The sequence below is a fragment of the Burkholderia sp. AU31652 genome, assembly GCF_002223155.1.
Taxonomy (GTDB): Bacteria; Pseudomonadota; Gammaproteobacteria; order Burkholderiales; family Burkholderiaceae; genus Burkholderia.
On sequence record NZ_NKFG01000004.1, the window covers coordinates 168,135 to 279,797 of the forward strand.

The 111,663-nt window shown below is 67.9% G+C and carries 107 protein-coding genes, 1 tRNA gene, 1 other RNA gene and 1 riboswitch (2 of these 110 running past the window's edge); of the genes, 54 read left to right on the forward strand and 55 right to left on the reverse strand.

Annotated elements, in window-relative coordinates:
• Together CFB40_RS13140 and CFB40_RS13145 are read right to left on the reverse strand one after the other, a co-directional pair.
• A protein-coding gene (locus tag CFB40_RS13140; RefSeq protein WP_011352844.1) for an ABC transporter ATP-binding protein crosses the window boundary here: on the reverse strand, positions 1–846 show its 5' portion. 492 nt of this gene lie to the left of the window's left edge; 846 of the gene's 1,338 nt are visible here — the first part of the coding sequence; the start codon lies at positions 844–846; its stop codon lies beyond the left edge, outside the window.
• Between the two features lie 22 nt (positions 847–868).
• Positions 869–2,626, reverse strand: coding sequence for an ABC transporter permease (locus tag CFB40_RS13145; protein ID WP_089426070.1), 1,758 nt, complete (start codon positions 2,624–2,626; stop codon positions 869–871).
• A gap of 509 nt (positions 2,627–3,135) precedes the next feature.
• Here CFB40_RS13145 and CFB40_RS13150 point away from each other — a divergent pair.
• On the forward strand, positions 3,136–3,402 hold the full coding sequence (locus tag CFB40_RS13150) for a double-stranded DNA-specific endonuclease (RefSeq protein WP_011545926.1): 267 nt from the start codon (positions 3,136–3,138) through the stop codon (positions 3,400–3,402).
• Between the two features lie 42 nt (positions 3,403–3,444).
• Here the strand turns inward: CFB40_RS13150 and CFB40_RS13155 are convergent, their stop codons facing one another.
• Positions 3,445–4,761, reverse strand: a complete 1,317-nt coding sequence (locus CFB40_RS13155) for an ATP-binding protein (protein WP_089431557.1) — start codon at positions 4,759–4,761, stop codon at positions 3,445–3,447.
• Complete coding sequence (locus CFB40_RS13160; RefSeq protein ID WP_009693256.1) at positions 4,745–5,470, reverse strand: response regulator; 726 nt, start codon at positions 5,468–5,470, stop codon at positions 4,745–4,747. The genes CFB40_RS13155 and CFB40_RS13160 overlap by 17 nt, the downstream gene beginning before the upstream one ends.
• Before the next feature lie 224 nt (positions 5,471–5,694).
• On the opposite strand from CFB40_RS13160, the gene CFB40_RS13165 reads away from it, so the two are divergent.
• Positions 5,695–6,246, forward strand: a complete 552-nt coding sequence (locus CFB40_RS13165; RefSeq protein WP_089426072.1) for a periplasmic heavy metal sensor — start codon at positions 5,695–5,697, stop codon at positions 6,244–6,246.
• Between the two features lie 71 nt (positions 6,247–6,317).
• Here CFB40_RS13165 and CFB40_RS13170 read toward each other — a convergent pair whose 3' ends face one another.
• Complete coding sequence (locus CFB40_RS13170) at positions 6,318–7,013, reverse strand: pirin family protein (RefSeq protein ID WP_089431558.1); 696 nt, start codon at positions 7,011–7,013, stop codon at positions 6,318–6,320.
• A gap of 369 nt (positions 7,014–7,382) precedes the next feature.
• On the opposite strand from CFB40_RS13170, the gene CFB40_RS13175 reads away from it, so the two are divergent.
• The 4 genes from CFB40_RS13175 (at position 7,383) to CFB40_RS13190 (ending at position 10,593) form a co-directional block, all read left to right on the forward strand.
• A complete protein-coding gene (locus tag CFB40_RS13175; RefSeq protein ID WP_143329843.1) occupies positions 7,383–8,165 on the forward strand; it encodes an ABC transporter substrate-binding protein in 783 nt (260 codons plus the stop codon).
• A gap of 231 nt (positions 8,166–8,396) precedes the next feature.
• Positions 8,397–9,086 (forward strand): ABC transporter permease, encoded by a 690-nt coding sequence (locus tag CFB40_RS13180; protein ID WP_021158491.1) that lies wholly within the window; start codon positions 8,397–8,399, stop codon positions 9,084–9,086.
• The gene (locus CFB40_RS13185; protein WP_011352853.1) at positions 9,083–9,796 is read left to right on the forward strand and encodes an ABC transporter permease; all 714 of its coding nucleotides are present in this window, start codon (positions 9,083–9,085) and stop codon (positions 9,794–9,796) included. The genes CFB40_RS13180 and CFB40_RS13185 overlap by 4 nt, the downstream gene beginning before the upstream one ends.
• A 17-nt stretch (positions 9,797–9,813) precedes the next feature.
• Positions 9,814–10,593 (forward strand): ABC transporter ATP-binding protein, encoded by a 780-nt coding sequence (locus CFB40_RS13190; RefSeq protein ID WP_089426631.1) that lies wholly within the window; start codon positions 9,814–9,816, stop codon positions 10,591–10,593.
• Positions 10,594–10,668: 75 nt separating this feature from the next.
• Here the strand turns inward: CFB40_RS13190 and CFB40_RS13195 are convergent, their stop codons facing one another.
• Positions 10,669–11,166: a GNAT family N-acetyltransferase gene (locus CFB40_RS13195; RefSeq protein WP_089426075.1), complete on the reverse strand. Its 498-nt coding sequence runs from the start codon at positions 11,164–11,166 to the stop codon at positions 10,669–10,671.
• A gap of 88 nt (positions 11,167–11,254) precedes the next feature.
• Between CFB40_RS13195 and CFB40_RS13200 the strand changes: the two genes are divergently transcribed.
• On the forward strand, positions 11,255–12,226 hold the full coding sequence (locus tag CFB40_RS13200; protein ID WP_373452677.1) for a LysR family transcriptional regulator: 972 nt from the start codon (positions 11,255–11,257) through the stop codon (positions 12,224–12,226).
• Between the two features lie 562 nt (positions 12,227–12,788).
• The gene (locus tag CFB40_RS13205; protein WP_089426633.1) at positions 12,789–13,868 is read left to right on the forward strand and encodes a porin; all 1,080 of its coding nucleotides are present in this window, start codon (positions 12,789–12,791) and stop codon (positions 13,866–13,868) included.
• A 142-nt stretch (positions 13,869–14,010) separates the two neighbouring features.
• Here CFB40_RS13205 and CFB40_RS13210 read toward each other — a convergent pair whose 3' ends face one another.
• Positions 14,011–14,349 (reverse strand): P-II family nitrogen regulator, encoded by a 339-nt coding sequence (locus tag CFB40_RS13210; protein ID WP_006398637.1) that lies wholly within the window; start codon positions 14,347–14,349, stop codon positions 14,011–14,013.
• 83 nt (positions 14,350–14,432) lie between these two features.
• On the reverse strand, positions 14,433–16,139 hold the full coding sequence (locus tag CFB40_RS13215) for an NAD+ synthase (RefSeq protein WP_089431876.1): 1,707 nt from the start codon (positions 16,137–16,139) through the stop codon (positions 14,433–14,435).
• A 110-nt stretch (positions 16,140–16,249) separates the two neighbouring features.
• Between CFB40_RS13215 and CFB40_RS13220 the strand changes: the two genes are divergently transcribed.
• A complete protein-coding gene (locus tag CFB40_RS13220; RefSeq protein WP_089431559.1) occupies positions 16,250–17,428 on the forward strand; it encodes a GNAT family N-acetyltransferase in 1,179 nt (392 codons plus the stop codon).
• Between the two features lie 5 nt (positions 17,429–17,433).
• On the opposite strand, the gene CFB40_RS38630 is transcribed toward CFB40_RS13220, so the two are convergent.
• A complete protein-coding gene (locus CFB40_RS38630; protein WP_179255066.1) occupies positions 17,434–17,583 on the reverse strand; it encodes a hypothetical protein in 150 nt (49 codons plus the stop codon).
• Between the two features lie 144 nt (positions 17,584–17,727).
• Between CFB40_RS38630 and CFB40_RS13225 the strand changes: the two genes are divergently transcribed.
• Both CFB40_RS13225 and CFB40_RS13230 read left to right on the forward strand, forming a co-directional pair.
• Positions 17,728–18,762, forward strand: coding sequence for a helix-turn-helix transcriptional regulator (locus CFB40_RS13225; RefSeq protein WP_089431560.1), 1,035 nt, complete (start codon positions 17,728–17,730; stop codon positions 18,760–18,762).
• A gap of 49 nt (positions 18,763–18,811) precedes the next feature.
• Positions 18,812–19,630 (forward strand): GIY-YIG nuclease family protein, encoded by an 819-nt coding sequence (locus CFB40_RS13230; RefSeq protein ID WP_089431561.1) that lies wholly within the window; start codon positions 18,812–18,814, stop codon positions 19,628–19,630.
• A gap of 54 nt (positions 19,631–19,684) precedes the next feature.
• On the opposite strand, the gene ppa is transcribed toward CFB40_RS13230, so the two are convergent.
• On the reverse strand, positions 19,685–20,212 hold the full coding sequence (ppa, locus tag CFB40_RS13235; RefSeq protein WP_011352863.1) for an inorganic diphosphatase: 528 nt from the start codon (positions 20,210–20,212) through the stop codon (positions 19,685–19,687).
• A 470-nt stretch (positions 20,213–20,682) separates the two neighbouring features.
• On the opposite strand from ppa, the gene CFB40_RS13240 reads away from it, so the two are divergent.
• The 4 genes from CFB40_RS13240 to CFB40_RS13255 all read left to right on the forward strand — a co-directional run bounded on the left by CFB40_RS13240 (position 20,683) and on the right by CFB40_RS13255 (position 24,838).
• Complete coding sequence (locus tag CFB40_RS13240; RefSeq protein ID WP_089431562.1) at positions 20,683–22,122, forward strand: aldehyde dehydrogenase family protein; 1,440 nt, start codon at positions 20,683–20,685, stop codon at positions 22,120–22,122.
• A gap of 92 nt (positions 22,123–22,214) precedes the next feature.
• Positions 22,215–22,973, forward strand: coding sequence for an SDR family oxidoreductase (locus tag CFB40_RS13245; RefSeq protein ID WP_089431563.1), 759 nt, complete (start codon positions 22,215–22,217; stop codon positions 22,971–22,973).
• 176 nt (positions 22,974–23,149) lie between these two features.
• Positions 23,150–24,454, forward strand: coding sequence for an MFS transporter (locus CFB40_RS13250; RefSeq protein WP_089426081.1), 1,305 nt, complete (start codon positions 23,150–23,152; stop codon positions 24,452–24,454).
• Between the two features lie 18 nt (positions 24,455–24,472).
• Positions 24,473–24,838: a DUF4180 domain-containing protein gene (locus tag CFB40_RS13255; RefSeq protein WP_089431564.1), complete on the forward strand. Its 366-nt coding sequence runs from the start codon at positions 24,473–24,475 to the stop codon at positions 24,836–24,838.
• A gap of 104 nt (positions 24,839–24,942) precedes the next feature.
• On the opposite strand, the gene CFB40_RS13260 is transcribed toward CFB40_RS13255, so the two are convergent.
• Genes CFB40_RS13260 through hemC form a run of 3 tightly spaced genes read right to left on the reverse strand, consistent with a single transcriptional unit; the run spans position 24,943 to position 29,107 of the window.
• Positions 24,943–26,130, reverse strand: a complete 1,188-nt coding sequence (locus tag CFB40_RS13260) for a heme biosynthesis protein HemY (protein WP_089426083.1) — start codon at positions 26,128–26,130, stop codon at positions 24,943–24,945.
• Positions 26,131–26,132: 2 nt separating this feature from the next.
• Positions 26,133–28,103 (reverse strand): fused uroporphyrinogen-III synthase HemD/membrane protein HemX, encoded by a 1,971-nt coding sequence (gene hemDX, locus CFB40_RS13265; protein ID WP_089426084.1) that lies wholly within the window; start codon positions 28,101–28,103, stop codon positions 26,133–26,135.
• Positions 28,103–29,107 (reverse strand): hydroxymethylbilane synthase, encoded by a 1,005-nt coding sequence (gene hemC / locus CFB40_RS13270; RefSeq protein WP_089426085.1) that lies wholly within the window; start codon positions 29,105–29,107, stop codon positions 28,103–28,105. Before hemC ends, hemDX begins: the two co-directional genes overlap by 1 nt.
• A 207-nt stretch (positions 29,108–29,314) precedes the next feature.
• Between hemC and ppc the strand changes: the two genes are divergently transcribed.
• A complete protein-coding gene (ppc, locus tag CFB40_RS13275; RefSeq protein ID WP_089426086.1) occupies positions 29,315–32,341 on the forward strand; it encodes a phosphoenolpyruvate carboxylase in 3,027 nt (1,008 codons plus the stop codon).
• A gap of 118 nt (positions 32,342–32,459) precedes the next feature.
• Here the strand turns inward: ppc and CFB40_RS13280 are convergent, their stop codons facing one another.
• Positions 32,460–33,212, reverse strand: coding sequence for a class I SAM-dependent methyltransferase (locus tag CFB40_RS13280; protein ID WP_089431565.1), 753 nt, complete (start codon positions 33,210–33,212; stop codon positions 32,460–32,462).
• A gap of 215 nt (positions 33,213–33,427) precedes the next feature.
• On the opposite strand from CFB40_RS13280, the gene CFB40_RS13285 reads away from it, so the two are divergent.
• Positions 33,428–34,237 carry a helix-turn-helix transcriptional regulator gene (locus CFB40_RS13285; protein WP_089426088.1) on the forward strand — a complete coding sequence of 270 codons (810 nt, stop codon included), beginning with the start codon at positions 33,428–33,430 and terminating at the stop codon, positions 34,235–34,237.
• Positions 34,238–34,243: 6 nt separating this feature from the next.
• Here the strand turns inward: CFB40_RS13285 and CFB40_RS13290 are convergent, their stop codons facing one another.
• Positions 34,244–35,245, reverse strand: a complete 1,002-nt coding sequence (locus CFB40_RS13290) for a Csu type fimbrial protein (RefSeq protein ID WP_089426089.1) — start codon at positions 35,243–35,245, stop codon at positions 34,244–34,246.
• Positions 35,246–35,547: 302 nt separating this feature from the next.
• Between CFB40_RS13290 and CFB40_RS13295 the strand changes: the two genes are divergently transcribed.
• The 5 genes from CFB40_RS13295 to CFB40_RS13315 all read left to right on the forward strand — a co-directional run bounded on the left by CFB40_RS13295 (position 35,548) and on the right by CFB40_RS13315 (position 41,490).
• Complete coding sequence (locus CFB40_RS13295; protein WP_089426090.1) at positions 35,548–36,084, forward strand: Csu type fimbrial protein; 537 nt, start codon at positions 35,548–35,550, stop codon at positions 36,082–36,084.
• Between the two features lie 6 nt (positions 36,085–36,090).
• Entirely contained in the window at positions 36,091–36,801 is a 711-nt protein-coding gene (locus CFB40_RS13300; RefSeq protein ID WP_089431566.1) for a fimbrial biogenesis chaperone, read from the forward strand.
• Positions 36,802–36,824: 23 nt separating this feature from the next.
• A complete protein-coding gene (locus CFB40_RS13305) occupies positions 36,825–39,188 on the forward strand; it encodes a fimbria/pilus outer membrane usher protein (protein ID WP_179255284.1) in 2,364 nt (787 codons plus the stop codon).
• A gap of 114 nt (positions 39,189–39,302) precedes the next feature.
• On the forward strand, positions 39,303–40,712 hold the full coding sequence (gene argH / locus CFB40_RS13310) for an argininosuccinate lyase (protein WP_089431567.1): 1,410 nt from the start codon (positions 39,303–39,305) through the stop codon (positions 40,710–40,712).
• Positions 40,713–40,806: 94 nt separating this feature from the next.
• The gene (locus CFB40_RS13315; protein ID WP_089431878.1) at positions 40,807–41,490 is read left to right on the forward strand and encodes an HAD family hydrolase; all 684 of its coding nucleotides are present in this window, start codon (positions 40,807–40,809) and stop codon (positions 41,488–41,490) included.
• A 90-nt stretch (positions 41,491–41,580) separates the two neighbouring features.
• Here CFB40_RS13315 and CFB40_RS13320 read toward each other — a convergent pair whose 3' ends face one another.
• The 5 genes from CFB40_RS13320 to apbC form a co-directional block, all read right to left on the reverse strand.
• Complete coding sequence (locus CFB40_RS13320; RefSeq protein WP_089431568.1) at positions 41,581–42,420, reverse strand: lysozyme inhibitor LprI family protein; 840 nt, start codon at positions 42,418–42,420, stop codon at positions 41,581–41,583.
• On the reverse strand, positions 42,420–44,699 hold the full coding sequence (locus CFB40_RS13325; RefSeq protein WP_069248599.1) for an arginine/lysine/ornithine decarboxylase: 2,280 nt from the start codon (positions 44,697–44,699) through the stop codon (positions 42,420–42,422). Before CFB40_RS13325 ends, CFB40_RS13320 begins: the two co-directional genes overlap by 1 nt.
• 81 nt (positions 44,700–44,780) lie before the next feature.
• A complete protein-coding gene (gene dcd, locus CFB40_RS13330) occupies positions 44,781–45,350 on the reverse strand; it encodes a dCTP deaminase (RefSeq protein ID WP_006398615.1) in 570 nt (189 codons plus the stop codon).
• A gap of 195 nt (positions 45,351–45,545) precedes the next feature.
• Positions 45,546–46,082, reverse strand: coding sequence for a superoxide dismutase [Cu-Zn] (sodC, locus tag CFB40_RS13335; RefSeq protein WP_089426094.1), 537 nt, complete (start codon positions 46,080–46,082; stop codon positions 45,546–45,548).
• 133 nt (positions 46,083–46,215) lie between these two features.
• Complete coding sequence (gene apbC, locus CFB40_RS13340; protein WP_089431569.1) at positions 46,216–47,307, reverse strand: iron-sulfur cluster carrier protein ApbC; 1,092 nt, start codon at positions 47,305–47,307, stop codon at positions 46,216–46,218.
• Positions 47,308–47,658: 351 nt separating this feature from the next.
• On the opposite strand from apbC, the gene CFB40_RS13345 reads away from it, so the two are divergent.
• Entirely contained in the window at positions 47,659–48,303 is a 645-nt protein-coding gene (locus CFB40_RS13345) for an OmpA family protein (protein ID WP_043189806.1), read from the forward strand.
• A 376-nt stretch (positions 48,304–48,679) separates the two neighbouring features.
• The gene (gene metG / locus CFB40_RS13355; RefSeq protein WP_089426096.1) at positions 48,680–50,836 is read left to right on the forward strand and encodes a methionine--tRNA ligase; all 2,157 of its coding nucleotides are present in this window, start codon (positions 48,680–48,682) and stop codon (positions 50,834–50,836) included.
• A gap of 81 nt (positions 50,837–50,917) precedes the next feature.
• Here the strand turns inward: metG and CFB40_RS13360 are convergent.
• The 3 genes from CFB40_RS13360 to CFB40_RS13370 form a co-directional block, all read right to left on the reverse strand.
• A protein-coding gene (locus tag CFB40_RS13360; protein WP_089430986.1) for an IS3 family transposase occupies positions 50,918–52,269 on the reverse strand; the annotation gives its coding sequence in 2 pieces (ribosomal slippage) (positions 50,918–51,795 and positions 51,795–52,269; 1,353 coding nt in all).
• Positions 52,270–52,336: 67 nt separating this feature from the next.
• A complete protein-coding gene (locus CFB40_RS13365) occupies positions 52,337–56,419 on the reverse strand; it encodes a translocation/assembly module TamB domain-containing protein (protein ID WP_089431570.1) in 4,083 nt (1,360 codons plus the stop codon).
• A gap of 28 nt (positions 56,420–56,447) precedes the next feature.
• On the reverse strand, positions 56,448–58,262 hold the full coding sequence (locus CFB40_RS13370; RefSeq protein WP_089431571.1) for an autotransporter assembly complex protein TamA: 1,815 nt from the start codon (positions 58,260–58,262) through the stop codon (positions 56,448–56,450).
• 248 nt (positions 58,263–58,510) lie between these two features.
• On the opposite strand from CFB40_RS13370, the gene CFB40_RS13375 reads away from it, so the two are divergent.
• The 4 genes from CFB40_RS13375 (at position 58,511) to panD (ending at position 61,110) form a co-directional block, all read left to right on the forward strand.
• Entirely contained in the window at positions 58,511–58,699 is a 189-nt protein-coding gene (locus CFB40_RS13375) for a DUF3460 family protein (protein ID WP_089426099.1), read from the forward strand.
• 4 nt (positions 58,700–58,703) lie between these two features.
• Positions 58,704–59,576 carry a segregation and condensation protein A gene (locus CFB40_RS13380; protein WP_021164248.1) on the forward strand — a complete coding sequence of 291 codons (873 nt, stop codon included), beginning with the start codon at positions 58,704–58,706 and terminating at the stop codon, positions 59,574–59,576.
• Between the two features lie 265 nt (positions 59,577–59,841).
• Complete coding sequence (panC, locus tag CFB40_RS13385; protein WP_089431572.1) at positions 59,842–60,681, forward strand: pantoate--beta-alanine ligase; 840 nt, start codon at positions 59,842–59,844, stop codon at positions 60,679–60,681.
• 42 nt (positions 60,682–60,723) lie between these two features.
• Complete coding sequence (panD, locus tag CFB40_RS13390; RefSeq protein WP_089431573.1) at positions 60,724–61,110, forward strand: aspartate 1-decarboxylase; 387 nt, start codon at positions 60,724–60,726, stop codon at positions 61,108–61,110.
• Positions 61,111–61,241: 131 nt separating this feature from the next.
• Here panD and CFB40_RS13395 read toward each other — a convergent pair whose 3' ends face one another.
• From CFB40_RS13395 to CFB40_RS13405, 4 genes are all read right to left on the reverse strand, one after another.
• Positions 61,242–61,910, reverse strand: coding sequence for a ParA family protein (locus tag CFB40_RS13395; protein WP_089426101.1), 669 nt, complete (start codon positions 61,908–61,910; stop codon positions 61,242–61,244).
• A gap of 136 nt (positions 61,911–62,046) precedes the next feature.
• Positions 62,047–62,460, reverse strand: a complete 414-nt coding sequence (locus CFB40_RS13400; RefSeq protein WP_089431574.1) for a DoxX family protein — start codon at positions 62,458–62,460, stop codon at positions 62,047–62,049.
• A 149-nt stretch (positions 62,461–62,609) separates the two neighbouring features.
• Entirely contained in the window at positions 62,610–62,750 is a 141-nt protein-coding gene (locus tag CFB40_RS38635; protein WP_174975942.1) for a hypothetical protein, read from the reverse strand.
• 82 nt (positions 62,751–62,832) lie between these two features.
• Positions 62,833–64,335, reverse strand: coding sequence for a cobyric acid synthase (locus CFB40_RS13405; RefSeq protein WP_089426103.1), 1,503 nt, complete (start codon positions 64,333–64,335; stop codon positions 62,833–62,835).
• A 74-nt stretch (positions 64,336–64,409) separates the two neighbouring features.
• Here CFB40_RS13405 and cobU point away from each other — a divergent pair, with 74 nt between their 5' ends.
• The 4 genes from cobU to CFB40_RS13425 are packed head-to-tail and all read left to right on the forward strand — an operon-like array spanning position 64,410 to position 67,828.
• Positions 64,410–64,964 (forward strand): bifunctional adenosylcobinamide kinase/adenosylcobinamide-phosphate guanylyltransferase, encoded by a 555-nt coding sequence (gene cobU / locus CFB40_RS13410; RefSeq protein WP_089431575.1) that lies wholly within the window; start codon positions 64,410–64,412, stop codon positions 64,962–64,964.
• Positions 64,958–65,902, forward strand: coding sequence for an adenosylcobinamide-phosphate synthase CbiB (cbiB, locus tag CFB40_RS13415; protein WP_089431576.1), 945 nt, complete (start codon positions 64,958–64,960; stop codon positions 65,900–65,902). The genes cobU and cbiB overlap by 7 nt, the downstream gene beginning before the upstream one ends.
• Positions 65,895–66,914 carry a threonine-phosphate decarboxylase CobD gene (gene cobD, locus CFB40_RS13420; RefSeq protein WP_089431577.1) on the forward strand — a complete coding sequence of 340 codons (1,020 nt, stop codon included), beginning with the start codon at positions 65,895–65,897 and terminating at the stop codon, positions 66,912–66,914. Before cbiB ends, cobD begins: the two co-directional genes overlap by 8 nt.
• Positions 66,911–67,828, forward strand: a complete 918-nt coding sequence (locus tag CFB40_RS13425; protein WP_089431578.1) for a cobalamin-binding protein — start codon at positions 66,911–66,913, stop codon at positions 67,826–67,828. The genes cobD and CFB40_RS13425 overlap by 4 nt, the downstream gene beginning before the upstream one ends.
• Positions 67,829–67,917: 89 nt before the next feature.
• On the opposite strand, the gene cobC is transcribed toward CFB40_RS13425, so the two are convergent.
• The 5 genes from cobC to CFB40_RS13450 are packed head-to-tail and all read right to left on the reverse strand — an operon-like array spanning position 67,918 to position 72,288.
• Positions 67,918–68,502 (reverse strand): alpha-ribazole phosphatase, encoded by a 585-nt coding sequence (gene cobC, locus CFB40_RS13430; RefSeq protein WP_089426108.1) that lies wholly within the window; start codon positions 68,500–68,502, stop codon positions 67,918–67,920.
• Positions 68,487–69,263 (reverse strand): adenosylcobinamide-GDP ribazoletransferase, encoded by a 777-nt coding sequence (locus tag CFB40_RS13435; protein WP_089431579.1) that lies wholly within the window; start codon positions 69,261–69,263, stop codon positions 68,487–68,489. Before CFB40_RS13435 ends, cobC begins: the two co-directional genes overlap by 16 nt.
• Positions 69,253–70,308, reverse strand: a complete 1,056-nt coding sequence (gene cobT, locus CFB40_RS13440; RefSeq protein WP_089431879.1) for a nicotinate-nucleotide--dimethylbenzimidazole phosphoribosyltransferase — start codon at positions 70,306–70,308, stop codon at positions 69,253–69,255. Before cobT ends, CFB40_RS13435 begins: the two co-directional genes overlap by 11 nt.
• A 52-nt stretch (positions 70,309–70,360) precedes the next feature.
• Positions 70,361–71,176, reverse strand: coding sequence for an ABC transporter ATP-binding protein (locus CFB40_RS13445; RefSeq protein ID WP_089431580.1), 816 nt, complete (start codon positions 71,174–71,176; stop codon positions 70,361–70,363).
• Positions 71,173–72,288, reverse strand: a complete 1,116-nt coding sequence (locus CFB40_RS13450; RefSeq protein WP_089426111.1) for a FecCD family ABC transporter permease — start codon at positions 72,286–72,288, stop codon at positions 71,173–71,175. The genes CFB40_RS13445 and CFB40_RS13450 overlap by 4 nt, the downstream gene beginning before the upstream one ends.
• A gap of 42 nt (positions 72,289–72,330) precedes the next feature.
• A riboswitch (cobalamin riboswitch) is annotated at positions 72,331–72,581 on the reverse strand.
• A 154-nt stretch (positions 72,582–72,735) separates the two neighbouring features.
• On the opposite strand from CFB40_RS13450, the gene CFB40_RS13455 reads away from it, so the two are divergent.
• The 5 genes from CFB40_RS13455 to CFB40_RS13475 all read left to right on the forward strand — a co-directional run bounded on the left by CFB40_RS13455 (position 72,736) and on the right by CFB40_RS13475 (position 75,114).
• Positions 72,736–73,086: an ATPase gene (locus CFB40_RS13455; protein WP_089426112.1), complete on the forward strand. Its 351-nt coding sequence runs from the start codon at positions 72,736–72,738 to the stop codon at positions 73,084–73,086.
• A complete protein-coding gene (locus tag CFB40_RS13460) occupies positions 73,083–73,397 on the forward strand; it encodes a cell division protein ZapA (RefSeq protein ID WP_011352906.1) in 315 nt (104 codons plus the stop codon). The genes CFB40_RS13455 and CFB40_RS13460 overlap by 4 nt, the downstream gene beginning before the upstream one ends.
• Before the next feature lie 81 nt (positions 73,398–73,478).
• Positions 73,479–73,660, forward strand: a non-coding RNA gene (ssrS, locus tag CFB40_RS13465) — 6S RNA.
• A gap of 71 nt (positions 73,661–73,731) precedes the next feature.
• A complete protein-coding gene (locus tag CFB40_RS13470; protein ID WP_089426113.1) occupies positions 73,732–74,193 on the forward strand; it encodes an EVE domain-containing protein in 462 nt (153 codons plus the stop codon).
• Between the two features lie 180 nt (positions 74,194–74,373).
• Entirely contained in the window at positions 74,374–75,114 is a 741-nt protein-coding gene (locus CFB40_RS13475) for an SIMPL domain-containing protein (protein ID WP_089426114.1), read from the forward strand.
• Positions 75,115–75,225: 111 nt separating this feature from the next.
• Here CFB40_RS13475 and lgt read toward each other — a convergent pair whose 3' ends face one another.
• Positions 75,226–76,116 (reverse strand): prolipoprotein diacylglyceryl transferase, encoded by an 891-nt coding sequence (gene lgt / locus CFB40_RS13480; protein WP_089426115.1) that lies wholly within the window; start codon positions 76,114–76,116, stop codon positions 75,226–75,228.
• An 89-nt stretch (positions 76,117–76,205) separates the two neighbouring features.
• Entirely contained in the window at positions 76,206–77,120 is a 915-nt protein-coding gene (locus CFB40_RS13485) for a LysR substrate-binding domain-containing protein (protein WP_089426116.1), read from the reverse strand.
• A 135-nt stretch (positions 77,121–77,255) separates the two neighbouring features.
• Between CFB40_RS13485 and ilvD the strand changes: the two genes are divergently transcribed.
• Together ilvD and CFB40_RS13495 are read left to right on the forward strand one after the other, a co-directional pair.
• Positions 77,256–78,929 (forward strand): dihydroxy-acid dehydratase, encoded by a 1,674-nt coding sequence (gene ilvD / locus CFB40_RS13490; RefSeq protein ID WP_089431581.1) that lies wholly within the window; start codon positions 77,256–77,258, stop codon positions 78,927–78,929.
• 127 nt (positions 78,930–79,056) lie between these two features.
• On the forward strand, positions 79,057–79,383 hold the full coding sequence (locus CFB40_RS13495; protein WP_089426118.1) for a c-type cytochrome: 327 nt from the start codon (positions 79,057–79,059) through the stop codon (positions 79,381–79,383).
• Positions 79,384–79,524: 141 nt separating this feature from the next.
• On the opposite strand, the gene CFB40_RS13500 is transcribed toward CFB40_RS13495, so the two are convergent.
• Genes CFB40_RS13500 through CFB40_RS13510 form a run of 3 tightly spaced genes read right to left on the reverse strand, consistent with a single transcriptional unit; the run spans position 79,525 to position 82,274 of the window.
• Positions 79,525–80,286 (reverse strand): DUF2486 family protein, encoded by a 762-nt coding sequence (locus tag CFB40_RS13500; protein WP_089431582.1) that lies wholly within the window; start codon positions 80,284–80,286, stop codon positions 79,525–79,527.
• Positions 80,287–80,311: 25 nt separating this feature from the next.
• Positions 80,312–80,728, reverse strand: a complete 417-nt coding sequence (locus tag CFB40_RS13505) for a DNA polymerase III subunit chi (RefSeq protein ID WP_039368072.1) — start codon at positions 80,726–80,728, stop codon at positions 80,312–80,314.
• Positions 80,729–80,762: 34 nt separating this feature from the next.
• Positions 80,763–82,274 carry a leucyl aminopeptidase gene (locus tag CFB40_RS13510; RefSeq protein ID WP_089426120.1) on the reverse strand — a complete coding sequence of 504 codons (1,512 nt, stop codon included), beginning with the start codon at positions 82,272–82,274 and terminating at the stop codon, positions 80,763–80,765.
• 122 nt (positions 82,275–82,396) lie between these two features.
• Here CFB40_RS13510 and lptF point away from each other — a divergent pair, with 122 nt between their 5' ends.
• From lptF to CFB40_RS13525, 3 genes are read left to right on the forward strand one after another with little or no spacing between them, the layout of a single operon-like run.
• Complete coding sequence (gene lptF, locus CFB40_RS13515; RefSeq protein WP_089426121.1) at positions 82,397–83,488, forward strand: LPS export ABC transporter permease LptF; 1,092 nt, start codon at positions 82,397–82,399, stop codon at positions 83,486–83,488.
• 3 nt (positions 83,489–83,491) lie between these two features.
• Positions 83,492–84,640: an LPS export ABC transporter permease LptG gene (gene lptG / locus CFB40_RS13520; RefSeq protein ID WP_089426122.1), complete on the forward strand. Its 1,149-nt coding sequence runs from the start codon at positions 83,492–83,494 to the stop codon at positions 84,638–84,640.
• Between the two features lie 27 nt (positions 84,641–84,667).
• Positions 84,668–85,051 carry a sirohydrochlorin chelatase gene (locus CFB40_RS13525; protein ID WP_089431583.1) on the forward strand — a complete coding sequence of 128 codons (384 nt, stop codon included), beginning with the start codon at positions 84,668–84,670 and terminating at the stop codon, positions 85,049–85,051.
• Between the two features lie 81 nt (positions 85,052–85,132).
• Here CFB40_RS13525 and cobA read toward each other — a convergent pair whose 3' ends face one another.
• The 6 genes from cobA to CFB40_RS13555 form a co-directional block, all read right to left on the reverse strand.
• On the reverse strand, positions 85,133–85,882 hold the full coding sequence (gene cobA / locus CFB40_RS13530; RefSeq protein WP_089426124.1) for a uroporphyrinogen-III C-methyltransferase: 750 nt from the start codon (positions 85,880–85,882) through the stop codon (positions 85,133–85,135).
• A 70-nt stretch (positions 85,883–85,952) separates the two neighbouring features.
• Positions 85,953–87,269 carry a sulfate adenylyltransferase subunit 1 gene (locus CFB40_RS13535; RefSeq protein WP_089431585.1) on the reverse strand — a complete coding sequence of 439 codons (1,317 nt, stop codon included), beginning with the start codon at positions 87,267–87,269 and terminating at the stop codon, positions 85,953–85,955.
• A gap of 22 nt (positions 87,270–87,291) precedes the next feature.
• Positions 87,292–88,254 (reverse strand): sulfate adenylyltransferase subunit CysD, encoded by a 963-nt coding sequence (gene cysD / locus CFB40_RS13540; RefSeq protein ID WP_034192618.1) that lies wholly within the window; start codon positions 88,252–88,254, stop codon positions 87,292–87,294.
• Between the two features lie 76 nt (positions 88,255–88,330).
• A complete protein-coding gene (locus tag CFB40_RS13545) occupies positions 88,331–89,083 on the reverse strand; it encodes a phosphoadenylyl-sulfate reductase (protein WP_089426125.1) in 753 nt (250 codons plus the stop codon).
• Positions 89,080–89,622 carry a DUF934 domain-containing protein gene (locus CFB40_RS13550; protein WP_089426126.1) on the reverse strand — a complete coding sequence of 181 codons (543 nt, stop codon included), beginning with the start codon at positions 89,620–89,622 and terminating at the stop codon, positions 89,080–89,082. Before CFB40_RS13550 ends, CFB40_RS13545 begins: the two co-directional genes overlap by 4 nt.
• Before the next feature lie 25 nt (positions 89,623–89,647).
• Positions 89,648–91,327 (reverse strand): nitrite/sulfite reductase, encoded by a 1,680-nt coding sequence (locus CFB40_RS13555; RefSeq protein ID WP_089426127.1) that lies wholly within the window; start codon positions 91,325–91,327, stop codon positions 89,648–89,650.
• Positions 91,328–91,543: 216 nt separating this feature from the next.
• Here CFB40_RS13555 and CFB40_RS13560 point away from each other — a divergent pair, with 216 nt between their 5' ends.
• The 4 genes from CFB40_RS13560 (at position 91,544) to CFB40_RS38640 (ending at position 94,203) form a co-directional block, all read left to right on the forward strand.
• On the forward strand, positions 91,544–92,485 hold the full coding sequence (locus CFB40_RS13560) for a CysB family HTH-type transcriptional regulator (protein WP_046544612.1): 942 nt from the start codon (positions 91,544–91,546) through the stop codon (positions 92,483–92,485).
• Between the two features lie 64 nt (positions 92,486–92,549).
• On the forward strand, positions 92,550–93,707 hold the full coding sequence (locus tag CFB40_RS13565) for an ABC transporter substrate-binding protein (protein ID WP_089426128.1): 1,158 nt from the start codon (positions 92,550–92,552) through the stop codon (positions 93,705–93,707).
• 96 nt (positions 93,708–93,803) lie between these two features.
• Positions 93,804–93,888, forward strand: a tRNA-Leu gene (locus CFB40_RS13570).
• A gap of 147 nt (positions 93,889–94,035) precedes the next feature.
• Positions 94,036–94,203, forward strand: a complete 168-nt coding sequence (locus tag CFB40_RS38640; protein WP_179255068.1) for a hypothetical protein — start codon at positions 94,036–94,038, stop codon at positions 94,201–94,203.
• Between the two features lie 44 nt (positions 94,204–94,247).
• On the opposite strand, the gene CFB40_RS13575 is transcribed toward CFB40_RS38640, so the two are convergent.
• Positions 94,248–95,150 (reverse strand): LysR family transcriptional regulator, encoded by a 903-nt coding sequence (locus CFB40_RS13575; RefSeq protein ID WP_089431586.1) that lies wholly within the window; start codon positions 95,148–95,150, stop codon positions 94,248–94,250.
• Positions 95,151–95,267: 117 nt separating this feature from the next.
• On the opposite strand from CFB40_RS13575, the gene CFB40_RS13580 reads away from it, so the two are divergent.
• Both CFB40_RS13580 and CFB40_RS13585 read left to right on the forward strand, forming a co-directional pair.
• A complete protein-coding gene (locus tag CFB40_RS13580) occupies positions 95,268–96,005 on the forward strand; it encodes an SDR family oxidoreductase (protein WP_089431587.1) in 738 nt (245 codons plus the stop codon).
• A gap of 40 nt (positions 96,006–96,045) precedes the next feature.
• Positions 96,046–96,945: an SDR family oxidoreductase gene (locus CFB40_RS13585; protein WP_089426131.1), complete on the forward strand. Its 900-nt coding sequence runs from the start codon at positions 96,046–96,048 to the stop codon at positions 96,943–96,945.
• Between the two features lie 30 nt (positions 96,946–96,975).
• Here the strand turns inward: CFB40_RS13585 and CFB40_RS13590 are convergent, their stop codons facing one another.
• Positions 96,976–97,866 carry an alpha/beta fold hydrolase gene (locus tag CFB40_RS13590; RefSeq protein WP_089431588.1) on the reverse strand — a complete coding sequence of 297 codons (891 nt, stop codon included), beginning with the start codon at positions 97,864–97,866 and terminating at the stop codon, positions 96,976–96,978.
• Positions 97,867–97,972: 106 nt separating this feature from the next.
• On the opposite strand from CFB40_RS13590, the gene CFB40_RS13595 reads away from it, so the two are divergent.
• Positions 97,973–98,869 carry a LysR family transcriptional regulator gene (locus CFB40_RS13595; protein WP_089431589.1) on the forward strand — a complete coding sequence of 299 codons (897 nt, stop codon included), beginning with the start codon at positions 97,973–97,975 and terminating at the stop codon, positions 98,867–98,869.
• Positions 98,870–98,909: 40 nt separating this feature from the next.
• Here the strand turns inward: CFB40_RS13595 and CFB40_RS13600 are convergent, their stop codons facing one another.
• The 4 genes from CFB40_RS13600 to copC all read right to left on the reverse strand — a co-directional run bounded on the left by CFB40_RS13600 (position 98,910) and on the right by copC (position 101,909).
• Entirely contained in the window at positions 98,910–99,839 is a 930-nt protein-coding gene (locus CFB40_RS13600) for a LysR family transcriptional regulator (RefSeq protein WP_089431590.1), read from the reverse strand.
• 166 nt (positions 99,840–100,005) lie between these two features.
• On the reverse strand, positions 100,006–100,779 hold the full coding sequence (locus CFB40_RS13605) for an SDR family oxidoreductase (protein ID WP_089431591.1): 774 nt from the start codon (positions 100,777–100,779) through the stop codon (positions 100,006–100,008).
• Positions 100,780–100,970: 191 nt separating this feature from the next.
• The gene (locus CFB40_RS13610; RefSeq protein WP_089431592.1) at positions 100,971–101,471 is read right to left on the reverse strand and encodes a DinB family protein; all 501 of its coding nucleotides are present in this window, start codon (positions 101,469–101,471) and stop codon (positions 100,971–100,973) included.
• Between the two features lie 63 nt (positions 101,472–101,534).
• The gene (gene copC / locus CFB40_RS13615; RefSeq protein WP_089431593.1) at positions 101,535–101,909 is read right to left on the reverse strand and encodes a copper homeostasis periplasmic binding protein CopC; all 375 of its coding nucleotides are present in this window, start codon (positions 101,907–101,909) and stop codon (positions 101,535–101,537) included.
• 114 nt (positions 101,910–102,023) lie between these two features.
• Here copC and CFB40_RS13620 point away from each other — a divergent pair, with 114 nt between their 5' ends.
• Positions 102,024–102,740, forward strand: a complete 717-nt coding sequence (locus CFB40_RS13620) for a pseudouridine synthase (RefSeq protein ID WP_089431594.1) — start codon at positions 102,024–102,026, stop codon at positions 102,738–102,740.
• 108 nt (positions 102,741–102,848) lie between these two features.
• Positions 102,849–103,034, forward strand: a complete 186-nt coding sequence (locus tag CFB40_RS13625; RefSeq protein WP_089431595.1) for a hypothetical protein — start codon at positions 102,849–102,851, stop codon at positions 103,032–103,034.
• Here CFB40_RS13625 and CFB40_RS13630 read toward each other — a convergent pair.
• Positions 103,017–104,054 (reverse strand): NAD-dependent epimerase/dehydratase family protein, encoded by a 1,038-nt coding sequence (locus CFB40_RS13630; protein ID WP_089431596.1) that lies wholly within the window; start codon positions 104,052–104,054, stop codon positions 103,017–103,019. The genes CFB40_RS13625 and CFB40_RS13630 overlap by 18 nt on opposite strands.
• Before the next feature lie 107 nt (positions 104,055–104,161).
• Here CFB40_RS13630 and CFB40_RS13635 point away from each other — a divergent pair, with 107 nt between their 5' ends.
• The 3 genes from CFB40_RS13635 to CFB40_RS13650 all read left to right on the forward strand — a co-directional run bounded on the left by CFB40_RS13635 (position 104,162) and on the right by CFB40_RS13650 (position 107,138).
• Positions 104,162–105,193 (forward strand): CDP-6-deoxy-delta-3,4-glucoseen reductase, encoded by a 1,032-nt coding sequence (locus CFB40_RS13635; RefSeq protein ID WP_011352940.1) that lies wholly within the window; start codon positions 104,162–104,164, stop codon positions 105,191–105,193.
• A 291-nt stretch (positions 105,194–105,484) separates the two neighbouring features.
• Complete coding sequence (locus CFB40_RS13645) at positions 105,485–106,669, forward strand: acetylornithine transaminase (RefSeq protein ID WP_069248649.1); 1,185 nt, start codon at positions 105,485–105,487, stop codon at positions 106,667–106,669.
• Between the two features lie 13 nt (positions 106,670–106,682).
• Positions 106,683–107,138 (forward strand): GNAT family acetyltransferase, encoded by a 456-nt coding sequence (locus CFB40_RS13650; protein WP_089431598.1) that lies wholly within the window; start codon positions 106,683–106,685, stop codon positions 107,136–107,138.
• Between the two features lie 24 nt (positions 107,139–107,162).
• On the opposite strand, the gene CFB40_RS13655 is transcribed toward CFB40_RS13650, so the two are convergent.
• The 5 genes from CFB40_RS13655 to CFB40_RS13675 all read right to left on the reverse strand — a co-directional run.
• Positions 107,163–107,834, reverse strand: coding sequence for a DUF2278 family protein (locus CFB40_RS13655; RefSeq protein ID WP_089431599.1), 672 nt, complete (start codon positions 107,832–107,834; stop codon positions 107,163–107,165).
• Positions 107,835–108,108: 274 nt separating this feature from the next.
• Entirely contained in the window at positions 108,109–108,825 is a 717-nt protein-coding gene (locus tag CFB40_RS13660) for an ABC transporter ATP-binding protein (RefSeq protein WP_089426143.1), read from the reverse strand.
• Entirely contained in the window at positions 108,825–109,601 is a 777-nt protein-coding gene (locus CFB40_RS13665) for an ABC transporter ATP-binding protein (RefSeq protein WP_069248652.1), read from the reverse strand. The genes CFB40_RS13660 and CFB40_RS13665 overlap by 1 nt, the downstream gene beginning before the upstream one ends.
• A 23-nt stretch (positions 109,602–109,624) precedes the next feature.
• Positions 109,625–110,794, reverse strand: a complete 1,170-nt coding sequence (locus CFB40_RS13670) for an ABC transporter permease subunit (protein WP_046544596.1) — start codon at positions 110,792–110,794, stop codon at positions 109,625–109,627.
• Positions 110,795–110,812: 18 nt separating this feature from the next.
• A protein-coding gene (locus CFB40_RS13675) for a branched-chain amino acid ABC transporter permease (protein WP_006488946.1) crosses the window boundary here: on the reverse strand, positions 110,813–111,663 show its 3' portion. Its footprint extends 100 nt past the window's final position; the window shows 851 of its 951 coding nt (coding positions 101–951); the start codon falls outside the window, past its right edge; the stop codon is at positions 110,813–110,815.

Consider the following 111,663-nt stretch of genomic DNA (forward strand, 5'->3'; position numbering starts at 1 on the left):
CTCGAGCCCCTTCTTCGTCGCCTCGCCGGTCTGGCGGGCCGTCATCTTCGCGTAGATGTCGTCGACGAGCTTGCGGAACGCCGGGTCGAGCCGGTTGCGCGGATGCTTGAACGGTACCTTGATCTCGGCGATCACGCGGCCCGGGTTCGACGACAGCACGAGGATCCGGTCGCACATGAACACGGCTTCCTCGATGTTGTGCGTGACGATCAGTACCGACTTGATCGGCATCCGGCCCTGCGTCCACAGATCGAGCAGGTCGGTACGCAGCGTCTCGGCCGTCAGCACGTCGAGCGCGGAGAACGGCTCGTCCATCAGCAGGATCGTCGGGTCGACGACGAGCGCGCGCGCAAAGCCCACGCGCTGGCGCATGCCGCCCGACAGCTCGCGCGGGTACGCGTTCTCGAAGCCGTCGAGACCGATCAGGTCGATCGCGGCCAGCGCACGCTCACGCCGCTCGCGTGCGCCGACGCCAAGCGCCTCGAGGCCGGCTTCCACGTTCTGCAGCACGGTGAGCCACGGGAACAGCGCGAAGGTCTGGAACACCATCGCGACGCCTTCGGCCGGGCCGCGCAGCGGCTGGCCGAGATAGGTCACTTCACCGCCGGTCGGCTCGATCAGCCCGGCGATGATGCGCAACAGCGTCGACTTGCCCGAGCCGGAACGGCCGAGCAGCCCGACGATCTCGCCTTCGCGCAGCGACAGGTTCGCATCGTCGAGCACGAGCAATTCGCCCTGCGTCTTGTTGAAGCCGCGACAGACGTGATCGACGCGCAGGATTTCCTCACCGAGGCGCGGCGGCTGGTTCGTCTGGACGGGGGCGTTTACAGCATTCGGATTGTGCATCGCGTTTCGCTCTCAATCGGTCTCAGTCGAGCCGCAGCTTCGCTTCGGCGAAGGCATACAGCGGACGCCACAGCAGGCGGTTGAACAGGGTAACGAACAGGGACATCACGGCGATGCCCAGGATGATCTTCGGAAAATCGCCGGCGGCGGTGGTCTGCGCGATATAGGCACCGAGGCCGTGCGCCTCGATCTTGGTATTGCCCCACTGCACGGCTTCCGACACGATGCTCGCGTTCCACGCGCCGCCCGATGCGGTGATGGCGCCGGTCACGTAATACGGGAAGATGCCGGGCAGGATCGCCTGCCGCCACCACTGCCAGCCACGGATGCGGAAGTTCGTCGCGGCTTCGCGATAGTCGTTCGGGTAGGACGTCGCGCCGGCAATCACGTTGAACAGGATATACCACTGCGTGCCGAGCACGATCAGCGGCGACAGCCAGATATCGGCGTTCAGGTGAAAGCGCGCGATCACGATCACGAACACCGGGAACAGCAGGTTGGCCGGAAACGCGGCGAGGAACTGCGCGAGCGGCTGCAGCTTCTCGGCCAGCTTCGGGCGCAGCCCGACCCACACGCCGATCGGCACCCAGATCACTGACGCGATGGAGATCAGCACGACCACGCGCAGCAGCGTGATGAGCCCCAGCACCAGCACGTGGCCGACCTCGGCCATCGTCACGCCGGTCGACACGAAGCTGATGACACGCCACACGATATACGCCGTGCCGAGCAGCACGAGGGTCGCCCACGCGATGTCGACCGTGCGTGACGCCTTCTTCTCGACTTTCGGCAGCGAGAAGCGCATCGCCCCCGACAGCGGCAGGCGCAGCGGAATCCGCGCGGCCTTCGCGAAGAACCAGCCGGCCGGCACGAGCAACTGATGAATCAGGCGCGTGCGGCGCACGAGGTCGAGCAGCCACGATTGCGGCGCATCGCCCGACGCGGTGTTCTCCATCCGGAACTTGTCGGCCCACGCGATGAGCGGGCGGAACAGCAGTTGGTCGTACGCGACGATCACGACCGTCATCGTGAGGATCACCCAGCCGATCGCACCGAGGTTCTTGTCCGAGATCGCCTGCGCGAGATACGCGCCGACGCCCGGCAACGTAATAGTCTGGTTGCCGACGGTGATGGCCTCCGACGCGACGACGAAGAACCAGCCGCCCGACATCGACATCATCATGTTCCAGATCAGGCCCGGCATCGAGAACGGTACTTCGAGCTTCCAGAAGCGTTGCCACGACGTCAGGTGGAAACCCCGCGACACTTCGTCCAGGTCGCGCGGCACCGTACGCAGCGACTGGTAGAAGCTGAACGTCATGTTCCACGCCTGGCTCGTGAAGATCGCGAAGATCGCCGCGAGCTCGGCGCCGAGCACGCGGCTCGGGAACAGCGCGAGGAAGAACGTGACGGTGAACGAGATGAAGCCGAGCACCGGCACCGACTGCAGGATGTCGAGGATCGGGATCAGCACCATGCCGGCACGCCGGCTTTTCGCGGCGAGCGTACCGTAGATCAGCGTGAACGCAAGCGACGCGACCATCGCGGCAAGCATCCGCAGCGTGGTGCGCAACGCGTATTCGGGCAGGTTCGACGGGTCGAGCGAGATCTTCTGCGTCTGCAGGGTACCGATCGGCGCCATCGTTTCGTGGAAACCGACGACCGCCATCGCGATCAGGCAGATGATCAGCGGAAACGCGATGAAATCCCACCGGTTCGGCAGGACGCGCCACGCGGACGCGTTGGCGGTCCGGTTCGGATTGAAGAATCCGACGTCCATCAGGCGCCCTCCCCGGTAAGGCCGAACGAAGCCGGCAGTCGATGTTGATTCATGGCAAAGCGCACGGGTGCGGTAATTCGATTGACTGACGATCGCGCGCGAGCGCGGTGCGCCGTGCGTGCACGCGCTGCCGCGCCCCGGACGAGTCGGCCGCGACGGCACGACACTACACCAACCTGTATTTCAGGTACAACCGTCCGGGAACGGCGCAGGCGGCGCACGGATCGTGCCTGGCGCGCGGGCGGATGGCGGGTGCGCGGGTCGAGCAGCCCCGGCCGCAGTCTTTCGGCCGGCATGCAGGCCCGAATTATGCCGTGATCCGGCCCGCCCGGGAACCCGCCAGCCGCACGTGCGCGCAAACCATGTCGGGCGTCACCAGCCGGATACGACTATGCGGGTATGATCAGGGCTGGCCCTCGGGGTCTGTTGCGGATGGTCCGACGGCAACGCATGCGCGTGCCCGATGTCAACAGGCGCTGGGGATCGATCGACGAGCGGGAGGAAAGGGAATGGCAGGAAACTTGGTGATCGTCTGCCGCGATCAGGATGCCGACGCGTTCTACGAACTGATGCAGGAGTACGGGTCGTTCCAGACGCGGCTGTCGTCGACGGCGTGGTACCTGAACATGAACGTCGTGCCGGAATCGCTGCAGGAGGAAATCCTGGAGCGCCTCGGCCGGTACACGACCGTCTACATCTTCGAGGCCACCACCGTGACCTACAACACCATCGACAGCAACGCGGCCGAGACGCTCGGCACGCTGTTCGGCGAATGATGGCACGCGGCGCCAGCCCGTCCGGGCCGGCGCCGCAGCCGCTCATGCGGCCTGTGCGTGGGGTTCGTCCTTCGGCACGACCTCGAACGGGAACGTCATCGCGACACGCAGGCCGCCTTCGGGGCGGTTGCCGATGTCGCACGTCCCGCCCAGCCTGAGCACGAGCCGCTCGACGATCGCGAGCCCGAGCCCGCTGTGGCCGTTGCCGCCGCGCGCCGGGTCGAGCCGCACGAACGGCCGCGTGGCCGCCGCGAGGTCGCGCGGCGCGATCCCGCCGCCGCTGTCGCTCACCGACAACACGTAGCCGGCCGGCGTGCGCGCCGTCTCGACGAGCACGGGCGGCGCACCATACGCATGCGCATTGTCCAGCAGGTTCGACAGGATCCGGTCGAGCGTCGCCGTCGGCAGCCGGAAACCCGGATCGGCGTCGAGCCGGGTCTGGACCGTCGGCGCGTTCGGCGCGACCGCGCGATAGCTGCGCGCGATCCGCTCGCATGCCTGATCGACCGGCACCGGCTCGCTGCGATCGGACCCGCCGTGCGCGAACACCAGGAATTGATCGACGATGTGCGACATCGAATCGACGTCGCGCACGACGCCATCACGCAACCGGGCGTCGTCCATCATTTCCGCCCGCAGCCGCATCCGCGCAAGCGGCGTGCGCAGGTCGTGCGCCACGCCCGCGAGCATCACCGCGCGGTCGCTCTCGGCCTGCGACACCTGTTCCACCATCTGGTTGAAGCCATGCGTGAGCTGGCGCAGCTCGCGCGGGCCGCGCTCACGCAGCGGCGGCACCGGCTGGCCGCGGCCGAAGCGCGCGACCGCGCGTGCCAGCGAACGCAGCGGCTGCTGCAGTTGCCAGGCCGCGAACAGCGCGGCGATCACGCCGGCCGAGAAGATCGTGCCGAGCCACAACAGCATCCGGTCGAGCGAGCGCGGCGGCCGCAGCGGCTGAACCGGCACCACGATCCAGTTGCGGTCGGTCGGCTCCTTCACCCACAGCACCGGCGGATGTCCGGGCGTGCCGATCTCGACCTGCGTGCCGGGCGGCATGCGGTCGCTCACGTCGTCGCGGAACCGCTTCAGCGGCGGCGGCAGCCCCGCATCACCGCCCTTCGGCACGTCGGCGCTGTCCGGCGACACGAGCCGCACGCGCGACGGCAGCGGCTGGTCGGGCGTGCGCGCGACGTGCTGGCGCACCGCGTCGACCAGGAACGCGGCCTCCTCGACCGCGTAACGCGTCTGCATCTGGCTGCGCTCGAGCCGCATCGCGAAGAACCACGCGAAGTGCGACAGGAGCAGGACACCGACGACGAGCAGCGCCAGCCGCCCGAACAGTGAATCAATGGGTTTGCGCATGGGCCTCGCCGTCGGGCACGAACACGTAGCCGCGCCCGCGCACCGTCTGGATGAAGCGCGGCGTCGACGGATCCGTTTCGAGGATGCGGCGCAGGCGCCACACCTGGACGTCGATGCCGCGGTCGGTGCCGTCGTACTCGGGCCCGTGCAGCAGCTCGAGCAGCCGCTCGCGCGTGAGCGTGCGCAGCGCATGGTTCACGAAGATCTTCAGCAGCGCGAATTCACTGCTCGACAGCGTGGCCGGCTTGCCGTCGACCGACAGCGTGCGCGCCTGGAAGTCGAGCACGAAGCGGCCGAACGCGAACGGCTCGCGCTGTTCGGGCGCCGCCGCCGACGGCGTCGCGCGGCGGCGGCGCAGCACGGCCTGCACGCGCGCGAGCAGCTCGCGCGGGTTGAACGGCTTGCCGAGGTAGTCGTCCGCGCCGAGCTCGAGCCCGACGATGCGGTCGACGTCGTCCGCACGCGCGGTCAGCATGATCACGGGGATGTCGTCGCCGGCCGCGCGCAGCTGGCGCAGCGCGGTCAGGCCGTCGACGCCCGGCATCATCAGGTCCAGCACGATCAGGTCGGGCCGCTCGCGCTCGAGGCGCTTCTCGAGCGTCGCCGCGTCGTGCAGCACGGACACTTCCATCCCCTGGCGCACGAGGTAGTCGCGCAGCAGGTCTCGGAGTTCTTGGTCGTCGTCGACGATGAGGATCTGGGTAGTCATGGCTCGAAGTTTACCGCGCGAGGGCGGAGTCGAAGAACGAAACAAAGGGACGAAAGGGTTACTGCGGGTTACCGCGCAAGGGAACTGTAATGCGCGGTAACCCGGCCACCGCCCCACGTAACACCGGCCGCAGCCTGCATCGCTAACCTGCGTCTTACCGGATGCGGCGCCCGGTTTTCCCGGACCCGCATCGCCGGACCCTTTGGATACAAGGAGTTTCTGAAATGTATAAGAAGACTTCCCGCGTGGCCATCGCGGCCGCCACCGTGCTCGCTCTCGCATTCGGCACCGCGCATGCCGCGCAGCCCAACGACATGCCGCCTCCGGGCGGCCCCGGCATGCACCAGATGCACGGCGGGCACGAAGGCGGCCCGTTCGGCGCGATCATGAAACTGCACGACCAGCTGAAGCTCAACGCGTCGCAGGAACAGCAATGGCAGGCGGCCGTCAACACGATGAAGCAGAACCGTGACGCGATGCGCAAGAGCCACGAGCAGATGCGCGACCAGTTCAAGGCGCAGCAGAACCAGCCGATCCTCGACCTGAGCGCGATGCACTCGGCACGCCAGCAGGCCGAGGCGCAGAACGCGCAACTGCGCGAGCAGACGTCCGCCGCATGGCTCACGTTCTACAACGGGCTGAACGACCAGCAGAAGACGATGGTCAGCACGGCGCTCAAGCAGCAGTTCGCGAAGATGGAACAGCGCCACGAGAAGATGAAGGAGCGCTGGGAGCAGCATCGCGCGGCCAAGGCCGCGTCGGCGCCGGCGCAGTAAGCCGGCGGGCCGCTCCGCGCAGCGGCATCGAAGGGGACGCGGGCACCGGCCCGCGTCCCCTTTTTTGCGTTTCAGGCGACGTCGAACAGCAGCACCTCGGCCGTCTGGCCGCGCGCGAACGCTACCGCGTCCACGGCACCGATCCGCGCGCCGTCGCCCGCGGACAGCGCGTAGCCGTTCACCTCGACGTCGCCGCGCACCACGTGCACGTACGCGCGGCGCCCGGCCGGCACGTCGAACGCCGCCGCCTCGTCGCCGTCGATCAGCCCCGCGAAGATGCGGGCGTCCGCACCGATCGGCAGCGCACCGTCGCCACCGTCCGGCGCCGCGACGAGCCGCAGCCGGCCGCGTTTCTCGTCATCGGCAAAGCGCGTCTGCACGTAGCCGGGCCGGCCGCCTGCCCCGGCCGGCGCGAGCCAGATCCGCAGCAGGCGCAGCGGCTCGTCACGCGACGCGTTGGTTTCGCTCAGCATGACACCGCTGCCGGCGCTCATGCGCTGCACGCTGCCCGCACGGACGATCGCCCCGTTGCCGAGGCTGTCGCGATGCGCGAGCGCGCCGTCGAGCACGTAGGTGACGATTTCCGCGTCGCGGTACGGCCGCATCCCGTAGCCGCGGGTCGGCGCGATGCACTCCTCGTTCAGTTCGCGCAACGCGCCGAACGCCGGCGGCCCGCTCCGGCCGGACGCCCCAGGAAAGCTGTGAAGGAATTCGTGCCAGCCATGGCTGCGCTGGTCGCGATCGGCGGCGCGGCGGATCTGGAACATGGAACGGACACTCCGTGGGATGCAGGGTTCTGCCATGCCATCACTGTATGAGTGTGCCAATCGCGCCACAATCCGCCGCCTGCGCACCGCATCGTTGCACCTGCGGATGCAATCGATGCAATGTCCATTGCGAATGCGGCGATTATCGCAACAGCCGGATCAATGCGTCGAAGAATCGATCGGTCGGCCCGGATTGCCGGTTTCCGGGTATCGCGTTCGGGTAAAATACCGGCCTTTTGGCGTTCGCCGTTCCGGCGGCCGCCATTGCCAGAGCGCCGATCGGCGATTTTTGGCCGTCTAGAATACGCCGCGGCGCCCGGTCCAACCGGCCGCGAGTGCTCCCGGAAAGTCAGCAACAGAAGGATGGAAATGAAGAAGGCCGCCCTGTGCGCCGCCCTCGCCCTCATGGCGGGCAGCGCCTTCGCGAAGGAGTGGAAGACCGTGCGGATCGGCGTCGACGCCAGCTACCCGCCGTTCGAGTCGACCGCGCCGAGCGGCGAGATCGTCGGTTTCGACGTCGATCTCACCAAGGAAATCTGCAAGCGAATCAACGTGAAATGCGTGTGGGTGGCGCAGGATCTCGACGGGATCATCCCGGCGCTGAAGGCGAAGAAGTACGACGTCATCGTGTCGTCGCTGACCGTCACGGACAAGCGCCGCGAACAGATCGACTTCTCCGACAAGGTCTATGACGCGCCGGCGCGGATGATCGCGAAGACCGGCTCGCCGCTGCTGCCGACGGTTGCATCGCTGAAGGGCAAGCGCGTGGGCGTCGAGCAGGGCTCGACGCAGGAAACCTACGCGAAGGCGTACTGGGAGCCGCAGGGCGTGACGATCATTCCTTACCAGAACCAGGACCAGGTCTATGCCGATCTCGGCTCGGGCCGTCTCGACGCGACGCTGCAGGACGAGCTGCAGGCCGACTACGGCTTCCTGCGCACGCCGCGCGGCAAGGGCTTCGCGTTTGCCGGGCCGGAAGTGAAGGATCCGAAGACGATCGGCGACGGCACCGCGATCGGCCTGCGCAAGGAAGATACGGACCTGAAGCTCAAGATCAACCAGGCGCTGGCCGACATGCACAAGGACGGCACGTACGACCGGCTGTCGCACAAGTATTTCGCGTTCAGCGTCTATTCGGCTTCGGCCCGCTGAGCAACGAAAAGAAGAGACGACGGATGCGGGGGCGGCCCCGCACCCGGGCAGTACAGGCAGTCAACCACGCGCCGCCCGCCCCCTGCCCGCCGCTCGCGCGACGGGCGGGCCCGGCACCGATGCCGGGGCGGACGGTCATGATACGCACGGGGCGTTCCGCGCAGCTTGGGCGGAACGCGTCTTTGGCGGCGCACCGCGTGCGCCCTAAGGGACCACACCAGGGACCACTCAATGTTTCTACAAGGTTACGGCCCGCTGATCCTCGCTGGCACCTGGCAAACCGTCAAACTGGCGGTGCTTTCGCTTGCGCTGTCGTTCCTGCTGGGCCTGCTCGGCGCGGGCGCGAAGCTGTCGCGCAACCGCTTCACGAACGGCGTCGGCACCGTCTACACGACGCTGATCCGCGGCGTGCCCGACCTCGTGCTGATGCTGCTGCTGTTCTACAGCCTGCAGATCTGGCTGAACATGGCGACCGACGCGCTCGGCTGGGACCAGATCGACATCGACCCGTTCCTCGCCGGCGTGCTCGTGCTCGGCTTCATCTACGGCGCGTATTTCACCGAGACGTTCCGCGGCGCGTTCCTGTCGGTGCCGCGCGGCCAGCTCGAGGCCGGCAGCGCGTACGGGATGACGAACTGGCAGGTGTTCACGCGGATCATGTTCCCGCAGATGATGCGCTTCGCGCTGCCCGGCATCGGCAACAACTGGCAGGTGCTCGTGAAGTCGACCGCGCTCGTGTCGATCATCGGCCTCGCCGACGTCGTGAAGGCGTCGCAGGACGCCGGCAAGGGCACGCTGCGGTTCTTCTTCTTCACGCTGATCGCGGGTGCCGTCTACCTCGCGATCACGACGATCTCGAACTTCGTGCTGATGTGGCTCGAAAAGCGCTACTCGACCGGCGTCCGCAAGGCTGACCTATGATCGAACTCATCCAAGAATACTGGCGCAACTATCTCTACACCGACGGCTATCGCATCACCGGTGTCGCGATCACGTTGTGGCTGCTGGTCGTGTCGATCGGCCTCGGCTTCTGCCTGTCGATACCGCTCGCGGTCGCGCGCGTGTCGAAGAAGAAGTGGCTGTCGGGCGCCGTGTGGCTCTACACGTACGTGTTCCGCGGCACGCCGCTCTACGTGCAGCTGCTGCTCTGCTACACGGGCCTTTACAGCCTGCAGGCCGTGCGCGGCACGCCGATGCTCGACGCGTTCTTCCGCGACGGGATGCACTGCACGCTGCTCGCGTTCACGCTGAACACCTGCGCGTACACCACCGAGATCTTCGCGGGCGCGATCAAGGCGACGTCGTACGGCGAGATCGAAGCCGCGCGCGCGTACGGCATGTCGACGTTCACGATGTACCGCCGCGTGATCCTGCCGTCGGCGCTGCGCCGCGCGCTGCCGCTGTACAGCAACGAGGTGATCCTGATGCTGCACGCGACCACCGTTGCATTTACCGCGACCGTGCCGGACATCCTGAAGATCGCCCGCGACGTCAACTCGGCGACCTACATGTCGTTCCATGCGTTCGGCATCGCCGCCCTGCTCTATCTCGTGATCTCGTTCACGCTCGTCTGGCTGTTCCGCCAGGCCGAGCGCCGCTGGCTCGCGTATCTGCGCCCGCAAGGCAAGTAAGTTTTCGCAGGACTATGATGAATTCCCAGACTCAAAAGCTTTTCGTCGACGATCTGCACAAGCGGTACGGCGACAACGAGGTGCTCAAGGGCGTCTCGCTGAAGGCGAACTCGGGCGACGTGATCAGCGTGATCGGCTCGTCCGGTTCCGGCAAGAGCACGATGCTCCGCTGCATCAACTTCCTCGAGCAGCCGAACGCGGGCCGCATCTTCGTCGACGGCGAGGAAGTGCGCACCGCGCTCGACAAGACCGGCGCGCTGCGCGCCGCCGATACGAAGCAGCTGCAGCGCGTACGCACCAAGCTGTCGATGGTGTTCCAGCACTTCAACCTCTGGTCGCACATGAACGTGATCGAGAACGTGATGGAAGCGCCGGTGAACGTGCTCGGCATCCCGAAGAAGGAAGCTGAGGAGCGCGCACGCGAGTATCTCGAGAAAGTCGGCCTCGCGCCGCGCGTCGAGAAGCAGTATCCGTCGCACCTGTCGGGCGGCCAGCAGCAGCGCGTGGCGATTGCGCGCGCGCTGGCGATGCATCCGGACGTGATGCTGTTCGACGAGCCGACTTCCGCGCTCGACCCGGAACTCGTCGGTGAAGTGCTGAAGGTGATGCAGAAGCTGGCCGAGGAAGGCCGCACGATGATCGTCGTCACGCACGAGATGGGCTTTGCGCGCAACGTGTCGAACCACGTGATGTTCCTGCACCAGGGCCGCGTCGAGGAAGAAGGCGTGCCGTCCGAGGTGTTCGCCAACCCGAAGAGCGAACGCCTGCGCGGGTTCCTGTCGGGCAGCCTCAAGTAACATCGCACGCGTCGCGACGCGTGAACGGGCGCCCCGCGGTTCGCCGCGCGGCGCCCGTTTTGCATTGACGCGGCGTTAGGCGGCGTCGACCGGCGCGGCGTCGGCGAACGCACGCAGTTCGTCGCCTGCGAGTCGGTAGCGCACCCATTCGCTCTGCGGCGCCGCGCCGACACTCTCGTAGAAGCGGATCGCCGGCTCGTTCCAGTCGAGCACGCTCCATTCGAAACGCCCGCAGCCCGACTCGACCGCGATCCGCGCGAGCGCCTTCAGGAGCCGCAGCCCGGCGCCCGCGCCGCGAAAGCGCGGCGACACGTACAGATCCTCGAGATACAGCCCCTGCCGGGCCAGCCACGTCGAATACGAGAAGAAATACACGGCGAAGCCGGCCGGCTCGCCGTCGACCTCGCACATCAGCGCGCGCGCCGGCGATCCCTCGCCGAACAGGCTGCGCTCGAGCGACGCGGGCGTCGCGATCACTTCGTGTTCCGCCTTCTCGTAGATGGCCAGCTCGGTGATGAAACGCAGGATCTGCGGCACGTCGGCGACGGTGGCGGAACGGATGTCGATTTGCACGGGTTGAGCCCTCCTCCGGCCCTGGCTTGTAACGGGAAACGATGCCGCGCAGCCGCGCTGGCACCCATCAGAGCGTCATGCTACGTTCATGCTGCTCCTGCAGGAAGTGCAGTTTCTTCATCCGGACCTGAACATGATGCATCCCGATCTGCGCCGCCTCGACCTGAACCTGCTGCTCGTGTTCGATGCGCTGTATCGCCACCGGTCCGTCGCCGCGGCCGCGCACGAGCTCGCGTTGAGCCCGTCCGCGTTGAGCCACGCGCTCGCGCGGCTGCGCGACGCGATCGGCGACGCGCTGTTCGTGCGCCTCGGCAACGAGATGCAGCCGACCGTGCGCGCCGACGACATCGCCGCCTGGGCCGGCGACGCGCTCGACACGATGTCGAAGGGGCTCGCCCGCGCACGCCGCTTCGATCCTGCGCAAAGCGACCGCACGTTCGTGTTCGCGGCGACCGACTACACGGCATTCGCCGTGCTGCCGGCGTTTCTCGCCCGCATCCAGCATGTCGCGCCGCAATTGCGGATCCGCGTCGTGCACTCCGACCGAAAGATCTCCGTCGACGAACTCGCGGCCGGCCGTATCGATTTCGCGCTCGGCTACCACGAGGAATCGGCGGCCGACGCGCCGGGCATCGAGGATTTCGACTGGTTCTCCGACGACTACGTCGTGATTGCAAGCGCCACGCATCCGGAGATTCGCCGGCGCCTGACGCTCGACCAGTACCTGGCCGCACGCCACGTGGTCGTCACGCCGTGGAACGAGTCGCGTGGCGTCGTCGACCATGTGCTCGAACGGCTCGGCCTCGCGCGGCAGGTCGCCGTGCAGTTGCCGACGGTGCTGGCCGCGCCGTTCGTGATCGCGGAATCCGCGCTGCTGATGACGGTGCCGAACCGCGCCGCGCAGGCGTTGCGGCACGCGGCGCCGATCCGCCTCTTTCCGGCGCCGTTCGAGATTCCGCGCTACACCGTGAAGGTCTACTCGCACGCGAAGCATGCGCGCACCGATGCGCATCGCTGGATTCGCGCGCAGTTGCTCGACGCAAGGCCCGCCGCTGCCTGACCGACACAGGTTGGTACCTCGCGCCGGGCGTTGACGGACAAGCGTTTCACGCACCCGCCGGCCCTCTCCGGCAGCCATCCATTCATTACGAAATACTTACCAATTTCTCGCGTCCGACGCTTACGCCCGCGCCCTCGCAGCGTCAATAGTGGCAATCCTTGACCCCTGTTTGCAAAACTCGTGTCTCCCTTGCGGGACAAGGGTTTTCCGTTAATTGCAAACCCTTGGCGCCCCTGTTGCCCACCGTGTTGCATGGCAATTTGGCGACACGTGTTAGTCAAACAACGATTTCCATCGCCACAAAATTGTATTTTTGCTAAATTAGTAACCAAAGTAGCAAAACGAAGTTCGTGAAATGTAGTTTAGCTTCACGACACTACAAGGAGACCCCGCAGGCCGACCCGGCTGCGCGGGACCGCTCAACGGTTTTCCGTCCGCTTGCCCGCGTGCCGCGCTTACCGGCCCTGCACGAGGTCTCCCTGGTTATCCCGCTTTTGCCCGGCGCTCGCGCTCCGGGCATCTCGTGCAGTCTGGGTTGACTTTTTGACAGGGTATGGAGGAGATGATGAAGAAAGCTTTGGTCGCGGCCGCGCTGATGGCTGCTGGGGTGGTGACGGCGCACGCGCAGAGCAGCGTCACGCTGTATGGCCGCCTGGATGCCGGCATCGAGTACATGAACGGCCTGCAAAACGGCCACCAAGTGCGCGCGGAAAGCGGCGACTGGGGCACGAGCCTCTGGGGCTTGAAGGGCACCGAGGACATCGGCGGCGGCAACAAGATCCTGTTCCACCTCGAAGGCGCGTTCAACACGATGACGGGCGGCTTCAGCGGCTCGATCTGGGATCGTTATGCGACGGTCGGCATCTCCAACGACCGCTACGGTACGCTGCTGTTGGGTCGCGAGCTCGCGATCGCCAACGGCGTGTGGGACTTCGACCCGTTCGGCCAGTCGGCCTGGTCGACGGCATCGCTGGTGCGCGGCCGCAACTGGAACAAGACCAGCAACAACGTGTCGTACCAGTCGCCGTCGCTCTACGGCCTCGACTTCTACGGCCAGTTCTCTTTCTCGAACTCGACCAGCTTCAACGGCAACACCGATTCGACCAAGGATGGTCGCGCTGCCGGTGCCCAGATCACCTATACGAACTCGCTGTTCCAGTTGCGCGGCATCTACGACGAAACGCGCGACAGCAACGGCCGCTTCTCGGACGTGTTCAAATACTCGCGCGAATACTTCGCGGGCGTGAACGTATTCCTCGGCCAGTTCAAGGTGCAAGCGGCTTACCAGGCATCGCACGCGGACGGCAGCGGCGGCCCGGCCGTCAACAACGGCGTGACGGGTACCCAGCAAGTCTGGGGCGGCGTGACGTGGCAAGCGACGCCGGCAGCGGCGCTGATCGCGGCCGTGTACCACGTGAACGCGAACCACGGTGGCGGCAACGCGAACATCTACACGGTCGGCGGTTCGTACAACATCTCGAAGCGCACGCTGTTCGACCTGCAGGTCGCAACGGTACGCAACAGCAAGACCGCGAACTTCGGCCTGAACGCCAACGGCGCGGGTACCGACGTCTCTACCGGCAATCCGAAATTCGGCGGCAGCCAGACCGGCGTCTACGCCGGTATCCAGCACCTGTTCTGATCAGGCGCCGTTCTCAAAGAATCGATTCAACGACGTTTTCCACGCTGCTGCGAGAGGCGCGTATCGGTGCGGTACCCAACCGGGTATCGCACCGTTTTTTATTGGCGGGCCGGCTTTGTGCGGCCTTCGACGAAGGCGGCGCTCAGACGGCCGCTTCGTTCTCTTCGCCGGTGCGGATGCGGATCACGCGCTCGACATCCGACACGAAGATCTTGCCGTCGCCGATCTTGCCGGTGCGGGCCGCGCCGATCACCGCGTCGATCACCTGGTCGACCTGCGCTTCCGCGACGACCACCTCGATCTTCATCTTCGGCAGGAAGTCGACGACGTATTCGGCGCCGCGATACAGCTCGGTATGGCCCTTCTGGCGGCCGAAGCCCTTCACTTCCGTCACGGTCAGGCCCGTGAGACCCACTTCGGCGAGCGCTTCGCGGACTTCGTCCAGCTTGAACGGCTTGATGATGGCAGTGATGCGTTTCATGGTGGTTGTCCCCCAATGCTCGTTTGGATGCAAAATCGCGACCCCGATTGTAAGCCTGCGAGCCGCACGCGGCCCAGCACCGCTCAATCGAGCCGTTCGGTAAACCGTGACGTGATCGGGTAGCGCCAGTCGCGCCCGAACGCGCGATGCGTGACGCGGATGCCGATCGGCGCCTGGCGGCGCTTGTATTCGTTGATCTTGATGAGCCGCGTCACGCGCTCGACGTCGGCCTGCGCATAACCGGCCGCGACGATCTCGGCGAGCGGCCGATCCTCTTCCATGTACATCCGCATGATCGCGTCGAGCACGTCGTACGGCGGCAGGCTGTCCTGGTCGGTCTGGTTCTCGCGCAGCTCGGCCGACGGCGCGCGCGTGAGGATCCGCTCCGGGATCACGTCGCGCAGCGGGTAGTCGGCCGTTTCGTTGCGATAGCGGCACAGCCGGTACACGAGCGTCTTCGCGATGTCCTTGATCACCGCGAACCCGCCGGCCATGTCGCCGTACAGCGTGCAGTAGCCGACCGCCATCTCGCTCTTGTTGCCGGTCGTCAGCACGATCGAGCCGAACTTGTTCGACAGCGCCATCAGCAGCGTGCCGCGAATGCGCGCCTGGATGTTCTCCTCCGTCGCGTCTTCCGCGCGGCCCGCGAACTCGCCCGCGAGCGCTGCGCGGAACGCATCGAACATCGGCGCGATCGCGATCTCGTCGTAGCGCACGCCGACGCGCCACGCCATCTCCGCCGCATCGGTAGTCGAGATGTCGGCCGTGAAGCGCGACGGCATCATCACCGCGCGCACGCGCTCCGGCCCGAGCGCATCGCATGCGACGGCCAGCACCAGGGCCGAATCGACGCCGCCCGACAGCCCGATCAGCACGCCCGGAAAGCCGTTCTTGCCGATGTAGTCGCGCACGCCCGTCACGAGCGCGCGGTACACCTGCGCGTGCGTCGACAGCTCGGGCGCAATCGCGCCCGGCAGCGGCCGCGCGCCGTCGAATTCGACGATCGCGTGCCCTTCGTCGAACTGCGGCATCTTCGCGACGAGCGCGCCCTGCGCGTCGAGCACGAACGAGCCGCCGTCGAACACGAGCTCGTCCTGGCCGCCGACGAGGTTCACGTACACCATCGGCAGCCCGGTTTCGCGAATCCGCGCGCGCAGGATGTCGAAGCGCACCGCTTCCTTGTTCATGTGGTACGGCGAGCCGTTCGGGATCAGCAGCACCTGCGCGCCGGCCGCCTTCGCGATCTGCGCGGCCGACGCGTGCCACGCATCCTCGCAGATGATCACGCCGTATTTCACGCCGTTCAGCTCGAACACGAGCGGCTCGGCGTCGGTCGCGAAGTAGCGCTTCTCGTCGAACACCTCGGCGTTCGGCAGATCCTGCTTGCGATAGGTGCCGACGATCTCGCCGCCGACGATCAGGGAAACCGCGTTATAGGTATCGGTGGGCGGCACGCCGCGCTCGATCGGGCGGTTTGCATTACCATCGACGGCTGGCGCGTGCGCGCCTTCGCCCGCGCCGCGCAGCGGATGGCCGACCAGCACCGCGAGCCCGTCGAATGCTTTCAACGCGTCGGCTAGCGCGTCGAGTGCCGCGGCGGCCGCCGCGTAGAACGCGGGCCGCAGCAGCAGGTCTTCCGGCGGATAGCCGGACAGCGCGAGTTCCGGCGCGACCATCAGCTGCGCACCATCGTTGTGCGCGGCGCGGGCGGCCGCGACGATTCGCGCGACGTTGCCGGCGAAGTCGCCGACGGTGACGTTGATCTGGGCGAGAGCGAGTCGGGTCTTCATGGCGGGATCGGCGCAGCCCGGCGGCGCGCCCTGAACGGCTGACGAAATCGTCCCGGTGCAGGCCGCGCAGGCCCGCGCATCCGGCGACACAGAACGGTACGGATTCACGCTTGAAACACGAACGCATCGATTATCGCACGGGCATCCTGTCGTCCCCCGCGGAGGTGCCGGCCGAAGAATGGAACGCGCTGCTCGCCCGCGACGCGCAGCCGACGCCCTTCCTGCGCCACGAATTCCTCGACGCGCTGCACGTCGCGCGCTGCGCGGTCGACGACACCGGCTGGTCGCCGCACTTCGTCACGCTGACCGACGAGCGCACCGGCCGCCTCGCGGCCGCCGCGCCGGTGTACGCGAAACAGCATTCATACGGCGAATACGTGTTCGACTGGGCGTGGGCCGACGCGTACCAGCGCAACGACCTGCCCTACTACCCGAAGCTGCTGTGCGCGGTGCCGTTCACGCCCGTGCAGGGCACGCGCCTGCTCGCGGCCGACGACGACGCGCGCCGCCGGCTCGCGGCCACGCTGCTCGCGTTCGCCGAGCAGAGCGACGTGTCGTCGCTGCACGTGCTGTTCCCGACCGGCGACGAAGCGGCGCTCCTCGAATCGATGGGGATGATGCTGCGCGAAGGCGTGCAGTTCCACTGGATCAACGACGACTACCGCCACTTCGACGATTTCCTCGGCACGCTCGAGCAGAAGAAGCGCAAGAACATCCGTGCCGAGCGGCGCAAGGTGCACGACGCGGGCGTGACGTTCCGGCGGCTCACCGGCGACCAGATCACCGACGCCGACTGGCGTTTCTTCTCGCGCTGCTACCGGCAGACCTATCGCGAACACTATTCCAGCCCGTACCTGAATCTCGACTTCTTCCGCACGATCGGCGCGACGATGCCCGAGAACCTGCTGCTCGTGATCGCGGAAGCCGGCGGGCAGCCGATCGCGAGTGCGCTCGCCGTCTACCGGCGCGGCGAAAACGGCGGCGGCACGCTGTATGGCCGCTATTGGGGCGCGCTCGAACACGTGCCCTGCCTGCATTTCGAAACGGCTTATTACCAGTTGCTCGAATTCTGCATCGAGGCCGGACTCGATACGTTCGAAGGCGGCGCACAGGGCGAACACAAGCTCGCGCGCGGCTTCCTGCCGACCGTCACGCACTCCGCGCACTGGCTCGCGCACCCGGCGTTCTCGGACGCGGTCGCACGCTTTCTCGAACGCGAGACCGAGCATATCCACGCGTACGTCGACGAGCTGCGCGAACACGATCCGTTCCGGCGCGGCGGCCAGTAACGTCATCAAGGGCCCCGGCATGCGACGATGGCCGGCTTCGCCGCATGCCGCACGCCCCCTTCGGCCCGGTGCGCGGCGAGCGTCACCGTCGCCGGCACCGCCTCGATCGCCCACGCGCACGCCATCGTCGAACGCCGGAACAGCGAAGTTTTCATTGATCCGCCTGAATCGATCTGTTGTACTTGTCATCCCACTCCAGCGTCCCAGTTTAAAAAAATCGACCGGTCACCATGCTTGACCGGCAGGAGCAGTACCTGACCTCTCGCAGCGGGGGCAACCCGAAGGTCATGGAGAGAGACATGGAGTTACGACAGAAATCGGTATCCGTCCGGGTCTACCGACAGGCGCTCGACGACATGCGCCGCAACGGCTTCGACGTCGCGCCGCTGTATGCGACGCTCGGCATCGGCGCGGCCGATCTCGCCGACGACGCGCGGCGCATCCCCGGCGATCGGCACGTCGCCGCGATGCGGCTGATGAGCGACTGGCCGTTGTCCTGGCATCGGCCGCCGCCGCAGGTCGTGCCGTGGCTCGCACCATTCCCCGAACTCGCGGGCGTCACCTGCAACGCCGCGACGCTGCGCGACGCGCTGCACGGCTACCTGCGCTACCGCGAACTGATCGGCAACGTCGACTGGCTTTTCGCGCATGAGACAGGCGACGCGATCGCACTCGAGTACGTGAACGAAGGTGACGGAAGGCCCGCCAGCAGCGCGTTCGCAAATTTCGCGATCCTCGTCGCGCTCGCGCGCCTGTACGATCCGCAGGTGCGGATCGACGAAGCCGGGTTCGCGGGCCGCGCGTTCGCGCCGACGGCCGCGTTGCGCGATCTCCTCAGCGCGACGGTGTCGTTCGATGCCGCATGCAACCGCGTCGTGCTGCGCTCCGCGCGCTTCGACACGCCGTTCGAGTGCTACAACGCGCCGCTCGCGGACATCCAGCGTCAGGCGGCCGACGCCGCGCGCGAGCGCGTGCGCGCCCGCTCGACGTTCGGCGCGTCGGTCGAGCAATGCGTGCGCGACTGGCTGCGCACGTCCGACGACGCCGACGTGCCGTCCGACACGCTGATGGAGCACGTCTGCGCGCGCTTCGCGATGTCGCGCTGGACACTGCGCCGGCGGCTGCATCGCGAAGCGGTCGGGTTTCACGCGCTCGTCGCGCAGGCACGGCTCGGTGAAGCGCGCGACCTGCTGCTGAATACGCAACTGCCGATCGGCGAGATCGGCGCGCGGGTCGGCTTCCGTTCGACGAGCGCGTTCACGCGCTTCTTCACGCGCGAACTCGGCGCGGCGCCGAGCCGCTTTCGCGACGGGCACGGCGAGCGGTGGCGTTGACGAGCGCTTTTTCTGAGACACTGGCGGCTTTGCATCCTGCCGCCCTGCCATGTCCTGGTTTCTGTATCTGATCGAATGCGCCGACGACAGCGTCTATACGGGCATCACGACCGACGTTGCCGCGCGCTTCGACGAACACGCCTCCGGCAAGGGCGCGCGCTATACGCGCTCGCGCAAGCCGCGTGCGGTGCTCGCGTCGTTTCCACTGCCCGACCGGTCGAGCGCGTCGCGCGCCGAGTACTGGGTGAAGCAGCTCACGGCGGTGCAGAAGCGGGAACTGGCGGCCGGGTTGCGGACGCTGGAGTCGGTGCTGCCGGCCGTCGTGGCCGTCGATACCAGCGGTGACGAGGCCGGGTTGAAGGCTGGTGCGCGCGGGCGGAAGAAGGCGAAGAACGTCGATCGTGCGGACAAGACGGTCGAGACGGGCAAAAGCCCGAAGAAGGCCGGAAAGGCCGGGAAAGCCGAAAAGGTCGACAAGCCTGCAAAAGCCGCCAAGTCTCCCAAGGCGACAAAAGCCGCCCCGGTCGCACAGCGCAAGAAGCCCGACAACGATGGGGTCGCAAAAAAGACTTCATCGCGCGGCACACCGGTAAAAAAGGACAAGCCGGCCGCACCCGCTTCGTCGAAAGGAAAGGCGCCTGCAGCCAGCGGCAAACTCATCACGACCGGACGCGAAGATGCCGCGCCCGCACCGGCCCGCCGCCGCGCGGCTGCTACCCAAGCCGCCGAAGCGCCAGCCGCTCCCGTTGTCCCTCGCCGCGCGAAGCGCACGAAGGACGCGCCGTCCACCGCCCCGTCGCCCGCGGCCGTACCCGCCGCCGCACGCAAGCGACCCCAACGCACAAAACAAAACCGCGCGGCCTCCTGAGGAGACACGCGCGGTTGGCGTTTCGCACGAACCGGCCGTCGGCCGGTGCGCCGCTTACTTCTTGTAGTTCGCTGCGCCGTCGGTGATTTCCTTGTGCGCGGCTTCGATGCCGGCCCAGCCTTCGACCTTCACCCACTTGCCCTTCTCGAGCGCCTTGTATTGCTCGAAGAAGTGCTTGATCTGGTCCTTCAGGTACTCGGGCACGTCGTCGATCGACTTCAGGTTGGCCGTCATCGGGCAGACCTTGTCGTGCGGCACCGCGACCAGCTTCGCGTCGACGCCCGACTCGTCGGTCATCTGCAGCATGCCGAGCACGCGCGAACGCACGATCGAGCCCGCCAGCAGCGGGAACGGCGTGATCACGAGCACGTCGACCGGATCGCCGTCGCCCGACAGCGTCTGCGGGATGTAGCCGTAGTTCACCGGATAGCGCATGCCCGTGCCGATGAAGCGGTCGACGACGAGAAGGCCCAGTTCCTTGTCCGCCTCGTACTTCACCGGATCGCTTTGCGCGGGAATCTCGATGATCACGTTGAAATCTTGCGGCAGGTCCTTGCCGGCCGGAACATGATTGAAGCTCATGAGCACTCTCTGTAGGTCGATGGGAATTCGGGACAGGGCGCCGCGGCCGATGCATCGCCGCAGGCGTCCCGCAAGGGAATGCGCCATTATAGCCAATCGACCGGTGGCGTCCGGATGACGATCGGCCGATAATCGTTCCGGATGCCCGGCCGTTGAATCATTGGCCGCGTGACGTGGAATCGGTGTCGGCGGTTGAAGCGCTATCGCCGGCCGACCGCAAAACATGGGGCCTGGGTGAGCGCTGAGGCGCTAACTCGGGTCGACCGCGAAGCATGGGACCCGGGTGAGCGCTGAAGTGCCAACTCGGGTCGACCGCGAAGCATGGGACCCGGGTGAGCGCTAAAGCGCTAACTCGGGTCGACCGCGAAGCATGGGATCCGAGTAAGCGCTAAAGCGCTAACTCGGGTCGACCGCGAAGCATGGGATCCGAGTAAGCGCTAAAGCGCTAACTCGGGTCGACAGGAGCTGGCATGGAAGAGGCGAAGCACTTCATCGCGGGCGAATGGACGCTGCCCGCGCAACTGGAAACCATCGCGGTCGTCGATCCCTCCGACGGCCAGCCGTTCGCGTCGATCGCCCGCGGCACGGCGCCCGACATCGAGCGCGCGGTCGCCGCGGCCCGCGACGCATTCGCGGGCCCGTGGGGCGCCGCCAGCGCCGCCGAGCGCGGCCGCGTGCTGATGCGCCTGTCGGCGCGTGTCGCCGCGTCGATCGAGGAACTCGCCGCGATCGAAGCGCGCGACACCGGCAAGCCGCTGAAACAGGCGCGCGCCGACGCAGCCGCGCTCGCGCGCTACTTCGAGTTCTACGCAGGCGCCGCCGACAAGCTGCACGGCGAAACCCTCCCCTATCAAGCCGGCTACACGGTGCTGACGGTGCGCGAGCCGCACGGCGTCACGGGCCACATCGTGCCGTGGAACTACCCGATGCAGATCTTCGGGCGCAGCGTCGGCGCCGCGCTCGCGGCCGGCAACGCCTGCGTCGTCAAGCCGGCCGAGGATGCGTGCCTGTCGTTGCTGCGCGTCGCCGAGCTGGCCATCGAGGCCGGGCTGCCGGCCGGTGCGCTGAACATCGTCACCGGCTACGGCCATGAAGCCGGCGCCGCGCTCGCACGCCATCCCGGCATCGACCACATCTCGTTCACGGGATCGCCGGCCACCGGCAAGCTGGTCACGCAGATGGCGGCCGAGAACCACGTACCCGTCACGCTCGAACTCGGCGGCAAATCGCCGCAGATCGTGTTCGCCGACGCCGATCTCGAAGCGGCGCTGCCCGTGCTCGTGTCCGCGATCGTGCAGAACAGCGGGCAGACCTGTTCGGCCGGCAGCCGCGTGCTGATCGAGCGCGCGGTGTACGAGCCGCTCGTCGAGCGGCTTGCCACCGCGTTCAACGGGCTGCGCGTCGGCCCGAGCCGCGCCGACCTCGACTGCGGCCCGCTGATCAACGCGAAGCAGCAACAGCGCGTGTGGGATTTCCTGTCCGACGCGCAGCACGACGGCATTCCGATGGCCGCGCACGGGCAGGTCGTCGCCGACGCGCCCGAAAGCGGCTTCTACCAGGCGCCCGCGCTGCTGCGCGACGTGCCGCCGTCGCACCGGCTCGCGCAGGAAGAGGTGTTCGGCCCCGTGCTCGCCGCGATGCGTTTCGTCGACGAGGACGAAGCCGTCGCGCTGGCGAACGGCACGCCGTACGGCCTCGTCGCGGGCATCTGGACGCGCGACGGCGCACGCCAGATGCGGCTCGCGCGGCGCCTGCGGGCGGGCCAGGTGTTCATCAACAACTACGGCGCGGGCGGCGGCGTCGAGCTGCCGTTCGGCGGCGTCGGCCACTCGGGACATGGCCGCGAGAAAGGCTTCGAGGCACTGTACGGCTTCACCACGCTGAAGACGATCGCGATCCGGCACGGCTGACCGCGCCGCATGCAGCACCTGGCACGCGGCCGGCAGCACCGGGCTGCGTGCCGAAGCACGACGACACTCATATCCAGCACAGGAGACACACCATGCGGTTGAGCGGCAAGACGGCAATCGTCACGGGCGGCGGCTCGGGATTCGGCGAAGGCATCGCGAAGACCTATGCGCGCGAAGGCGCGAACGTCGTCGTCAACGACCTGAATGGCGCGGCAGCCGAGCGCGTCGCGAGCGAGATCGCGCTCGCGGGCGGCAAGGCCATCGCGGTGGCCGGCGACGTGTCGAGGCAGGACGACTGGCACGCGCTGCTGCAAGCGTCGCTCGACGATTTCCACGCGGTGCAGATCGTCGTGAACAACGCCGGCACCACGCACCGCAACAAGCCGGTGCTCGACGTGACGGAAGCCGAATTCGACCGCGTGTACGCGGTCAACATGAAGAGCCTGTTCTGGTGCGTGCAGACCTTCGTGCCGTACTTCCGCGAACAGGGCGGCGGCGTGTTCGTGAACGTCGCGTCGACGGCCGGCGTGCGGCCGCGGCCAGGCCTCGTCTGGTACAACAGCACGAAGGGCGCGATGATCACCGCAAGCAAGTCGCTCGCGGCCGAGCTCGGCGCCGACCGCATCCGCGTGAACTGCATCAACCCCGTGCTCGGCGAAACGGCGTTGATGACCGAATTCATGGGCTGCGAGGACACCCCCGAGAACCGCAGCCGGTTCCTCGCGACGATCCCGCTCGGCCGCTTCTCGACGCCGCAGGACATCGCGAACGCGGCGCTTTACCTTGCCTCCGACGAAGCTGAATTCATCACGGGCGTTTGTCTCGAAGTCGACGGCGGGCGCTGCATCTAGCCGCACCGGGCTGTTGCGTGCCGCGCCGGGTTTCGCCGGCCGGCACGGCATCCACGCATTGCTTCGCACGAAACCGGATCGGGTGCCGCTGCGCCCTCCCCGGCCAACTACAAGGACAGCGGTGCATGGGATCCAAGTAACCGCTAAAGCGCTAACTTTGATCGACAGGAGACAACATGGCAACATCGACGCAGTCGCTGCCGGGCTCGTCCGGCGCATTCGAGGAAGCGACCTACCGCAAGGTGTCGTGGCGGCTCGTGCCGCTCCTGCTGCTGTGCTACGTGGTCGCGTATCTCGACCGCGTGAACGTCGGGTTCGCGAAGCTGCAGATGGCGAGCGACCTGAACCTCAGCGACACCGTCTACGGGCTCGGCGCCGGGATCTTCTTCTTCGGCTATTTCCTCTTCGAAGTGCCGAGCAACATCATCCTGCACAGGGTCGGCGCGCGCGTGTGGATCGCGCGGATCATGGCGACGTGGGGCGTGATCTCGATCCTGACGATGTTCGTCACGACACCCACGATGTTCTACGTGATGCGCTTCCTGCTCGGCGTCGCCGAGGCGGGCTTCTTCCCCGGCGTGATCCTCTACCTCACCTACTGGTATCCCGCGCACCGGCGCGGCCGGATGACGACGTTCTTCATGACGGCCGTCGCGCTGTCCGGCGTGATCGGCGGGCCGCTCTCGGGCTTCATCCTGAAGGCGTTCGACGGCATCAGCGGGTGGCACGGCTGGCAATGGCTGTTCCTGCTCGAGGGTATCCCGTCGGTGCTGGTCGGCGTGGTCGTGTTCCTCAAGCTGGACGAGCGGATCGAGAAGGCGAACTGGCTGACCGACGACGAAAAGGCGCTGCTCACGCGCAACGTCGCTGCCGAAGAGGCCACCAAGGAAGACCCGCCGCTCGGCGCCGTGATGGCCAGCCCGCGCGTGTGGCTGATGGCGCTGATCTACTTCTCGTTCGTGATGGGGCTTTACGGCGTCGGCTTCTGGCTGCCGACCATCATCAAGGCGACGGGCGTGACCGACACGCTCATGATCGGCCTGCTGTCGGCGATTCCGTATGCGGCCGCCGTGGTCGCGATGATCCTGATCGCACGCAGCGCGGACCGGCACCGCGAGCGCCGCTGGCACGTCGCGATCCCGGCCGCGATCGGCGCGCTCGGGCTCGTGCTGTCGGTGATCTGGGCGCACCAGACCGCGCTCGCGATGCTCGGCCTCACGCTCGCGACGATCGGCATCCTGACGACGCTGCCGCTGTTCTGGAGCCTGCCGACCGCGTTCCTCGGCGGCACGGCGGCCGCGGCCGGCATCGCGATGATCAACTCGATCGGCAACCTCGCCGGCTTCCTCAGCCCGTACATGATGGGCTGGCTCAAGCAGGTAACGGGCGCCAACGATTCGGGCATGTACATGCTCGCCGGGTTCCTCGTGCTCGGCGGACTGCTGGCGCTGTCGGTGCCGAAGCGGCTGGTCGACAAGTAACGCAGGGAGCCAACCCGCATGCTCCACCGAATCGTCCAGGCAGCCGGCCACCGTGTGCTGGTCCGCGATCCCGCCGCTGGCCTGGTTCAGCGCGAAAGCGATGCGCTCGATCTCGTCGCGCTCGCGCACGAGCATGAGGCCGATTGGGTCGCGGTGCCCGCCAACGCGCTGCACGAGGATTTCTACCGGCTCGATAGCGGGCTGGCGGGCGCGGTGCTGCAGAAACTCGTCAACTACGGCGTCCGGCTCGGTGTGGTCGGTGATATTGACCGCTGGCTCGCGCGCAGCGAAGCGCTTCGCGCGCTCGTGCGCGAATCAAATCGCGGGAAATCGGTGTGGTTCGTCGCGAGCGAGGACGACCTGCTGCGCAGGCTCGGCGCGTAACGCACCGCGCGCGCCCGCTGCGTCGCGATCGACGAAAAAAAGCCCCGAAGGCCGCCAGGCGTTCGGGGCTGGTTTGCGCCGCAGCGCGTCAGCGCGTCAGCGCGTCAGACCACGGTAATCGCGAGCGCGCTTTCGCGGTAGTGCTTCGCAGCCTTGTCGGTTTCGCCAAGATGCTCGAACAGCCGCGCGAGCGCGCGATGCGCACGCACCTTCAGCGCCTCGTTGTCGGCCAGCTTCAGTGCCGATTCGAGGAACGACTGCGCCTTGCCCCACAGCTGCTGCTGCTGGCACAGGCGACCGAGCGCGAACAGCAGGTCGGCATCCTCCGGGTGATCCTTCTTCCACCCTTCCGCCTTCTGGATCAGCGGCAGCGCATCGGCGCCGGCCGTATCCGGATAACGGCGCAGCAGGCGCGCATCCCAGTTGTGCGCGAGCGCGTCCTCGACGATGCGGCGCGCTTCGTTGCGGCGCTCGAGCGGGACGAGCAGATCGGCGGCGAGGTCGGCGAGACGCGGCGACTGGCGCTCGGCCGGCGACAGCGACTGCCACACCTCGAGCAGCGCGTCCGGGTCGTGCCGGCGTTCGCGCAGCAGGTTTTCCGCGGCCTGCTGGCGCAGCCGCACGGCCGCCGCCGGATGCAGCGCCTCGCGCTTCTCGAGCGCTTTCGCGAGCTTCAGCACCTCGGCCCAGTTCTTCAACTGCTGCTGCGCGCGCAGCGCGACCTGCTGCGCATGGATGCGCTTGCCGCCCGCCTGCAGGTCGGCCAGCGCGGCAAGCGCGCCGTCGGCATCACGCGCATCCGCGCGCATGTCGGCCGCGGCGAGCAGCCGTGCGTCCTGCCATTCCGGCGCGTCGACCTTCGACAGCCAGTCGTCGCGGCGCGTGTACTCGTGCATCCGGTGCGCGGCGGTGGCCCCGACGAGACTCGCGGCGCCCAGGTTCGCATCGACCGACAGCGCTTCACGCGCGGCCTTCTCCGCGCGCGAGAAGCGGCCCGCATACAGGTTCGCGATCGCGTCGCGCAGCGATGCCTGTGCCTTCTCGTTGCGCGAGCGCGCCCGATACGCGGCGACCCGCTGCGGCATGCGCCAGATGTTGCGCACGATGCGCAGCAGCGCATACACGACGATGAACAGCACGACGATGGCGATCACGAACAGGTTCAGCGACACGTCGATCCGGTACGGCGGATAGACGAGCAGTACCTGCCCCGCGTCGAAACGGCCGACGGTGGCGAGCGCCGCGGCGATCGCGAACAGGACCGCGAGCCAGACGATTCCTCGAAGCGTCATCGTTACCCCCGGCTCTTGAACTGCTGAACGGCGTTCAGGCTCGTGTTCAGGTTCGGCACCGCAACCGTCAGCGATGCGCCGTCAACCTGCTTGAGCAGATCCTCGACGGTCTGCGTGTCCTTCGATGCCTGGTCGAAATACTTCCCGAGCGACGCCTGTGCGGCGTGCAGGTCGGCCTTCATCGCGCTGTCGTTGCGCGCGAGCAGCGACAGGCGGGCAGTCAGCAGGCGCAGCTTCACGTTCTCGCGCACGAAGTAGCCCTGGTCGGGCGACGCGAGCATCGCATCCGCGTTGTCGATGCGGCGCACCTGCACGAGCCCCTTCAACTGCTGGCCGAGGCCGGCCGAGAAGTCGTGCCACCACACCTTCCAGCGCGGCTCGCCGGCCACGGCCGACGACGCGGTGTCGGCCGGCGCGGCCTTCGGCGCCTCGTGCGGGACGATCGCCTCGCCGGACAGCGGCAGCGCGTCGATCTTCGCGATCGCATCGTCGAGCTTGATCGCCAGGCCCGTGAGGTCGGCCGCCGGTGCGGCCTTCAGCTTCTCGATGTCCAGCGCGAGCGCCTTGCGGACCGTGACGGCCTGCGCGCTCTGCGACGTTGCGAGGCGCGCGTCGGCGTTCTGCAGCGCGATCAGCGCGAGCTGCGTGTTGCCGGTCAGCTGAAGCTGCTGGCTCGCGCTCGACAGCATCTGGTCGACTTCCTCGAGCATCCACGCATCGCGGTTGCGCGACAGATCCTGGTATTGCTGCTGCAGCGCCTGCTGGGCGCTCTGCGCGTCGGCGAGCTTGCCGTCGAGCTGCGCAAGCTGCGTGTCAACCTGGTGCGTGCTCGCGAGCGCTTGCTCGGTCTTCATGCGCGTCTCGGCCGTCTGCGCATCCAGCGCCTTCTGGCGCGTGACGAACGTGCCGTCGAGCCGGTCGATCTTCCGGTTCAGTGCGTAGCCGCCGACGCCCGCCGCGCAGCCGAGCACGACGACGACGAACCACAGCACCGCGCTGCCGCCGCGGCGCGCGGGTGGTTCGGCGCCCATGTAGGCAGGGCGGGACGGCGGTGCGGATGCAGCGGCCGGCTGGGAAGCGACGCTTTTGGAATCGTTGGTATCTGTCATGCGTTTAGTCACCGGTGCGGCTGTCGCCGGTTGGACGGCCTCCTCGGCCATCGTTCGAAACGCGCGGACGATGCGCTCATCGCCCGCGCCGGTCAGCGTAATCCTATCAAAACCCAATGAACGCGCGGTCTGCTCGATCCGCGGATGCGGCGTCACGAGCGGCGCGTGCTTCAGCGCGTCGATCTCGGCATCGTTCAGGTGCGCCCGCGCGAGTTCGTGCAGGTTGCGCACGCCTTCCGAGCTCGTGACGAGCCACGCATGCGGTTCGCCGTGAAGCAGCGCATGCACGCGCTCCCACGCGCCGACACGCGGCTCGGGCACGACGCGCCGGTAGGCGGCGGCGAGCGTGACGTCCGCGCCGGCCTCGCGCAATCGTTCGGCGAGCCATTCGCGACCGCCGTCGCCGCGCACGATCAGCACGCGCTTGCCCGCCAGCGCCTGGGCGCCGCCGAACGCGGCCTCGATGCACGCGAACAGGCTTTCCGAATCGTAATGGGGTACGCCGCCGTCGGCCGGCGCCTGCGGCGCGATCACGCGATGCGCGGGCGCCGCGATCCCGTGACGCTCGAGCGCCGCCACGCTGCCGGGCCCGACCACGCCGACCGGCAGCGCGTTCGGCCAGATCGCGCCGTACTGCGCGAGCGCGCGGTCGATCGCGTTCGGCGAGACGAAAATCACCAGCGCGTAGTCGGCGAGCGCCGCGAATGCCGCGTCGAGCGGCGCGGGATCGTCGACCGGCGCGATGTCGATCAACGGGAATTCGAGCACGTCGCAGCCGGCCTCGGCCAGTTGCGACGCGAGCGCGCCGGACTGGCCGTCCGGGCGCGTCAGGACAGCGGTGAACGCGCGCGCGCCGCCCGCCATCAGGCGTCGCCCTTGCCGGCGGCCTGCGAGCCCGCGAGCAGCGCCCGGACGATGTCGAGCGCGCCTTGCGCCTCGAGCTCGTCGGACACGGCGCGGCCGAGCGCGAGCGCATCGGCGACGGTCATGACTGCCCCGCACTCCTCGGCCGTCAGCACGCGCTTGCCGTCGGTCGTCGACACGCGGCCCGTCAGGTACAGTTCGCCCGCGCGCCACACCGCGTGCGCGGCGAGCGGCACCTCGCAGCTGCCGCCGAGCGCGCGCGACACCATCCGCTCGGCCTCGACCGCGAGCGCGGTCTGCGGGTCGTGCAGCGGTGCGAGCCAGGCGGCGACGTCGTCGCGGTGCGATGCGATCTCGATGCCGAGCGCGCCCTGGCCCGCGGCGGGCGGGCTCGCCTCGACGTCGATCAGCGTGCGAATGCGCGCTTCCAGGCCGAGGCGCTTCAGGCCGGCGGCCGCGAGGATGATCGCCGCGTAGTCGCCGCGATCGAGCTTCGCGAGGCGCGTGTCGAGGTTGCCGCGCAGCGGCAGCACGTCCAGGTGCGGGTAGCGCGAGCGCAGCATCGCCTCGCGGCGCAGGCTCGACGTACCGACCACGGCGCCGGCCGGCAGCGCGTCGAGCGACGCGTAGTCGTTCGACACGAATGCATCGCGCGGATCTTCGCGTTCCATGATCGCGGCGAGCGAGAAGCCGTCGGGCAGCGCCATCGGCACGTCCTTCAGCGAATGCACGGCGAGATCGGCGCGGCCGTCGGCCAGCGCGGCCTCCAGTTCCTTCACGAACAGGCCCTTGCCGCCGACTTTCGACAGCGTGCGATCGAGAATCTGGTCGCCGCGCGTCGTCATCCCGAGGATTTTCACGTCACAAGCTGGATATAATTTGCGCAGCGCATCACGCACATGTTCGGCTTGCCACATCGCCAGGCGGCTCTCGCGCGAAGCAATCGTCAACGTCGCGGGCGACTGTGCCTGTTGCGGCCCGGCCGCGGGGGTCTCGGAATTCATTGCTGGAACATCGAAGGACGGGATTGAAGATCGAACAATGGTAGCACGCACGCCCCTGCCCGCCCGGGCCTGGAGCCTGCGCCCGGCCTGCCGCCGAGCGGGTCGCGGCGCCGATGCGCGGATGTGCCGCACGTAGCTGGTTGCTTGACCGCAGTTTCGCAGTTTCCGCAGTTCCTTTTGACTCGAGCTTTCCCAAGGAAACCCATCGTGAAGTCTTCCGGATCGGCGCGTACGGCGCGCCGCAATGCTGCCCTGTCCTCCTCCGACGCCTCGACGGACACCGTCGCCACCGCCGCGAACGGCCGTGCGAAAACGGCAACGAAACCGAAAGACCCGATACGTCAGACAAAACGCGCGACGAAAGCCGCCGGCCCGGCTGCCCGCACCGCGGCCCGCACGGCCGGTGCGCCGAAGTCCGGCACGCGCACGCGCGAGGACAAGGACGGCCCGCTGTTCGAAGACATCCGCTTCCTCGGCCGCCTGCTCGGCGACGTCGTGCGCGAGCAGGAAGGCGATACCGTGTTCGACGTCGTCGAGACGATCCGCCAGACCGCGGTCAAGTTCCGCCGCGAGGACGACAGCGAAGCCGCGCAGACGCTCGAGAAGAAGCTGCGCAAGCTGACGCCGGAGCAGACGGTGAGCGTCGTGCGTGCGTTCAGCTATTTCTCGCATCTCGCGAACATCGCGGAAGACCGCCACCACAACCGACGTCGCCGCATCCATGCGCTGGCCGGCTCCGCGTCGCAGCCCGGCACGGTCGCGTACGCGCTCGAACAACTGAAGACGACCGGCAACGCGTCGAAGCGCCTGCTGCAGCGCTTCTTCGACGATGCGCTGATCGTGCCGGTGCTGACCGCGCACCCGACCGAAGTGCAGCGCAAGAGCATCCTCGACGCCCAGCACGACATCGCGCGCCTGCTCGCCGAACGCGACCAGGAACTGACGAGCCGTGAGCGCCAGCACAACGAATCGATGCTGCGGGCGCGCGTCACCGCGCTGTGGCAGACCCGCATGCTGCGCGACTCGCGCCTGACGGTCGGCGACGAAATCGAGAACGCGCTGTCGTACTACCGCGCGACGTTCCTCGACGAACTGCCCGCGCTGTACGGCGACATCGAGGCCGCGCTCGCCGAGCACGGCCTGTCCGCGCGCGTACCCGCGTTCTTCCAGATGGGCAGCTGGATCGGCGGCGACCGCGACGGCAACCCGAACGTGACCGCGCCGACGCTCGACGAGGCGATCAACCGCCAGGCCGCGGTGATCCTCGAGCACTATCTCGAACAGGTGCACAAGCTCGGCGCCGAGCTGTCGGTGTCGAACCTGCTCGTCGGTGCGAACGACGCCGTGAAGGCGCTCGCGGCAGCCTCCCCCGACCAGTCGCCGCACCGCGTCGACGAACCGTATCGCCGCGCGCTGATCGGCATCTATACGCGCCTCGCCGCAAGCGCACGCGTGCGGCTCGGCGAAGGCACGGTGCCGGTGCGCAGCGCAGGCCGCGGCGCGCCGCCCGTGCGTGCGATCCCGTACGCGGATTCCGAAGCGTTCGTCGCCGACCTGAAGGTGCTGACCGCGTCGCTCGACGAACACCACGGCACGTCGCTCGCCGCGCCGCGCCTCGCGCCGCTCGTGCGCGCGGCCGAAGTGTTCGGCTTCCACCTGGCGAGCATCGACCTGCGCCAGAGCTCCGACATCCACGAAGCCGTGGTCGCCGAACTGTTCGCCCGCGCGGGCGTCGAGGCCGACTACGCGGCGCTCGCCGAGGAAGACAAGCTGCGCGTGCTGCTCGCGGCGCTCGCCGATCCGCGTCCGCTGCGCTCGCCGTATTTCGAATACTCGGCGCTCGCGCAGAGCGAGCTCGGCGTGTTCGAGAAGGCGCGCGAAGTCCGCGCGCAATTCGGCGCACGTGCGGTACGCAACTACATCATTTCGCATACGGAAACCGTCAGCGACCTCGTCGAGGTGCTGCTGCTGCAGAAGGAGACGGGCCTGCTCGAAGGCGCGCTCGGCGTCCCGGGCGGCGATGCGAAGAACAGCCTGATGGTGATCCCGCTGTTCGAGACGATTCCCGACCTGCGCGACGCCGCGCGCATCATGCGCGAGTACTTCGCACTGCCGGGCATCGACGCGCTGATCGCACACCAGGGCGCCGAGCAGGAAGTGATGCTCGGCTATTCGGACAGCAACAAGGACGGCGGCTTCCTGACGTCGAACTGGGAGCTGTATCGTGCTGAGCTCGCGCTCGTCGACCTGTTCCGCGACCGCAAGATCACGCTGCGGCTGTTCCACGGCCGCGGCGGCACGGTCGGCCGCGGCGGCGGCCCGACCTACCAGGCGATCCTGTCGCAGCCGCCCGGCACCGTGAACGGCCAGATCCGCCTGACCGAACAGGGCGAGGTGATCGCGAGCAAGTTCGCGAACCCGGAGATCGGCCGCCGCAACCTCGAGACGGTCGTCGCCGCGACGCTCGAAGCCACGCTCCTGCCGCAGAACAATGCGCCGGCGCAGTTGCCGGCGTTCGAGGCCGCGATGCAGACGCTGTCCGATTCGGCGATGGCCGCGTACCGCGCGCTCGTCTATGAAACCCCGGGCTTCACCGACTACTTCTTCTCGTCGACGCCGATCACCGAGATCGCCGAGCTGAACATCGGCAGCCGCCCGGCTTCGCGCAAGCTGCAGGATCCGAAGCAGCGCAAGATCGAGGACCTGCGCGCGATTCCGTGGGGCTTCTCGTGGGGTCAGTGCCGGCTGCTGCTGACGGGCTGGTACGGCTTCGGCAGCGCGGTGAGCGCGTATCTCGACGGCGCGCAGGACGACGCCGAGCGCACGAAGCGTGTCGCGCTGCTGAAGAAGATGAACAAGACCTGGCCGTTCTTCTCGAACCTGCTGTCGAACATGGACATGGTGCTCGCGAAGACCGACCTCGCGGTCGCGTCGCGCTACGCGCAGCTCGTTTCCGACCGCAAGCTGCGCAAGCACGTGTTCGAGCGGATCGTCGCGGAATGGGAGCGCACGTCGCAGGCGCTGGCCGAAATCACCGGGCACGAAGGCCGCCTCGCGACCAACCCGCTGCTCGCACGCTCGATCAAGAACCGCTTCCCGTATCTCGATCCGCTGAACCACCTGCAGGTCGAGCTGATCAAGCGCCACCGTGCGGGCGACACGAACGCGCGGCTGCGCCGCGGGATTCACCTGACGATCAACGGGATCGCGGCCGGCCTGCGCAACACGGGCTGATCCGCCTGCGGCGCGGTGGGATGCCGCGCCGACTGACGTCCTAAAAGCCGCGATACGCGATGATGCGTATCGCGGCTTTTTTCATGCGCCGGCGAAACAGCAGCGGCACACCTCGCGCTCAGTGTGCGTCGATCAGCAACGCGTCGTGTTCGAACGAACCGTCGGGCTGCACCGCGTAGTAGCCGCGCACCTCGTCCGGCGCATGCGCCCACAGTGCGCGAATGCCGGTGACGCTGTCGGCCGGCGTGCGGATGCGCGCGACCCACGTATCGAAATCGATCGGCAGCCGCCAGCGGCTGTGCACGTGCGCGTCGAAGCCGGCTTCGCGGAACATCGCGAGCCATTCGTCCGCCCGGTAGTCGCGCACGTGCGACGCATCGCGCAGCACCTCCGCGGCCTGCAGGTACGTATCGAGAAGCGGATGATCGTTGCCGGCGATATCGATCATCAACACGCGGCCGCCCGGTTTCAGCACGCGGCGCACCTCGGCGAGCGCCGCGCGCATGTCGTGCCAGTGGTGCGCGCTCATCCGGCTCACGACCCAGTCGAACGTCGCCGTGTCGAACGGCAGTTGCTCGGCCGGCCCCTGCTGCGTACGGAGGTTCGCGAGCCCGCGTTCGCGCGCGGCGGCGTCGACCGTCGCGAGCATCGGCGCGGCGAGATCGTAGGCGACCACGTCGCGCACGTGCGGCGCGACGGCGAAGCTCGCATGGCCCGCGCCGCAGCCGAGATCGAGCACCGCGGCGTCGGGCGTCGCGCGCACCGCGTCCGCGAGCGTCTGCAGATCGGCACCCGTCGCGTGGACCGTGCTCGTCAGATAGGCGGCGGCCGTCGTACCGAATGCGTCGACGACCTGGTCGTGGTGTTTCATCGTTCGCTCCTTTGTACCGTTGCCGGTGCGACAGACGCCTCCGCCTCTGCTCCGGCCCCATGCAACGCGTTTTGTGGGACGCGCGCTGCCCTGCCAGCGCGCGAGCCGCTACAATAGGCCTGCGTTTGTACCGGTACAAGTTAAGCAGTTATTCTGGTATTCGATACACCTGCCTGACCGTTGCCGCGCCCCCGTTTCCATTTCGCCGTTTCCGCATGAACCACCCGTCCTCCGCTCCCGTCCCGCCGCTCGACGCCTCGCCCGCCCGCGCACTCGGCGAATTCATCCGCGCCCACCGCGAGCGGCTGTCGCCGCAGGCCGTCGGCCTGCCGCCCGGCCCGCGCCGCCGCACGCCGGGGCTGCGGCGCGAGGAAGTCGCGCAACTGTGCGGCGTCAGCCCGACCTGGTACACGTGGATCGAACAGGGCCGCCCGGTGTCGGCGTCGGCCGACGCGCTCGCGCGGATCGCCGTCGCGCTGCAACTGTCGAAGGCCGAGCGCGCGTATCTGTTCGAGCTGGCCGCGCAGCGCGACCCGGCCGAGCCCGACGTCGCGGGCGGCGACCTGCCGCCGACGCTCGCCGCGACCGTCGCGGCCATCGCGACGCCCGCGTACGTGCTCGACCGGCAATGGAACGCCCTCGCCTGGAATGCGCCGGCCGCCACGCTCTTTTCCGGCTGGCTCGACGGCGAGCACGACCGCAACCTGCTGCGCTTCACGTTCATGTCGCCGGCTGCGCGCACGCTGATCGTCGACTGGGAAACCCGCGCGCGGCGGCTCGCGGCCGAATTCCGCGCCGATTCGATCCGTCACCTGACCGATGCGCCGACGCGCGCACTGATCGACGCGTTGACCGCCGGCAGCGACGCTTTCGCGCAGTACTGGGCATCGCAGGACGTATTCGAGCGCGAAGGCGGCCTGCGCGAATTCGACCATCCGGCCGACGGCCGCCTCGTGTACCAGCAGATCACGCTGAAGCCCGCGCACCGCGAGGACCTGAAGCTGGTCGTGCTGGTGCGCGACTGACGCCACTCAGAAGCTGATCGTTGCGGTAATCGTGTCGCTGTAGTTGCCCGGCGCGGGGGTTGTCTGCGCGGGCACGCGCCCGTACACGGGGATCGTCTGGCTAAGTCCGCTGCCCGCCCCCGTCGCCATCGCCGTGCCGCCGGTGCCGTCGCCCCACGGCGTCGTGTAGCCACCGTCCTTGTAAAGCTGATAGCCGACCGACCCGCCGCCGCCCGCGCGCGACATTGTGCGCGCGGCGACGTTGCCGCTGCCGCCGCCGTTCAGCGCAATCTGGAACGCGTCGCCGTTCGTGCAGCGCGCGTTGATCGACCCGGCCGCCGCCAACGGAGACGTCAGTACGCCGGTGGCCGGAAACGCGACGCCGGTGGCGGTGATGATGCAGTCGTTGGTGACCGTGGCCGTGGCGGAGAAGCTCACCGTGCCGGCCGCCGACTGCGCCGCGCACGTCAGCGTCGGCAGGATGCTGAGCAGCGAAAAGCTCTGGCTGTACGTCGCCTGGTTGCCGCTGAAGCTCTGCGTGTAGACCGTGCTGCTGTTGTTCACGGTCGGCACGGTCGGCTGGTTGGCCGTGACGCGGCCATAGACGGTGATGTTCGCGCTCGCGCTGGTGCCGAGCAATGGTTTCTGCAACGTAACGGAGATCGGCGTGGTGCCGGCGCTGACGGAACCCCACGCCTGCGAATAGCCGGAATCCTGGTACAGGTCGTACTGCATCTGGTTCGTCCCGTTGCTCAGGTAGCGCGGGCTCGTGCCGCCGAGGTTCACGCAGACGAGCACGCCCGTGTTCAGGCTCAGCGCATCCCACGTGCAGTTGACGGTCATCGTGCTGGTGGTCGTGACGGCCAGCAGCCGGATCGGGCTGACGGAGCCGAAGCTCGGCGCCGGTGGCGTGACCGAACAGGAATCCGCGCGTGCCGACGCCCACGGCGCGCCAAGCGCCACGACCAGCAGCAGGCACGACAGCATGCGCAGCCAGCCGCGCGCCGCGTCGAATCGCTCATCCGCCATGGTTTTCCCCGTAAGCACGCTCGCCCCGCGACAACCGTCGCCTGGCCACGCGCCCCTCGATGGTAGCCGGCCGCGTACCGCGTCGTTCGCGCCGATTCTTGATCCAGGTCAAGCCGCCCACAGCAATCTATCAGGAATCCGGCACAAAACCTGCCGCGTCGGCGTTTTCACCATTGCCGGCGCCCGAAAGCGTGGAGTAGTCTTCCTTCAACGACAGCGCTGTTCCGTCGGCACGGCAGGCACAACGCGGGAGGCCACCCGCGAGCCGGGCGACATCCCTTGAACGGCTGGAGATAACCACAATGAACGCTACCCGACGTCGTGTCCTTTCCACCGCGCTCGCGACCGCCTTCGCATTCGCACCGGCGCTGCAACCCGTTACCGTCGCCGCCACCTACTCGAACGGCAACGCCACCGCCCAGTTCAACGTCACGCTGACGATCCAGGCGAACTGCACGATCGCCGCCAACCCGCTCGCATTCGGCACGACCGGCGTGCTCGCGTCGACGATCAGCCAGCAGACCACCCTGTCCGTCACCTGTACGAACTCGACGCCGTACAACGTCGGGCTCGATGCGGGCGCCGTCACGGGCTCGACGGTCGCCAGCCGGCTGATGGCCGGCACCGCGAGCGGCAACACGAGCACGACGGTCGGCTACCAGATCTACCAGGATTCGAGCCACGCCACGGTCTGGGGCAACACGCAGGGAACGGACACGGTCGGCGGCACCGGGACCGGTTCCGCACAGACGCTGAACGTGTATGGCCAGGTGCCGGCGCAGGCGACACCGAAGCCCGACACCTATCAGGCGAGTGTCACCGCCACCGTCTACTTCTGACGCCCCGTGGCGTTCCTTCCGCGCGCGGTCGCCGCGCTGTGGGCCACGTCGGCGGCGGCCGTATCTGCGGCCACGCTGCAGATCACGCCCGTGACGATCGAGCTGCCGCCGTCGGCCGCCGCGGCCAGCGTCATGCTCGACAATCCCGGCGGACGGCCGATCTACGGCCAGGTCCGCACGTACCGCTGGACGCAGGAAAACGGCGACGACGTGATGACGCCGACCGACGCGCTGGCCGCATCGCCACCGCTGCTGCAGATCGGCGCGAACGCCGGGCAGCTGATCCGGCTCGTGCGCACGGCCCTCGACGCGCCGGCAGCCGAGGAAAGCTATCGCGTCCTGATCGATGAACTGCCCGCGCCCGGCACCCCGGTCGAAAACGGCATCACGATCCGGCTGCGCTATTCGGTGCCCGTGTTCGTCGAGCCGCCCGGGATGCCGGCGCCGCCGCGTCTCGCGTGGCGCGTCGAACGCGACGCGCAGGGCCTGCGGCTCGCGGTCGACAATCGCGGCGGACGGCGGGCGCAGCTTTCCGCGGTCCGGCTGGTCGACGCGCAAGGCGCCACTCACGAGGTCGCACGCGGCCTGCTCGGCTATGCGCTCGCCGGCAGCACGCGCCGCTGGCCGCTCAGGCTCGACGCGCGCGCGGCATCGTTCGTCAGGGTACAGGCCACCGTCAACGCGCAGCCGGTCGAGGCGCAGTTGACGCCACCCTGACGCGCGGGCACGAACCCGCCACGCTGCCCGTGCCGACGACGCGCCATGCCCACCGGGCCCACGCCCCCGCGCGACACACCCGGCTCGCGGCCGCCCTCGCGATCGCGCTGGCGCTGCATGCCGCCGCGGCACGCGCGGAGCCGGCGCCCGCGCGGCCCGCCCCCGCGGCTGCCCCGGAGCCCGGCGTGCTGTTTCTCGACGTGTCGCTCAACGGCGAGCCGACCCACCGGATCGCCCGCGTCCAGCAGATCGACGGCCGACTCTACGCGGCCTCCGCCGACCTGAACGATCTCGGCGTCGCGACGGGCGAGCGCACGCACGAGCCTTCGAATACGCTCGTCGCGCTCGACACGCTCCCGGGGCTGCGCTACGACGTGGACATGAGCCGCCAGACGCTCGACCTGCGCGTGCCCGACGCGCTGCGCATTCCGCACACGTTCGACACGCGCGCGCTCACCGCCGCGCCGCCCGCCACGGCCGGCCGCGGCGTCGTGCTGAACTACGATGCCTACGCGCAGACCCTCGCCCATTCGCCGCTCGCCATCTGGAGCGAGGCACGCTATTTCGACCCGGCCGGCGTCTTCAGCAGCACCGGCATCGCGTACCTGTACGACGACCGCCAGCGCTACCTGCGCTACGACACGTCGTGGACGCGCTCGAGCCCGGCGACGCTCACGACCACGCAGTTCGGCGACACGATCTCGTCGTCGCTGTCGTGGACGCGCTCGCTGCGCATCGGTGGCGTGCAATGGCGCAGCAACTTCGGCCTGCGCCCCGATCTCGTGACGTTCCCGGTGCCGGCGCTGTCCGGCAGCGCGGTCGTGCCGACGTCGGTCGACCTGTACGTGAACAACGTGCGCCAGTTCAGCGGCGAAGTGCCGGGCGGGCCGTTCGTGATCAACAGCGTGCCGGGCATCACCGGCTCGGGCAACGCCACCGTGGTCACGCGCGACGCGCTGGGCCGCTCGGTGTCGACGTCGATTCCGCTGTACATCGATACGCGCCTGCTCGCGCCGGGCCTCGCGAGCTATTCGGTCGAGGCGGGCTTCCTGCGACGCGCGTACGGCATCACCTCGTTCGACTACGCCCGCACGCCGGCGGCGAGCGGGTCGCTGCGCTACGGCATCAGCGAGCGGCTGACCGTCGAGGCACACGCGGAAGCGACGACCGGCGTCTACAACGCCGGCGCGGGCGTCCTCGCGCGCATCGGCAACGGCGGCGTCGCGAACGCGTCGCTGGCCGTCAGCGCGCAGCGCGGCGCCGGCGCGCAGGTGGGCCTCGGCTACCAGTACGTGACGCCGCGTGTCTCGATCGATGCGCAGACGCTACGCGCATTCGGCGGCTACGGCGACCTCGGTGCGCGCGAGGGCATCCCGGTGTCGAGCGCCACGGACCGCGTCACGGTATCGTTTCCGTTCCTGCGCGCGCAGACGCTGTCGTTCAGCTATCTCGGCCTCAAGTACCCGGGCATCGATGCATCGCGCATCGGTTCGATCGCGTACCTCGTCAATCTCGGCATGCTGACCTCGCTGACCGTCAGTGCGTTCCAGGATTTCCGGCAGCGCGACACGCGCGGCTTCTTCGCCAGCGTGAGCATCGGCCTCGGCGGCAACACGTCGGTCTCGGCCAGCGCAGGCCGGCAGAACGGCGAATCGACCTACGCGGTGAACGCGTCGCGCCCGCCCGACTACGGCGGCGGCTTCGGCTGGAACGTGCAGGCGGGCACCAGCGCCGCGCTGCGCTATGGGCAGGGTCAAGTGCGGTATCTCGGCCGCGCCGGCGAGGTCACGCTGCTTGCGCAGTCGTTCGGCGGGCGCGGCAACGCGTCGGTCGACGTCACGGGCGCGCTCGTGCTGATGGACGGCCGGCTGATGACGGCGCGCCGCATCGACGACAGCTTTGCGCTCGTCTCGACCGATACGGGGCGCGTCCCCGTCCTGCACCAGAACCGGCTGATCGGCGAGACCAACCGCGCCGGCTACCTGCTGGTGCCCGATCTGAACGCGTACCAGAACAATCGCGTCGCGATCGACGGCGCGACGCTACCGGCCGATGCGCGCATCGCCGACACGACACTCGACGTCGTGCCGCAGGCGCGCTCGGGCGTGCTCGCGCATTTCGCCGTGTCGCGCTACAGCGCGGCGTCGATCATCCTGCACGCGCCCGACGGGACGCCGCTGCCACCGGGGCTCGAAGTCCGCGATGTCGAGAACGGCCAGCGCACGATCGTCGGCTACGACGGCCTCACGTTCGTCGACGGCCTCGTCGACCACAACCGCCTGGAAATCTCCGGCAACGGCCACGATTGCGCGGTTGCCTTCGCGTACCGGCGGCCGGACGACGGCACGCTGCCGCGGATCGGCCCGCTGACCTGCTCGCCGCGCTAGCGCCCGCGCCGCTCCCGCCCGCGGCGGGCTTGTGCCGGACACCCGGCCGCGAATGCTAAAATCCCCGGATTCCTCGGCGGCGCACGCCGCTCAATCTCCCTTCGAAGAATCGCCATGACGTCCCAACTGCACAAAAAGGGCGAGGCCTGGTCGGCCCGCTTCTCGGAACCGATGTCCGAGCTGGTCAAGCGCTACACGTCGTCGGTATTTTTCGACAAGCGCCTCGCGCTCGTCGACATCGCCGGCTCGCTCGCGCACGCGAACATGCTCGCCGCGCAGAAGATCATCAGCGCCGACGACCTGGCCGCGATCGAACGCGGGATGACGCAGATCAAGGGTGAAATCGAGCGCGGCGAATTCGAATGGCAGCTCGATCTGGAAGACGTCCACCTGAACATCGAGGCGCGCCTGACCGCGCTGATCGGCGACGCCGGCAAGCGCCTGCACACGGGCCGCTCGCGTAACGACCAGGTCGCGACCGACATCCGCCTGTGGCTGCGCGGCGAGATCGACCGCATCGGCGGCCTGCTGAACGACCTGCGCGGCGCGCTGCTCGACCTCGCGGAACAGAACGCCGACACGATCATGCCGGGCTTCACGCACCTGCAGGTTGCCCAGCCCGTCACGTTCGGCCACCACCTGCTCGCGTACGTCGAGATGTTCTCGCGCGACGCGGAGCGCATGCGCGACTGCCGCACCCGCGTGAACCGCCTGCCGCTCGGCGCGGCCGCGCTCGCCGGTACGAGCTACCCGATCGATCGTCACGCGGTGGCGAAGACGCTCGGCTTCGACGGCATCTGCGCGAACTCGCTCGACGCGGTGTCGGATCGCGACTTCGCGATCGAATTCACGGCGGCTTCCGCGCTCGTGATGACGCACGTGTCGCGCTTCTCCGAAGAACTCGTGCTGTGGATGAGCCCGCGCGTCGGCTTCATCGACATCGCCGACCGCTTCTGCACCGGCAGCTCGATCATGCCGCAGAAGAAGAACCCGGACGTGCCCGAGCTCGCGCGCGGCAAGACGGGCCGCGTGAACGGCCACCTGATGGCGCTGCTGACGCTGATGAAGGGCCAGCCGCTCGCGTACAACAAGGACAACCAGGAAGACAAGGAACCGCTGTTCGACACGGTCGACACCGTCGCCGACACGCTGCGGATCTTCGCCGAGATGGTGGCCGGCATCACCGTGAAGCCGGACGCGATGCGCGCGGCCGCGCTGCAGGGCTTCTCGACCGCCACCGACCTCGCCGACTACCTCGTGAAGCGCGGCCTGCCGTTCCGCGATGCGCACGAAGCCGTCGCGCACGCCGTGAAGATCTGCGACGACCGCGGCATCGACCTGGCCGACCTGACGCTCGACGAGATGAAGCAGGAACTGCCGAACGTCGCGCACCTGATCGGCGAAGACGTGTTCGGCTACCTGACGCTCGAGGGCTCGGTCGCGAGCCGCAACCACCCGGGCGGCACCGCGCCCGACCAGGTGCGTGCGGCGGTGAAGGCCGCGCGCGCCGCGCTCGGCCAGTAAGCCTGCTGTTCCGGACGGACGCCCTCGGCGTCCGTTTTTCATTCGGGCGGCCGTCGCGCCGCCCATTGCCTTCCCTGCTTCCCGAATGCCGCCGATGACCTTTTCCGCCGCGCTCTTCGACATGGACGGCCTGCTCGTCGATTCCGAGCGGACCATCATGAACACGTGGATCGACGTGTCGAATGCGCACGGCGTCACGCTGACCACCACCGACTACCTGCAGATCGTCGGCCGCTCGTTCGCCGAAGGCCAGGTCATCCTGGCACGGCTGATCGGCAACCCCGATACGTTCGACGCGGTGCGCATCCGCGTGCGCGAGCAGCTTGCGGCGCCCGAACCGCATCCGAAGTTTCCGCTGAAGCCGGGCGCGCTGGCGCTGCTCGACGCGCTCGCGCAAGCCGGCATTCCGTGTGCGGTCGCGTCGTCGTCCGCGTGCGAGGTCATCCGCGCGCGGCTCGACGCGGTCGGCGTGCTGCCGTTCTTCCGCGCGATCGCGGGCGGCGACGAAGTCGCGCGCGGCAAGCCCGACCCGGCCGTCTACCGGCTCGCGGCCGAACGCCTCGGCGTGCCGGCCCACGCCTGCGTCGCGTTCGAGGACAGCGACTTCGGCGCGCAATCGGCCGCCGGCGCGGGCGCATCGGTCATCACCGTGCCCGACCTGAAGGCGCCGACGCCCGAAATCGTCGCGCTGAGCCTGCACGTGCTCACGTCGCTCGACGATGCGGTCGCGCTCGTGCCGTCGTGGTTCGGCGGGCTCGATACGCAACGGCCCGCCTGAATCACGGCCGCCAAATGAAAAACGGGCACCTTTCCGGGTGCCCGTTTTGCTTTTTGCCGTCTCGCCGGATCACCGGCGTCGCCATTGCGCTTACTTGTTGCCGGCCGTCTCCGACAGACGCTTCATCGTCGCGATGCGCGCGCCGATCAGGTCGACGCGGCCGTCCTCGCCGACGAGCGGTGCCGTCGCATCGCGGAACCCGACCCACGCGCGCTGCGCGCGCACGAGCGTCGCGGCCGAATGCGCGGGCATCTTGCGGCGCAGCTTCTGGTAATAGCGGTTCAGGTCGAACAGCGCGTGCTCGCACGCGGCGTCCTGTTCGCACGGCCGCACGCGGCGCACGGCCGGATCGCGCGGCGCGTTCGCCGGCTTGGCGTTCGGTTTGGCGTTCGGTTTGGCCGCGCTCGGGACATCACCCACGCTGCCCTGCACGCCGCTCGTGGCCACGACCGGCACGGCGGCGGGCGGCGGCGCATAGCGATCGGCCGCACCGCGCAGCGCCAGTGCGCGATCGCGCACCGGCTGCAGCTGCAGGTCGGCACTCGACATCGCGTACGACGTCCCTCGCGTGGTGTCGTACACGGCCTTCAGCAGATGCACTTCGTCCTTGCGCCACGTGAGCCAATGGCGCTGGCTGTCCTGCCAGCCGCGCTTCGCGTCGGCCGGCGCATCCTTCAACAGGCGCTGGTACGCGCCGTCCATCACGGCCTGCCACTGCTGCTGCGCCTCGCCCATGCACTGGATCTGGCCGGCCGGTGACGACCGGTCGCGCCGCGCGAGACACTGCCGCATCGCGACGTCGATCGGGTCGGCCGCCGCGACTTCCGCGTGCGCGGCCCCGACTCCCGCCAGCCCTGCCGCCGCTGCCGCCCAGACGACGAGCGCGGCCAGCGCCGCACGTATCGCCTGGATTCGTCCGTGCGTCGCCATCAGTCGCGCACGCAGTCGACGAAGTACTCGACCCGGCCGTTCACCTCTTCCGCGACGAGGCCGTGGATGTCGGTGTGGAAGCCCGGGAAGCGCTCGTTGAAGTCGCGCGCGAACCGCAGGTAGTTCACGATCGTCTTGTTGAAGCGCTCGCCCGGGATCAGCAGCGGAATGCCCGGCGGGTACGGCGTGAGCAGGATGCTCGTCACGCGGCCTTCGAGCTCGTCGAGCGGCACGCGGTCGATCTTGCGGTGCGCGAGCTTTGCGAACGCGTCCGACGGCTTCATCGCCGGCTCCATGTCCGACAGGTACATCTCCGTCGTCAGGCGGGCGATGTCGTTCGCGCGGTACACGTCGTGGATCTGCGTGCACAGGTCGCGCAGGCCGACACGCTCGTAGCGCGGATGCTGCGCGACGAATTCCGGCAGCACGCGCCACAGCGGCTGGTTGTTGTCGTAGTCGTCCTTGAACTGCTGCAGCTCGGTCACCATCGAGTTCCAGCGGCCCTTCGTGATGCCGATCGTGAACATGATGAAGAACGAGTACAGGCCGGTCTTCTCGACGATGATCCCGTGCTCGGCCAGGTACTTCGTGACGATCGCGGCCGGAATGCCGGTCTCGCCGAACTCGCCGTCGACGTCGAGCCCCGGCGTGATGATCGTCGCCTTGATCGGGTCGAGCATGTTGAAGCCTTCCGCCAGCGGGCCGAAGCCGTGCCAGTGGTCGTTCGGCTTCAGCATCCAGTCCTCGCGCGAACCGATGCCTTCCTCGGACAGGTTGTCCGGGCCCCACACGCTGAAGAACCAGTCGTCGCCGTATTCGGCGTCGACCTTGCGCATCGCGCGGCGGAAGTCGATCGCCTCGGCGATCGATTCCTCGACGAGCGCGGTGCCGCCCGGCGGCTCCATCATCGCGGCCGCGACGTCGCACGACGCGATGATCGCGTACTGCGGGCTCGTCGACGTGTGCATCAGGTACGCCTCGTTGAAGCGATGCTTGTCGAACGTGCGGTTCTCCGAATCCTGCACGACGATCTGCGAGGCCTGCGAGATGCCCGCGAGCAGCTTGTGCGTCGAGTGCGTCGCGAACACGAGCGCGCCGGTGCGCGGACGGCCGTCGCCGATCGCGTGCATGTCGCGGTAGAAATCGTGGAAGGTTGCGTGCGGCAGCCACGCTTCGTCGAAGTGCAGCGTGTCGAGCAGGTCGCCGAGCAGGTCCTTGATCATCTCGACGTTGTAGACGACGCCGTCGTACGTGCTCTGCGTGATCGTCAGAATGCGCGGCTTCATGTCCGGGTTCTCGCGCATCGCTTCGCGCGCGAACGGGTTCGCCTCGATCTTCTTGCGGATGTTCTCCGGCTTGAATTCGTCGCGCGGGATCGGCCCGATGATGCCGAAGTGGTTGCGCGTCGGCGTGAGGAACACGGGGATCGCGCCCGTCATCGTGATCGCGTGCAGGATCGACTTGTGGCAGTTGCGGTCGACCAGCACGATGTCGCCCGGGGCGACCGTCGCGTGCCAGACGATCTTGTTCGACGTCGACGTGCCGTTGGTCACGAAGAACAGGTGGTCCGCGCTGAAGATGCGCGCCGCGTTGCGCTCGGACGCCGCGACGGGGCCCGTGTGGTCGAGCAGCTGGCCGAGTTCGTCCACTGCGTTGCAGACGTCCGCGCGCAGCATGTTCTCGCCGAAGAACTGGTGGAACATCTGGCCGAGCGGGTTCTTCAGGAACGCGACGCCGCCCGAGTGGCCCGGGCAGTGCCACGAGTACGAGCCTTCGTCCGCGTACTTCACGAGCTCCTTGAAGAACGGCGGCGCGAGCGAGTCGAGATAGACCTTCGCCTCGCGGATGATGTGGCGGGCGACGAACTCCGGCGTGTCCTCGAACATGTGGATGAAGCCGTGCAGCTCGCGCAGGATGTCGTTCGGCAGGTGGCGCGACGTGCGCGTCTCGCCGTACAGGAAGATCGGGATGTCCGCGTTGCGGCGGCGCACTTCGGTGACGAACGCGCGCAGCTCGATGATCGCGGTCGCGAGCTCGGGCAGCTCGCCGTCCGAACCGGTTTCGCCGAGCATGAGTTCGTCGTCGTCGATCGACAGGATGAAGCACGACGCGCGGCTCGACTGCTGCGCGAACGACGTCAGATCACCGTAGCTCGTGAGACCGAGGACTTCGACGCCCTCCTTCTCGATCGCTTCGGCCAACGCCCGGATGCCGGAGCCCGAGATGTTCTCGGAGCGGAAATCTTCGTCGATGATGACGACGGGGAAACGAAACTTCATGGGCGATTCTCCAAAAAGAACGACCGCGGCGCGTCACGCGCAGCGGTCACCCGGAAACTGGTGAGACGTTATGCAACCAGATCAGGTTTTCGGCAGCGTGACACCACGCTGCCCCTGATACTTGCCGCCGCGATCCGCGTACGACACGTCGCACACTTCGTCGCTCTCGAAGAAGAGCACCTGGGCGACGCCTTCGTTCGCGTAGATCTTCGCGGGCAGCGGCGTGGTGTTCGAGAATTCCAGCGTGACGTAGCCTTCCCACTCGGGTTCGAACGGCGTCACGTTGACGATGATCCCGCAGCGCGCATAGGTCGACTTGCCGAGGCAGACCGTCAGCACCGTGCGCGGGATGCGGAAATATTCGACGGTGCGGGCCAGCGCGAACGAGTTCGGCGGGATGATGCACACGTCGCCCTTGAAATCGACAAACGAACCCTCGTCGAAGTTCTTCGGGTCGACGATCGTCGAGTTGATGTTCGTGAAGATCTTGAATTCGTCCGCGCAGCGGATGTCGTAGCCGTAGCTCGACGTGCCGTAGCTGACGATCCGGCGGCCGTCCTCGGACGCGCGAACCTGATCGGGCACGAACGGCTCGATCATCTTGTGCTCTTCGGCCATGCGCCGAATCCATTTGTCGGACTTGATGCTCATGCCAGCCTCCGCCGGGCCGTCCCAAGGAGGCTGGCCGTCCCCTCGGGGGACAGCGAACGAAGTGAGCGTTGGGGTCGTTTCATATCAGGGCGCCTGGAAACGCTGCGTGACAGTCAGGGAGGGCCGCTCGCGCGAGGCAGCGGCCGGGAAAGGCGCACATTTTACGCGATCATCGGCCTGCGCACGCAGCGGCCGTCACCGGATCACGCCGCAAGCGAGCGCGGGCCCCGCGCCATGCTGCGGAAACGCGGGATCGCTCGGTTCGCGGTGCACCAGCGCCGCGCGGTTCATCGCCGAGCGCACACCATCGAGGGCCAGATCGGGCGCGACGATGAAGCCGGCCGCGACGCCGTTCGCGTCCGCGTGGATGTTGCCGAGATCGCCGGCGACGCGGGCACCCGCGCGCAGCCGGTCGGCCGCCGGCGCGAACACCTGGCCGGCGCTCGAGCCGTCGCCCGCGTTGCAGTCGCCGCGTTCGTGTACCTGCAAGGCGTGATCGCTGTTCGGCGGCAAGCCGGCCAGGTTGTAGGTGACCTGCACGCCGTCCGGACGCTCGACGAACGTCACCGCGCCGCGCGCCTGCGAGCCGACCGTCGGCTGCAGTTGTGCGTCGGCCCGTTTTTCGTGCGACGAGGAAAAGGAGGTGCAGCCGGCCAGCAGGCCCAGCGCGGCGGCGGCCAGCAGCGCGCACCGCGCGCGGCCGGCGTACACGCCGTGATGTCGTTGTTTCATTCGATCCTCATGCCGGCTGACGGCCGTTTGACACGACGGCCGCGCCGGGCGGGTAAAGGGACCCGGGAAAAGTCGCCATGATACCGCGCCTCGCGGCGCCGTAAACAGCGTGAGGCCCCGCCCCGCAAGGGTTTTACGTATTTTGAACAACGATCGACGGGAACTTCGACGTCATGTCGCGCGATCGCTCGGCAATCGCCAGCGCAACACCGCGCGCGATTTCGCGATAGCGATGCGCCAGCGCGCCTTCCGAATCGGCCACGACCGTCGGCGTGCCGCTGTCGGCGCGCTCACGGATCGCGATGTCGAGCGGCAGGCTGCCGAGCACGTTGACGCCGTACTCCTTCGCCATCCGCTCGGCCCCGCCGGCGCCGAAGACGTGCTCCTCGTGGCCGCAGTTCGAGCAGATGTGGATGCTCATGTTCTCGACGATGCCGAGGATCGGAATCCCGACCTTCTCGAACATCTTCAGGCCCTTCTTCGCGTCGAGCAGCGCGATGTCCTGCGGCGTCGTGACGATCACCGCGCCGGTGACGGGCACGCGCTGCGCGAGCGTCAGCTGGATGTCGCCCGTGCCGGGCGGCATGTCGACGATCAGGTAGTCGAGCTCGCGCCAGTTGGTCTGGCGCAGCAGCTGCTCGAGCGCGGAGGTCGCCATCGGGCCGCGCCATACCATCGGGTTGTCTTCCTCGATCAGGAAGCCGATCGAGTTCGCCTGCAGCCCGTGGCCGACGAGCGGGTTCATCGACTGGTTGTCGGGCGACTCGGGACGCTGGCCGTGGATGCCGAGCATCGTCGGCAGCGACGGGCCGTAGATGTCGGCGTCGAGGATGCCGACCGACGCGCCTTCCGCGGCGAGCGCGAGCGCGAGGTTGACGGCCGTCGTGCTCTTGCCGACACCGCCCTTGCCCGATGCGACCGCGACGATGTTCTTCACGTTCGGCAGCAATTTCACGCCGCGCTGCACCGTGTGCGCGACGATCTCCTGCGAGACCGCGACGCGCGCGTCGCGCACGCCGGCCACGGCCTGCAGCGCCGCGGTGACGCGGGCACGCACGTCGTCGTGCTGGCTGCGCGCGGGATAACCGAGCACCACGTCGAGCGCCACGACGTCGCCGTCGATCGCGACGTTGCGCACGCCCTTGTTCGCCGCATACGGACGGCCGGTATTGGGGTCGACGACAGCCGCCAAAGCGGCGTCGACTTGTGCCCGGTCAATGCTCATCGAAACTCCGTGAAAACGTTTTTCTCGCGCGCAAACGTCAAAAAATATCAAATTTCGGCGCGAAAATCGGGAAAAGTGAAAGAATCTGTTGCACGCCATTGCGCGAACGCGCGACCCGGCGCACTCTTCGCGTGCGGCATGCTATGGGGCCAAATCGGCCACTTACCGCCTATATTGTAGAGGCTGACGCGTCGCACTGTCCCAACAGCCACGCTGACGGGCAGGGCATGCAGCCACCTCGGCGGCTGCCGCGAGCACGGGCCTGCCCTCCTTTTTCGGGCGGCCCGCGCAGGGAGCCATAACTGTTGTTGTCGTCGTTGTCGACTCGTTCAACCAAGAGAGGAATCCAAGATGAACATGAAAATCGCGACCCGCTTGTCCGTCTTCGCATTGGCCGGCGCACTGCTGGCAGGCTGCGCCACGCAGCAAGGCAACAACGCGGCCGTCGGTACCGGCACGGGCGCAGCACTGGGCGCAGGCATCGGCGCGCTGGCAGGCGGCGGCAAGGGCGCGGCGATCGGCGCTGGCGTCGGCGCACTGGTCGGCGGCGTGACGGGTTACAACTGGCAGGCGATCAAGAACAAGCTCGCACCGTCGGCAGCGCAAACGGGCACGCAAGTGACCGAGCAGCCGGACGGCTCGCTGAAGCTGAACGTGCCGAGCTCGGTGACGTTCGCGACGAATCAGTACGCGATCACGCCGGCCTTCACGCCGCTGCTGAACGACCTGGCGACGACGCTGAACCAGAACCCGCAAGTGACGGCTTCGATCGTCGGCTACACGGACAGCACGGGCTCGGCGCAGCTGAACCAGACGCTGTCGCAGAACCGCGCGCAAAGCGTCGTGAACGCACTGGCGCAGCGCGGCGTGAACGGCGGCCGCCTGTCGGCGCAAGGCATGGGCGCATCGAACCCGATCGCGGACAACGCGACCGAAGCCGGCCGCGCACAGAACCGCCGCGTCGAAATCTACCTGCGCGCAGCGCAGGCGCAGTAAGCGCACGACGAGGGGAACGCGCGGGCTCGCGGCCCGCGCAGCCCCGCCGGACAAGGCTTCCGGCGGACCCGGTAACAAATCGAAAAAATTTTCGAACTTCTGTCGCAGGCCGTGGTCAGTATTTACGGTACGCGGCTGGTGTTGCCGGCGCGTCACCATTCTCCTCTTGTCGTTGTTGCTCCGGGGCCGTATCCGCCCCGGTTTTTTTTGCCCGCAGAAATCGTGCTGCGCCGCAGCACACCGCCCTCGGGCACGCCGCTTGCGTGGCCCCGCCTCTTTCGGCGCCCGGTCGAGGGCGCCTGCCCGCGTCGCTGACGCGCGCCCCTGCTAGAATCGCAGTTTCCCGTCGTTTTTCCGCCGTTCCTCTACAGACCCTATGTCCGCATCCGACCTCACTTCCGTGCAGGCTGCGGCGCCGCAAGGCGGCCGCCAGATCCTCGTTACGTCCGCACTGCCCTATGCCAACGGGCAGATCCACATCGGCCACCTGGTCGAGTACATCCAGACCGACATCTGGGTGCGGACGCTGCGAATGCATGGCCATGAGGTCTACTACATCGGCGCCGACGACACGCACGGCACGCCGATCATGCTGCGCGCGGAGAAGGAAGGCCTGACCCCGAAGCAGCTGATCGATCGCGTGTGGACCGAACACAAGCGCGACTTCGACAGCTTCGGCGTGTCGTTCGACAACTTCTACTCGACCGATTCGGACGAGAACCGCGTGCTGAGCGAGAAGATCTACGTCGCGTTGCAGGACGCCGGCTTCATCGCCGAGCGCGAGATCGAGCAGGCATACGATCCCGTCAAGGAAATGTTCCTGCCGGATCGCTTCATTAAGGGCGAGTGCCCGAAGTGCCACGCGAAGGACCAGTACGGCGACAACTGCGAAGTGTGCGGCTCGACCTACCTGCCGACCGAACTGCTGAACCCGTATTCGGTCGTGTCGGGCGCGACGCCGGTGCGCAAGACCTCGAAGCACTACTTCTTCCGCCTGTCCGATCCGCGCTGCGAAACGTTCCTGCGCGAATGGGTGAGCGGCCTCGCGCAGCCCGAAGCGACCAACAAGATGCGCGAATGGCTCGGCGACGCCGGCGAGGCCAAGCTCGCCGACTGGGACATCTCGCGTGACGCGCCGTATTTCGGCTTCGAGATCCCGGGCGCGCCCGGCAAGTATTTCTACGTGTGGCTCGACGCGCCGGTCGGCTACTACGCGAGCTTCAAGAACCTGTGCGAGCGCAACGGCATCGACTTCGATGCGTGGGTCCGCCCGGGCTCGACCACCGAGCAGTACCACTTCATCGGCAAGGACATCCTGTACTTCCACACGCTGTTCTGGCCCGCGATGCTCGAGTTCTCGGGCCATCGCACGCCGACCAACGTGTTCGCGCACGGGTTCCTGACGGTCGACGGCGCGAAGATGTCGAAGTCGCGCGGCACGTTCATCACCGCGCAGAGCTACATCGACACGGGCCTGAACCCCGAATGGCTGCGCTACTACTTCGCCGCGAAGCTGAACGCGACGATGGAAGACATCGACCTGAACCTCGACGACTTCCAGGCGCGCGTGAACAGTGACCTCGTCGGCAAGTACGTGAACATCGCGAGCCGCGCGGCAGGCTTCCTGATCAAGCGCTTCGACGGCCGCGTGCAGGACAGCGCGATGAACCATCCGCTCGTCGCGAAGCTGCGCGAGGCGATCCCGCAGATCGCCGCGCACTACGAGGCACGCGAGTACGGCCGCGCGCTGCGCCACACGATGGAGCTCGCGGACGAGGTGAACGCGTACGTCGACGGCGCGAAGCCGTGGGATCTCGCAAAGGATCCGGCCAACGCGGTCGCGCTGCACGAAACCTGCAGCGTGAGCCTCGAGTCGTTCCGCCTGCTGTCGCTCGCGCTGAAGCCGGTGATGCCGCGCGTGGCCGAAGCCGTCGAGTCGTTCTTCGGGATCGCGCCGCTCGCCTGGGCCGATGCCGCGAAGCCGCTGTCGTCGGAGCAGCCGATCAAGGCGTACCAGCACCTGATGACGCGCGTCGACCCGAAGCAGATCGAAGCGCTGCTCGCCGCGAACCGCGATTCGCTGCAGGCCGAAGCCACCGGCGCGGCTGCCGCGAGCGCGAACGCCGCGAAGGATGCGAAGAACAACGCGAAGGCGAACGCGAAGCAGGCTGTCGTGAACGGCGCGGACGACGCACCGATCTCGATCGACGATTTCGCGAAGATCGACCTGCGCATCGCGAAGATCGTCGCGTGCCAGGCCGTCGAAGGCTCGGACAAGCTGCTGCAGCTCACGCTCGACGTCGGCGAGGAAAAGACCCGCAACGTGTTCTCGGGCATCAAGTCCGCGTACCAGCCCGAGCAGCTCGTCGGCAAGCTGACCGTGATGGTCGCGAACCTCGCGCCGCGCAAGATGAAGTTCGGCCTGTCCGAAGGGATGGTGCTCGCCGCGTCGGCCACCGACGAGAAGGCCGAGCCGGGCCTCTACATCCTCGAGCCGCACAGCGGCGCGAAGCCCGGCATGCGCGTGAAGTAAGCCGAACGCGCTGCCGCTTGCGCGAAAAAGAAGCCCCGCACGATGTGAACTGACCCCGTAAAGTTGGACGGGTTATGACGGCTAGGGCTGAGTTCTGTATTGCACGGGACTCAGCCCTTTTAGTTTCAGTTTGATGCGGTCGTGATTGTAGTAGTGGATGTAGCTTGCCAAGCCGGTTTGCAGTTCGTCCAGGTTGCGGAACCGATTCAGATGGAAGAACTCGGATTTCAGCGTGCCGAAGAAGCTCTCCATGGCGGCGTTGTCCAGGCAATTCCCTTTACGCGACATGCTTTGCGTGAGCGCTCGTTGCTGCAGTAGGCGGCGATACGCAGGCATCTGGTACTGCCAGCCCTGATCCGAATGCAAGAGAGGCCGCTCGTGTGACTTCAAGCGCGCCAATGCCTTGCGAAGCATTGCGCTGACCATCTCGAACGCCGGGCGCCTCGCGGTTTCATAAGCAATGATCTCGCCGTTGTACAGATCGAGCACTGGTGACAGGTACAGCTTCTGGCCACCCACGTTGAATTCCGTGACATCCGTTACCCACTTCTCATTCGGACGCTTTGCGTAGAACCGACGCTGTAAAACATGAGGTGCAACACGTCCGACGCTACCTTTGTAGGAGCGGTATTTCTTCGGGCGCACACAAGACTTCAGCCGCAACTCACCCATCAGACGCGCCACAGTCTTGTGGTTAATCACCTGTCCCAGATTACGTAGAGCGAGCGTGATGCGTCGATAGCCGTAGCGGCCCTTGTGCCGTTCGAACAGCGAGCAGATTCTTGCCCTTGTATCGGCATACTTGTCGGCTGCTCCGAGCAATTTCTGATGATAGTAGAACGTGCTGCGCGCCAAGCCGGCAACCTTCAACAAGCCCGCAAGCGGATATTGCTGCCTTAGCTCGAGCACGATTTGCGCTTTTTGCGTTGCGCTGATCGCTGCTGCGCTTGAGCCAAGGCTTCGAGCTTTTTTAAGTACGCGTTCTCCATGCGCAGGAAGTTCAACTCGTCGAGTAGTTCCTGTCGGGAGCGCGTATCGTCCTCGGGTAGCGGCGGTGGCGTGAGCGGTGGCTTGGGCATCTTCCTGGGGCGCCCCCGCTGGCGCGGCGACAGTGCGTCTATACCGCCTTCATCATACTGGCGTTTCCACTGGCCGATGGCCGTACGGTTCCTAATGTTGAAGCGTGCAGCCGTCTCACGCGCTGACAACCCTTCGCTACGCATTTGCTGCAGTACAAGCAACTTGAACTCTGCGCTGTAGCGCTCGCACTTCTTCTTCAAGCCTGCCGGACCATGTATGCGATGGGCCGCCACCCACTTGCGGATCGTCGCCTCATCGACGCCGTGGCGCTTGGACATCTCACGGAACCCAGCGTGGCCGGACTCGTACTCCTCTGCAATGGATACCTTGAACTGCTCCGTGTACTTGCTCATGAAAAACACCCCAAAGGTTGGATCGATGTCCAACTTTTGGGGTGCAGTTCAATGTGCGGGGCTTTTTTCATGGCTGCTCGGCGCGCCGCCCGCCCCCGCGGTCACTGCTGAACCAGCGATCAAAACGCCGCGTGTAGTTCAGGTCGACGCCCTGGAACGTGCCGCCGTACGCGGATACCGACCAGAAACGCGTCAGGTTGATCGTCGCCTTGAACGCGTTGGCCGCCGATTGCAGCCCCTGCTCGAAGCCGAGCACGAAGCGCTCGTTGATCGCCTTCGACACGAGCACGACCTGCGGATCGGTCAGGCCGACTTCACTGCGGCCGACCGACACCTCGTCGAGACCGAAGGTCTGCGCGACGCGCTTGCCGGTCACGCTGCCGAGCAGCCCGAGCGCCGCCGTCATCGCACCCTGCTGGCCGACGTTGTTGCCCTGGTCGGTGCCGTGCCCGAACAACAGCCACGACAGTTTTTCGTTTTCGGTGACGTTCGGCTCCGACACGAGCTTGACCGTCAGCGACTGGATCGTGCCCGTCACCTGCACGCCGGCCTCGACCTCCTGGTTGCGCCGCATCGCGAGGATGTTGACGCCCGGGTTCGACACGGGGCCGTTGAACGTGAAGAAGCCGTTCTCGACCGCGAGCTTGCGGCCGAACGACGTGTACGTCGACCCTTCGGTCACGCGCACGTTGCCGACCGCGCGCAGCGGCACGCCCGGCGCGCTCATCACGGTGATCGTGCCGCGCAGCCCGAGATCCGCGCCGTGGCCCTTGAAGCGGAAGTTGTTGCCGAGGCCGATGTCGATGTTCGCGCGCGGCGCGAGCGACGGCGCCGGCTTGTCCTCGACCGGCTTCGGCTTCGCGACCGCGGAACCGGTCGGCGTCTCGCCGCGCACCGTGCCGCCCGGCTGCTCGATCACCACATCGTCCGACAGGTGCGGCGCCGATTCCTCGGGCAAGTCGAACAGCGCGCGGTCGACGACGAACTTGCCGTCGATCGACAGTGCGCCACGCGGCCCGTCGTTCGCAACCGTCGCCTTGCCCGACAGCGACAGCTTGCGGTCCGGCGCCGCGAACAGTTCGAGCTTGTCCGCGACGATGCTCGCGGTCAGGTCGGGCGCCTCGCCGTCGAGGCGCACGCGGCCGAGTGCGCGCAGCGTACCGTCGCCGCCGTGGAACTCGACCTGCTGGAATTCGACGAGGTTTTCCGACAGCTTCACGCGCACGATGCCGTCCTTCAGCTGCACGCCCTGGTCGATCAGCGTCGCGGACAGGTCGTCACCCGTCAGCATCCCCGACAGGTTCGGCTTCACCGGCGTGCCGGCGACCGTCAGCTTCAGCGCCGCGCGCCCGCCGAGCAGGTAGCTCGGCCCGAACAGGTTGCCGGTCGTCTTCAGCGCCGGGATGTCGGCGTCGATGCGACCCGACAGCGGGCCGTCGTCGACCACGCCGAACATCCCGTCGCGCAGCGCGAACGGCACGGTGACGTTCGCGTCGAGCGTGCCGATCCGGGCCGCCTTCGCGAGCGCCGTCACGTTGAGCCGGTTGCCGGGCGTGAAGCTCGCGCGCGCGGACAGGTCGGTCAGCCCCAGCGAGGCGATGCCGCGCCCGCTTTCGATCGTCACGTCGCCGCCGCGGCGCTTCACCTGCACGTAGCCTGTCGCGTTCGCGCCGAGCGAGAAATCCCAGTCGGCATCGAGCACGACGTCGGTGCGCACCGGCGGCCGCTGGCCCGTCAGTTCCTGGCGGACCTCGAGGAAACGCGCGACCGACGCACCGGTCACCGAGCCCGCCGAGCGCATCTGGCCGTGATCGAACACGAACGACTTCAGGTCGATCGCCGCGCCTTCGAGCGTGAGGCGCGTCGCGCCGAGCGTCACGCGGCCGGCGCCGGCCGACACGGTCAGCGGCGACTGCAGCGCGATGGTCGGCGTGCCGCGGTTCGCAAGACGCGTGACGGTGCCGTCCCAGCGCATCCCGTCGCGATTCTCGACCACGCCGCCATTCGCCGCGAGCGTCACGTCGATCACGCGGCCGCCGGCCGCCCCGAGCGCCGACGCGTCGAGCGTGTGCTTCGCGCGCGTGCCGTCGAGGTTCGCGCGCAGCGATTTCAGCTTCAGCGAGCCGAGCGCGATGTCGGACGCATCGGCCGTGAACACGAGCGCGCCGTGCGCGCCGTCGCGGATGTCCGCGCGGCCCTGCGCGGCACCGATCCGGTTCGAGCCGACGACGACGTGCTCGGCCTTGTAGGTGGCCGTCACGTTCGGGTGCGCGAAGCTGCCGGTCAGGTCGCCCTGCGCCTGCACGAGCCCTTGCACGCCAAAGCCGAGCCGGTCGAGCTGCGGCGCGTCGACGACGAAGCGCAGCCGGTCGCCGGGCGCACCGAAGCTGCCGCGCAGGTCGACATGGTTGCCCGCGATCGACAGGTTCGCGTTGCTCGGCAAGATGCGCGAGCCGGCCAGCTGCACGACGCCGGCGCCGGTCAGCGGCACGCCGTCGTACAGGCTGTCGCCGAGCTTGAAGGTCGCCTTCGTCGATACCTGCGGCGCGAATGCGCCCGACGCCGTCAGCGTGCCCGACACGCGCGTCTCGCCGCGCGGGGCCGGCGCTTTCGTGGCCTTGGCGGGCGCCTTGCCGCCCCCCGCCTTCGGCGCGCTCATGGCGGCGAGCAGCAGCGGATCGAATGCGGTCAGCGTCGCCTTCGCGTCATAGCTCGAATGCGCATCGTGGCGGAACACACCCGTCAGGTCGATGCGGCCCTTGCCCGCCGTCACGCGCGCGTCGGTCAGCACGGTCTGCTGCGGCGTCAGCGCAACCTTCGCGCGGGCGCCGAGCGCGAGCTTCGGATCGTTCAGGTTGAAATCGACGGTCGTGACATCGCCCGCGAGCGTCACGCCGAGCGGGCCGGCGAGGCGCATCGGTCGCAGCTCGGCGACGAACGCGTTCAGGTCGAGGTTCGCGACCTTCAGGTCGAAGCGGCCCTTGCCACCCGTCAGCGTGCCGTTGCCGGTCACGCTGCCGTCGCGGATCAGCTTCAGCGCGAGATCGTCGATCCGCTGCGCGTGCGCGTCGAGATGCACGTTCGCGTGCGCATCGATCACCGGCAGCAAATGGTCGCCGAGCGTGCCGGGCTTCGCGTTGACGATCGACACCGGGCCCGTCACCGCAAAACCCTTCGCGGGCTCGGCCCCGGCCGGCGCCGTCACCGGCGCGAGTTCCGCGCGCACCGCGAGATCGGCAGCCGGCGCGCCGGGCGCGAGCGCCTGCGGATTCACGTGATCGAACGCGAGCGATGCGCGGGTGAGCGGCACCGCGCCGAACGGCGCGGCCTCGACGTGCGCGCGTCCGTTCAGCTTCATCCCGCTTGCGTCGACTTCGGCGACGAGCGCCTCGAGCGACCCCGACACGCGCGCACGCGCGTCGACCGGCTCGTCGGACAGCTTGCCTGCATAGGTGGCGTCACCCGTCAGCGCGAATGGCTTCACGCCGTCGAGCTTCGCGCGTGCGGTCAGCGCGCCGTACGGCGTATCGACGCCGGCGAGCACGAGTTCATGGTGACGGCCGTCGCTGCGGCCGTTCAGTGCGATATGGTCGAGCTGCGTCGTCGAGCCGCCGTCGTGGATCGCGAGGTGATCGACGCGCAGGTCGTCGATCCGCAACTGCAGCGGCAGGCTCAGGTCCTGCGGCGTCGTACTCGGCGTCGACGGCCCCGGCGCGATCCGCACGTCGATCGTGCCGGCGCGAAGGTACGCGATGGACAGCCGCCACGGCGCGCGGGTCAGGGCCCAGCGGCCGTCGAGCCGGTCGATGCGGATTTCGGTGCCGGTGCCGTCGGGGCTCGTCCACGCGAATCCGCGCAACCGCACACCGGTCGCAAGCGCGCCGCCGTCGAGCGTGCCCGCGAGCCGCGCGCCGAGCACGCGACCGGCCACCTGCCACGCGAGCCGCGTGCCGTGCTCGGTCGTCGCCGCGGCCAGCACGAGGCCGACCGCCAGCACGACGAGCAGCACGACCGTGACAAGCGTCCACGCGACGAACCGCCCGATCCACGCGACGGGCCCGCGGCGCGGCGTGCGCGGCGGCGCGTCGGGCGCGCCGTCGGGCGAGTCCGGATCGTGAGGCGGCGGCGTGTCGTTCGGGTCCTTCGTCATGCGGTTCGTCGTCGGTGAAGCGGTACGGTCAGAAAGCGATGCCGAGCGTCAGGTACGGGCGCACGCTATGGTTGCGCAACCCGTACGCGACGTCGACGTTGATCGGGCCGACGGGGCTGCGCCAGCGCGCGCCGATGCCGACACCCGGGTAGAACACGCGCTCGCCCCACGCATCGGTGGCAGTGCCGATGTCGAAGAACGTCGCCGCGCCCCAGTCGCGGTTGAACCAGTGCTGGTATTCGGCGGTGCCCGTCATCAGGTACTTGGTCGGCAGCACGGAGCCGTCGACGCTGTTACCGATGCTCTGGTAGCCGTAGCCGCGCACCGAGTTCGAGCCGCCCGCGCGGAACAGCAGCGACGCCGGCACGCCGGTCGAGCTGCCGCTCGTGAACACGCCGCCGAGCTCCGCACGGAACACGAACAGGTCGCGCTTGCCGATCGGCAGGTACTGCTGGCCGCGCGCGTAGCCGCGGATGAAGGACTGGTCGGTCAGCACGCCCTTGACCGCGAAGCCGGCCTCCGCGTGGATCAGGTTGCCCGAACGCGGAAACAGCGGATCGTCGACGTTGCGGCGCGTCCACGCCCATTGCGGCACGAGCGCGCGGCTCGTGGTCGGCCCGGCGCCGTTCTGGTCGAGCCGGTCCTGGTAGTACATCAGCGAATACGCATAGTCGATGAACTGGCCGGTGCGCGTGCGCTGCACGCCGACCCGCGCGCTGTAGATGCGCGTGTCCGACACGTTGGTGTTCGTGTACGACGCGAGCACGCTGTTGGTCCAGCCCTTCTCGCCCGGCGGCATCGACAGCTGGACCTGCCCGTATTGCTGGATCTGGTCGAGCCGGCCCGACACGGTCAGCGGCCACGCGGCGCCGAACGTGTCGAGATACGTGTAGGAACCCTGCACGTGCGGCCCGGTATCGGTGGCAAAGCCGACGCCGCCGCGGATGTTGTTGTACGGAAACTCGCTGACCTTCACGTGCACGGGCGTGCGCTCGGGCTTCGCCGTATCGTCGCCGACGTCGATCGCGACGCTCGCGTAATACGGCGTGTTCTGCAACTGCCGCTGCAGTTCGGTGATCCGCTGCACGTCGTAGATCTCGCCTTCCGACAGCGGATTGACGTTCGTGACGATCTTTTCCGGATAGCGCCGCACGCCGTCGACGTCGACCTTGCCGATCGTGAACGTCGGGCCGCTGTCGAACGTGACCGCGAGCATCGCGCGCTGCGTGCGCGGGTCGATGCGCGCTTCGGACGACGCGATCTTCCCGCCGAGATAGCGGTGCGACTGCAGTTGCCTGAGCGCCGCGCCCTTCGCGCCGTCCCAGTCGGACTGCGTGAACGGATCGCCCGGCTTCAGCGAGAACGCGAAGCGGGTCGCGGCTTCCTGCTTCGGATCCTCGGTGTCGATGGGCCCCTTGAACGTCAGGTCGACGCTCGACACGATCGTCTGCTTGCCCGGATCGACCGCGATGCGCACGTCGCGCTTGCCGTCGCGCGTGCGCACGTCGGTGCGCACGACCGGCGAGAAATAGCCGGCCGTCGCGGTGAGGTCGCGCACCTGCTGCGGCGTGGCGGTCACGAGGAAGTCGAACTGGTCGTCGCTGATGTCGTCACGCTTCGCGAAGCGCGCGATGTCGAGATGCGTCTTCAGGAGCTTGCGGATCGAACGCGGCGCGTCGATGTCGACGTCGTACTTCGCATGGGCCGGCAGCGCGAAGCACGCGGCCAGGCAACCCGCGAGGGCCGCCCGCGCGACGCGGGCCGCGGCGGCGGCGCGCTCGCGTGCCGCGCGCGGGCTCGCGTCATGCGCCGTGTGTGCTTGCTGGTTCGACTGCCCCGCCAAATATGACCTCGCCGTCTCGGAGTGTTACGGTTTCGTGGAAAACCCTGTATTTGACCACAGGGCGCCGACGTCACCGCCAAACGATTGTGAAAGAGTGCCAAGCCACCGGAAGGGCCGCCGCACGATGTCCGCCGGTACCGGCCAGCGGATTCGACGCGCGATTGACGCCGGCCGTTCCCGCGATGCGGTAAAATCCCGCCATCGTGAATCCGGCGCATCGTGCGCCGCCCGAAACGGAAAACCCAGCCATGCCGTACCAGTCCGATGTCACGCAGTTCCTGAACCAGCTCAAGCAGCAGAAGCCGACGCTCGAGGACGAGCAGCGCAAGGGCCGTTCCCTGCTGTGGGACAAGCAGCCGATCGACCTCGAAGAGCGCGCCGAGCAGCAGGAATCGCGCGTGAAGCAAACGCCGTACGTCTACTACCAGAACTTCTGACGACGTGAGCGCCGCCGACGAGGCCAGCGCCGCCCGGCAGGACGACGCGATCGCCGCGCCCGCGGGCGCCGATTCGACGCCCGACACGGTCGACGGCGTCGCGGCATTCGCTCGCCTGTACGGCGAGCCGCTCTTCAAGCTGCCGCAGGATCTCTACATCCCGCCCGATGCGCTCGAGGTCTTCCTCGAGACCTTCGAAGGCCCGCTCGACCTGCTGCTCTACCTGATCCGCAAGCAGAACTTCAACGTGCTCGACATCCCGATGGCGCAGGTCACCGCGCAATACCTGGGCTACGTCGACCAGATCCGCACGTCGAACCTCGAGCTGGCGGCCGAGTACCTGCTGATGGCCGCGATGCTGATCGAGATCAAGTCGCGGATGCTGCTGCCGGTCAAGAAGGCCGACACCGGCGAGGAAGCCGAGGATCCGCGCGCCGAACTCGTGCGCCGCCTGCTCGAATACGAGCAGATGAAGCTCGCCGCGCAGCGGCTCGACCAGCTGCCGCAGCTCGGCCGCGACTTCCTGCGCGCCGAGGTCTACATCGAGCAAAGCGTCACGCCGCGCTTCCCCGACGTGAATTCGGACGACCTGCGCGCCGCATGGGCCGACGTGCTCAAGCGCGCGAAGCTCGTCCAGCACCACAAGATCTCGCGCGAGGAGCTGTCGGTGCGCGAGCACATGAGCCTGATCCTGCGCCGGCTGCAGAACGCGCGCTTCATGGAGTTCGCCGAGCTGTTCGACACGTCGCGCGGCGTGCCGGTCGTCGTCGTGAATTTCATCGCGATGCTCGAACTCGCGCGCGAGTCGCTCCTCGAAATCACGCAGGCCGAGCCGTTCGCGCCGATCTACGTGCGTCTCGCGTACCTGCCCGCGTAACACCCGCGCCCGCCCTTCCCGTTCTCCCGCTTCATCCCGGCACGCTCGCCGCTACGCCGCAGTCCGGTGCGGCCGCGCGCATGGTTGCCGGCACGCCCGATTAAAAAGTGAACGACCGTTCTTTTTTCGATGCGTTTGGCGGCCAAATCCTCTACAATCCGCCGACGCCCGATGCGCCGCCCGCGCGCCGGCGTTCTCCGCTTCGACCCCGACGCCGCTGCTGCGGCGCCAACGCGCGCCAGCGCGAGGAACCCGCTACCCGATCATGAAAGTCATCAGCTCGATCCATGAACTGCGCGACCAGCTGCGCGGACAGAACCGCACGGCGTTCGTGCCGACGATGGGCAACCTGCACGAAGGGCACCTGTCGCTGATGCGCCTCGCGCGCCAGCACGGCGACCCGGTCGTGGCGAGCATCTTCGTCAACCGGCTGCAATTCGGCCCGAACGAGGATTTCGACAAGTATCCGCGCACGCTCCAGGACGATATCGAGAAGCTGCAGAAGGAAAACGTCTACGTGCTGTTCGCGCCGACCGAGCGCGACATGTACCCGGAACCGCAGGAATACCGCGTGCTGCCCCCGGACGATCTCGGCGGGATCCTGGAAGGGGAATTCCGGCCCGGCTTCTTCACCGGCGTGTGCACGGTCGTGGCGAAGCTGATGGCCTGCGTGCAGCCGCGCGTCGCCGTGTTCGGCAAGAAGGACTACCAGCAGCTGATGATCGTGCGCCGCATGTGCCAGCAGCTCGCGCTGCCGGTCGACATCATCGCCGCCGAAACCGTGCGCGACGAGGACGGCCTCGCGCTGTCGTCGCGCAATCGCTACCTGTCGGCCGACGAGCGCGGCGAAGCGCCCGAACTCGCGAAGACGCTGCAGCGCATCCGCGAAAGCGTGCTCGGTGGCGAGCGCGACCTCGGCAAGCTTGAGGAACTGGCCCGCACGCATCTGGCCGGCCGCGGCTGGGCGCCCGACTACATCTCGATCCGCCGCCGCGCGAACCTGATCGCGCCGGACGCGGCCCAGCTCGAAGCCGGCGAACCGCTCGTCGTCGTCGCCGCCGCGAAGCTCGGCGCGACGCGCCTCATCGACAACCTGGAAATCTGACGGGCCGCCCCGCCCGCGCCTCTCACGCATCACGGAGACACCATGCAGCGCCACATGCTCAAATCGAAGATCCACCGTGCGACCGTCACGCACTGCGAGCTGCACTACGAAGGCTCGTGCGCGATCGACGAAGACCTGCTCGACGCCTCGGGCATCATCGAGAACGAACGGATCGACATCTGGAACATCAACAACGGCGAGCGCTTCTCGACTTACGCGATCAAGGGTGAGCGCGGCAGCGGGATGATCTCGCTGAACGGCTCGGCCGCGCGTCGCGCGCAACTCGGCGACCTCGTGATCATCGCGGCCTTCGCGATGGTCGACGAAGCCGAGCTGCAGGCCGGCTGGAAGCCGAAGCTCGTGTTCATGGACGACGGCAACAAGATCAAGGGCCACCGCGATCACGTGCCGACGCAGAACTGGACCTGACCTGACCGCCTGCCCGCGTGCCGCGGCGCGCGGGCGCGGCGGTGCCGCTTGTGGTCGAAGGGCCGGATGCCGTACTCGACGGCATCCGGCCCTTTCTCATTTCATCGTGCGCCGCCCCGGCGGCCACGCGATCAGGACGCCTTGGCGGCCTTCTCCGTCTTCCCTGCCTTCGGCGCCCGGCGTTCGGCCCATTCGACGATCGGCCGCCATTGCTCGAGATCCTTCTCGACGCGGCTCTTCGCGACGTCCCACAGCGTCAGGCCGTGCGCGGCGATCTGCACGTAGTTCTGCGTGTCGCGCACGTAGCCGAGCACCGGCAGGCCGAGCCCTTCGACGAAGCGGTGAAGCTGGTCGGACGAGCGCGTGCGCGCATCGACCCGCATCCCGACGATCCCGACCTCGACGTTGCCCTTGCGCACGGCCTTCTCGTCGGCGAGGCGCTCCAGAAACTGCTGCGTGGCCAGGATATCGAACATCGACGGCTGCAGCGGCACGATCACCTTGTCGGCCAGTTGCAGCGCGACGTTGAGCCGGTTGCCATGCAGGCCGGCCGGCGTATCGATCACCGCATATTCGAGGCCGCGCGGCGGCTTCGTCGGCGCGTCCGGGTCGAGTTCCCATGCCTCGATCGGCGGCAATCCGGCCGGCCGCAGGTCGAGCCACGCATGCGCGGACTGCTGCCGGTCCAGGTCGGCGAGCGCGACCCACGCGCCCTGCGCCGCGAAAAAGCCGGCAAGATTGGTGGACAGCGTGCTCTTCCCCACGCCGCCCTTCGGATTCGCCACCACGATCACCGTCATGAATTCCCCCGAAAAAGCCGCGCGGCGCCCGCCGCCTGGCAGGCGCCGCTCGATTGCGGATACAGGGAGCGATGATATCGGCAAACGGGGGGTCACCGGAACGGGTTGCGCCGCCCCGGGTGCGCTGACTTACCCCTTACACGCGCTGAACCGCGGCCTCCCGTGCGCCGAGCGCGAACGCGCCGCCGCCCAGCAGCGCCTGCACGGCAAGCGTGACGGCCCAGAACGCCGGATATTCCCAGCCGCCGTGCGGTGACGCAAAGCTCCAGCCGTTCGGCAAATGCGTAGCGGTTGCGCCGAGCATGAACGGCAGCAGCACGAGTGCGGCGACGCGCACGCGGAAGCCCGCGAGCAGCGCCAGGCCGCCGGCCAGTTCGATGAACGTCGTCAGGTACGCGAGCCAGCCCGGCAGGCCGATCGACGCAAAGAACTGCGCGGTGCCGGGCAGCGTGAAGACGAACACCTTCTGCGCGACGTGCGCGAGATACAACACGCCGAGCGCGACGCGCAGCAGGGTCGCGGCGAAATCGTTGAGGCGATTGGGGTTCATGGCGAATTCCTTCGTGAGTGGTGTGAATGGATCGCACTCTATTCGAATCAATTCGACCGATAAACTCGCCACTTCGCTTTAACTGATTCCTATATGGAGTTAATCGGGGCGTAAAAAGGGGCATGACCGATCATGCCCCGCCACCTGCCTCAGTAACCGCTCTTGCCTTGTGTGGCGTCGCCGGAACCGGACTGGCTGCCGCCCGGTGCGGACGAATCGCACGCGTGCGCCACCGCCGACGCGCCCAGCAGCGCCGCGAGCAGCACGCTCCACCACCATCGAGCCTTCATCGTCGCACTCCTCCAGGCGGACCTCCGCCCTTCTGTGTTGTACGCGATCCGGCGGAAAAAGCGAGTACGGGCCGGCCTCGCGTCAACGAAACTCGGCGTACAGCGCGTCGAGGTCGAGATGGTCGGCAAACGTGTCGGCCAGCCGTTCGAGCGATGCCTCGCGCAGCGCCGGATAGTCGATGCGCTCCGCGCCGTCGAGCCCGGCCCATGCGAGCAGCGCCGTGCAGGCGTCGGGCGAGTCGAACAGCCCGTGCACGTAGGTCGCGAGGATCTGGCCGTCGTCGGACACCGCGCCGTCGGGGCGTGTGCCGTCCCGCGCGGCGTCGGCGGCCAGCGCCAGCGCGGGCGACGCGAGTGCAGGCCCGTGCGTATCGCCCATGTGGATCTCGTAGCCGCGCACCGCGGCCCCGCCCGGCAGCGCGAGCTGCCCCGCCACGTTCTTCAGCGTCTTGTCGGGCTGCAGCGTCGTGTCGAAATCGAGCAGCCCGAGCCCCGGCACGCTGCCGGGCGCGCCTTCGAGGCCGAGCGGATCGTCGAGCGTGCGCCCGAGCATCTGCATCCCGCCGCAGATGCCGATCACCTTGCCGCCATAGCGCAGGTGGCGACGGATCAGCGTGTCCCAGCCCGCGTCGCGCAGCCACGCGAGATCGCGCTGCACGCTCTTCGAACCGGGCAGGATCAATAGGTCGGCGTCCGGCACGGGGCCGCTCTTCCAGTACGTGAATTCGACCTGCGGATGCGCACGCAGCGGATCGAAATCGGTGTGGTTGCTGATGCGCGGCAGCGCCGGCACGACGACGCGCAGCACGCCGGCATCGCCCCGTGCGGCGGCGCTGCGCGCCTGGGCGGGCAGCATGTCCTCGGCGTCGAGCAGCAGGCCGTGCAGGTACGGCAGCACGCCGAACACCGGCTTGCCCGTTTGCGCGCGCAGCCAGTCGAGCCCCGGTTCGAGCAGCTTGAAATCGCCGCGGAAGCGGTTGATCACGAAGCCGCGCACGCGCGCGCGCTCGCTGTCCGACAGGCACGCGAGCGTGCCGACCAGATGCGCGAACACGCCGCCGCGGTCGATGTCGGCGACCAGCACGACCGGGCAGTCGACACGTTCGGCAAATCCCATGTTCGCGATGTCGCCGTCGCGCAGGTTGATCTCGGCCGGGCTACCCGCGCCTTCGACGATCACCGTGTCGTAGCCGGCGCGCAGGCGCGCGTACGACTCGAGCACCGCGTCGAACGCGACCGGCTTGTAGTCGTGGTACGCACGCGCATTGAGGTTCATGCGCGCCTTGCCGTGGATGATCACCTGCGCGCCGCGATCGCTCGTCGGCTTCAGCAGCACGGGGTTGAAATCCGTATGCGGCGCGACGCCCGCGGCCAGCGCCTGCAGCGCCTGCGCGCGGCCGATCTCGCCGCCGTCGGCCGTCACCGCGCTGTTGAGCGCCATGTTCTGCGGCTTGAACGGCGCAACGCGCGCGCCGGCGCGGCGGGCAAGCCGGCACAGGCCGGCAACCAGCGTGCTCTTGCCCGCGTCGGACGTCGTGCCCTGGATCATCAGCGTGCCGCGCGGCCGCGGCTCGGGTGCATTCATCGTGTAAAGGTCGTCGCGAAGCAAAGGCCGCATTATCCCCCGCGCCGCCCTGCCCGCGCCGTTACAATCACGCGATGATTCCGCACGACCTCACCTTCGTCCTCGGCGGCGCGCGCTCGGGCAAGAGCGCACATGCCGAGCGGCTCGCCGCCGACAGCGGCCTCCCCGTCACCTACATCGCGACCGCAACCGCCGCCGATGCCGAGTTCGCGAAGCGCATCGCGCACCATCGCGCGCGCCGGCCGGCCGACTGGGGTTTCGCCGACGCGCCCGTCGATCTTGCCGGCACGCTCGCGCGGCTCGACGATCCGCACGCATGCCTGCTCGTCGACTGCCTCACGCTGTGGCTCACGAACCTGCTGTGTCCCGCCGACGGCGAACCGCTCGACGATGCGCAGTACGCGGCGCAGGTCGAGCGGCTCGAGCACGCGTTGCGCGGCGCGCGCGCGAAGGTGATCGTCGTCAGTAACGAAATCGGGCTCGGCGTCGTGCCGCTCGGGTCGGTCACGCGCCGCTACGTCGACGAGCTCGGGCGCCTGAACCAGCGCGTCGCCGCGCTCGCGACACGCGTGACGCTGCTCGTCGCCGGGCTGCCGCTCGACCTCAAGACCGGAGCACCGTCATGCTGATGCTGACGCTGCCCGTCGTCGCGATGTTCGCGGTCGCGGCCGCGATCATCGACCGCGCGATCGGCGAACCAGCCGGCTGGCACCCGCTCGTCGCGTTCGGCCGCCTCGCAGCGCGCATCGAAGGCGCGCTGAACACGGGCCGGCGCGGCCGCGTGATCGGCGTCGCCGCCTGGGTCGCGGCGGTCGTGCCGCCGGTCGCCATCGCGACATGGCTCACGACCGTGCTGCCGTGGCCGCTCGCGGCCGCGCTGCATATCGCGCTGCTGTGGTTCGCGCTCGGCGCGAAAAGCCTCGCCGACCACGTCGCGCCGATCGCTGCCGCGTTGCTGCGGCATGACCTCGGCGCCGCCCGCGCGCTGACCGCGCGCATCGTGTCGCGCGACACGAGCGACGCGGACGAAGGCGCGCTGTCGCGCGCAGCCGTCGAATCCGCGCTCGAGAACGGCAACGACGCGATCTTCGGCGCGCTGTTCTGGTTCGTCGTCGCGGGCGGCCCCGGCGCGCTGCTGTTCCGGCTCGCGAACACGCTCGACGCGATGTGGGGCTACCGCACGCCGCGCTTCCTGACCTTCGGCTGGGCCGCCGCGCGCCTCGACGACGCGCTGAACTGGATTCCCGCGCGCCTCACGGCCGCAAGCTACGCACTGCTCGGCGACACGGCCGCCGCATGGCGCTGCTGGCGCACGCAGGCGCGCCACTGGGACAGCCCGAACGCGGGCCCGGTGATGGCCGCCGGCGCCGGCAGCCTGAACGTGCAGCTCGGCGGCCCGGCCGTCTATCACGGCGAGATCGAGGATCGTCCCGCGCTCGGCACCGGCGCCACGGCGACCGCCGTCCACATCGTCGCCGCGCTGTCGCTCGTCACGCGCACGCTCGCCCTGTGGCTCGCGCTGCTGGTCGCGAGCGGCGCCCTCGCCATGGCCACCCATCATGTCTGACACCCGCATCGCACACGGCGGCAACCTGCATGAAGCCGCGCGCCGCCACGGCATTCCGTACGACGCGTGGCTCGACCTGTCGACCGGCATCAATCCGGTCGGCTATCCGGTGCCGCCCGTCCCGGCCGACGCATGGCGCCGGCTGCCCGACGACGGCGACGGCCTCGCGGCCTGCGCCGCACAGTACTACCACGCGCCCGATCCCGCACACGTGCTGCCGGTTGCCGGCAGCCAGGCTGCGATCCGCGCGTTGCCCGCGTTGCTGCCGACCGGCGACGCCGGCGTCGCGGCGCTCGCGTACGGCGAATACGCGCCCGCCTTCGCGCGCCACGGCCATCGCGTCGTCGCGCTCGACATCAACGCGGATACGCTGCCTGCGACGCTGCGTCACGTCATCGTCGGGAATCCGAACAATCCGACCGCCGAGTTCTTGTCGGCCGAGCGCCTGCTCGATTGGCACGTGCAACTGGCCGCGCGCGGGGGCACGCTGATCGTCGACGAGGCATTCGCCGATACGGGCGCGACGCGGTCGCTCGCGCCGCACGTCGATCGCCCCGGGCTCATCGTGCTGCGTTCGATCGGCAAGTTCTTCGGGCTCGCCGGCATCCGCGCAGGCTTCGTGCTCGCCTGTCCTGACCGGATCGTCGCGCTGCGCGACATGCTCGGCGCATGGACGGTCGGCGGCCCTGCCCGCCACGCGGTCGCCGCGGCGTTCGCCGACCGCGCATGGCAGGCCGCCGCCCGCGAACGGCTCGCGGCCGACGGCGAACGGCTGGCCGCCTTGCTGCGCGCGCACGGCTTCTCGGTTCGGGCGACCCCGCTCTTCAGCTGGACCGACGACCCGCGCGCCGCGGCACTGCATGCGGCACTCGCCGCACGCGGGGTCTGGACGCGGCACTTCCCGACACCGTCGAGCGTACGCGTCGGCTTGCCGGGGAGCGAAGCGGAATGGCAGCGCCTCGGCGACGCGCTCGCGCACTGCGTGCCGACGCTGCAACGGGAATCCGCATGAGTTCACGCATGTTTCACCGGCTCGCGCCAATCGCGCTATTGGCTGCGTTTGCTTACGCGCCACGCGTCCACGCCGATGTCACGACGCGTGACGACGCCGGCAACACCATCACGCTGCCGGCACCCGCGCAGCGCGTGATCAGTCTCGCGCCGCACGCGACCGAACTCGTCTACGCGGCCGGCGGCGGCGCGAAGCTCGTCGGCACCGTCACGTACAGCGACTATCCGCCCGCGGCGCAAGCGATACCGCGCGTCGGCGACAACAAGGCGCTCGATCTCGAGCGGATCGCCGCGCTGAAGCCCGACCTGATCGTCGTCTGGCGACACGGCAATGCCGAGCGGCAGACTGATGCGCTGCGCGCGCTGCACATCCCGCTGTTCTTCAGCGAACCGAAGCATCTCGACGACGTCGCGTCATCGCTGCGCCGGCTCGGCACGCTGCTCGGCACGCAACCGGCTGCCGATGCGGCCGCGGCTGCCTATACGCGCGACATCGCGGCACTGCGCACGCGTTACTCGACGCGAGCGCCCGTCACGATGTTCTTCCAGGTCTGGGATCGGCCGCTGATGACGCTCAACGGTGCGCACCTGATCAACGACGTGATCGAGCTGTGCGGCGGCCGCAACGTGTTCGGCTCGCTCAAGCCGCTCGTGCCGACCGTCACCGACGAGGCCGTGCTCGCGGCGAATCCGGAGGCGATCGTGACGACCCGTGCGGGTACGACGCGCTCCGACGAACCGCTGCCGAGCCTGGCGCGCTGGCGCACGTGGCCCGCACTGACGGCCGTGGCACGCAACAACCTGTTCGCGATCGACGGCGATCTGCTGACACGGCCGTCGCCGCGGATCGCGCAGGGCGCGGCCGCGCTGTGCGAGGATCTCGATGCCGCGCGTGCGCGGCGGGCGGCGCGCTGATTTCCGGCGACGTCCGCGGTCATCGCGTGCCGGATGCCTGAGACGAACTGACCGCGCGCTGCGTCGTTCACATGCAGTGGCCAGCGCACCTATGCGTCCCAGTGCATCACGTCCCACGTTCGCGCGGCAGCATCCGCGCGCAGCCAGACGACACCCCCTGTCGGTACGGGGCGCGACAGCAATGTGTCGAGCGGCACGCGCAATACATGCGATGCAAACGCACGGATCACGCCCGCATGCGTGACGACCCACTGCGGCCGGACGAACTGCGCCACTGCGTCGGCTCGCCGCGCAACCCGCGCGGCAAACCGCGCGACGCTTTCGCCGCCATGCGCGCACGCATGCATCAGGTCGGCCGCCCACGCATCGAGCGCCGCGCGATCGATATCGTCCCAGCGCCGCATTTCCCACGCGCCGAAATCCATTTCCTGCCAGTCCGCGTCGCGCCGCAGCGGCACGTCGCATGCCTGCGCGAGCCGTTCGGCCACCGATGCGCAGCGCATCAGCGGGCTCGTCCAGACCTGTTCGGGGAGCGGCGCGCCGATAGCAGACAGATGCGTACGCACCACCTTCGCCCCGGCCTCGGCCGGCGTGGCGAGCGGCACGTCGCTGCGTCCGTAGCAGATGCCCGGCTCGATGCCGACGGCCGGATGACGGATCAGGACGACGTCCATCCGAGCACCACGAGATAGATCGCCAGTTCGCACAGTTGCTGCGTGAAGCCGAGACAGTCGCCGGTATAGCCGCCGATCCGCTTCACGAAGTAGCGGGCGGCCCACGCGCGCACGAGCACGAGCGCAACGCATGCGGCGACACCCATGCGCCAGTCGGGCCAGAATAGCCAGGGCAATCCGAACAGTGCCGCGACGCACGCCGCGCGTGCACCCATCCGTTGCGCAACCGGCTTCGCCTTGCCTTCGGGCCGCACGTAGTCGAGCGTCATCAGCAGGCTCACCGCCGCCGCTCGGCTCGCCGCGTGCGCGGCGATCATCGTCCACGCGGCACGCAACGGCAGCATGGACGCGAGCGCCTGCCATTTCACGCCGAGTGAGATCACGAGCGCGACCGCACCGAACGTGCCGATCCGCGAGTCGTGCATGATGCGCAGCACGTCGTCGCGCGTATAGCCGCCGCCGAATGCATCGCAGCTGTCGGCCAGGCCATCCTCGTGGAAGGCGCCCGTCGCGAGCAGCGTCGCGGCCATCGACAGCCCGACCGCGATCGACGGCGGCAGCGCGCGCAGCGCAGCAAGATAGACGAGCGCACCCCACGCGCCCACGCATGCGCCAACGAGCGGGAAATAGCGCGCGGCCTGGTCGAGATCGCCGGCCGCGTAGCCGATCGCGCGCGGCACGGGCACCCGCGTGAAATAGCCGAGCGCGACGAAGAAGTAGCGCAGTTCGGCCCGCACGCCGCGCGCGCGATCAGGCGTCACGATTGTCGACGCCGGCGGACTCGAAGCTCGCCATCTCCGTGAGGAAGGCGGCGGCCGCCCGCACGAGCGGCAGCGCGAGCGCGGCGCCCGTGCCTTCGCCGAGCCGCAGGTCCAGCGCGAGCAGCGGCTTCGCGCCGAAATGCTCGAGCATGCGCCGGTGCCCGGCCTCGTGCGACGTATGCGAGAACACGCAGTAGTCGCGCACGCCGGGCGCGATGCGCTCGGCAACCAGCAGCGCGGCCGTCGCGATGAAGCCGTCGACGAGGATCGTCATCCGCTCGCTCGCGGCCGCGAGATACGCGCCCGTCATCATCGCGATCTCGAAGCCGCCGAACGTCGCGAGCACATCGAGCGGCGCGATCGCGTGCGAGTGCTTGACGAGCGCACGGCCGAGCACCGCGCGCTTGTGCGCGAGGCCCTGGTCGTCGAGGCCCGTGCCGCGCCCGACGCACGCGTCGATCGGCACGCCGAGCAGGCGGCTCATCAGGCACGCGGCCGACGACGTGTTCGCGATCCCCATCTCGCCGAAGCCGATCACGTTCGTGCCGAGCGACGCATGCAGGCGCACGCGCGCCGCGCCGGCCGCGAGCGCCGTCATCGCCTCGTCGCGCGTCATCGCCGGCTCTGCCGCGAAGTTGCGCGTCCCGCGTGCGACCGGCAGCGACACCAGCCGGCCGGACAGCGGCAGCGGTGACGCAACCCCCGCATCGACGATCTCGAGCGTGCTCTGCGCGACGCCCGAGAACGCGTTGATCGCCGCGCCGCCGGCGAGGAAGTTCGCGACCATCTGCGCGGTCACCGCTTGCGGATACGGACTCACGCCCTCGGCGGCAATCCCGTGATCGCCGGCAAACACGATCATCACGGGACGCTGCACGACCGGCCGCTCGGTGTGCTGGATCAGGCCGATCTGCAACGCGACCGCCTCGAGCTGGCCGAGACTGCCGGGCGGCTTGGTCTTGTGGTCGATCACGTGCTGCAGGCGCTTGCGCAGCACCTCGTCGAGCGGCGCGATCGCGGGCGGGAAGGGGGTCGGGGTCGTCATCGAAAAGCCGTGTCGTTGGCGCGGTGTGCGCCGCGCATCGGAAAAGAAAAGGTCATTGTCGCTCGGGCCACGCCGGCAGCAGCGCATCGCGGCCGTTCTCGCGGATCAGCACGAGCGGATAGCCGAACGCATCGCTCGCGCGCTCGGGCGTCAGCACGTCGTGCACGGGGCCGGCCCACGCATGGCCGCGGCCGTCGAGCAACAGCGCATGCGTCGCGAAACGCCGCGCGAGATTCAGATCATGGCACGAGAACAGCACCGTGCGCGGGCCCGCGTCGAGCCATGCGGCCAGCGCGGTCAGGCAATCGATCTGGTGATGCAGGTCGAGATGCGCGAGCGGCTCGTCGAGCAGCATCAACGGTGCGTCCTGGCACAGCGTCGCGGCCAGCGCGACGCGCTGCCGCTCGCCGCCCGACAGCGACAGCACGTCACGCGACGCGAGCGCGGTCAGGTCGAACGTCGCCAGCGCGTCGCGCGCGGCCGCGTGGTCGCCGTCGCGTTCCCAACCCCAGCCGCCGAGATACGGAAAGCGGTTGAGCAGCACCGTGTCGAACACGGTCGCGCTGAATGCGTCGTGCAATTGCTGCGGCATCAGCGCGCGACGCTGCGCGAGCTGCTCGGGTGGCCATGCGGCAAGCGGCCGGCCATCGATCTCGACGTGTCCGCCGGCCGGCGGCTGCAGCCCCGCGAGTGTCGCGAGCAGCGTCGTCTTGCCCGCGCCGTTCGGCCCGGCGACGCACCAGATCTCGCCGGGCCGAAACACCTGGGTGAAGCCGTCGAGCAGCGTACGCGCGCCGGCCTTCAGCGTCAGGCCGACGGCCGCGTAGTTCAAGTCGCCGGCCGTGGCGTGCAGTGCGGCCCCCGTCATCGCATCGGTCTCCTCAACAACATCCACAGGAACACCGGCACGCCGATCAGCGCGGTCATCACGCCGACCGGCAGTTGCGCGGGCGCGATCACGGTGCGTGCGAGCAGGTCGGCCGCCATCACGCCGCCGCCGCCCGCGAGCATCGCGGCGGGCAGCAGCATTCGCTGGTCGTTGCCGAAGGCGAGCCGCAGCGCATGCGGCACGACGAGGCCGACGAAACCGATCGTGCCGGCCGTCGTCACCGCGGCTGCGGCGGCCAGCGACGCGATGAGATAGATCCGCACGCGCAGGCGCGCAACGGGCACGCCGAGCGCGAGTGCGGTCGCGTCGCCGCGCAGCAGCACGTTCAGTTGCGGCGCGACCGGCAGCGCGACGCAGGCGGCCAGCAACAGCGCCCCCCACGCGAACCACGGCGCGGCCACGCCGTTCAGGTCGCCGGTCAGCCAGAAGATGATCCCGCGCAGCCGTGCGTCGGGTGCAAGCGACAGCAGCAGCGTGACGAGCGCGCCCCACCCGGCCGCGATCACGACGCCGGTGAGCAGCAAACGCGGCGACGCGTCGCGCGAATCGCCGCGCCCCAGCTCGCGGCGTGCGAGACCGAGCACGAGGGCGACCGACACGAGCGAACCGGCGAACGCCGACGCATCGACGAGCCACCACGCGCCACCCGCGATCATCGCGACGAGCGCGAAGCCGGCCGCGCCGCCCGACACGCCGAGCACGTACGGCTCCGCGAGCGGATTGCGCAACAGTACCTGCAGCAGTGCGCCGGCCAGCGCGAGCAGCGCGCCGCATGCGAAGCCCGCGAGCGCGCGTGGCAGGCGCAGCGTGCGGACGATATCGGCGAACAGCGCGTCGCCGCCATGCGGCACGAGCGACGCGAGCGCCTGCCATGGCGACATCGGCACGCTGCCGATCGACAGCGACGCGACGAACAGCAGCGCGACTGCCGCAGCCAGCGCGGCCCAGATCGCGGTGGCGCGCGCGGCGCTCATGCCGCGCACGGCGCCGCACACGACGTGCGGCACACCCGCTTGCGGCAGCGGACCGGTCGTGATTTGAGCGTCGCGCGGACGATTGGGGTCAGCATCGAAGAAGATTCCGTGAAGCATTGCGCGCCCCGCCTCCCCGCAGGCCGCGCGTCACGAAGCCCGTGCGGGCTCCCCGTCTCGGCCGGTATCCGGGCTGGCGGCGGTCCGGCTCGCCTTCCCGCGCGATGACGCGCAGTGGCCCGCGTCCGCATGCAGGATCTGCACGCGAAACGCGCCCGAGCCGGCCTGCGTCACGAGACGCGGCCGCTTACCGTTGCGGGGGCAGCGCAGGTTGGCGGGCTTCCGGCGCCCGCGCCCTGCTTCCCGTTTAACCGCGCGTTCCACGCGCGAGCACCGAGGCGGCGCCAGTTTAGGAGCGGGTCGCGCGAGCGTCAAGGAAGCCTCCGGACACGCACGGGACGCGCCGATTCGCGGCAAGAAGCAGGGGTGTTACGACTGGAAACGTTACAGATGTCGGATTGCGCGTTATTCCGCGCTAAAATGCTGGGTCTTTAGAGGACGCAGCAAATGCTCAACGAACTCGAAACCCTATCTCAAAATATTGGCCGTCTGATTTCGCTGAACAAGCGCTATCACGCGGAACGGCTCGCGCTCGAGGAGCAGGTCGCGCAATTGCGCGCGGATGCGGACGCTGTCCGCACGGAACTCGCGCAACTGCGCGATGAACGCAATGCGCTTGCGGCCGAGCGTGACACGCTGTCGGCAAAGATCGACGACGCCCAGGTGAAACTGAACGCGATTCTCGAAAAGCTGCCGCGCTCGAAAAATGCGGAGCAAGCCGACAACCAGCTCGACCTGCTGGATGCGCAGGCGCGTACGGATGGCGATGACGCGGCCAGCCATGGAGAACATGCATGAGCACCAAGCAGATCGAAGTCTCGATTCTCGGCCAGGCCTATCGGCTCGCCTGCTCGGCCGAGACCGAAGCGGCGCTGCTCGAAGCGGTCGCACGCGTCGACGCCGAAATGTCGAAAATCCGCTCGAACAGCTCGGTACGCGGCACCGATCGCATCGCCGTGATGGCGGCGCTGTCGCTCGCGTCCGAATTGCTGCGGCTGCAAACGAGCGTGCGGCACGGTGAAGCATTTCCGGCGGAGGAAATCCGTCGTACAATGCACCAGATGAACGAACAGCTCGGCGCGGTGCTCGCACAGCACGAGACGCAGTAACGTTTTAATCGATGCGTCGATTCCCCTTGATCTCGGCGATCAACGGTGGTCAAATTGGCGCATCGAATCACAGTTCAGTCAGCTTCCCTGCCTGGTTCGCCAAGGTCATATATTCCTTGAACCAATGCCATGTGCACGGTTGCGGAAATTTGTAGCACGGGCGCGCGCGTCACTCTGTCTGATGTACCCGAAGTGCTGCTAACTGCGACCAATTCTGAACCTCAGGTTCAGGATGCCGGCCTAGCGGCCAAGGCGGGGGCCTATCCAACGGCATCGGGCGAAGCCCGGTGCCGTTTTCTTTTGTAGCAGCCTCTTTCTGCGTCGATCACGATCCATGCAATACTGGCTGATGAAGTCCGAACCGGACGAAGCAAGCATCGACGATCTCGCCAACGCACCGCAGCGCACGCTGCCGTGGACCGGCGTGCGCAACTATCAGGCGCGCAATTTCATGCGCGACACGATGAAGATCGGCGACGGCGTGCTGTTCTATCACTCGAGCTGCCCCGAGCCGGGCATCGCGGGCCTCGCCGAAGTGTCGTCGACGCCCTACCCCGACCCCACGCAGTTTGATCCGAAAAGCCCCTATTACGACCCGAAGTCGACTCAGGAAGCACCGCGCTGGCTGCTCGTCGACGTGCGCTACGTGAAAAAATCACCGCTCGTGCCGCTTGCGGCGCTGCGCGAACACGACGAACTCGCCGACATGCGCGTGCTCGCGCGCGGCAACCGGCTGTCGATCACGCCGGTCACGCGCGCCGAATGGCGCTTCATCACCGAAAAGCTGATGAAGTAGGCGCACGCCAAAGGTCAAATCCGGTCAGTCCGCACTGCCGCAACGGAACTCGCGGCACTGTCGCGCGGCCTAAGCAACCGCTGTCGGCCGATCAGGCCGGCTGTCGTTTTTTCGTCGCGCGGTACGCCCGCGTCGTGCACGCGCAATCCGCGTGCACGCCCTCGCACAAGGAGTCCAACAATGACCAAGAAATCCGCACTCGCGCTGTCGCTCGCCCTTGCCGCCGCCGTTCCCGCCGCGCTGACGCTCGCGTCGACCGCCGCGCACGCGCAAACCGCGAACCCGCACTTTCCGGAGCCGGCAGGCGTGCTGTCGCTGTCGTCGCAGGCCAGCGCGGACGTGCCGCAGGACATCATCCACATCACGCTGTTCTACGAGCAGCAGGCCAAGGATCCGGGCAGCCTCACCGCGCAGTTGAACCAGCGCGCCGATGCAGCGCTGTCGCAGGCGAAGGGCGTATCGGGCGTCACCGCACACACGGGCGCCTTCTCCGTGTACCCGAGCACCGATCGTGACGGCAAGATCTCCGCATGGCGCGGTCGTACGGAAGTGGCGCTCGAATCGCGCGATTTCGCTGCCGCGTCGAAGCTTGCGGGCCAGCTGTCGAACCTGATGCAGGTCGCGAACGTCGAGTTCTCGCTGTCGCCCGAAGCGCAGCGCGCGGCCGAGCAAAAGCTGACGACCGAAGCGATCAAGTCGTTCCGCGCCCGCGCCGACGAAGCCGCGAAGGCATTCGGTTACGGCAGCTACACGATCCGCGACGTGAACGTCGGCGGCGGCCGCAACGTACAGCCGTACCCGCGCATGATGGCGATGGCCGCGGCGCCGATGGACAGCGCGAAGATGAGCGCGCCGATCGCGGTCGAAGGCGGCAAGGCCACCGTGTCGGTCACCGTCAACGGCTCCGTGCAGATGAAGTAACGCGCAGCGCACGGCAGTCCGAAATGAAAAACGCCGGCCCGAGGGCCGGCGTTTTGCGTTGACCTGCAGGGCGCCGATGCACGCGCCGATCGCACGTGCATCGACATCGCATCACGCAGCAGCATGCGCCGCGCGGCGGCGATACGCCCAGACCATCAGCGCGACACCCGCGAGAATCATCGGCAGCGACAGCCACTGCCCCATCGACAGGCCGAGGGCGAGCAGGCCGAGGAAGTCGTCGGGCTCGCGCGCGAACTCGACCGTGAAGCGTGCGAGGCCGTAGCCGATCAGGAACAGCGCGGACACGGCGCCCATCGGCCGCGACTTGCGCGCGAAGAAGAACAGCGCGAAGAACAGCGCGATGCCTTCGAGCGCGATTTCATAGAGCTGCGAAGGATGGCGCGGCAGCAGTTGGTATTGCATGAACACGTCGGCAAGATGCCACTTCTCGACGAGCTCCGGATGCTTCGGCAACCATGCCGCATCGTCGCGCATCGCGCCCGGGAACAGCATCGCCCACGGTGCCGAAGGATCGGTCACGCGGCCCCACAGCTCACCGTTGATGAAGTTGCCGAGCCGCCCGGCCGCGAGCCCCGTCGGCACCATCGGCGCGACGAAGTCGGTGACCTGCAGCCAGTGGCGCTTGCGCTGCCACGCGAACAGCATCATCGCGAGCGTCACGCCGAGGAAGCCGCCGTGAAACGACATGCCGCCTTCCCACACCTTGAATACGTCGAGCGGATGCGAGAAGTAGAAATCGGCCTTGTAGAACAGCACATAGCCGAGCCGGCCGCCGAGCACGGTGCCGAGCACGCCGTAGAACATCATGTCGTCGATGTCCTTCGCGGTCCAGCCCTGCGCCGCGACGTGCGGCAGCTTCAGCCGGATCCGGCCGACGACGATCGCCGCGATGAAGCCGACGAGATACATGAGCCCGTACCAGCGCACGGCCAGCGGCCCGAGATGGATCGCAACGGGGTCGAAATTCGGGTGAATGATCATGGGTTAGCGAAGAAGTTTTCGAATGCGGTACGGCCGTCGCAAACGCGCCGCACCGCGCGTTGGACGGCACCGGCGCGTCATCGTTCACGTCACGTGGCGAGGCCCTGCGCGCGCACGACGTCGATGAAGCCGGCCAGCACGGGGCTCACGTCACCGGTGCGCCACACGAGGCCGGTCTCGACGACCGGCGCGCGATCGGCAAGCGGCCGGTAGACCACGCCGGTGCGACGCAGGTTACGCAGCGATTGCGGCACCAGTGCGACGCCCATGCCGGCCGACACGAGGCTGACGATCGTCTGCATCTGGATCGCCTCCTGGCCGATGTGCGGCGTTGCCCCCGCCGCGCCGTAGCAGCCCGTAATGATGTCATAAAAGCCGGGCGCCAGACGACGCGGAAAGATCACGAGCGGCAACGCGGCAACCTCGGCGAGACGCACGGGTTCGTCTTCCGGCGCATTGCTCGCCGCGGCCGGCATCGCCACCACCAGCGGCTCGCGCATGACGGGCAGGTACGACAGCCCGGCCGCGTGGCGCGGCGGCACGGGCGGAATGACGAGCCCCGCGTCGATGCGCCCCGCGACGAGCTCATCGATCTGCACGTCGCTCGTCGCCTCCGTGAGTTGCAGCCGCACCTGCGGATAGCGCGCACCGAACGCCCGCAGCAGCGCAGGCAGCAGCCCGTAATCGGCGGTCGACACGAACGCGAGCGACAGCGAACCGGCCTCGCCGCGCGCGAGCCGTCGCGCCAGCGGCGGCAGCGCATCGGCCGCTGCAAGCAGCCGGCGCACGTCCGGCAGCAGCGCCGCCCCGACCGCCGTCAGCGCCACCGAGCGCTTGGTGCGCGCGAACAGCGCGACGCCGAGCGCATCCTCGAGCGCACGGATCGCCTGCGACAGCGGCGGCTGCGTCATCGACAGGCGTTCGGCCGCGCGGCCGAAATGGCGCTCGTCGGCGACGGTCACGAAATAGCGCCACTGGCGCAGGTCGGGAGTCGGATCGGCCATGGCTCTCTCATTCGAAAAACGACTTAATAAGCGACAAATAATATATTGGACATCCCAATCCGGACACTCCATGCTTGATTGATCCAAACCGGCGCGTCGCTCGACGGCGTTGCCCAGACAACGATGGAGTCCCCCATGGCTTACAACCGTCGCTCGAAGCACATCACGCAAGGCGTGGCCCGCTCGCCGAACCGCTCGATGTATTACGCCCTCGGCTACCAGAAGGACGATTTCGACAAGCCGATGATCGGCATCGCGAACGGCCACTCGACGATCACGCCGTGCAATTCCGGCCTGCAGCGCCTGTCGGACGCGGCCGTCGCGGCCGTGAAGGCGGCCGATGCGAACCCGCAGATCTTCGGCACGCCGACGATTTCGGACGGCATGTCGATGGGCACCGAAGGCATGAAGTACTCGCTCGTGTCGCGCGAGGTGATCGCCGACTGCATCGAGACCTGCGTGCAGGGGCAATGGATGGACGGCGTGGTGGTGGTCGGCGGCTGCGACAAGAACATGCCGGGCGGGATGATCGCGCTCGCGCGCCTGAACGTGCCGGGCATCTACGTGTATGGCGGCACGATCCGCCCCGGCAACTGGAAAGGCCGGGACCTGACGATCGTGTCGTCGTTCGAGGCGGTCGGCGAATTCACCGCGGGCCGGATGTCGCAGGAGGATTTCGAAGGCGTCGAGCAGAACGCCTGCCCGACGTCGGGGTCATGCGGCGGAATGTACACCGCGAACACGATGAGCTCGTCGTTCGAGGCGCTCGGGATGTCGCTGCTGTACTCGTCGACGATGGCGAACCCCGACCAGGAGAAGGTCGATTCGGCCGCCGAATCGGCGCGTGTGCTCGTCGAGGCCGTGAAGCGCGACCTGAAGCCGCGCGACATCATCACGAAGGAGTCGATCGAGAACGCGGTGTCGGTGATCATGGCGACGGGCGGCTCGACCAATGCAGTGCTGCACTACCTCGCGATCGCGCACGCGGCCGAGGTCGACTGGACGATCGAGGACTTCGAGCGCATCCGCAAGCGCGTGCCCGTGATCTGCGACCTGAAGCCGTCGGGCAAGTACGTCGCGACCGACCTGCACCGGGCCGGCGGGATTCCGCAGGTGTTGAAGATCCTGCTCGACGCGGGGCTGCTGCACGGCGACTGCATGACGATCACCGGCCGCACGCTCGCCGACGAGCTGAAGGACGTGCCGGGCGTGCCGCGCGCGGACCAGGACGTGATCTTCCCGATCGACCGCGCGCTGTACAAGGAAGGCCACCTCGCCATCCTGAAGGGCAATCTCGCGGAAGATGGCGCGGTCGCGAAGATCACCGGCCTGAAGAACCCGGTGATCACGGGCCCGGCACGCGTGTTCGACGACGAGCAGAGCGCGATGGATGCGATTCTCGGCGACCGGATTCGCGCCGGCGACATCCTCGTGCTGCGCTACCTCGGCCCGAAGGGCGGCCCCGGCATGCCGGAAATGCTCGCGCCGACGTCCGCGATCATCGGCAAGGGGCTCGGCGAATCGGTCGGCTTCATCACCGACGGCCGCTTCTCGGGCGGCACCTGGGGGATGGTGGTCGGCCACGTCGCGCCCGAGGCGTTCGTCGGCGGCACGATCGCGCTCGTGCAAGAGGGTGACTCGATCACGATCGACGCGCATCGGCTGCTGCTGCAGCTGAACGTCGATGATGCGGAACTCGCGCGCCGCCGCGCCGCATGGCAACAACCGGCGCCACGCTACACGCGCGGCGTGCTCGCGAAATTCGCGGCGCTCGCCCGCCCGGCGAACCAGGGCGCCGTCACGGGTTGATCCGGGCGCGTCAAGACATGCGACCCCGATAAACATGGCTGCCGGGGGAACGCGCAAAACGCGCTTTCCCTTTGCTTCTATAATGCGCGGACCATGTAGCCGGCCGTCCCCGCCGGCGGAGAACCGCATGAAACACTCGATATTGCGCGTCCTGCTCGCCACCTTGCTGATCGGCAGCGGGGCAGCGGCGCGCGCCGACCAGGCCGACGGGCTCGCGCTGGCTCAGCGCAAGAACTGCATGGCCTGCCACGCGATCGGCAAGCCGCTGATGGGCCCGTCGTTCCACGACATCGCCGGCAAGTATGCGCCGCGCGGCGACGCCGTCGATTACCTTGCCCAGTCGATCGTGAAAGGCAGCGTCGGCGTATGGGGCGGCGTGCCGATGCCCGCGAATACGCAACTGACGAACAGCGAAGCCCACACGCTCGCGCAATGGGTGCTGTCGGTGCGCTGAACCGGACGCCCGGGCCGAACGGCCAATCTGCCGGATTCCGGCGACTGGCGGGCATACCCGACTAACCCGTGCAGTGCCCCGCCGATAACTTCACCGGCCCTTACTGGATCGCACTCCGTTTTTCAGCGAAACGCCTGTTGCTTAGCCGGAATGACCGGCGTGGCGCCGTGCGATCTCTTCGTCGACCGCGTCGCGGACCCAGCCCATCACCTCGGTTTCCAGCGCCAGCGCCACTTCGCGCGTGATCTGGCCGACCAGCCAGGCCGAATGCTCATGCAGTGCATCGCGACAGCGGGCCTCGATCGCGTCGCGCCCTTCCCCAGTCAGATAGTTCGTCAGGCGATTGCGCAGGCGCTCGGCGATGTGCTGCGCATCTTCCGGCGTCAGCCCGGCTGCAGCCTGCGCTTCAGGCTGCCGCGCAGCGACTGGTACGACGGCCTCCGGCAGGTGCGCTTCACGCGCATGCCCCACCGCCTCATGCGCCACCGCTGCGAACGCGGGTAGCGACACATCGGCGTCGGCCAGCGACGATTGCAGCGGCGCGCGCATGGCCGCCGAATCTTCGGCGACCACGTGCTCCACGGCGCCGGGTTCGGCCGGCGCATCGGTCTCGCCCATCGCTGCCGCGACAGCCGTCGCCACGTCGCCCGGCAGTTCGACCGCCGGCACGTGCGGCGTCGGCACGCATTCGACCACGACGGAATCGGGGTCAAGCTCACTTTGCGCGGATTCGGCCGGCGCCGCATCTGCGGCGTGCGGCGCGACCACGTCGGTGAGCACCGGAATCGCCGCGCTGGCGGGCGGCTGCGGCGCGTCGGGCGCGGGCGAGCGCGCCGGCACCGGCTTGCCCGGCACCAGCACGTCGGTCAGCGTCGGGATCGAGGATGAATCGGCTTCGGTCACGGGAACACTCCGTTGACGGTTGCGGCTAGCTGCCCTGCTTGTAGTTGTTCAGCGCGTAGCCGCGGTCGCGGTAGAACCGGTAGCGGTCGCGGCCCGCGGCCAGCTCGTCCGGCGCATTGCCGACCACTTCGAGCAGGCGCTCGAAGCGGGCGAACTGCGCGGGCACGGCTGCGCCGAGGTTCAGCAGCACGTGATGATGCGGCGCGCGGTCGAGATCCGCGGCCAGCACGATCGGCGTGCCGGCTGCGTGCTCGCTGTCGACACCGCAATGCGGGATGAAATCGAGCGGCGAGAACGTCCAGAGCCGCTCGTCGAGCGCGCGCAGGCGCGCGGGCTCGGCGAGCACGACGACCGGCTGCCCGGCCAGGTAGGCCTTGCGCAGCAGCCGGCACGCATACGCGAGCGAATCGCCGACGTTCGAGTGGAAATCGATCCGCGTCATTGCCCGCGTACCCGCAGCGTCGTCAACACCGCCATCACTGGCCGGCGCGGTCGATCAGGAACTGCGCGAGCAACGGCACCGGACGGCCCGTCGCGCCCTTCGCCGCGCCACCCTTCCATGCGGTGCCCGCGATGTCGAGGTGGGCCCACGGATAGCTCTCGGTGAAGCGCGACAGGAAGCACGCGGCCGTCACGGCGCCGGCCGGGCGCCCGCCGATGTTCGCGAGATCCGCGAAGTTCGACTTCAGCTGATCCTGGTACTCGTCGTCGAGCGGCATGCGCCATGCCGGGTCGTTCGCTTCGCGCGACGCGTCGAGCAGTTCGCCCGCGAGCGCGTCGTCCGTCGAGAACAGGCCGCTGTTGTGGCCGCCCAGCGCGATCACGCACGCGCCCGTCAGCGTGGCAACGTCGATCACGGCGGCCGGCTTGAAGCGCTCGGCATACGTGAGCGCGTCGCACAGGATCAGACGGCCTTCGGCGTCGGTGTTCAGCACCTCGATCGTCAGGCCCTTCATGCTGGTGACGATGTCGCCCGGCTTCGTCGCGTTGCCGCCCGGCATGTTCTCGCAGGTCGGCACGATCGCGACGACGTTGATCTTCAGGCCCATCTCGGCGACCGCACGCATCGTGCCCAGCACGGAACCCGCGCCGCACATGTCGTACTTCATCTCGTCCATGCCCTCGCCCGGCTTCAGCGAGATGCCGCCCGTGTCGAACGTGATGCCCTTGCCGACCAGCACGACCGGCGCGGCCTTCGCGGCGGCGCCCTGGTAGTGCAGCACGATGAACTGCGGCGGCTCGACCGACGCGCGCGCAACCGACAGGAACGAGCCCATCTTCAGCGCCTGGATCTGCTTGAGCCCGAGCACTTCCGCCTTCAGGCCCCAATCCTTCGCGATCTTCTTCGCGGTGTTGCCGAGGTAGGTCGGCGTGCAGACGTTGCCCGGCAGGTTGCCGAGGTCGCGAGTGAGATCCATCCCGTTCGCGAGCGCGACGGCCTGCTTGACCGCGACCTTCGCGGCCTTTTCGTCGGACGGATCGACGCTGAACACGACGCGCTTGAGCGTGTGCGACGCCGGCTCCGGCTTGCTCTTCATCTGCGTGAAGCGGTAGGTCTCGTTGCGCAGCGCGAGGATTGCCGCGCGCACGCCCCAGTCGGAGCTGCGCTCGTCGACCGGCAGTTGCGCGAGCGTGAACGTGACCTGGACGACCTTGGTCGCCAGCAGCGCGCGCCATGCGGCCGTCACGGCATCGTTATAGGCTTTCTGATTGAAAGCATCCTGCTTGCCGAGGCCGACCAGCAGCACGCGCGACGCGCCGATGCCCGACACTTCGTGCAGGAACAGCGTCTTGCCGCGCTTGCCGTCCATGTCGCCGGCCTTGATCACGCGCGAAACCAGCCCCTTGGTGGCCGTGTCGATATCGAGCGCCGCGCCCGACAGGGTCTGCGCCTCGAAGATGCCGAGCACGATGCAGTCGGACTTCCCGGTCAGGAACCCCTTCGCCTCGCCTTTGCTCCAATCACAGCCTTTTATGCTAAAGTCCATCGCGCTTGTCCTCGGATAAAATCTGGGCTAAGGATGAAAGCCGCAATTATCCGCTATTTTTCCCGTGGCGGCGCGAGCGCTCCACCACGCGTGCGCAGCCTCCCGCCCTCTTCTCATCAAGAATGATCTTCGAACGCTCCCTCCAGCGCGAGCTTGCGTATACGGCTGGCGCCGTGTTCATGGTGCTGCTCACGATCATGCTCACGACGATGATGATCCGCATCGTCGGCTACGCCGCGTCCGGTGAAATCGATCCGCGGGACGTCCTCGTGCTGATCGGCCTCACCGTGATCGGCTACCTCGCCGTGATGCTCGTCGTCACGCTGTTCGTGTCGATCCTGTTCGTGCTGACCCGGTGGTACCGGGACTCCGAAATGGTCGTGTGGCTCGCGTCCGGCGTGAGCCTCACGCGCCTCATCAAGCCGATCGGCGTGTTCGCCACGCCGATCATCCTGCTGATCGCCTTCTTCGCGTTCGTCGGCTGGCCGTGGTCGAACCAGCAAAGCAAGATGATCAAGGCGCGCTTCCAGCAGCGCGACGAGATCTCGCTGCTCGCGCCGGGCCAGTTCCGCGAATCGGCCTCGAACCACCGCGTGTTCTTCATCGAGAAGATGACGCCCGACCAGAGCAAGGTGCAGAACGTGTTCGTGACCTCGACCGAGAACGGCAAGGTCAATGTGGTCGTGTCGCAGACGGGGCACACGGAAACGCGCGACGGCAGCCGCTTCGTCGTCCTGGAGGACGGCCGCCGCTACGACGGCACGCCCGGCCAGCCGAACTTCAAGATCATGGAGTTCGAGCGCTATGGCGTGAAGATCACGAGCACCCCGGTCACCAACGTGCAGACCACCAACAGCACGCCGACGCCGGACCTGCTGCGCAACCCGACGAACGACAACCTCGCGGAATTCGCGTGGCGCGCGGGGCTGCCGCTGATCGCGATCAACCTGATGGTGCTCGGCATTCCGCTGTCGTACCAGAACCCGCGACGCAGCCGCACGATCAACCTCGTGATGGCCGTGCTGATCTACCTCACGTACTCGAACCTGCTGAACGTCGTGCAGTCGCAGATCGAGCAGGGCAAGATGTCGTTCGGCGTCGGTCTCGTCGGCCTGCATCTGGTCGTCGCGGCGATCGTCGCGTTCATCTTCTGGTTGCGCGTGCGCAATCGTCCGCTGTTTACACGCGCGCTGTTCGGCCGCTCGGGAGCATGATCGATGCGGCTCTATGAAAAGTACTTCGCGCGGCAGATCTACGTCACGTTCGTCTTCATCCTGTTCGCGTTCTCGGGCCTGTTCTTCTTCTTCGACCTGATCAGCGAACTGAACTCGGTCGGGCACGGCAACTACAAGTTCGGCTACGCGGTGCTGCGCGTCGCGCTGCAGACCCCGTCGCGCTTCTACGAAATCATCCCGGTCGCCGCGCTGATCAGCGCGATCTACGTGTTCGCGCAGATGGCCGCGAACTCGGAATTCACGATCTTCCGCGTATCGGGCCTCGCGACCAACCAGGCGCTGCGCTCGCTGCTGAAGATCGGCGTGCCGCTCGTGATCATCACCTACCTGATCGGCGAATTCGTCGGCCCGTACGCCGACCAGCTGTCCGAACGCGTGCGGCTGCAGGCGCTCGGCGCATCGGTGTCGTCGAACTTCCAGTCGGGCGTGTGGGTGAAGGACACGCTCGCGGCCCGTGAAAACGGCGAGCAGGTCACGCGCTTCGTCAACGTCGGCAGCCTGTCGCCCGACTCGACGATCAGCAACGTGCGCATCTACGAATTCGATTCGAAATTCCAGCTGCGCAACGTGCGGATCGCGCAGACGGGCCGCTACGAGCCGCCCGGCCACTGGCTGCTGAAGGGCGTCAACGAAACCGAGCTGACGCCGATCAAGCCGATCAGCGGCCAGCCGGCCGATGCGCTGAACCCCGTGTACCGGTCGCAGCAGGTATCGCTGCCCGAATACCGGCTGCGCTCGGACCTGACGCCGCAGATCCTGTCGGTGCTGCTCGTGTCGCCGGATCGCATGTCGATCATCAACCTGTTCCGCTACATCCAGCATTTGCGCGAGAATCAGCAGGACACGCAGCGCTACGACATCGCGCTGTGGCGCAAGCTGCTGTATCCGTTCGCGGTGTTCGTGATGCTCGTGCTGTCGCTGCCGTTCGCGTACCTGCACACGCGTGCGGGCGTGGTCGGCGTGAAGGTGTTCGGCGGCATCATGCTCGGCATGAGCTTCCAGCTTCTCAATACGCTGTTCTCGCACATCGGCACGCTGAACACGTGGCCCGCGCCGCTCACCGCGGCGACGCCGGGCCTGATCTATCTCGCGCTCGGCCTGTTCGCGCTCAAGTGGGTCGACCGGCACTGAGCGCCGCGTCACGACGGAGGTTTCGACATGAGCTCGCATGGCATCGTCCTGTTCGGCCACGGCGCGCGTGACCCACGCTGGGCCGAGCCGTTCGAACGGCTCGCCGCGCGGCTGCGCGGCGCCCCCTCCCCCGCCGCACACGTGTCGCTCGCGTTCCTCGAGCTGATGACGCCGACGCTCGGCGACGCGGTCGCCGGGCAGGTCGCGGCCGGCTGCACGCACATCACCGTGGTGCCCGTGTTCTTCGGCCAGGGCGGCCATGTCCGCCGCGACCTGCCGCAGCTCGTCGACGCATGCCGCGCCGTGCATCCGGGTGTCGAGATCCGCTGCGCGACGGCCGTCGGCGAAGACGACGGCGTGCTCGACGCGATCGCGCGCTACTGCATCGACCAGATCGGCGACGACGCGTAAATCACGCCGTCACGGCCCACAAAGAAAAAGCGCCGGCTTCCGCCAGCGCTTTTTTCGTTTGGAACTCCAGCCGGATTCCGCTCAGGCCGCATTTCGCAGCACATCGCCCACTTTCGCCTGCCCGGCGCGCTCGGCGAACGCATCGCCGATCATCAGCAGGCTCGGTTCCGCGGGATCGAGCCACGCCTGCGCGTCGCCCGCCGCCATCTGCGCGAGCGTCAGCGTCAGCGTACGTTCGCGCGCGGTGCTGCACGCCTCGACGATCGCCACGGCCGTCGCCGGCGCACGGCCCGCGTCGATCAGCTCCTGCGCGATGCCGGGCGCGCTGTCGCGGCCCATGTAATAGACCATCGAATCGGCGCGCGCGGCTTCGCGAATCTCGTCGCTGCCCGGCGCGCGGCTGTGCGTCGCGAACGCGACGCTGCGCGACACGCCGCGCAACGTCAGCGAACGCTTCAGCGTCGCCGCCCCGGCCAGCGCCGCGGTGATGCCCGGCACGACCTCGTAGTCGATGCCGGCCGCTTCCAGCGCGCGCATCTCCTCTTCGGCGCGACCGAACAGCATCGGGTCGCCACCCTTCAGCCGCACGACGCACGCATGCTCGCGTGCCGCATCGACGATCTGCTTGTTGATGAAGTGCTGCGCGGTCGAGCGCTGCCCGCAGCGCTTGCCGACGGCAATCCGGCGCGCATGCGGCGCGTAGTCGAGCATCGCGGGCTCGACGAGCGCGTCGTGCAGCACGACGTCCGCCTGCTCGAGCAGCCGCGCGCCGCGCACCGTGATGAGGTCGGCCGCGCCCGGCCCTGCTCCGATCAGATACACCTTGCCCATGTTTATCGCTTCGCCTTCCAGCGGGCGTCGGCTCCGGCCCGCGCCGCCGCGAAGCGGCGCGGTTGCCCGGTCACGCCGAGAACGCCCGGATCATCCCTGCGGCGACCGTGTGATGCGTCGCCTCGTCGATCAGCACGAACGCACCGGTACCCGGATGCGCGTCGTACGTGTCGCACACGATCGGCTTCTGCAGCGTCAGCGCGACGCGGCCGATGTCGTTCATCTTCAGATCGTGACGGTCGGTCGCGTGCGACAGCGTGTGCACGTCGAGCACCTGCTTGACGCCGCCGATCTTCGCGAACACCGTGCTGGTGGTCTGCTTCAGCAGGTATTTGCGCTGCGGCGACAGCGGCGTCTCGTCGAACCAGCACAGATCAGCTTCGAGCTTCTTCGCCGGCTCGACCGGCTCGGCGGACGTGACGAACATGTCGCCGCGCGACACGTCGACGTCTTCCGCGAGGCGGATCGTCACGGTCTGGCCCGCGAACGCGTGCGGCACGGACGCGGTGCCGCCCGGCACCGGCGCGACGATCTCGGCGACCGTCGCCGTGCGGTTCGACGGCAGCACGACGATCTCGTCGCCGACCTTCACTTCACCCGACTCGATCCGGCCCATGTAGCCGCGGAAATCGTCGGCCGAGCTGCCGTCCTGCCGTGCGACCCACTGCACGGGGAAGCGCAGCGCGTCATGCGCCTGCGTCTCGACCGGCAGCGATTCGAGCACGTCGAGCAGCGGTTCGCCCGCGTACCACGGCATGCGCTCGCTCGCGCCGACGATGTTGTCGCCCTTCAGCGCCGACACCGGCACGAAGCGCACGTCGCTCAGGCCGAGCTGCTTCGCAAGCGTGACGTATGCATCGCGGATCTCGTTGAAGCGCGCTTCGCTGTAGTCGACGAGGTCCATCTTGTTGATCGCGACGATCACGTGCTGCAGCCCGAGCAGCTTGACGATCGCGCTGTGGCGCTTGGTCTGCGGCAGGAGTTGCACGACACCGTTCTCGACCGTGATGCGCGTCGCGTCGATCAACACGATCGCCGCGTGCGCGGTCGATGCGCCCGTCACCATGTTGCGCGTGTACTGCTCGTGGCCCGGCGTATCGGCGATGATGAACTTGCGCTTCGCGGTCGCGAAGTAGCGGTACGCGACGTCGATCGTGATGCCTTGCTCGCGCTCGGCTTCGAGGCCGTCGGTCAGCAGCGCGAGGTCGAGCTCGTCGCCGACCGTGCGCTTGTTTTTCGCACGCGACAGCGCGGACAGCTGGTCGGACAGCACGGCCTTGCTGTCGTACAGCAGGCGGCCGATCAGCGTGCTCTTGCCGTCGTCGACGCTGCCTGCGGTAATGAAGCGCAGCACGCCGAGGTCTTCGGTGTTCTCGATGATGCTCATGATGTGAATGTCCTCGTGTGCTTCAGAAATAACCTTGCTTCTTGCGCTGTTCCATCGCGGCTTCGGAGGCCTGGTCGTCCATCCGGGTCGCGCCGCGCTCGGTGATCTCGGTCACCGCCGTCTCCGCGATGATCTTCTCGACGTCGTCCGCGTCGCTCTCGACCGGGCACGTGCAGGAAATGTCGCCGACCGTGCGGAAGCGCACCTGCGCGAGCTCGCTCGTCTCGCCGTCACGCATCGGCGTGAGCGGCGTGACGGGCACGAGCAGCCCGTTGCGGCGCACGATCTCGCGCTGATGCGCGTAATAGATCGACGGCAGTTCGAGGTTCTCGCGCGCGATGTACTGCCACACGTCGAGCTCGGTCCAGTTCGAGATCGGGAACACGCGCAGGTGCTCGCCCTTGTGCAGGCGGGCGTTGTACAGGCTCCACAGTTCCGGGCGCTGCGCCTTCGGATCCCACTGGCCGAATTCGTCGCGGAACGAGAAGATGCGTTCCTTCGCACGCGCCTTCTCTTCGTCGCGGCGCGCGCCGCCGATCAGCGCCGTGTAGCCGTGCTGCTCGATCGTCTCGAGCAGCGTGACGGCCTGCGCGGCATTGCGCGAATCGGTTTCGCGGCGCAGCACGACCGTGCCGCGCTTGATCGAATCCTCGACGTGGCCGACGACCAGCTCCGCGCCCAGCTCCTGCGCGCGGCGATCGCGGAAGTCGATCACTTCTTCGTAGTTGTGGCCCGTGTCGATGTGCACGAGCGGGAACGGCAGCGTCGTCTTGCGGTTCGCGCCGAGGCCGAACGCTTTCAGCGCCAGATGCAGCACGACGACCGAATCCTTGCCGCCCGAGAACAACAGCGCCGGCTTGCTGCATTCGGCGACCAGTTCGCGCAGGATGTGGATCGACTCGGCTTCGAGCCAGTCGAGGTGGCCCATGCGGTTGTCGGCACCGGCGGGCGGGGCAAAGGCGGATTGCTCGAGCGTCGTGCTCATGATTTCAGTCCTTCTCTTCTGGGTTCGTGCCGCCCGCTGTCGCAGGCGGCGCAATATTCAGTTTCTTGTCAGGCTTTCAGCGCGTGGCGCCGGCAACGGCGTCCGCGGGAATCGGCGTGATCGTCGTGATGTGCAAGCCGCATTCCTTCGTATCGCGCGACTCCCACCACCAGCGGCCCGCGCGGCTGTCTTCGCCGGGACGGATCGCCCGCGTACACGGCTCGCAGCCGATGCTCGGGTAGCCGCGCGCATGCAGCGGGTTGACCGGCACGTCAAACGCCTTAAGGTACGCCCACACGTCGCTTTCCGTCCAGTCGGCGAGCGGGTTGTACTTCGCGATCCCGCGCGCTTCGTCCTGCTCTTCCTCGTGCAGTTCGGCACGCGTGACCGACTGCTCGCGGCGCTGGCCCGTGACCCATGCGCCGACGTCGGCGAGCGCGCGATTCAGCGGCTCGACCTTGCGGATGTGGCAGCACGACTTGCGCAGCTCGACGCTCTCGTAGAACGCGTTCAGGCCGTGCTCGGCGACGTACTGGTCGACCGCGTCCTGCTGCGGATGGAACTGCTCGATCTCGTAGCCGTAGCGCTCGCGCACGCGGTCGATCATGCCGAGCGTTTCCGCGTGCAGGCGGCCCGTGTTCAGCGAGAAGATGCCGATCCGCACACCCTTCGACAGGATCGCATGCGTCAGCAGCATGTCTTCCGCCGCGAGGCTGCTCGCGAACTTCACCTTCTCGTGACGGGCACCGATCTGCGCGAGCAGCGCATCGAGGCGCTCGACCTTCGCGGCGAGTTCCGGCGTCAGCGCGGTGGCGGTCGTGGTGCTCATGCGCTCACCTTCGCGTCGGGCGTCGCGCCGCGGCGGCGGAACAGCGGTTCGGGCTGGTCGAACGCGCCCTGGTAACGCTGCGTGAATTCCGTGAACGCATTCAGCGCGTCGTGGATGTCCTTGTCGGCGCGCACCGCGTATGCGTCGAAGCCGCAACGCGACATGTACAACAGCTGGTCGCGCAGCACGTCGCCGATCGCGCGCAGCTCGCCCGTCCAGCCGTGGCGCTCGCGCAGCAGGCGCGCGATGCTGTAGCCGCGGCCGTCCGCGAAGCGCGGGAAGTCGACCGCGATCAGCGAAATCGCGCCGAAATCGGCCACGAGATCGGCCGGCTCGCTGTCCGGTGCGAGCCACACGCCGAGCTCGTCCTTCGTCTTCGCGGCAACGAGCGCCGCGCGCTCGGCCTGCCACAATGCGAACGGCACCAGCACCTTGCCGGCCGGCAACGCGTCGACCGCGGGCAGTGCACCGTCTTCCGCCGCGCGCACGACCTGCCATGCATCGTCGATCACTGCGCGGTTCTTGATAATCGAAGCCATCTGCTAATTCCTTCTACCCGGTTGGTTACGCGTTCACTGCCTGGCGCGCCGCATACACGCGCTCCTTGAACGGCGCGATGCCGATGCGATCGTACGTGTCGACGAAGCGCTCGCCGTCGATGCGCGATTCGACGAACGTGTCGATCAGCTTCGCGATCACGCCGGGCACTTCCTCCGCCGAGAACGACGGCCCGATCACGCGGCCGAGGCGCGCGCCGTTCCGGCCCGTGCCCTGCTCGCCGCCGAGCGACACCTGGTACCACTCGGCGCCGTCCTTGTCGACGCCGAGGATGCCGATGTTGCCGACGTGATGGTGACCGCACGAGTTCATGCAACCGGAAATGTTCAGCGACAGGTCGCCGAGGTCGTACACATAGTCGAGATCGTCGAAACGCTGCTGGATCGCCAGCGCGATCGGGATCGACTTCGCGTTCGCGAGCGAGCAGAAGTCGCCGCCCGGGCACGCGATGATGTCGGTCAGCAGGCCGATGTTCGGCGTCGCGAAACCGGCTGCCTTCGCCTTTTCCCACAGGGCGAACAGGTCGCGTTTCTTCACGTTCGCGAGAATCAGGTTCTGCTCGTGCGACACGCGCAGCTCGCCGAACGAGTAAGCGTCGGCCCAGTCGGCCACCAGATCCATCTGCTGGTCGGTCGCGTCACCCGGCGCGATACGGTGATCCTTCAGCGACAGCGTGACGGCGGCATAGCCGGCCACCTTGTGCGGGGCAACGTTACGCTCGACCCAGCGCGCGAACGCCTTGTTCTCGAGCAGGTGCTGTTCGAACGACGCGTCGGTGTCGGCCAGCTTCTCGTAGACGGGCGGCTGGAAGTACTGCGACACGCGGTCGACTTCCGCCTGCGTGAGCGTCGACGGGCCGTCCTTCAGGTGCTGCCACTCTTCCTCGACCTGCTGCGCGAACTTCGCGGGCGACAACGCCTTCACGAGGATCTTGATGCGCGCCTTGTAGAGGTTGTCGCGGCGGCCGTAACGGTTGTACACGCGCAGCACGGCTTCGCAATAGGTGAGCAGGTGCTGCCACGGCAGGTCTTCCTTGATCACCGCGCCGATGATCGGCGTACGGCCGAGGCCGCCGCCCGCGAGGATGCTCGCGACCACTTCGCCCTGCGCGTTCTTCTTCAGGTACACGCCGAGGTCGTGGATCTGCACGGCCGCACGGTCGTCCTTCGAGCCCGACACCGCGATCTTGAACTTGCGCGGCAGCCATGCGAATTCGGGATGGAACGTCGACCACTGGCGCAGGATTTCCGACCACGGACGCGGATCGATCTCTTCGTCCTGCGCGACACCGGCGAACTGGTCGGCCGTGATGTTGCGGATGCAGTTGCCCGACGTCTGGATGCCGTGCATCTGCACCGACGCGAGCTTCGCGAGGATCTCGGGCGTTTCTTCCAGCTTGATCCAGTTGAACTGGATGTTCGAGCGGGTCGAGAAGTGACCGTAGCCGCGGTCGTGTTCGCGGGCGATGCGCGCCAGCATCCGGAGCTGATCGCTGCGCAGGTTGCCGTACGGAATCGCGATGCGGTGCATGTACGCGTGGCGCTGCATGTACAGGCCGTTCTGCAGGCGCAGCGGGCGGAACTCTTCCTCGCTCAACTCGCCCGACAGCCGGCGGCGCACCTGATCGCGGTACTGCGCGACACGCTCGTCGACGATCGTCTGGTCGTATTGGTCGTACTGATACATTCGGGGACCCCAGGGTTTTCGTGGTGACCGCGCGACGTCCTAGCCACGTCGCGCCCGAATCTCCGTTCCGCCGCTATCGCCGGCCTTCCGCTGCCCGGCTGGATTGCTAATGACGAAAACAGATATCCATATTTGAAAAACTCCGGTGAATCGTAATAAACTCGCCTTATATTTCAAACGACTAAAAAATTCTGTTGATATGCGGAAGGGTTATAAATGAACCTGCACCAATTTCGCTTCGTGCGCGAGGCCGTCCGGCAGAATTTCAATCTCACCGAGGCCGCCAAGGCGCTCTACACGTCGCAACCGGGGGTATCGAAGGCGATCATCGAGCTCGAGGACGAGCTCGGCGTGGAGATCTTCACGCGGCACGGCAAGCGCGTGCGCTCGCTCACCGAGCCGGGCCGGATCATCCTCGCGTCGGTCGAGCGGATTCTCCAGGAGGTTGAAAGCCTTAAAAGGGTCGGAAAAGATTATGCAGCCCAGGATCAGGGCAACCTGACCATCGCCGCGACCCACACGCAGGCCCGCTACTCGCTGCCGGCCGCGATCGCCGAGTTCAAGAAGCGCTTCCCGAAAGTGCACCTGTCGATCCTGCAGGGCAGCCCGACGCAGGTGGCCGAGATGGTGATCCACGACCAGGCCGATCTCGCGATCGCCACCGAGGCGATCTCTGACTATAAAGAACTCGTGTCGCTGCCCTGCTTCCAGTGGCACCACGCGGCCGTCGTGCCGGCCGACCACCCGCTGCTCGAACGCAAGCCGGTCACCCTCGACGATCTCGCCCAGTACCCGCTGATCACGTACGACGATGCGTTCGCGGGCCGCAAGAAGATCAACCATGCGTTCGCGCTGCGCGGGCTGTCGCCGGACATCGTGCTCGAGGCGATCGACGCCGACGTGATCAAGACCTACGTCGAACTCGGCCTCGGCGTCGGCATCATGGCCGACATCGCGTTCAATCCCGAGCGTGACCGCAGCCTGCGGCTGATCCCGGTCGGCCACCTGTTCGGCAGCAACGTGACGCGCGTCGCGCTCAAGCAGGGCGCCTACCTGCGCAGCTATGTGTATACGCTGGTCGAGCTGCTGTCGCCGACGCTGAACCGCAAGCTGATCGAGCAGGCGCTCAAGGGCGAATCCGAATCGTACGAACTCTGAGCGGCGTGTATAACCACGGGGGCGCACATCGCGCCCCTTTTTGCTGCCCGACGGAGAATTCCGCATGACGCTTCTCGCCCTGTTGCGCCGCGCTGCCGGCGCCGCTCTCGTACTGGCCAGCGCCGCCGCGCATGCCGACCTGAAGGTCGGCGTCGACCTGTCGTCGACCGGCCCGGCCGCCGCGATCGGCATCACGAGCAAGAACGCGATCCTGATGTGGCCGAAGACGATCGCCGGGCAACCCGTGCAGGTGACGGTGCTCGACGATGCGTCCGACCCGGGCACCGCGGTGCGCAACATCCGAAAGCTGGTCGACGAGGATCACGTCGACGTGGTGGTCGGGCCGAACATCACGCCGGCCGCGCTCGCGGCGCTCGATGCGGTGGCCGCCGGGCAGACGCCGATGATCACGCTGGTCGGCTCCGGCGCGATCGTCGAGCCGCAGGAAGGCGCGCGGACCTGGGCGTTCAAGATGGCGCAGAGCGACCGCGCGATGGCCGACGTGATGACGCGCCATATGGCGAACCACGGCGTGAAGACGGTCGGCTTCATCGGCTTCGCCGACAGCTACGGCGATAGCTGGCTGAACGAGTTCACGCGCTTCGCGGACCTGCGCAAGATCCGCGTCATCGCGACCGAGCGCTTCAACCGCACCGACGCGAGCGTCACGGGCCAGGCATTGAAGCTGATCGCGGCGAAACCCGACGCGATCCTGATCGCGGGCTCGGGCACGCCGGCCGTGCTGCCGCAGCGCACGCTGATCGAGCGCGGCTACAAGGGCCCGGTCTACCAGACCCACGGGATCGCGACACCGGAATTCATCAAGCTGGGCGGCAAGGATGTCGACGGGACGCTGTTCCCGACCCAGCCGGTGGTCGTCGCGCGCACGCTACCGGCCGATCATCCGTCCCGCAAGGCCGCGCTCGCGTTCGTCGACGCGTACGAAGCGAAGTACGGTGCCGGCACGGTCACGCAGTTCGCGGGCGACGCGGCGGGCGTCTACCCGCGCCTCGCCGACGCGGTCGGCCGCGCGCTGAAGGCCGCGCAACCCGGCACGCCCGCGTTCCGCGCGGCGCTGCGGCGCGAGCTGGAACGTGCGCACGAGCTGGTCGTGCCGAACGGTGTCGTCAACACGAGCGACAAGGATCATGTGGGACTCGACCAGCGCGCGAGCGTGATGGGGATCGTCAAGCAGGGCCGGTTCGTCTACCTCAGTCAGTGACTTGGGCGGCCCGCAACCGGGCAGCTTGCCCGGCGGCAGGATTTCGGACATAATCCGCGTTTCGCCGCGCACCATCGCATGCGCGGCCAGGATCAAGCCCAGGTGGTGAAATTGGTAGACGCAGGGGACTCAAAATCCCCCGCCGCAAGGCGTGCCGGTTCGATTCCGGCCCTGGGCACCAGCATTCTCGCAGCGTGACGCGCTGCGCCTCCCGAAACCCGCGCAAGCTCGCCGCTTCGCGGGTTTTTTGTTTTTGCCGCCCGCGCCGCAACGCGCGCCCCGCGCAACAGTCCAAGCGGCATGAGGATGCGCGGCACGGAGGCACGCCATGTCCATGCGCACGATTTCATCCCCGCTCCGCCGCCGCGTGCTCGCCGCGGTGCTGTCGCTCATGCTGGCCGGCTGCGATGTACTGACCGCGCCGCCGGTGCCCGACTGGCCGGGCCCGCACGCGCCCTACCCGTTCCCGGACAATATTCCGCATCGCACCGAATGAGTGGACCGGAAGGCCACCGTCGGCACGTCGAGCCGAGCTCAGGCTCAAACCATCAACGCCCGCACGAAGTCGAGAAACACGCGCACCTTCGCGGAAACGAGGTTGGACGCGTGGTGATACGCGTAGAGCGGAAACGTCTCGTCCGCCCATTCCGGCAGCAGCAGCACCAGCCGCCCGTCGGCAAGGATGTCGCGCGCATAGAGTTCCAGCAGCTGGGCAATCCCCGCGCCGCCCAGGCACGCGCCGAGCAGCATGCCCGTATCGTTGACCATCAGCCGGCCGGCGGCATCGAACGGCATCACCTCCTTGCCGCGATGGAATTCCCATTCGAACGGCCGCCCCGTCACCGGGTCGCGGATCAGCACGCAGCGATGCCCGCTCGCGAGATCCCGCGGGTGCCGCGGTTCGCCGTGGCGCGCGACATAGGCCGCCGACGCGCAGGTCAGCACGCGCGTTTCCAGCAGCAGCCGCGCACGGTATGACGATGGTTCCGGAATGCCGAACCGCACCGCCACGTCGAACCCGTCGGCGACGAGGTCACCCATCCGGTCGCGCACGCTGATCTCGACGGACAGGTCGGGAAAGCGGTCGAGAAACTCGGCCATCTTCGGCGCCAGCACGTAGTGGCCGAACGTCGCGTCGACGTTGACGCGCAGCCGCCCCCTGACACGCGCCTTCGACTGGCCGGCGTCGATCGCCGCGTCCTCGATGCCGGCCAGCAGCGGCGCGACCGCTTCATAGAAACGCCGCCCTTCGTCGGTCAGCGTGATCGCACGGGCCGTGCGGTTGAAGATCCGGATGCCGACGCGCTCCTCCAGCCGGGCGACGGCACGGCTCACCGCCGGCTGCGTCAACCCCATCGCCTCGCCGGCGCGCGCGAAGGTGCCGGCCTCGATCACCGCCGAGAGCACGCCGATCCCGCTCAAAAGCCTGCTGTCGAATGCCATGAGACGTACTTTCAGTCATTCTTGATCTGATCATTATTCATTATTTTTATTGATCGAGGGAGCCTACATTAGTCCTGTCGCCGGATCGCACGGCACTCACGAACCAAGGAGCAGGACATGAGCACATCGGAACAGGTCGCCCTCGTCACGGGCTCGTCGCGCGGCATCGGTGCGGAAATCGCCCGCCGCCTCGCCCGCGACGGTTTCAGGGTCGTCGTGAACTATGCCGGCGGCGCCGGCCCCGCGCAGGAAGTGGTCGACGCGATCGTCGCCGGCGGCGGCACGGCCGTCGCGGTGCAGGCGGACGTCGCCGATCCGGCCGCGGTGGCCGCGCTGTTCGACACGGCCGAGCAGGCATTCGGCCGGATCGACGTCGTCGTCAACAGCGCCGGCGTGATGAAGCTCGCGCCCCTCGCCGAGTTCGACGACGCCGCGTTCGACCAGACCGTCGCGATCAACCTGAAGGGCGCGTTCAACGTCAGCCGCGAAGCAGCGAAGCGCGTGCGCGACGGCGGGCGCATCGTCAACCTGACCTCGAGCGTGATCGGCATGCGCCTGCCGACCTACGGCGTGTACATCGCGACCAAGGCCGCCGTCGAGGGCATGACGCAGGTGCTCGCGCAGGAGATGCGGGGCCGCGGCATCAGCGTGAACGCCGTCGCGCCCGGGCCGGTGGCGACCGAGCTGTTCCTGCAGGGCAAGAGCGCCGAACTCGTCGACCGGATGGCGAAGATGAACCCGCTGGAGCGGCTCGGCCAGCCCGCCGACATCGCCAGCGTCGTCGCGTTCCTCGCCGGCCCCGACGGCGCGTGGGTCAACGGCCAGGTCCTGCGTGCCAACGGCGGCATGTGCTGACCGGCCGCCTGCCACGCCCACCGCTTACCGGAGATCGATCATGAAGGAAGTCATTCTCGTCACGGGCGCGTCCAGCGGCTTCGGCCTGCTGACGGCCCAGGCGCTCGCCCGCGCCGGGCATACCGTCTACGCGTCGATGCGCGAAAGCACCGGCCGCAACGCGCCGCGCGTCGCCGCCATCGCCGCCTACGCGCAGGAACACGGCGTCGACCTGCGCACCGTCGAGCTCGACGTCGGCGACGACGCGTCCGTCGGCGCCGCCATCGATCGCGTGATCGCGGACAACGGCCGGCTCGACGTCATCGTCCACAACGCCGGCCACATGGTGTTCGGCCCGGCCGAAGCGTTCACGCCCGAGCAGATCGGCGAGCTCTACGACATCAACGTCGTGTCGACCCAGCGCGTCAACCGCGCGGCGCTGCCGCACCTGCGCCGCCAGGGGCGCGGGCTGCTCGTCTGGGTGTCGTCGTCGTCCGCGCGCGGCGGTACGCCGCCGTTCCTCGCGCCCTACTTCGCCGCGAAGGCCGCGATGGATTCGCTCGCGGTGTCCTACGCGGCCGAACTGGCACGCTGGGGGATCGAGACGTCGATCGTCGTGCCGGGCGCGTTCACCCAGGGCACGAATCACTTCGCCCACGCGGGCAAGCCGGCCGATGCAGGCGTTCAGGCCGCCTACGTCGACGGCCCCTATGCCGGCGTCGCCGAACAGGCGCTTCAAGGCCTCGCCGCGCTCGAACCGGCAGACGCCGATGCCGGCACCGTCGCGACAGCCATTGCCGACATCGTCGCCGCCCCGGCTGGCAAGCGCCCGTACCGCGTGTTCGTCGATCCGTCGCAGGACGGCGCGGAGGAGGTGTTCCGCGTCGGCGACCGGATTCGCCGCGAGATGTTCAGGAACATCGGCCTCGCCGACCTGCTCGCGGCCCGCGTCGGCGGCTGATCCACCGTGCGCCGGTCACGCCGGCGCGCGTCAGCCTGGCTCGCAGAACCCGAGGATCGCGTCGGCGATTGCCGCCGGCGCCTCGCGCTGCGGAAAGTGGCCGACACCGTCCAGCACCTGCCGCGCGTAGCGCCCCGCAAAGAACCGCTCGCGCCCGGCCGAGCTGTCCGGATGATTGCAGGTATCCGCGCCGCCGTGCAGCACGAGCGTCGGCAGCGCCAGCACCGGCGCGGGATTCAGCCGCGCATCGTCGTCGGCATAGACCGGCGTGCCCGGTGCGAATCCCCATCGATGCCGGTACGAATGCAGCACGACGTCGATCCAGTCGGGCCCGTCGAACGCGGCGGCGGCCGCGTCGAAATCGCTGTCGCGATACCAGCCCGGCGGCGACCACGTGTCCCACATCAGGCGGGCAAACGCGCGGCGATCGTCGCGCAACGCCTGCTCGCCGCGTGGCGTCGCCATGAACCAGTGATACCAGTAGTTTCGTGCCTGCTGCAGCGACAGCGGCTGCCCAGGATCGTTGGTGCCGTACCCGACCGACAGCATCACGAGATGCGATGCGGCGCCTTCGCGCAGCCCGCACGCGTTCGCGGCTGCCCGCGCGCCCCAGTCGTGCCCGACCAGCACGGGCCGCTCGATGCCGAGCGCATCGACGAAGTCGAGCAGGTCGCGCCCGAGCGCCGCGAGCTGGCCGCTGCGCGGCACGGATGCGTCGCGAAAGCGGGTCGGCGCAAAACCGCGCAGCGCGGGCGCGAGCACGCGGTAGCCGTGCGCGGCGAGCCTTGCGGCCACCGCGTCCCAGCCGACCGGGCTGTCCGGCCAGCCGTGCAGCAGCACGGCCACGCGCTCGCCGCGCGGGTTCCATTCGAAATAGGCAATGTCGAGCGACGCGGTCGTCGCATGCGCATAGGTCGTCATCGTGCACTCCGTTGGGTGGATCCGAGTGCACGATGGTAGGCCGGCCTTTCATCACGATTCACGGAGTATCATGGTTAATTCTTCGAATATCGCGTTGAATTGATCCATGGAACCGCCGACCGATCCCGCGTCGACCTCGCTCGACATCACGCTGCTGCGCACCTTCCTCGAAGTCGTCGACAGCCGCGGGTTCGCGCCGGCCGCGGAACGGCTCGCGCTGACGCCATCCGCCGTCAGCGGCCACATCAAGCGGCTCGAACAGGCGGCCGGCACGGTGCTGCTCGCGCGCACCACCCGTCGCATCGCGCTCACGCCGGCCGGCGACACGCTGTACGCGTACGCACGCAACATCGTCGACATGGAGCGCGAAGTGCGCGCAAGGCTGCGCGGCGCGCCGGCGCACGGCCCGCTGCGGGTCGGCGCATCGGAGGATTTTGCGGGTGCGTGGCTGCCGCACGTGCTGCGCACGTTCCGCGACCGCCACCCGCGCACGTCGATCGAGCTGAAGGTCGGGATCACCGCGTCGCTGCTGCGCGAGCAGACGCTCGGCCGGCTCGACGTCGTGTTCGGCAAGCAGTGCCGGCAGGTCGACACGCCGGGCGAACTGCTGTGGGAAGAACCGCTCGTGTGGGCGTTCGCGTCGGATCGCACGCTCGACGCCGGCGGCGACGTGCCGCTCGCGCTGTTTCCGCAGCCATGCGTCTATCGCGAAGCCGCCGTCGCGGCACTCGCCGCTGCACTGCGGCCGTTTCGCGTGCTGTTCGAGAGCAGCAGCATGGCCGGCTGCGTGTCGGCCGCGCTAGCGGGCTTCGCGGTCACCGCGCTGGCGCGCAGCCAGCTGCGCGACGGCCTGCGCGAATGCGGCCCGCAGGACGGCCTGCCGGCGCTGCCGGCCGCGCGTTTCTACGCGTTCGCGGCGAAACCGGACGGCGCCGCCGCCGCGTTGATCGACGCGGTGCGGGAAACCGGGCGCAGCCGGCAGTTCGCGGCGCTGCCCGGCTGAAACAGGCACGACGGCACGTGACGCGATCCGGCCGTGCCGGTCAGTCGCCCTCCGCGCCCTCCCCGCCATGCGTCAGCGCGCTCGCCATCAGTTCCCCGAACCATTCGATGAAGGCATTGAGCCGGCGCGAACGGTGACGCCGGTGCGGGTACACGGCCGACACGTCCATCGGTGCGGCGCGGTGGCCGGGCATCACGTCGACGAGTGCGCCGCTGTCGAGCAGATGCTGGACGTCGAAGCGCGGAATCTGGATCAGCCCCATCCCGGCGATGCAGCTGGCGATATAGGTTTCGGCATTGTTGACGATTACCCGGCTCGGCAGCATGAGCGTGTGCCGCTGGCCGTCCGTGCAGTATTCCCAGTCGAGTTCGCGCCCGGTCGTCGGCGACGCATAGCCGATCGCCCAGTGTCCGTGCGCGAGCGCATCCGGATGCTCGGGCACGCCGCATTCGCGCAGGTAGTCGGGGCTCGCGCAGTTGATCAGCGTGAACTGCCCGAGCGGCCGCACGACGAGGCTGCTGTCGGCAAGCCGCCCGACGCGGATCGCGCAGTCGACGCCCTCCTGCACCAGGTCGATCGAACGATCGGTCGAGCCGAGCGACAGTTGCAGCTTCGGATAACGGTGAAACAGCGACGGCAGCGCGGGCGCCACCATGCGGCGCGCGATCCGGCTCGGCACGTCGACGTTCAGCCGGCCGATCACGTCGCGGTCGCGGCGGCGGAACAGGCGGTCGAGTTCGTCGGCCTCCGCGAGCAGGCGCCGGCCGCGTTCGAGCAGCAGCGCGCCGTCGGCGGTCAGTTGCACCTGGCGTGTCGTGCGGTGCAAGAGGCGCGTGCCGAGCCCCGTTTCCAGTTGCTGGACGGCCGCCGACACGGTCGCGCGCGGCACGTCGAGCGCATGCGCGGCCTTGATGAAGCTGCCCATCTCGGCAACCTGCAGGAAGATTCTGACCTGATCCAGCTTGTCCATCGGCAGGAAACGTAGGTTCGGACGAACGCCGCCGCCAGCCGTCGCGCGTCGCGGCCAGGTCCGGCGGCACAGAGAAAACGGGCACGCAGCCGCGAGGCCGCGCGCCCGTCCATTGTCCACGCAAACGCGCCATTGCGGTGCGCCGCGCGGCCCGTTGCCGGGCCGGTTACTTGGTCGTGTAGCCGCCGTTGATCAGGATCGTCTGGCCCGTGATCCACCAGCCGTCGGTGACGAGATGGCGGATGAACGGCACGACGTCCTCGATGTCGGTCAGGCCCGTCTTGCTGAACGGCGACAGCGCGGCCGCCGTCTTGTGATACGCGACCGCATCGGCGCCCTCGGCCGGATAGAAGAACGGCGTGTCCATCGGGCCCGGCCCGACGGCCGTCACCGAGATCCCGCGCGCACCGTACTCCTTCGACGCCGCGCGCGTGAAATGCTCGACCGGCGCCTTCGACCCTTCGTACGCCGCATAGAACGGCGTGAACGCGCCGAGCAGCGACGTCACGAGCGTGACGAGCTTGCCGTGATCCTCGAGGTGCCGCCCCGCTTCCTTGATGAAGAAGAATGCCGACTTGCTGTTGACCGCGAACATCTCGTCGTACTCGGCCTCGCCGATCTCGGTGAACGGCTTCTTCAGCACCTTGCCGACCGTGTTGATCGCGATGTCGATCTTGCCGAAGCGCTGCTTCGCGTCGTCGAACAGCTTCTCGACCGCGGCGGCCGTCGTCAGGTCGCCCTGGAACGTAGCCGCTTCCGCGCCGGCCGCACGCACCGCGGCGGCCGTCTCCTCGGCCTGCGCCTGCGACGCGGCGCTGTTGTAGTGAATCGCCACGGCCTTCGCACCGTGGCTCGCCAGATCCCGCGCGATCAGGCCGCCGAGATTCTTTGCGCCGCCTGCGATCAGGACGACCTTGTCTGCGAGCGTATGAGTTGCCACGGTTGACTCCCTTTCTCGTTGAACGAAGCTTGGAGTGTAGGCACGCGCGACGCGCCGGTCAGCCGGGCAACGCTGGATGGATTATCCAGAAAAACGATCCAATCGAAGCGCGGCAGTGCAGCCTGCCGCACCGACAACCGCGCCGGATCCGCCCTCGATTGATGGGCGCCGATGCCGAGGGCGGCGCCCGCTCAGCGCGCGTACAGCGTCGCGTCGATCTTGCCGAGCAGCCACTGCATGCCGGCCAGGTGCTGCTGGTCGTGGCTGCACAGGTAGTGGACGAGCCCGCGCACGGTCAACGAACCGTAGCCGTCGAATTCCCCGGTGCGCGCGAACTGTTCGGGCGTGAGGCGCGACACGAGGTCCAGCGTCTCGCGCCGCGCTTCGTGGATCGCCGCGAGCACGTCGGACGCATACGCATCGTTGTAGCGGCGCTCGATCGCGAGCGCGTCGCCGTCGATCGACACGAGCAGCGGCCGGTCTTCGTCGAGCATCCGCCGCAGCCGCACGTGATAGCCGTCGATCTCGATGTCGCGCACATGGCAGAGCTGCCCGAGCGGCGAAAAATGCTCGCTCGGCATCCCGGCCCAGTCGTCGGGCGTCCAGCGCGCGTAGCCGTCGGGGACGGCCGCGAAATGGGCTTCGAGCTGACGGGGGAAATCGGCGAGTGCGTCGAGCGTCGTCGGATTCATGCGGGACTCCCTGTCGGATAGGGGCGGCGGCAGCCCTGGCACGGGCCTGCCGTCGCCGTTGCGTCACTTCACGCTGAAGCCGTACGCGCCCTGCGTGCGGTGCCCGTCGGTCGCGACGGCCACCCATTTCACCGTATAGGCGCCGGTGCCGACCGCCGTGAGCGGCACCGACATCCGCTTGCGGTTCGACGCGTCGATGCGCGCGCGGCCGTCCGACACCGTCTTGCCGTCGCCATCGACGACGACGATCGAGCTGAACGCGGGTTCCAGCGGCTCGGTGAAGTCGATCGTGACGGCGGCCGGGGCGGCAGCCACCGACGCGCCCGCCGCCGGATCGCTCTTCGCGAGGTGCGCGTGCGCGAACGCGGCCGACGAGACGGTCGCCGCAACGATGACGGCAGCGGCGTGGCGGCCGAACGGGAACGAAGCAAAAGGCATGGACTTTCCGTGAAGAATGAACGGGCGCCGCGCCCCGCGCGGCGTACCGGCAGCTTACCAGCGCATGCGCGCTCATGCCGGTCGCGCGCCATCGCTTGATAGAATGCGCGCGCTATGGATCTCGAAAGCATTCTCTACACCCAGGGCTTCGGCTCGCGCCGCCAGTGCCGGGGCCTGATCGAAGCGGGCCGCGTCACCGTGGCGGGCGCCCGCGCGACCGACCCCGACGCCGCGTTCGATACCGACGGCCTCGTGTTCTCGGTCGACGATACGGCGTGGCCGTTCCACGCACGCGCCTATCTCGCGCTCAACAAGCCGGCCGGCTACGAGTGTTCGCGCGATCCGCAACACCATGCGAGCGTGTTCAGCCTGCTGCCTGCACCGCTCGTCGCGCGCGGCGTGCAGTGCGTCGGGCGTCTCGACCAGGACACGACGGGCCTGCTGCTGCTGTCCGACGACGGCCAGTTCGTGCACGCGTACACGTCGCCGAAACGCAAGGTGCCGAAAACCTATGTGGCAACCGTGCGCCACCCGCTCGACGACACGCAGCTGAACACGCTGCGCACCGGCGTGCTGTTGCACGGCGAGCCGAAGCCGATCGCGGCGGTCGCCGCCGACGCGCGCGACCCGCACGCGCTCGCGCTGACCGTGCTCGAAGGCAAGTATCACCAGGTCAAGCGGATGGTCGCGGCGGTGAGCAACCGCGTCGAGTTGCTGCACCGCGAAAGCATCGGCGGCTTCACGCTGCCGGGCGACCTCGCGCCCGGTGCCTGGCGATGGCTCGACGACGCCGACCTTTCGGCGCTGCGCAATACCGTCAAAACCCTGTAAGGGAAAATCCGCACGACCGTTCGACGCTCGACCGCATCTCGGCCGCATGTTCCCCCGCTATACTGAAATCACAAGCTGTAAGAGAACAGCGACGTAGGGGGAGGCATCATGAACAACCATACTTTCGAACTGTCGTCCGTGATGATCGCGTTCGCGGTCGTCGGTGTCATCGTGATCGGCGGGCTGCTGGCCGCGATGCACATGAAGCACAAATATCATCCGAACCTGATTGGCGCGCTGATCGGCGCGTTGCTGTGCTTCCTGCTGATCGAGGCGTTACCGGCGCTCACCTGACGCGCTGCCCGGCGCGAGCGTTTGAAGGAAATCGTCTACGGTCGGATAGCGCAACGTCACGCACAATTCGGCCTTGAGCCGTGCGTTGGACAGGCGCCGCGACTCGCGCATGAACGACAGCAGTGTCGGTTCGAGCTGACGCTCGGCGTCCGCGCGGCTGACGCGCGGCGGCCTCGGCAGGCCGAGCACCTGCGCGACCCGGTCGAAATACTCCCCCATCCGCAGTTCGCTGTCGTCCGACGCGTGCACGGCGCGCGTCGGCTTGCCGCGTTCGGCCGCACGGCGCAGGATCGCCGCGAGATCGTCCGCGTGGATGTGGTTCGTGTAGACGTCGTCGGCCGGCTCGAGCGCCGGCGTGCCGCGCTCGAGCCGTGCGACCGGCAGGCGGTTCGCCGCGTAGATCCCGGGAATCCGCACGATGCGCGCGGACAGCACGCCGCGCACCGTCGCCGCACGCAGTTGCCGCTCCGCCGACACGCGCCGGAACGCGCGCGGATTCGAGGGGCGCAGCGGCTGCGTTTCGTCGATGCGCGCGCCGCCGCAATCGCCGTAAACGCCCGTCGTACTGGCGTAGACGAGCCTCGGCGCACGAAGGGCGTCGGGTACAATACGCGCTGCCCGAACGGGCGCGCCGGCCTGCCGGGTAGCGGTGCGCAGGGTTCGGAGCCGGCCGACCGCCGAGGCCGGCGGCACCGGTGGCCGTCGCGCAGGCACGGTCGTTGCGGCGATCAGCGCACGGGTGCGCCGGTCGTCACGGCCATCGGACTGCGGCGGTGCGAGATGCAGGATCGTGCGGGCCAGACCCGCGAGGCGGCCAAGTGTCGCCCGGCGATCGAGGTCGCCGACGATCGGCGTTGCACCCGCGGCGCGCAGTTCGTCGCGGCGGGCCGGATGGCTCGTCAGCGCGAAGATCCGCAGGTTGCGGCGCGTGTCGCGCCATTGCGCGACGCAGCGCATGCCGACGTCGCCGCAGCCGACGATCAGTGCGCGCGGCCGGCGCAGGATTCGAGTCGCGATCATGTTGGTTGCGAAATCAGTAGCCACCGTTGCGCGACGCGCAACGGGTTTGCATTGTAGCTGCCGTGCCCGACATGCACGGTCCCCCCATTTTGTTCTAGTTTGGTTCTATGGCATTCAACGTCACTCTCAAGCAAAGCGGCCGGCAATTCCAGGTCGAGTCGGATGAAACCGTGCTGGCGGCCGCGCTGCGCCAGAACGTCCATCTGCCGTACGGCTGCAAGAACGGCGCGTGCGGCTCGTGCAAGGGCCAGATCGTGTCGGGCCAGATCGAACAGGGCCCGCACGCCGCGTCGGCGCTGTCCAACGACGAGCGCACGCGCGGCCTCGCGCTGCTGTGCTGCTCGAAGGCGCAGTGCGATCTCGAAATCGACGTGCGTGAAATCGCCGGCGTCGACGGCGTGCAGGTCAAGAAGCTGCCGTGCCGGATCGCCGCGCTCGAGCGCAAGGCCGACGACGTGATGGTCGTGAAGCTGCAACTGCCCGCCAACGAACGCCTGCAGTACCTCGCGGGCCAGTACGTCGAGTTCATCCTGAAGGACGGCTCGCGCCGCAGCTACTCGATGGCGAACGCGCCGCACGAGGAAGGCCCGGTCGAGCTGCACATCCGCCACATGCCGGGCGGCAAGTTCACCGACCACGTGTTCGGCGCGATGAAGGAGCGCGACATCCTGCGCTTCGAAGGCCCGCTCGGCACGTTCTTCCTGCGTGAAGACTCCGACAAGCCGATCGTGCTGCTCGCATCGGGCACCGGCTTCGCGCCGATCAAGGCGATCATCGAGCACGTGAAGCACACGGGCATCACGCGCCCGATGACGCTCTACTGGGGCGCGCGCCGCAAGAAGGACATCTACCTCGGCGAACTGGCCGAGCAGTGGGCACGCGAGATCCCGAATTTCAAGTACGTGCCGGTGCTCTCCGAGCCGGACGCCGGCGATCAGTGGACGGGCCGCACCGGCTTCGTCCACCGCGCGGTGATCGAGGATCTGCCCGACCTGTCGGGCCACCAGGTGTACGCGTGCGGCGCGCCGGTGATGGTCGAATCCGCGCAGCGCGACTTCACGCAGCACCACGCGCTGCCGGCCGACGAGTTCTACGCGGACTCGTTCACGAGCGCCGCCGATCTCGCGCATCCGGTCTGAGGCCCGCGCACCCGCGTACGGTACTACGCGCCGCGATGTCACATCCGTGGCATCGCGGCGGTTTACAGTGACGCGCGGGATGCCTTATGCTTGCGCACATGAACTGCTTCCTGTCCGCCCTTCGACGTCGCCGCTCGCCGCTCCGCCCGGATGCCGCAGGCTCGTCACGGACTCGCGCGTAACCCCCACAGCTTCACCGGTTACGCACAAGCTGTTCGACCCACCAGCCACGGCCTTCCGTGGCTTTTTTATTGCCCGTTTCCCTTTCAACGTCCGCTGGAGTCTGCTGCCATGCCCCTGAACGATTATCCGATCGACTCGCTGATGTACATCACGAACCGCCCCGACATCGTGTTTACGCACGGCAAGGGTTCGTGGCTCTACGATCACACGGGCAAGCGCTATCTGGACTTCATCCAGGGCTGGGCCGTCAACAGCCTCGGCCATTGCAACGAAGGCATCGTCGACGCGCTGAAGACGCAGGCGGAAAAGCTGCTGAACCCGTCGCCCGCGTTCTACAACGAACCGATGGCAAAGCTCGCGGGCCTGCTCACGCAGCACAGCGTGTTCGACAAGGTGTTCTTCACGAACAGCGGCGCGGAAGCGAACGAAGGCGCGATCAAGCTCGCGCGCAAGTGGGGCCGCAAGTTCAAGAACGGCGCGTACGAGATCATCACGTTCGACCACAGCTTCCACGGCCGCACGCTCGCGACGATGTCGGCCAGCGGCAAGCCGGGCTGGGACACGATCTACGCCCCGCAGGTGCCGGGCTTCCCGAAGGCCGAGCTGAACGACATCAACTCGGTCGAGAAGCTGATCACCGACAAGACCGTCGCCGTGATGCTCGAGCCGATCCAGGGTGAAGGCGGCGTGATTCCGGCCACGCGTGAATTCATGCAGGCGCTGCGCGCGCTGACGAAGCAGCACGACCTGCTGCTGATCGTCGACGAAGTGCAAAGCGGCTGCGGCCGCGCGGGCACGCTGTTCGCGTACGAGTTGTCCGGCATCGAGCCGGACGTCATGACGCTCGCGAAAGGCATCGGCGGCGGCGCCCCGCTCGGCGCGCTGCTGTCGAAGGCCGAGTTCGCGGTGTTCGAGGCCGGCGACCAGGGCGGCACGTACAACGGCAACCCGCTGATGACGGCGGTCGGCTATTCGGTGATCTCGCAGCTCGTCGCACCGGGCTTCCTCGAAGGCGTGCGTGCGCGCAGCGAATACCTGAAGCGCAAGCTGCTCGAGCTGTCGGAAGAGCGCGGCTTCGAAGGCGAACGCGGCGAAGGCCTGCTGCGCGCGCTGCTGCTCGGCAAGGACATCGGCCCGCAGATCGTCGAGAAGGCGCGCGACATGCAGCCCGACGGCCTGCTGCTGAACGCCGCGCGGCCGAACCTGCTGCGCTTCATGCCCGCACTGAACGTGACGACCGAGGAAATCGACCAGATGATGGCGATGCTGCGGTCGGTGCTCGACACGCTCTAAGGAGAGCCCGCCGATGGATGCCGCCGCCGATGCCGTTGTGATCCGCCCGTTCGAACGCGCCGACACCGATGCCGTGCTCGCGGTATGGCGCGACGCGTTCCCGCAGTACGAAGACGCGGATGCGCCGCCGCACCGCGATCCGCTGCGATCGATCGAGCTGAAGCTCGCGACGCAGCCGGAACTGTTCTTCGTCGCGACCAGCCGCGCGCGCGTGGTCGGCACGCTGATGGCGGGTTTCGACGGGCATCGCGGCTGGCTCTACTCGTTCGGCATATCGAACGACGCACGCCGGCTCGGCATCGGCCGCGCGCTGATCGCGCATGCGGAACGCGCGCTCGCCGCGCGCGGCTGCCTGAAGATCAACCTGCAGGTGCTGCCCGGCAACGACGATGCGTGCCGCTTCTACGCGGCGCTCGGCTATCGCGTCGAGGAACGCATCTCGTTCGGCAAGACGCTGCCGGCCGCGTGACGCAAAGGCCGGCAGCCCGCCACTTCAGCGCGTGATCGGCCCCGCGCCCGGCAGCGGATTGCCGAGCGCGTCGGTCGGCACGGCCTGCTGCTCGAACGCGGCGAAATACGCGGCCCACTGCGTATCGCTCACGCGCACGATCAGCGCGCCGTCCTGCCAGATGTCGTTGTGATCGTTGTGGTCGTCGCCCGCGCGGTGCAGGTAGTTCGAGCCGGTCGAACCCTGGTTCATGTGCGTGTCGTGGATGCCGTTGCCTTCCGCATACGAGCGGCCGAACACGACGACGTCGAGCCCCTGCGACTGCGCGGCGTTTACGAGCCGCAGCAGCGACGGGATCGGCTCCTGATTCTCGGTACCGTCCATCACGGCGCTCGGGCGCCACGCGCCCGTTTCGTTCAGGATGTCGCTGCGCAGGTAGTCGAGCGCGGGCAATGCCACCTGCCCCGTCAGGTCCGTGTAGCCCTCGGCCGCGGCCGCGAGCGTCTGCGTGATCGGGTGGTGGAAATCGTAGACGAGCTTGTAGTTCAGCAGGTCGTCCGCGTCGTTGGTGCCCACGTTGATCGCGACGTCCCAGTCGCCGCCGGGCAACGCCAGCGTCAGGTGGATGTGGTACTGGATCTCGCTGCCGTGCGGCGAGCCCTTCAGCTTCGCCACCGATGTCACCTTCGCCTTCACGAAACCGTAGTCCAGACTCATGCGTGCTCTCCGTGTCCCGATGGGCCGCCGATGCTACATGGCCCGTGTGTCGGTTTGCAGGCGACCGGCAACGAGCGGCCGCCCCCATCGTTCCCGCGCCGCGTGCGCGGCGCGACAGTCGAATGGAGTCGCGCCCGCATGCACAAGTTCGGCCGGAATCGCATCACACGAAAAAAAAGGCTGTCACGGCATCCCGTGACAGCCTTTCGAAAGCCCGTGTGCGACGCGGCCGGCATCTGCCGCCGCGCGCCACCGGGCCCGCTCATTCACTCACTCATTCACCCAGGTACGCGGCACGCACCTTCGGATCGTCGAGCATCTGCTTCGCATCGCCTTCCATCGTGACCGTGCCCGAGTCCATCACGTAGCCACGGTCGGCCGCCTGCAGCGCGAGGCGCGCGTTCTGCTCGACGAGCAGCACCGTGATGCCCTCCTTCGAGATTTCACGCACCACTTCGAAGATCTTCTCGACCATGATCGGCGACAGGCCCATCGACGGCTCGTCGAGCAGCAGCAGCTTCGGCTTCGAGAGGATCGCGCGCGACATCGCCAGCATCTGCTGCTCGCCGCCCGAAAGCGTGCCCGCGAGCTGCGTCGCACGCTCCTTCAGGCGCGGGAAGAAGCCGAACATGCGGTCGACGTCCTTCTTGATCTGCTCGCCGTCGTTGCGCAGGTACGCGCCCATCTGCATGTTCTCGACGATCGACATCCGCGCGAAGATCCCGCGGCCTTCCGGCACCATCGCGAGGCCGCGCTTGAGCAACTCGTGCGTCGGGATGCCCTTGATCGACTTGCCCTCGTACTCGATGTCGCCGGCCGAATACGCCTTCAGACCCGTGATCGCCTTCATCGTCGTGGTCTTGCCCGCGCCGTTCGCGCCGATCAGCGTCACGAGCTCGCCCTGACGGACTTCCATGTCAACGCCCTTGACGGCCTGGATGCCGCCGTAGTTGACCTGCAAGCCCTTGATTTTCAACATTGCCGCTGCCATCAGTGCACCCCTGCGCCGAGATATGCCTCAATCACCTTCGGATTCTTCTGCACGTCCTGCGGCAGACCCTCGGCGATCACCTTGCCGTAATCGAGCACCGTCATCCGGTTGCACAGCCCCATCACGAGCTTCACGTCGTGCTCGATCAGGAGAATCGTGCGGCCGTCCGAGCGGATCTTGTCGAGCAGGCGCGTGAGTTCGACCTTCTCGGTCGCGTTCATCCCGGCCGCCGGCTCGTCGAGCGCGAGCAGCTTCGGGTCGGTGGCCAGCGCGCGCGCGATCTCGAGGCGGCGCTGGTGGCCGTACGACAGGTTGCGCGACGTGTAGTCCGCGTACTGCAGCACGCCGACGTATTCGAGCAGCTCGATCGCGCGCTCCTTGATCTCGCGCTCTTCCTGGCGTTCGGCCGGCGTCTGGAACACCGCGCCGAGCAGCCCGTGCTTGGTGCGCACGTGGCGGCCCACCATCACGTTCTCGAGCGCCGTCATCCCGCCGAACAGGCGGATGTTCTGGAACGTGCGCGCGATGCCCGTCTTCGCGACCTGATGCACCGCGGTCGGCTTGTATTCCGTGCCGTCGAGCTTGAACTCGCCGGAGTCCGGCGTGTAGAGGCCCGTGATCACGTTGAAGAACGTCGTCTTGCCGGCGCCGTTCGGGCCGATCAGGCCGTAGATCTCGCCTTCCCTGATCTGCAGACCGACATCGGACAGCGCCTGCAGGCCGCCGAAGCGCTTGTTCACGCCCTGCACGGACAGTCGGATTTGTTTGTCGCTCATGTGTGTATCCCCTTGTCCGTCGATTAAGCGCGCACCGGCTTCTTGCTGGCGCGCTTCGCCAGTTTCGCGATCTTGTCCTCATGCTTCGGCGCGGGCCACAGGCCTTCCGAGCGATACAGCATGATGACGACCATCGCGAGGCCGTACAGCGCCTGACGGATCACTTCCGTATCGACGATGTCATGACCGAACAGCGCGTGCTGCAGCGGGCTCATCGTCGAGCGCAGGAATTCCGGGAAGATCGCGAGCAGTACCGCGCCCAGGATCACGCCCGGGATGTGGCCCATGCCGCCGAGCACCACGCAGGCCAGCACGACGATCGATTCCCAGAACGTGAACGATTCCGGCGACACGAAGCCCTGGAACGACCCGAACATCGCACCCGACAGGCCGCCGAACGACGCACCCATCGCGAATGCGAGCAGCTTCACGTTGCGGGTGTTGATGCCCATCGCCTTCGCCGCGATCTCGTCTTCGCGGATCGCCGCCCATGCGCGACCGATACGCGAGTGCTGCAGGCGCGTACACACCCAGATCACCAGCAGCGAGCACAGCACGAACAGGTAGTAGTACATGTAGACCGACGGCAGCTGGATCCCGAACAGCGAGTGCGTCTGCGCGAGGCTGAAGTCGCCGATGTGCACCGGATCGATGCCCGTGATCCCCTTCGGCCCGTTGGTGATGTTCACCGGACGGTCGAGGTTGTTCATGAAGATCCGGACGATTTCACCGAAGCCGAGCGTCACGATCGCCAGGTAGTCGCCGCGCAGGCGCAGCGTCGGCGCGCCGAGCAGGATCCCGAAGGTCGCCGCCAGCGCCATCGCGATCGGTACGATGATCAGGAACGGGATGTGCAGCCCGTTCGGCGCGAGCGCCGCGATCCACTCGAATTGCGAGGTCAGGTGCGGCGAGCTCAACAATGCCGCCGTGTACGCACCCACCGCGTAGAACGCGATGTAACCCAGGTCGAGCAGGCCGGCGAAGCCGACCACCACGTTCAGGCCCAGCGCGAGCATCACGTACAGCATCGCGAAGTCGAGCACGCGGACCCAGTAGTTGCCGCCGGCCGAGCCGATGATGATCGGCGCCGCGATCACGAAGACCGCGGTCAGGAGGCCGATGATGACCGTCTTGGTGGTGTTGCGCTCTTCGACGAGCGACGTCGAGGATTCGATCGGTTGAATGGATGTCATGTTGTTTGCTCCCTTCCGTTACGCGCGATCCGCGACACGTTCGCCCAGCAGGCCGGACGGACGGAACACCAGCACGATGATCAGCACGATGAAGGCGAACACGTCCTGGTAGTTACTGCCGAATACGCCGCCCGTGAGGTTGCCGATGTAGCCGGCCCCGAGCTGCTCGATCAGGCCGAGCAGCACGCCGCCGACCATCGCGCCGCCGAGGTTGCCGATCCCGCCCAGCACCGCGGCCGTGAATGCCTTCATGCCGGGGATGAAGCCCATGTAGAAGTGCACGTTGCCGTATTCGGATGCGATCATTACGCCGGCCAGCGCGGCGAGCGCGGAGCCGATCATGAACGTCGCCGAGATCACGAAGTTCGGGTTCACGCCCATCAGGCTCGCGGTGTTCGGGCTTTCGGCGATCGCGCGCATCGCGCGGCCGAGCTTGGTCTTGTGCACGAGCAGCAGCAGGCCGCCCATCACGATGAACGCCACCGCGATGATCACGATTTCAGTCACCGAGATCACGGCGCCGGGCGTCGTGTCGGTGGCCTTGATCACGTTGATCGGATCGGTCGGCAGCAATTGCGGGAACGGCAGCGGGTTGCGCGACCAGATGATCATCGCAGCGGTCTGCAGCAGGATCGACACGCCGATCGCGGTGATCAGCGGGGCGAGGCGCGGAGCGCGACGCAGCGGCCGGTAGGCGACCCGTTCGATCGTGAAGCCGACGAATGCACAGACGACTGCGGCGATGCCCAGGCCGATCGTCAGCGTTGCGACGTTGCCGAGTCCGGGGAAATGGTTCTGCAGCACGGTGATGGCCGACAGGGCGACCATCGCGCCGATCATCAGCACGTCGCCATGCGCGAAGTTGATGA

Coding starts and splice junctions, on each gene's coding strand:
- CFB40_RS13145 (WP_089426070.1), bottom strand. CDS start 2,626: ATGGACGTCGGATTCTTCAATCCGAACCGGACCGCCAACGCGTCCGCG.
- CFB40_RS13150 (WP_011545926.1), top strand. CDS start 3,136: ATGGCAGGAAACTTGGTGATCGTCTGCCGCGATCAGGATGCCGACGCG.
- CFB40_RS13155 (WP_089431557.1), bottom strand. CDS start 4,761: ATGCGCAAACCCATTGATTCACTGTTCGGGCGGCTGGCGCTGCTCGTC.
- CFB40_RS13160 (WP_009693256.1), bottom strand. CDS start 5,470: ATGACTACCCAGATCCTCATCGTCGACGACGACCAAGAACTCCGAGAC.
- CFB40_RS13165 (WP_089426072.1), top strand. CDS start 5,695: ATGTATAAGAAGACTTCCCGCGTGGCCATCGCGGCCGCCACCGTGCTC.
- CFB40_RS13170 (WP_089431558.1), bottom strand. CDS start 7,013: ATGTTCCAGATCCGCCGCGCCGCCGATCGCGACCAGCGCAGCCATGGC.
- CFB40_RS13175 (WP_143329843.1), top strand. CDS start 7,383: ATGAAGAAGGCCGCCCTGTGCGCCGCCCTCGCCCTCATGGCGGGCAGC.
- CFB40_RS13180 (WP_021158491.1), top strand. CDS start 8,397: ATGTTTCTACAAGGTTACGGCCCGCTGATCCTCGCTGGCACCTGGCAA.
- CFB40_RS13185 (WP_011352853.1), top strand. CDS start 9,083: ATGATCGAACTCATCCAAGAATACTGGCGCAACTATCTCTACACCGAC.
- CFB40_RS13190 (WP_089426631.1), top strand. CDS start 9,814: ATGAATTCCCAGACTCAAAAGCTTTTCGTCGACGATCTGCACAAGCGG.
- CFB40_RS13200 (WP_373452677.1), top strand. CDS start 11,255: ATGCTGCTCCTGCAGGAAGTGCAGTTTCTTCATCCGGACCTGAACATG.
- CFB40_RS13205 (WP_089426633.1), top strand. CDS start 12,789: ATGATGAAGAAAGCTTTGGTCGCGGCCGCGCTGATGGCTGCTGGGGTG.
- CFB40_RS13210 (WP_006398637.1), bottom strand. CDS start 14,349: ATGAAACGCATCACTGCCATCATCAAGCCGTTCAAGCTGGACGAAGTC.
- CFB40_RS13215 (WP_089431876.1), bottom strand. CDS start 16,139: ATGAAGACCCGACTCGCTCTCGCCCAGATCAACGTCACCGTCGGCGAC.
- CFB40_RS38630 (WP_179255066.1), bottom strand. CDS start 17,583: ATGAAAACTTCGCTGTTCCGGCGTTCGACGATGGCGTGCGCGTGGGCG.
- CFB40_RS13225 (WP_089431560.1), top strand. CDS start 17,728: ATGGAGTTACGACAGAAATCGGTATCCGTCCGGGTCTACCGACAGGCG.
- CFB40_RS13230 (WP_089431561.1), top strand. CDS start 18,812: ATGTCCTGGTTTCTGTATCTGATCGAATGCGCCGACGACAGCGTCTAT.
- ppa (WP_011352863.1), bottom strand. CDS start 20,212: ATGAGCTTCAATCATGTTCCGGCCGGCAAGGACCTGCCGCAAGATTTC.
- CFB40_RS13240 (WP_089431562.1), top strand. CDS start 20,683: ATGGAAGAGGCGAAGCACTTCATCGCGGGCGAATGGACGCTGCCCGCG.
- CFB40_RS13245 (WP_089431563.1), top strand. CDS start 22,215: ATGCGGTTGAGCGGCAAGACGGCAATCGTCACGGGCGGCGGCTCGGGA.
- CFB40_RS13250 (WP_089426081.1), top strand. CDS start 23,150: ATGGCAACATCGACGCAGTCGCTGCCGGGCTCGTCCGGCGCATTCGAG.
- CFB40_RS13255 (WP_089431564.1), top strand. CDS start 24,473: ATGCTCCACCGAATCGTCCAGGCAGCCGGCCACCGTGTGCTGGTCCGC.
- CFB40_RS13260 (WP_089426083.1), bottom strand. CDS start 26,130: ATGACGCTTCGAGGAATCGTCTGGCTCGCGGTCCTGTTCGCGATCGCC.
- hemDX (WP_089426084.1), bottom strand. CDS start 28,103: ATGGCGGGCGGCGCGCGCGCGTTCACCGCTGTCCTGACGCGCCCGGAC.
- hemC (WP_089426085.1), bottom strand. CDS start 29,107: ATGAATTCCGAGACCCCCGCGGCCGGGCCGCAACAGGCACAGTCGCCC.
- CFB40_RS13280 (WP_089431565.1), bottom strand. CDS start 33,212: ATGAAACACCACGACCAGGTCGTCGACGCATTCGGTACGACGGCCGCC.
- CFB40_RS13285 (WP_089426088.1), top strand. CDS start 33,428: ATGAACCACCCGTCCTCCGCTCCCGTCCCGCCGCTCGACGCCTCGCCC.
- CFB40_RS13290 (WP_089426089.1), bottom strand. CDS start 35,245: ATGGCGGATGAGCGATTCGACGCGGCGCGCGGCTGGCTGCGCATGCTG.
- CFB40_RS13295 (WP_089426090.1), top strand. CDS start 35,548: ATGAACGCTACCCGACGTCGTGTCCTTTCCACCGCGCTCGCGACCGCC.
- argH (WP_089431567.1), top strand. CDS start 39,303: ATGACGTCCCAACTGCACAAAAAGGGCGAGGCCTGGTCGGCCCGCTTC.
- CFB40_RS13315 (WP_089431878.1), top strand. CDS start 40,807: ATGACCTTTTCCGCCGCGCTCTTCGACATGGACGGCCTGCTCGTCGAT.
- CFB40_RS13320 (WP_089431568.1), bottom strand. CDS start 42,420: ATGGCGACGCACGGACGAATCCAGGCGATACGTGCGGCGCTGGCCGCG.
- CFB40_RS13325 (WP_069248599.1), bottom strand. CDS start 44,699: ATGAAGTTTCGTTTCCCCGTCGTCATCATCGACGAAGATTTCCGCTCC.
- dcd (WP_006398615.1), bottom strand. CDS start 45,350: ATGAGCATCAAGTCCGACAAATGGATTCGGCGCATGGCCGAAGAGCAC.
- sodC (WP_089426094.1), bottom strand. CDS start 46,082: ATGAAACAACGACATCACGGCGTGTACGCCGGCCGCGCGCGGTGCGCG.
- apbC (WP_089431569.1), bottom strand. CDS start 47,307: ATGAGCATTGACCGGGCACAAGTCGACGCCGCTTTGGCGGCTGTCGTC.
- CFB40_RS13345 (WP_043189806.1), top strand. CDS start 47,659: ATGAACATGAAAATCGCGACCCGCTTGTCCGTCTTCGCATTGGCCGGC.
- metG (WP_089426096.1), top strand. CDS start 48,680: ATGTCCGCATCCGACCTCACTTCCGTGCAGGCTGCGGCGCCGCAAGGC.
- CFB40_RS13365 (WP_089431570.1), bottom strand. CDS start 56,419: ATGACGAAGGACCCGAACGACACGCCGCCGCCTCACGATCCGGACTCG.
- CFB40_RS13375 (WP_089426099.1), top strand. CDS start 58,511: ATGCCGTACCAGTCCGATGTCACGCAGTTCCTGAACCAGCTCAAGCAG.
- panC (WP_089431572.1), top strand. CDS start 59,842: ATGAAAGTCATCAGCTCGATCCATGAACTGCGCGACCAGCTGCGCGGA.
- panD (WP_089431573.1), top strand. CDS start 60,724: ATGCAGCGCCACATGCTCAAATCGAAGATCCACCGTGCGACCGTCACG.
- CFB40_RS13395 (WP_089426101.1), bottom strand. CDS start 61,910: ATGACGGTGATCGTGGTGGCGAATCCGAAGGGCGGCGTGGGGAAGAGC.
- CFB40_RS13400 (WP_089431574.1), bottom strand. CDS start 62,460: ATGAACCCCAATCGCCTCAACGATTTCGCCGCGACCCTGCTGCGCGTC.
- CFB40_RS38635 (WP_174975942.1), bottom strand. CDS start 62,750: ATGAAGGCTCGATGGTGGTGGAGCGTGCTGCTCGCGGCGCTGCTGGGC.
- CFB40_RS13405 (WP_089426103.1), bottom strand. CDS start 64,335: ATGAATGCACCCGAGCCGCGGCCGCGCGGCACGCTGATGATCCAGGGC.
- cobU (WP_089431575.1), top strand. CDS start 64,410: ATGATTCCGCACGACCTCACCTTCGTCCTCGGCGGCGCGCGCTCGGGC.
- cbiB (WP_089431576.1), top strand. CDS start 64,958: ATGCTGATGCTGACGCTGCCCGTCGTCGCGATGTTCGCGGTCGCGGCC.
- cobD (WP_089431577.1), top strand. CDS start 65,895: ATGTCTGACACCCGCATCGCACACGGCGGCAACCTGCATGAAGCCGCG.
- CFB40_RS13425 (WP_089431578.1), top strand. CDS start 66,911: ATGAGTTCACGCATGTTTCACCGGCTCGCGCCAATCGCGCTATTGGCT.
- cobC (WP_089426108.1), bottom strand. CDS start 68,502: ATGGACGTCGTCCTGATCCGTCATCCGGCCGTCGGCATCGAGCCGGGC.
- cobT (WP_089431879.1), bottom strand. CDS start 70,308: ATGACGACCCCGACCCCCTTCCCGCCCGCGATCGCGCCGCTCGACGAG.
- CFB40_RS13445 (WP_089431580.1), bottom strand. CDS start 71,176: ATGACGGGGGCCGCACTGCACGCCACGGCCGGCGACTTGAACTACGCG.
- CFB40_RS13450 (WP_089426111.1), bottom strand. CDS start 72,288: ATGCTTCACGGAATCTTCTTCGATGCTGACCCCAATCGTCCGCGCGAC.
- CFB40_RS13455 (WP_089426112.1), top strand. CDS start 72,736: ATGCTCAACGAACTCGAAACCCTATCTCAAAATATTGGCCGTCTGATT.
- CFB40_RS13460 (WP_011352906.1), top strand. CDS start 73,083: ATGAGCACCAAGCAGATCGAAGTCTCGATTCTCGGCCAGGCCTATCGG.
- CFB40_RS13470 (WP_089426113.1), top strand. CDS start 73,732: ATGCAATACTGGCTGATGAAGTCCGAACCGGACGAAGCAAGCATCGAC.
- CFB40_RS13475 (WP_089426114.1), top strand. CDS start 74,374: ATGACCAAGAAATCCGCACTCGCGCTGTCGCTCGCCCTTGCCGCCGCC.
- lgt (WP_089426115.1), bottom strand. CDS start 76,116: ATGATCATTCACCCGAATTTCGACCCCGTTGCGATCCATCTCGGGCCG.
- CFB40_RS13485 (WP_089426116.1), bottom strand. CDS start 77,120: ATGGCCGATCCGACTCCCGACCTGCGCCAGTGGCGCTATTTCGTGACC.
- ilvD (WP_089431581.1), top strand. CDS start 77,256: ATGGCTTACAACCGTCGCTCGAAGCACATCACGCAAGGCGTGGCCCGC.
- CFB40_RS13495 (WP_089426118.1), top strand. CDS start 79,057: ATGAAACACTCGATATTGCGCGTCCTGCTCGCCACCTTGCTGATCGGC.
- CFB40_RS13505 (WP_039368072.1), bottom strand. CDS start 80,728: ATGACGCGGATCGATTTCCACTCGAACGTCGGCGATTCGCTCGCGTAT.
- CFB40_RS13510 (WP_089426120.1), bottom strand. CDS start 82,274: ATGGACTTTAGCATAAAAGGCTGTGATTGGAGCAAAGGCGAGGCGAAG.
- lptF (WP_089426121.1), top strand. CDS start 82,397: ATGATCTTCGAACGCTCCCTCCAGCGCGAGCTTGCGTATACGGCTGGC.
- lptG (WP_089426122.1), top strand. CDS start 83,492: ATGCGGCTCTATGAAAAGTACTTCGCGCGGCAGATCTACGTCACGTTC.
- CFB40_RS13525 (WP_089431583.1), top strand. CDS start 84,668: ATGAGCTCGCATGGCATCGTCCTGTTCGGCCACGGCGCGCGTGACCCA.
- cobA (WP_089426124.1), bottom strand. CDS start 85,882: ATGGGCAAGGTGTATCTGATCGGAGCAGGGCCGGGCGCGGCCGACCTC.
- CFB40_RS13535 (WP_089431585.1), bottom strand. CDS start 87,269: ATGAGCATCATCGAGAACACCGAAGACCTCGGCGTGCTGCGCTTCATT.
- cysD (WP_034192618.1), bottom strand. CDS start 88,254: ATGAGCACGACGCTCGAGCAATCCGCCTTTGCCCCGCCCGCCGGTGCC.
- CFB40_RS13545 (WP_089426125.1), bottom strand. CDS start 89,083: ATGAGCACCACGACCGCCACCGCGCTGACGCCGGAACTCGCCGCGAAG.
- CFB40_RS13550 (WP_089426126.1), bottom strand. CDS start 89,622: ATGGCTTCGATTATCAAGAACCGCGCAGTGATCGACGATGCATGGCAG.
- CFB40_RS13555 (WP_089426127.1), bottom strand. CDS start 91,327: ATGTATCAGTACGACCAATACGACCAGACGATCGTCGACGAGCGTGTC.
- CFB40_RS13560 (WP_046544612.1), top strand. CDS start 91,544: ATGAACCTGCACCAATTTCGCTTCGTGCGCGAGGCCGTCCGGCAGAAT.
- CFB40_RS13565 (WP_089426128.1), top strand. CDS start 92,550: ATGACGCTTCTCGCCCTGTTGCGCCGCGCTGCCGGCGCCGCTCTCGTA.
- CFB40_RS38640 (WP_179255068.1), top strand. CDS start 94,036: ATGTCCATGCGCACGATTTCATCCCCGCTCCGCCGCCGCGTGCTCGCC.
- CFB40_RS13575 (WP_089431586.1), bottom strand. CDS start 95,150: ATGGCATTCGACAGCAGGCTTTTGAGCGGGATCGGCGTGCTCTCGGCG.
- CFB40_RS13580 (WP_089431587.1), top strand. CDS start 95,268: ATGAGCACATCGGAACAGGTCGCCCTCGTCACGGGCTCGTCGCGCGGC.
- CFB40_RS13585 (WP_089426131.1), top strand. CDS start 96,046: ATGAAGGAAGTCATTCTCGTCACGGGCGCGTCCAGCGGCTTCGGCCTG.
- CFB40_RS13590 (WP_089431588.1), bottom strand. CDS start 97,866: ATGACGACCTATGCGCATGCGACGACCGCGTCGCTCGACATTGCCTAT.
- CFB40_RS13595 (WP_089431589.1), top strand. CDS start 97,973: ATGGAACCGCCGACCGATCCCGCGTCGACCTCGCTCGACATCACGCTG.
- CFB40_RS13600 (WP_089431590.1), bottom strand. CDS start 99,839: ATGGACAAGCTGGATCAGGTCAGAATCTTCCTGCAGGTTGCCGAGATG.
- CFB40_RS13610 (WP_089431592.1), bottom strand. CDS start 101,471: ATGAATCCGACGACGCTCGACGCACTCGCCGATTTCCCCCGTCAGCTC.
- copC (WP_089431593.1), bottom strand. CDS start 101,909: ATGCCTTTTGCTTCGTTCCCGTTCGGCCGCCACGCCGCTGCCGTCATC.
- CFB40_RS13620 (WP_089431594.1), top strand. CDS start 102,024: ATGGATCTCGAAAGCATTCTCTACACCCAGGGCTTCGGCTCGCGCCGC.
- CFB40_RS13625 (WP_089431595.1), top strand. CDS start 102,849: ATGAACAACCATACTTTCGAACTGTCGTCCGTGATGATCGCGTTCGCG.
- CFB40_RS13630 (WP_089431596.1), bottom strand. CDS start 104,054: ATGATCGCGACTCGAATCCTGCGCCGGCCGCGCGCACTGATCGTCGGC.
- CFB40_RS13635 (WP_011352940.1), top strand. CDS start 104,162: ATGGCATTCAACGTCACTCTCAAGCAAAGCGGCCGGCAATTCCAGGTC.
- CFB40_RS13645 (WP_069248649.1), top strand. CDS start 105,485: ATGCCCCTGAACGATTATCCGATCGACTCGCTGATGTACATCACGAAC.
- CFB40_RS13650 (WP_089431598.1), top strand. CDS start 106,683: ATGGATGCCGCCGCCGATGCCGTTGTGATCCGCCCGTTCGAACGCGCC.
- CFB40_RS13655 (WP_089431599.1), bottom strand. CDS start 107,834: ATGAGTCTGGACTACGGTTTCGTGAAGGCGAAGGTGACATCGGTGGCG.
- CFB40_RS13660 (WP_089426143.1), bottom strand. CDS start 108,825: ATGGCAGCGGCAATGTTGAAAATCAAGGGCTTGCAGGTCAACTACGGC.
- CFB40_RS13665 (WP_069248652.1), bottom strand. CDS start 109,601: ATGAGCGACAAACAAATCCGACTGTCCGTGCAGGGCGTGAACAAGCGC.
- CFB40_RS13670 (WP_046544596.1), bottom strand. CDS start 110,794: ATGACATCCATTCAACCGATCGAATCCTCGACGTCGCTCGTCGAAGAG.